This window comes from Chryseobacterium sp. KLBC 52, from assembly GCF_003347605.1.
Classification (GTDB): domain Bacteria; phylum Bacteroidota; class Bacteroidia; order Flavobacteriales; family Weeksellaceae; genus Chryseobacterium.
In genome coordinates, this window is record NZ_QDFZ01000009.1 from 57,672 (window position 1) to 173,014 (window position 115,343).

General features: G+C 36.2%; 99 protein-coding genes and 1 tRNA gene (2 of these 100 cut by a window edge). 63 read left to right on the plus strand and 37 right to left on the minus strand.

Translation table 11 applies throughout. From position 1 onward, the window contains the following. Positions 1-1,198 carry the 5' portion of an outer membrane beta-barrel family protein gene (locus DDF69_RS11445; protein ID WP_114820895.1) on the minus strand. Its footprint begins 929 nt before the window's first position, so 1,198 of the gene's 2,127 nt are visible here — the first part of the coding sequence; the start codon lies at positions 1,196-1,198; its stop codon lies beyond the left edge, outside the window. 210 nt (positions 1,199-1,408) lie between these two features. Between DDF69_RS11445 and DDF69_RS11450 the strand changes: the two genes are divergently transcribed. The 6 genes from DDF69_RS11450 to DDF69_RS22430 all read left to right on the plus strand — a co-directional run bounded on the left by DDF69_RS11450 (position 1,409) and on the right by DDF69_RS22430 (position 9,175). After that, positions 1,409-3,139, plus strand: coding sequence for a helix-turn-helix transcriptional regulator (locus DDF69_RS11450; protein WP_162800911.1), 1,731 nt, complete (start codon positions 1,409-1,411; stop codon positions 3,137-3,139). Positions 3,140-3,339: 200 nt separating this feature from the next. Continuing rightward, positions 3,340-3,483: a hypothetical protein gene (locus tag DDF69_RS11455; RefSeq protein ID WP_162800912.1), complete on the plus strand. Its 144-nt coding sequence runs from the start codon at positions 3,340-3,342 to the stop codon at positions 3,481-3,483. 175 nt (positions 3,484-3,658) lie between these two features. Then, positions 3,659-5,773: a CocE/NonD family hydrolase gene (locus DDF69_RS11460; protein ID WP_228411975.1), complete on the plus strand. Its 2,115-nt coding sequence runs from the start codon at positions 3,659-3,661 to the stop codon at positions 5,771-5,773. Further along, on the plus strand, positions 5,773-7,968 hold the full coding sequence (locus tag DDF69_RS11465; RefSeq protein ID WP_114820899.1) for a lantibiotic dehydratase family protein: 2,196 nt from the start codon (positions 5,773-5,775) through the stop codon (positions 7,966-7,968). The genes DDF69_RS11460 and DDF69_RS11465 overlap by 1 nt, the downstream gene beginning before the upstream one ends. Before the next feature lie 5 nt (positions 7,969-7,973). Next, complete coding sequence (locus DDF69_RS11470; protein WP_114820900.1) at positions 7,974-8,831, plus strand: thiopeptide-type bacteriocin biosynthesis protein; 858 nt, start codon at positions 7,974-7,976, stop codon at positions 8,829-8,831. Positions 8,832-9,100: 269 nt separating this feature from the next. Then, positions 9,101-9,175 (plus strand): hypothetical protein, encoded by a 75-nt coding sequence (locus DDF69_RS22430; protein ID WP_317048656.1) that lies wholly within the window; start codon positions 9,101-9,103, stop codon positions 9,173-9,175. Positions 9,176-9,257: 82 nt separating this feature from the next. Here the strand turns inward: DDF69_RS22430 and DDF69_RS11480 are convergent, their stop codons facing one another. The 9 genes from DDF69_RS11480 to mce form a co-directional block, all read right to left on the minus strand. Beyond that, positions 9,258-10,433 (minus strand): MFS transporter, encoded by a 1,176-nt coding sequence (locus DDF69_RS11480; RefSeq protein ID WP_114820974.1) that lies wholly within the window; start codon positions 10,431-10,433, stop codon positions 9,258-9,260. Positions 10,434-10,655: 222 nt separating this feature from the next. Further along, on the minus strand, positions 10,656-11,303 hold the full coding sequence (locus DDF69_RS11485; protein WP_114820901.1) for a 4'-phosphopantetheinyl transferase family protein: 648 nt from the start codon (positions 11,301-11,303) through the stop codon (positions 10,656-10,658). Positions 11,304-11,370: 67 nt separating this feature from the next. Further along, positions 11,371-12,099 (minus strand): thioesterase II family protein, encoded by a 729-nt coding sequence (locus DDF69_RS11490; protein ID WP_228411977.1) that lies wholly within the window; start codon positions 12,097-12,099, stop codon positions 11,371-11,373. Between the two features lie 10 nt (positions 12,100-12,109). Then, positions 12,110-13,366, minus strand: a complete 1,257-nt coding sequence (gene serS, locus DDF69_RS11495; protein ID WP_114820902.1) for a serine--tRNA ligase — start codon at positions 13,364-13,366, stop codon at positions 12,110-12,112. Positions 13,367-13,390: 24 nt separating this feature from the next. After that, entirely contained in the window at positions 13,391-17,590 is a 4,200-nt protein-coding gene (locus DDF69_RS11500; protein WP_114820903.1) for an SDR family oxidoreductase, read from the minus strand. 23 nt (positions 17,591-17,613) lie between these two features. Next, positions 17,614-18,366, minus strand: a complete 753-nt coding sequence (locus tag DDF69_RS11505; protein WP_162800913.1) for an SDR family NAD(P)-dependent oxidoreductase — start codon at positions 18,364-18,366, stop codon at positions 17,614-17,616. Positions 18,367-18,519: 153 nt separating this feature from the next. After that, the gene (locus tag DDF69_RS11510; protein ID WP_162800914.1) at positions 18,520-26,583 is read right to left on the minus strand and encodes a non-ribosomal peptide synthetase; all 8,064 of its coding nucleotides are present in this window, start codon (positions 26,581-26,583) and stop codon (positions 18,520-18,522) included. Positions 26,584-27,550: 967 nt separating this feature from the next. Then, positions 27,551-27,624: transfer RNA gene (locus DDF69_RS11515), tRNA-Ile, on the minus strand. A gap of 62 nt (positions 27,625-27,686) precedes the next feature. Beyond that, positions 27,687-28,085, minus strand: coding sequence for a methylmalonyl-CoA epimerase (gene mce / locus DDF69_RS11520; protein ID WP_114820906.1), 399 nt, complete (start codon positions 28,083-28,085; stop codon positions 27,687-27,689). Between the two features lie 93 nt (positions 28,086-28,178). Between mce and rbfA the strand changes: the two genes are divergently transcribed. The 8 genes from rbfA (at position 28,179) to DDF69_RS11555 (ending at position 36,337) form a co-directional block, all read left to right on the plus strand. After that, positions 28,179-28,538 (plus strand): 30S ribosome-binding factor RbfA, encoded by a 360-nt coding sequence (rbfA, locus tag DDF69_RS11525; RefSeq protein ID WP_034693455.1) that lies wholly within the window; start codon positions 28,179-28,181, stop codon positions 28,536-28,538. Between the two features lie 3 nt (positions 28,539-28,541). Then, positions 28,542-29,747, plus strand: a complete 1,206-nt coding sequence (locus DDF69_RS11530; RefSeq protein ID WP_114820907.1) for an ABC transporter permease — start codon at positions 28,542-28,544, stop codon at positions 29,745-29,747. A 79-nt stretch (positions 29,748-29,826) separates the two neighbouring features. Further along, the gene (locus tag DDF69_RS11535; RefSeq protein WP_114820908.1) at positions 29,827-31,620 is read left to right on the plus strand and encodes an endonuclease; all 1,794 of its coding nucleotides are present in this window, start codon (positions 29,827-29,829) and stop codon (positions 31,618-31,620) included. 61 nt (positions 31,621-31,681) lie between these two features. Then, positions 31,682-32,419 (plus strand): shikimate dehydrogenase family protein, encoded by a 738-nt coding sequence (locus DDF69_RS11540; RefSeq protein WP_114820909.1) that lies wholly within the window; start codon positions 31,682-31,684, stop codon positions 32,417-32,419. A 74-nt stretch (positions 32,420-32,493) separates the two neighbouring features. Continuing rightward, positions 32,494-34,293, plus strand: coding sequence for a DUF349 domain-containing protein (locus DDF69_RS11545; RefSeq protein ID WP_114820910.1), 1,800 nt, complete (start codon positions 32,494-32,496; stop codon positions 34,291-34,293). A 63-nt stretch (positions 34,294-34,356) separates the two neighbouring features. After that, positions 34,357-35,382, plus strand: coding sequence for a bifunctional diaminohydroxyphosphoribosylaminopyrimidine deaminase/5-amino-6-(5-phosphoribosylamino)uracil reductase RibD (gene ribD / locus DDF69_RS11550; RefSeq protein ID WP_114820911.1), 1,026 nt, complete (start codon positions 34,357-34,359; stop codon positions 35,380-35,382). Positions 35,383-35,444: 62 nt separating this feature from the next. Further along, positions 35,445-35,618 carry a bacteriocin-like protein gene (locus tag DDF69_RS22065; RefSeq protein WP_162800915.1) on the plus strand — a complete coding sequence of 58 codons (174 nt, stop codon included), beginning with the start codon at positions 35,445-35,447 and terminating at the stop codon, positions 35,616-35,618. A gap of 113 nt (positions 35,619-35,731) precedes the next feature. After that, complete coding sequence (locus tag DDF69_RS11555; RefSeq protein WP_114820912.1) at positions 35,732-36,337, plus strand: IMPACT family protein; 606 nt, start codon at positions 35,732-35,734, stop codon at positions 36,335-36,337. On the opposite strand, the gene DDF69_RS11560 is transcribed toward DDF69_RS11555, so the two are convergent. After that, positions 36,334-37,044: a zinc metallopeptidase gene (locus DDF69_RS11560; RefSeq protein WP_171006330.1), complete on the minus strand. Its 711-nt coding sequence runs from the start codon at positions 37,042-37,044 to the stop codon at positions 36,334-36,336. The genes DDF69_RS11555 and DDF69_RS11560 overlap by 4 nt on opposite strands. A gap of 104 nt (positions 37,045-37,148) precedes the next feature. On the opposite strand from DDF69_RS11560, the gene DDF69_RS11565 reads away from it, so the two are divergent. From DDF69_RS11565 to DDF69_RS11650, 19 genes are all read left to right on the plus strand, one after another. After that, a complete protein-coding gene (locus DDF69_RS11565; RefSeq protein ID WP_114820913.1) occupies positions 37,149-38,276 on the plus strand; it encodes a GNAT family N-acetyltransferase in 1,128 nt (375 codons plus the stop codon). A gap of 51 nt (positions 38,277-38,327) precedes the next feature. Beyond that, positions 38,328-38,504 carry a hypothetical protein gene (locus DDF69_RS22180; RefSeq protein ID WP_185144340.1) on the plus strand — a complete coding sequence of 59 codons (177 nt, stop codon included), beginning with the start codon at positions 38,328-38,330 and terminating at the stop codon, positions 38,502-38,504. Between the two features lie 67 nt (positions 38,505-38,571). Next, entirely contained in the window at positions 38,572-39,618 is a 1,047-nt protein-coding gene (locus DDF69_RS11570) for a T9SS type A sorting domain-containing protein (RefSeq protein WP_114820914.1), read from the plus strand. Positions 39,619-39,733: 115 nt separating this feature from the next. After that, entirely contained in the window at positions 39,734-40,105 is a 372-nt protein-coding gene (locus DDF69_RS11575) for an NADH-quinone oxidoreductase subunit A (protein ID WP_034693436.1), read from the plus strand. 95 nt (positions 40,106-40,200) lie between these two features. After that, on the plus strand, positions 40,201-40,761 hold the full coding sequence (locus DDF69_RS11580) for an NADH-quinone oxidoreductase subunit B (RefSeq protein ID WP_002983540.1): 561 nt from the start codon (positions 40,201-40,203) through the stop codon (positions 40,759-40,761). Positions 40,762-40,767: 6 nt separating this feature from the next. Continuing rightward, positions 40,768-41,262: an NADH-quinone oxidoreductase subunit C gene (locus DDF69_RS11585; protein WP_062675584.1), complete on the plus strand. Its 495-nt coding sequence runs from the start codon at positions 40,768-40,770 to the stop codon at positions 41,260-41,262. A gap of 62 nt (positions 41,263-41,324) precedes the next feature. Further along, positions 41,325-42,548: an NADH dehydrogenase (quinone) subunit D gene (gene nuoD, locus DDF69_RS11590; protein WP_089697003.1), complete on the plus strand. Its 1,224-nt coding sequence runs from the start codon at positions 41,325-41,327 to the stop codon at positions 42,546-42,548. A gap of 91 nt (positions 42,549-42,639) precedes the next feature. Continuing rightward, positions 42,640-43,149, plus strand: coding sequence for a complex I 24 kDa subunit family protein (gene nuoE, locus DDF69_RS11595; RefSeq protein ID WP_062675585.1), 510 nt, complete (start codon positions 42,640-42,642; stop codon positions 43,147-43,149). A 107-nt stretch (positions 43,150-43,256) separates the two neighbouring features. Continuing rightward, positions 43,257-44,615 (plus strand): NADH-quinone oxidoreductase subunit NuoF, encoded by a 1,359-nt coding sequence (gene nuoF / locus DDF69_RS11600; RefSeq protein ID WP_114820915.1) that lies wholly within the window; start codon positions 43,257-43,259, stop codon positions 44,613-44,615. 5 nt (positions 44,616-44,620) lie between these two features. Further along, positions 44,621-45,532 (plus strand): hypothetical protein, encoded by a 912-nt coding sequence (locus DDF69_RS11605; protein ID WP_185144341.1) that lies wholly within the window; start codon positions 44,621-44,623, stop codon positions 45,530-45,532. A 41-nt stretch (positions 45,533-45,573) separates the two neighbouring features. After that, the gene (locus DDF69_RS11610; RefSeq protein WP_034693425.1) at positions 45,574-46,572 is read left to right on the plus strand and encodes a 2Fe-2S iron-sulfur cluster-binding protein; all 999 of its coding nucleotides are present in this window, start codon (positions 45,574-45,576) and stop codon (positions 46,570-46,572) included. Positions 46,573-46,680: 108 nt separating this feature from the next. After that, positions 46,681-47,745: an NADH-quinone oxidoreductase subunit NuoH gene (gene nuoH, locus DDF69_RS11615; RefSeq protein ID WP_047428401.1), complete on the plus strand. Its 1,065-nt coding sequence runs from the start codon at positions 46,681-46,683 to the stop codon at positions 47,743-47,745. A 123-nt stretch (positions 47,746-47,868) separates the two neighbouring features. Next, positions 47,869-48,426: a NuoI/complex I 23 kDa subunit family protein gene (locus DDF69_RS11620; RefSeq protein WP_034693420.1), complete on the plus strand. Its 558-nt coding sequence runs from the start codon at positions 47,869-47,871 to the stop codon at positions 48,424-48,426. Next, positions 48,426-48,923 (plus strand): NADH-quinone oxidoreductase subunit J, encoded by a 498-nt coding sequence (locus DDF69_RS11625; protein WP_034693417.1) that lies wholly within the window; start codon positions 48,426-48,428, stop codon positions 48,921-48,923. The genes DDF69_RS11620 and DDF69_RS11625 overlap by 1 nt, the downstream gene beginning before the upstream one ends. 4 nt (positions 48,924-48,927) lie before the next feature. Then, on the plus strand, positions 48,928-49,257 hold the full coding sequence (gene nuoK, locus DDF69_RS11630; RefSeq protein WP_002983557.1) for an NADH-quinone oxidoreductase subunit NuoK: 330 nt from the start codon (positions 48,928-48,930) through the stop codon (positions 49,255-49,257). A gap of 2 nt (positions 49,258-49,259) precedes the next feature. Beyond that, a complete protein-coding gene (gene nuoL / locus DDF69_RS11635) occupies positions 49,260-51,173 on the plus strand; it encodes an NADH-quinone oxidoreductase subunit L (RefSeq protein ID WP_034693414.1) in 1,914 nt (637 codons plus the stop codon). A 2-nt stretch (positions 51,174-51,175) separates the two neighbouring features. Then, positions 51,176-52,669, plus strand: a complete 1,494-nt coding sequence (locus tag DDF69_RS11640; protein WP_114820916.1) for a NuoM family protein — start codon at positions 51,176-51,178, stop codon at positions 52,667-52,669. Between the two features lie 16 nt (positions 52,670-52,685). Further along, positions 52,686-54,065: an NADH-quinone oxidoreductase subunit N gene (locus tag DDF69_RS11645; RefSeq protein WP_114820917.1), complete on the plus strand. Its 1,380-nt coding sequence runs from the start codon at positions 52,686-52,688 to the stop codon at positions 54,063-54,065. A gap of 263 nt (positions 54,066-54,328) precedes the next feature. After that, positions 54,329-56,641 (plus strand): GAF domain-containing protein, encoded by a 2,313-nt coding sequence (locus tag DDF69_RS11650; RefSeq protein ID WP_114820918.1) that lies wholly within the window; start codon positions 54,329-54,331, stop codon positions 56,639-56,641. A 4-nt stretch (positions 56,642-56,645) separates the two neighbouring features. Here the strand turns inward: DDF69_RS11650 and DDF69_RS11655 are convergent, their stop codons facing one another. Next, entirely contained in the window at positions 56,646-57,569 is a 924-nt protein-coding gene (locus DDF69_RS11655) for a bestrophin family protein (RefSeq protein WP_114820919.1), read from the minus strand. A gap of 19 nt (positions 57,570-57,588) precedes the next feature. After that, positions 57,589-58,764 (minus strand): Pycsar system effector family protein, encoded by a 1,176-nt coding sequence (locus tag DDF69_RS11660; protein WP_114820920.1) that lies wholly within the window; start codon positions 58,762-58,764, stop codon positions 57,589-57,591. 26 nt (positions 58,765-58,790) lie between these two features. Between DDF69_RS11660 and DDF69_RS11665 the strand changes: the two genes are divergently transcribed. From DDF69_RS11665 to DDF69_RS11675, 3 genes are all read left to right on the plus strand, one after another. After that, positions 58,791-62,507, plus strand: a complete 3,717-nt coding sequence (locus DDF69_RS11665) for a metallophosphoesterase (protein ID WP_114820921.1) — start codon at positions 58,791-58,793, stop codon at positions 62,505-62,507. Between the two features lie 519 nt (positions 62,508-63,026). After that, positions 63,027-63,722 carry a hypothetical protein gene (locus tag DDF69_RS11670; RefSeq protein WP_162800916.1) on the plus strand — a complete coding sequence of 232 codons (696 nt, stop codon included), beginning with the start codon at positions 63,027-63,029 and terminating at the stop codon, positions 63,720-63,722. A 102-nt stretch (positions 63,723-63,824) separates the two neighbouring features. Continuing rightward, positions 63,825-64,538: a hypothetical protein gene (locus tag DDF69_RS11675; RefSeq protein ID WP_114820923.1), complete on the plus strand. Its 714-nt coding sequence runs from the start codon at positions 63,825-63,827 to the stop codon at positions 64,536-64,538. Positions 64,539-64,618: 80 nt separating this feature from the next. Here the strand turns inward: DDF69_RS11675 and DDF69_RS11680 are convergent, their stop codons facing one another. From DDF69_RS11680 to ruvX, 6 genes are all read right to left on the minus strand, one after another. Further along, complete coding sequence (locus tag DDF69_RS11680; protein ID WP_114820924.1) at positions 64,619-65,431, minus strand: hypothetical protein; 813 nt, start codon at positions 65,429-65,431, stop codon at positions 64,619-64,621. A gap of 29 nt (positions 65,432-65,460) precedes the next feature. Further along, positions 65,461-66,333, minus strand: coding sequence for an SdiA-regulated domain-containing protein (locus DDF69_RS11685; protein ID WP_114820925.1), 873 nt, complete (start codon positions 66,331-66,333; stop codon positions 65,461-65,463). Between the two features lie 56 nt (positions 66,334-66,389). Continuing rightward, positions 66,390-67,157: a nucleoside triphosphate pyrophosphohydrolase gene (gene mazG / locus DDF69_RS11690; protein WP_114820976.1), complete on the minus strand. Its 768-nt coding sequence runs from the start codon at positions 67,155-67,157 to the stop codon at positions 66,390-66,392. Positions 67,158-67,388: 231 nt separating this feature from the next. Further along, entirely contained in the window at positions 67,389-67,946 is a 558-nt protein-coding gene (locus tag DDF69_RS11695) for a DUF5606 domain-containing protein (RefSeq protein WP_114820977.1), read from the minus strand. A gap of 74 nt (positions 67,947-68,020) precedes the next feature. Beyond that, positions 68,021-68,593, minus strand: coding sequence for a peptide deformylase (gene def / locus DDF69_RS11700; protein WP_110009647.1), 573 nt, complete (start codon positions 68,591-68,593; stop codon positions 68,021-68,023). After that, positions 68,590-69,006 (minus strand): Holliday junction resolvase RuvX, encoded by a 417-nt coding sequence (ruvX, locus tag DDF69_RS11705; protein ID WP_114820926.1) that lies wholly within the window; start codon positions 69,004-69,006, stop codon positions 68,590-68,592. Before ruvX ends, def begins: the two co-directional genes overlap by 4 nt. A gap of 115 nt (positions 69,007-69,121) precedes the next feature. Here ruvX and DDF69_RS11710 point away from each other — a divergent pair, with 115 nt between their 5' ends. After that, the gene (locus DDF69_RS11710) at positions 69,122-69,598 is read left to right on the plus strand and encodes a SixA phosphatase family protein (protein ID WP_114820927.1); all 477 of its coding nucleotides are present in this window, start codon (positions 69,122-69,124) and stop codon (positions 69,596-69,598) included. Next, positions 69,579-70,469 carry an archaemetzincin gene (locus DDF69_RS11715; protein ID WP_114820928.1) on the plus strand — a complete coding sequence of 297 codons (891 nt, stop codon included), beginning with the start codon at positions 69,579-69,581 and terminating at the stop codon, positions 70,467-70,469. The genes DDF69_RS11710 and DDF69_RS11715 overlap by 20 nt, the downstream gene beginning before the upstream one ends. A 137-nt stretch (positions 70,470-70,606) precedes the next feature. Here the strand turns inward: DDF69_RS11715 and DDF69_RS11720 are convergent, their stop codons facing one another. After that, positions 70,607-72,151 (minus strand): serine hydrolase, encoded by a 1,545-nt coding sequence (locus tag DDF69_RS11720; protein ID WP_114820929.1) that lies wholly within the window; start codon positions 72,149-72,151, stop codon positions 70,607-70,609. 88 nt (positions 72,152-72,239) lie between these two features. Here DDF69_RS11720 and DDF69_RS11725 point away from each other — a divergent pair, with 88 nt between their 5' ends. The 6 genes from DDF69_RS11725 (at position 72,240) to DDF69_RS11750 (ending at position 75,741) form a co-directional block, all read left to right on the plus strand. Further along, the gene (locus DDF69_RS11725) at positions 72,240-72,707 is read left to right on the plus strand and encodes a hypothetical protein (RefSeq protein WP_114820930.1); all 468 of its coding nucleotides are present in this window, start codon (positions 72,240-72,242) and stop codon (positions 72,705-72,707) included. A 58-nt stretch (positions 72,708-72,765) separates the two neighbouring features. Next, the gene (locus DDF69_RS11730; protein ID WP_114820931.1) at positions 72,766-73,215 is read left to right on the plus strand and encodes a hypothetical protein; all 450 of its coding nucleotides are present in this window, start codon (positions 72,766-72,768) and stop codon (positions 73,213-73,215) included. After that, the gene (locus tag DDF69_RS11735) at positions 73,215-73,712 is read left to right on the plus strand and encodes a metallophosphoesterase family protein (protein ID WP_114820932.1); all 498 of its coding nucleotides are present in this window, start codon (positions 73,215-73,217) and stop codon (positions 73,710-73,712) included. Before DDF69_RS11730 ends, DDF69_RS11735 begins: the two co-directional genes overlap by 1 nt. Before the next feature lie 143 nt (positions 73,713-73,855). Next, complete coding sequence (locus DDF69_RS11740; RefSeq protein WP_114820933.1) at positions 73,856-74,350, plus strand: Smr/MutS family protein; 495 nt, start codon at positions 73,856-73,858, stop codon at positions 74,348-74,350. Positions 74,351-74,368: 18 nt separating this feature from the next. Then, complete coding sequence (locus DDF69_RS11745; protein ID WP_114820934.1) at positions 74,369-75,085, plus strand: DUF3822 family protein; 717 nt, start codon at positions 74,369-74,371, stop codon at positions 75,083-75,085. Between the two features lie 83 nt (positions 75,086-75,168). Next, complete coding sequence (locus tag DDF69_RS11750; RefSeq protein ID WP_114820935.1) at positions 75,169-75,741, plus strand: RsmD family RNA methyltransferase; 573 nt, start codon at positions 75,169-75,171, stop codon at positions 75,739-75,741. Here DDF69_RS11750 and DDF69_RS11755 read toward each other — a convergent pair. After that, a complete protein-coding gene (locus DDF69_RS11755) occupies positions 75,738-76,085 on the minus strand; it encodes a winged helix-turn-helix transcriptional regulator (RefSeq protein WP_034693356.1) in 348 nt (115 codons plus the stop codon). The two genes, DDF69_RS11750 and DDF69_RS11755, sit on opposite strands and share 4 nt — an antisense overlap. Before the next feature lie 84 nt (positions 76,086-76,169). Here DDF69_RS11755 and DDF69_RS11760 point away from each other — a divergent pair, with 84 nt between their 5' ends. After that, complete coding sequence (locus tag DDF69_RS11760; RefSeq protein ID WP_114820936.1) at positions 76,170-76,769, plus strand: nitroreductase family protein; 600 nt, start codon at positions 76,170-76,172, stop codon at positions 76,767-76,769. Positions 76,770-76,849: 80 nt separating this feature from the next. Here DDF69_RS11760 and murI read toward each other — a convergent pair whose 3' ends face one another. The 5 genes from murI to DDF69_RS11785 form a co-directional block, all read right to left on the minus strand. Continuing rightward, positions 76,850-77,680 carry a glutamate racemase gene (gene murI / locus DDF69_RS11765; protein WP_114820937.1) on the minus strand — a complete coding sequence of 277 codons (831 nt, stop codon included), beginning with the start codon at positions 77,678-77,680 and terminating at the stop codon, positions 76,850-76,852. Between the two features lie 164 nt (positions 77,681-77,844). After that, positions 77,845-78,969, minus strand: a complete 1,125-nt coding sequence (gene hemW / locus DDF69_RS11770) for a radical SAM family heme chaperone HemW (protein ID WP_114820938.1) — start codon at positions 78,967-78,969, stop codon at positions 77,845-77,847. A 51-nt stretch (positions 78,970-79,020) separates the two neighbouring features. Next, positions 79,021-79,971 (minus strand): PorP/SprF family type IX secretion system membrane protein, encoded by a 951-nt coding sequence (locus tag DDF69_RS11775; RefSeq protein ID WP_114820939.1) that lies wholly within the window; start codon positions 79,969-79,971, stop codon positions 79,021-79,023. 51 nt (positions 79,972-80,022) lie between these two features. Further along, positions 80,023-81,096, minus strand: coding sequence for an RluA family pseudouridine synthase (locus tag DDF69_RS11780; RefSeq protein ID WP_174525208.1), 1,074 nt, complete (start codon positions 81,094-81,096; stop codon positions 80,023-80,025). 73 nt (positions 81,097-81,169) lie between these two features. Next, positions 81,170-82,258, minus strand: coding sequence for a PASTA domain-containing protein (locus DDF69_RS11785; RefSeq protein WP_114820940.1), 1,089 nt, complete (start codon positions 82,256-82,258; stop codon positions 81,170-81,172). A 156-nt stretch (positions 82,259-82,414) separates the two neighbouring features. Here DDF69_RS11785 and DDF69_RS11790 point away from each other — a divergent pair, with 156 nt between their 5' ends. The 4 genes from DDF69_RS11790 (at position 82,415) to DDF69_RS11805 (ending at position 85,038) form a co-directional block, all read left to right on the plus strand. Continuing rightward, positions 82,415-83,398: a D-alanine--D-alanine ligase gene (locus DDF69_RS11790; protein ID WP_114820978.1), complete on the plus strand. Its 984-nt coding sequence runs from the start codon at positions 82,415-82,417 to the stop codon at positions 83,396-83,398. Between the two features lie 95 nt (positions 83,399-83,493). Further along, positions 83,494-83,958, plus strand: a complete 465-nt coding sequence (gene coaD, locus DDF69_RS11795; RefSeq protein ID WP_114820941.1) for a pantetheine-phosphate adenylyltransferase — start codon at positions 83,494-83,496, stop codon at positions 83,956-83,958. Positions 83,959-83,981: 23 nt separating this feature from the next. Then, positions 83,982-84,353 (plus strand): four helix bundle protein, encoded by a 372-nt coding sequence (locus DDF69_RS11800; protein ID WP_114820942.1) that lies wholly within the window; start codon positions 83,982-83,984, stop codon positions 84,351-84,353. A gap of 49 nt (positions 84,354-84,402) precedes the next feature. After that, on the plus strand, positions 84,403-85,038 hold the full coding sequence (locus tag DDF69_RS11805; RefSeq protein ID WP_047428487.1) for a trimeric intracellular cation channel family protein: 636 nt from the start codon (positions 84,403-84,405) through the stop codon (positions 85,036-85,038). Positions 85,039-85,307: 269 nt separating this feature from the next. On the opposite strand, the gene DDF69_RS11810 is transcribed toward DDF69_RS11805, so the two are convergent. Together DDF69_RS11810 and DDF69_RS11815 are read right to left on the minus strand one after the other, a co-directional pair. Then, a complete protein-coding gene (locus DDF69_RS11810) occupies positions 85,308-85,877 on the minus strand; it encodes a membrane protein (RefSeq protein WP_034693340.1) in 570 nt (189 codons plus the stop codon). 75 nt (positions 85,878-85,952) lie between these two features. After that, on the minus strand, positions 85,953-86,447 hold the full coding sequence (locus tag DDF69_RS11815; protein WP_114820943.1) for a dihydrofolate reductase: 495 nt from the start codon (positions 86,445-86,447) through the stop codon (positions 85,953-85,955). A gap of 73 nt (positions 86,448-86,520) precedes the next feature. On the opposite strand from DDF69_RS11815, the gene DDF69_RS11820 reads away from it, so the two are divergent. The 5 genes from DDF69_RS11820 (at position 86,521) to DDF69_RS11840 (ending at position 90,963) form a co-directional block, all read left to right on the plus strand. After that, positions 86,521-87,126, plus strand: a complete 606-nt coding sequence (locus DDF69_RS11820) for a LemA family protein (protein WP_066690947.1) — start codon at positions 86,521-86,523, stop codon at positions 87,124-87,126. Between the two features lie 2 nt (positions 87,127-87,128). Further along, positions 87,129-87,557 carry a TPM domain-containing protein gene (locus DDF69_RS11825; RefSeq protein WP_185144342.1) on the plus strand — a complete coding sequence of 143 codons (429 nt, stop codon included), beginning with the start codon at positions 87,129-87,131 and terminating at the stop codon, positions 87,555-87,557. Continuing rightward, positions 87,538-88,350 carry a TPM domain-containing protein gene (locus tag DDF69_RS11830; protein WP_062675618.1) on the plus strand — a complete coding sequence of 271 codons (813 nt, stop codon included), beginning with the start codon at positions 87,538-87,540 and terminating at the stop codon, positions 88,348-88,350. Before DDF69_RS11825 ends, DDF69_RS11830 begins: the two co-directional genes overlap by 20 nt. A gap of 198 nt (positions 88,351-88,548) precedes the next feature. Next, a complete protein-coding gene (locus tag DDF69_RS11835) occupies positions 88,549-89,070 on the plus strand; it encodes an NAD(P)H-dependent oxidoreductase (RefSeq protein ID WP_110011719.1) in 522 nt (173 codons plus the stop codon). Between the two features lie 3 nt (positions 89,071-89,073). Further along, the gene (locus tag DDF69_RS11840) at positions 89,074-90,963 is read left to right on the plus strand and encodes a monovalent cation:proton antiporter-2 (CPA2) family protein (protein WP_114820945.1); all 1,890 of its coding nucleotides are present in this window, start codon (positions 89,074-89,076) and stop codon (positions 90,961-90,963) included. A 1-nt stretch (position 90,964) separates the two neighbouring features. On the opposite strand, the gene DDF69_RS11845 is transcribed toward DDF69_RS11840, so the two are convergent. After that, positions 90,965-91,792, minus strand: coding sequence for a GIN domain-containing protein (locus tag DDF69_RS11845; protein WP_114820946.1), 828 nt, complete (start codon positions 91,790-91,792; stop codon positions 90,965-90,967). Between the two features lie 257 nt (positions 91,793-92,049). Between DDF69_RS11845 and DDF69_RS11850 the strand changes: the two genes are divergently transcribed. Continuing rightward, positions 92,050-94,191 carry a M3 family metallopeptidase gene (locus DDF69_RS11850; protein ID WP_114820947.1) on the plus strand — a complete coding sequence of 714 codons (2,142 nt, stop codon included), beginning with the start codon at positions 92,050-92,052 and terminating at the stop codon, positions 94,189-94,191. A 263-nt stretch (positions 94,192-94,454) separates the two neighbouring features. After that, positions 94,455-94,832 carry a YchJ family protein gene (locus DDF69_RS11855; RefSeq protein WP_114820948.1) on the plus strand — a complete coding sequence of 126 codons (378 nt, stop codon included), beginning with the start codon at positions 94,455-94,457 and terminating at the stop codon, positions 94,830-94,832. A 216-nt stretch (positions 94,833-95,048) separates the two neighbouring features. On the opposite strand, the gene DDF69_RS11860 is transcribed toward DDF69_RS11855, so the two are convergent. Together DDF69_RS11860 and DDF69_RS11865 are read right to left on the minus strand one after the other, a co-directional pair. Continuing rightward, the gene (locus tag DDF69_RS11860) at positions 95,049-95,549 is read right to left on the minus strand and encodes a peptidylprolyl isomerase (RefSeq protein WP_062675624.1); all 501 of its coding nucleotides are present in this window, start codon (positions 95,547-95,549) and stop codon (positions 95,049-95,051) included. A gap of 146 nt (positions 95,550-95,695) precedes the next feature. After that, on the minus strand, positions 95,696-95,944 hold the full coding sequence (locus DDF69_RS11865) for a VF530 family DNA-binding protein (protein WP_114820949.1): 249 nt from the start codon (positions 95,942-95,944) through the stop codon (positions 95,696-95,698). A 107-nt stretch (positions 95,945-96,051) separates the two neighbouring features. Between DDF69_RS11865 and DDF69_RS22185 the strand changes: the two genes are divergently transcribed. The 3 genes from DDF69_RS22185 (at position 96,052) to DDF69_RS11875 (ending at position 100,596) form a co-directional block, all read left to right on the plus strand. Continuing rightward, a complete protein-coding gene (locus DDF69_RS22185; protein WP_185144343.1) occupies positions 96,052-96,204 on the plus strand; it encodes a hypothetical protein in 153 nt (50 codons plus the stop codon). Positions 96,205-96,351: 147 nt separating this feature from the next. Continuing rightward, a complete protein-coding gene (locus tag DDF69_RS11870; RefSeq protein ID WP_114820950.1) occupies positions 96,352-97,557 on the plus strand; it encodes an exonuclease SbcCD subunit D in 1,206 nt (401 codons plus the stop codon). A 3-nt stretch (positions 97,558-97,560) separates the two neighbouring features. Then, positions 97,561-100,596 carry an AAA family ATPase gene (locus DDF69_RS11875; RefSeq protein WP_114820951.1) on the plus strand — a complete coding sequence of 1,012 codons (3,036 nt, stop codon included), beginning with the start codon at positions 97,561-97,563 and terminating at the stop codon, positions 100,594-100,596. A 75-nt stretch (positions 100,597-100,671) separates the two neighbouring features. Here DDF69_RS11875 and DDF69_RS11880 read toward each other — a convergent pair whose 3' ends face one another. Further along, a complete protein-coding gene (locus DDF69_RS11880; protein WP_114820952.1) occupies positions 100,672-101,697 on the minus strand; it encodes an LLM class flavin-dependent oxidoreductase in 1,026 nt (341 codons plus the stop codon). 350 nt (positions 101,698-102,047) lie between these two features. Then, the gene (locus DDF69_RS11885; protein WP_114820953.1) at positions 102,048-104,186 is read right to left on the minus strand and encodes a S9 family peptidase; all 2,139 of its coding nucleotides are present in this window, start codon (positions 104,184-104,186) and stop codon (positions 102,048-102,050) included. Between the two features lie 327 nt (positions 104,187-104,513). Between DDF69_RS11885 and DDF69_RS11890 the strand changes: the two genes are divergently transcribed. Both DDF69_RS11890 and ygiD read left to right on the plus strand, forming a co-directional pair. Further along, positions 104,514-105,026: a YceI family protein gene (locus DDF69_RS11890; protein ID WP_062675631.1), complete on the plus strand. Its 513-nt coding sequence runs from the start codon at positions 104,514-104,516 to the stop codon at positions 105,024-105,026. 80 nt (positions 105,027-105,106) lie between these two features. Then, positions 105,107-105,934: a 4,5-DOPA dioxygenase extradiol gene (ygiD, locus tag DDF69_RS11895; protein ID WP_114820954.1), complete on the plus strand. Its 828-nt coding sequence runs from the start codon at positions 105,107-105,109 to the stop codon at positions 105,932-105,934. Positions 105,935-106,003: 69 nt separating this feature from the next. Here ygiD and DDF69_RS11900 read toward each other — a convergent pair whose 3' ends face one another. From DDF69_RS11900 to hutH, 3 genes are all read right to left on the minus strand, one after another. Further along, on the minus strand, positions 106,004-107,485 hold the full coding sequence (locus DDF69_RS11900) for a S8 family peptidase (RefSeq protein WP_114820955.1): 1,482 nt from the start codon (positions 107,483-107,485) through the stop codon (positions 106,004-106,006). 91 nt (positions 107,486-107,576) lie between these two features. Further along, entirely contained in the window at positions 107,577-108,023 is a 447-nt protein-coding gene (locus DDF69_RS11905; RefSeq protein ID WP_114820956.1) for a GNAT family N-acetyltransferase, read from the minus strand. 115 nt (positions 108,024-108,138) lie between these two features. Further along, positions 108,139-109,626, minus strand: coding sequence for a histidine ammonia-lyase (gene hutH / locus DDF69_RS11910; RefSeq protein WP_114820957.1), 1,488 nt, complete (start codon positions 109,624-109,626; stop codon positions 108,139-108,141). Between the two features lie 130 nt (positions 109,627-109,756). Here hutH and DDF69_RS11915 point away from each other — a divergent pair, with 130 nt between their 5' ends. Both DDF69_RS11915 and uvrC read left to right on the plus strand, forming a co-directional pair. Continuing rightward, the gene (locus DDF69_RS11915; protein WP_114820958.1) at positions 109,757-110,518 is read left to right on the plus strand and encodes a hypothetical protein; all 762 of its coding nucleotides are present in this window, start codon (positions 109,757-109,759) and stop codon (positions 110,516-110,518) included. Positions 110,519-110,604: 86 nt separating this feature from the next. Beyond that, complete coding sequence (uvrC, locus tag DDF69_RS11920) at positions 110,605-112,398, plus strand: excinuclease ABC subunit UvrC (RefSeq protein WP_114820959.1); 1,794 nt, start codon at positions 110,605-110,607, stop codon at positions 112,396-112,398. Between the two features lie 400 nt (positions 112,399-112,798). Here the strand turns inward: uvrC and DDF69_RS11925 are convergent, their stop codons facing one another. Then, on the minus strand, positions 112,799-115,343 hold the 3' portion of the coding sequence (locus tag DDF69_RS11925) for a T9SS type A sorting domain-containing protein (RefSeq protein ID WP_114820960.1). The gene runs 320 nt beyond the window's last position; the window shows 2,545 of its 2,865 coding nt (coding positions 321-2,865); the start codon falls outside the window, past its right edge; its stop codon occupies positions 112,799-112,801.

The following is a 115,343-nucleotide window of genomic DNA, read 5'->3' on the forward strand; positions in this document are numbered from 1 at the left end:
TAACGTTGGTATATAACGCGTTGATATTTTCATGATACGTGAAATTATTAGAAAATATGGAGTTCAATGTACCGTCTGCATTGTAGTAAGCATAGGGGTTATCTGTAGAAAGCCAATTAAGCTTCCCTCCTGCTTCGAAACTAAGTTTTAATTTTTCAAAAGTCTTGGAGTAATCTACTCTTACCGTATAATTGTCCTTCTGATAATCGTTATATATTACATTAGAATATGGATTTGTCAAATTGAAAAACTCTGTCGTATTGTCTCTGTGATGAGTATAATAATCAAAGTTGATATCAAGTCTTTTGGATTTTTTATCATCATTAAAGCTGTAATAAACATTTCCTCCGAAAAGATTCAGTTTATCATTTTGTGTATTTACCGTTCTGTTTTCAAAAATTCCTCCTGTAGTATCATAATAGATATTCCTGTTTTCAAGGGAAGATTCCGGCGTTTTGTGGTAATATTCCAGAATACCGCCTATGCTGCTTTTCTCATTAAGCTCATAATCAAAACCTGTATTGCCTCCAAAATTGGTTTCCTTCATCAGTGTATTTCCTATAATCTGATTTCTGCTGGATTTTGAGCTGTAATTATCAATGCTGTTTCTTTGCAGGTCATTATTATTTTCAAAAAACAACATGGTATTATTTGAAAATCTGTTTTTATGATAATTTAAAGCAATATTTGCCTGCTGGCTGTTTTTTCTGTTTTGTTTATCTGTAATGGTAAAACTTCCTTTCAGTCCATCTGTTTCCAGTTTCTTCAGCTTCAGATTAATAATCATGGCATCCTCCAAATCATATTTTGAGGAAGGATTGGTAATCAGCTCTATCTTTACAAGATTAGAAGCCGGCATAGCATTAAGATATTGTATTAAATCTTTTCCTTTTAGAATTGATTTTCTGTCATTGATATAAACAGAGGCGTTCGTTCCCAAAAGAGTAATTTTATTATCATCTACTTTTAACAATGGTGTTTGAGAAAGAACTTCAGATATGTGATTCCCTACAACTAAGTCACTGTTTTCAACATTAAAAACAAAGCGGTCATCTTTTTGCTCAAAAAAAGGTTTCTTTCCGCTAACTTTTATTTCTGCGATCTGTTTTTCGATGACTTTATTAATAGAGTCTTTCTTTTCCTGCGAGAAGGCAAACAAAGGCAGCAAAACACTCACACATATTAATATTTTCCTCATGGATATTTAAATATTTCTAATGCAAACATCATAATTTTAGAAAAAATCTGCAAGATTAATAACCCTAGATTGATAAATCCCGGCATATCCGGATACTAAAATTTATAAATTCACGATATTCAGCAGGAAATACATTTTGATTATCAACAACTTAGTTATTCAGCTATAAAATCCGGTGATATTTCATAAATTTGCATGTTATTTAGAAATATGAAGAAGATTCATTTGATAGTATTGGCAGTTTTCCCTGTTTTTTTCTTTTCCCAGAGTATAAGAGGATTGAATATTCCCGACTCATTAAAGAATAAAAGCGATAAATATTTTGATGATGCTTATAATAAGGTATTCCAAATTGATAATGACAAAGCAGAGCATTTGGCCAACTATATTTTAATAAAGGGAAAAAATGAGAATAATAAAAAGATTATCTTCGAAGGCTACTACAATATTGCCCGTGTAAAAAATCTCAAAAATGAGAACGGACATCCCTTTGCGGATTCCCTCATCAATGCCACTAAGAATGTTAGTAACGCTGAATATCCTGCCAAATCTCATATTCTGAAGGGAATTCTGTTTAATAATGAGGGGAAATATAAAGAAGCTTTAAATGAATATACTGTTGCCCTCAATCTGAATAAGGCTGAAAACAAGGAACAATTTTATTACGTAAGCAAGCTTATTGCTATATTAAAAACTGCGACAGAGGAATATGAGGAAGCTTTGCCGCTTTTTATAAAATATTACGATTATGAAAGGGATAAAGTTAAAAATACAAACCTTGATGCTAAAAACTATATTTCGTCCATTTTTTCTCTAGCCAACATCTACACAAAATGCAAGGATTATAAAAAAAGTATCCAGTTTGCAGATCTCGGATTGGCAGAATGTAAAAAGTATAATGATTACTCCAATTACAATTATCTCCTGATGATAAAAGGAATCAGCCTTTTTTATTTAAAGGATTTTTCGTCATCTGGTGTCATTTTATCCAACATTGAAAAAGGATTAATCAATAGTAAAGACTATATTAATTTAGGTATTCTATACTATTATCTTGGAAAAATCGAATATGAAAATCACAAAGAAGAAGAAGCTGTAGAGTACTTTAAAAAAGCAGACTCTATTTCCTTTAATTTTAACGGCTTCGAGGCCATAAAGAGAGATGGATATGAAATTTTAATTGATTTTTATAAAAAGAAAGGGGACTTAAATAATCAGCTAAAGTACATTAATAACCTGATGTATAGTGACAGTATAATAGCTGTGAACCGAAAAAATCTTTCAAAAGAAATTCTGAAAAAGTATGATACCCCTTTACTTATGAAAGAAAAGTTAAATATAATTGATAAACTGAACCATCAGAATATATGGTTAATAGTTTCTCTGTTATGTATTACTTTACTTTTCATATTTATTATCCGAAAAAACAGAAAAAAGATAAAAGAATACGAAAAACAGGCTAAAATACTGTTAGAAAAACCTGTAATAGCTCCTGCTCCTGTATTTGCAGAAGAAATAAAACCAGAAAGTAATACAGCTCCTTCTGCTTCCGTTGAACGAAAAGAAAAGACCACCAAAAATGATCTCACTTCCAATTCAAAATTTAAAATATTAATTGACAAAATTGAGGAATTTGAGAAGACGAACAGCTTCCTTGCGAAGAACATTACATTAGACTCTCTTTCAAAAGAGTTTGACACCAACAGAGACTACCTTTCTAAGCTTGTGAATGAATTAAAAGGTAAAAACTTTTCACAATATCTGAACGAACTTAGAATTAATTATATCGTTGAAGAATTAAAATCGAACGAGAAAATTAGAAAACATACCATTGCCGCCATTGCAAATGATATAGGCTACAACAACGCTGAATCTTTTACCAATGCTTTCAAAAAAATAACGGGGACTCTTCCTTCTTACTACATAAAAGCACTCAGCTAAACACAAATAACAACACACTAATTAGCAATACGTTACAACCTCACCTTATCGAAATTTATCAATTCCGGTATATATATTTTCGTTCTTAGCAAGATTAGAACTTTATTTGTACATCAATTTATTAAATCAATTTTAAATCATTTTTACTAGTGAAAAAGCTTAAGAAAACAGAAAAAAAATTATCATTAAACAAACTTCAAATGTCTAAAATAACACGCGGGCTGAATTCCATCAGGGGAGGTTTAGGTATGGATAACCTGGGTTTTGCAGGAGATAATGGAGCGAACGACACAGTTGTAAATAAAACACTTGATACGATCGATATCCAAACAGGAACAAACTAAAAAATTAATAACCACTTCAACATTTTATCAGTAATTTTGGAAAAAATTACTGATTTTTCATTCTATGAAATACATACTAATTGTACCTTTCTTTTTATCGTTTACTATTATTTTTTCTCAAAAAATAAGCATTAAACAATTTAACGAATACAATATTGAAAAGATAGAACCTTTAATGTCATATTTAAGTTCTGAAATACAAAAAAAGTATGAAGAAAAAGATAAGGCCGCAAAGTATGATAATCTTTTCAGGGTAAATATGGCCGGAAAAAACTATGACGTTGCTTTAAGCCAGCTGGATTCTGTACGAAGTGTGTACAAAAAAAGTAATCCCTCTATTGCTCATGCAATGGGAACGCAGTATGAGATCTTCATAAAAGCCAAAAAAAATAAAAATTCTCAAACAGACTTTCAGCAGGCATATAAGGAAGAATTCAAAAAAAAATATGAAAGTTTGCCTGTAAAGTCTCAGATTATACTTACCCGCTATTTTAGTGGTGATACGGAAAAAACAAAAAAAGATCTTCTGGCTTCTCTTAAAAATGATGTGCAAAACAAGGACAGCATCGATTTAAAAAAAGCTATATTGCTGTGCAGAAGCTATAACGCCTACATAGCAGGACCTACTTTTGACATAGCCCTAAAATACTTAAAAGATTTAGACTCCCGGAACTTTGAGGTAATGGACAGCTTACTGATCGACAACCAAATAAGTATAAGAGTTGTTTTAAATAAAAAAATTACCCACCCCGAATCTACCATTTTAACCAATTCTATCTATCCTGATAATGAGGATGTAAATGACCAGAAGCAGCAGGCAAGTTATGGATATCATTCCGTATATATCTATCCGCGGGGGAAATATACCAGCAACTCTGCAATAGAACCTTTTGAGCATGAACAGGAAGATATAAATAAGGTTATAGACTGGGTGATAAAACAGCCATGGAGTAATGGTAAAACTGGAATGATCGGGGGAAGCTATCTGGGATTCAGCCAATGGGCTGCCGCTAAAAATATTCACCCAGCCCTGAAAACTATCATTCCGCAAGCTTCAGTGGGAATCGGAACAGTAGATTTCCCCATGAACAACAACATCTTCGCATCTTACTGTCTTCGCTGGATTAATTATGTTACCAATAACAAAATGCTTGATCAAGGCTTTGTGGATGAAGATAAATGGCATTCGGTTTTTAAAAAATGGTATGAAAGCGGTGAAGCATTCAACAGATTAGATTCTATTGCCGGTAAAAAGAGTGAAATTTTTCAACGCTGGCTAAAACATCCTTCATTTGATAATTACTGGCAAAAAATGATTCCTTATAAACGGGAGTATTCAAACATCAATATCCCCGTTTTAACTATTACAGGATACTATGATTCTGATCAGCTGGGAGCATTATATTATTTAAGAAACCATTTTAAATATAACAAAAATGCCTATCATTATGTCATTATTGGCCCCTATGATCATTCAGGAGCACAAGGTTATATTAAAAGTAATGTAAAAGGGTATACTATTGATCCTGCAGCCAATATTGATCTTGGAAATATGACAATGGAGTGGTTTGATTATATTCTGAAAGGTAAAGCAAAGCCATCTTTTCTTAAAGATAAAATTAATTACCAGGTAATGGGAGCCAATGAATGGAAAAGTACTTCCAACATTGATGATTTTGATAAAAATAAATTAAAATTCTATATCACAAGCCAGCATCAGCTTTCCTTACAAAAAGAAGCTCATAAGGATTTCACATCGATAAAAGTAGATTTAAAACAACGTTCCAATGCAGCTGAGCTTTTAAAACAGAATGATAATGTGATAGATACTCAAATAAATCATCCTGATGCAGTGGTATTTTCATCAGATCCATTTGACAAACCTTTTGAATATTCTGGAAATTTCAGGGGCCGTTTAAAACTGTCTGTTAATAAAAAAGATGTCGATGTATACATGAAATTGTATGAGAAAACCCAGGAAGGTAAATATTTTTTACTGTCTACTTACTATGGAAGAGCAAGCTATGCTAAAAGCTCAGAGAAAAGAAAATTACTGCGTGAAAACAAAGAAACGGATATAACTGCTGTCAACAACGAATTTGTAAGTAAAAAAGTAGCAAAAGGCAGTACGCTTGTCTTGGTGCTGGGAGTTATAAAAAATCCACTTATGCAGATCAACTATGGAACTGGAAAAGATGTGAGCGAAGAAACCATCAAGGATGCTGCGGTTCCTGTAGAAATAAAATTTTACAACAACAGTTTTATAGAAATCCCTATTTCACTTAAATAATGCCACGTTTTCCATTTCAGTTTTTTGACACATTTGTTGTGAGATCGCCGATTTTTTCCTACAAAGAATTTCAGGATAATTTCTCTGGTGAAAACATCACTAAGGGATCTTTAGAGAAATATTGCAACCATACAATTTTTAGAGAAGCCATTTATTTAGCTTCTCTTTCCTTATATGATGAGATAGAGAAATTGACGGATCGTGATCATACAATGTCTCATTTGCCCAATGAAAAAACAAAGATTTCATTATTAAAATATTATAACCGTACAAGTACCCGTTCCACTCCATTTGGTTTATTTTCAGGAGTAAGCATCGGCCGATTTGAAAAGGAAAATACATTTCCGGTATTTTCAGAGGGCGTAAAAATACGAGATACAAAGCTTGACATGCATTTTCTGGTCGCTCTCTCCGAGCAGCTTATCTTCATTCCCCACATTAAAAACAGCCTTTTATTTTTCCCTAACAACAGTATTCATCAGGTCGGAAGCAAAATCCGCTATATGGAATATGAAAATAATAATGGAAAAAGAGATTATGTAGTGTCTTCTGCACCTTTGTCTAAAGAATTAGAACACATTATACACTTTTGTAAGGCTGGTAAAACGATAAACCAGATTGCTTCTGTTCTTATTGATGAAGAAATATCTCTGGAAGAAGCAAAAGAATTTATTGATGAGCTCATTGAAAACCAGGTTTTAATCAGTGAACTTAATCCAACCGTTTCAGGAGATGATTTCCTGGAACTTATCATTTCCGTTCTCAAAAGAATCGGAGCTCACGATGAAAAAGAAATCCTGTCTGCTATAAAGAGTAAAATTAATGAACTGGACTTACATTTTGGAAATACCGCCGAAGCATATTCTGAAATTGAGGCACTCATCAAAAAACTGAATGTACAATATGAAAAAAAATACCTTTTTCAGACAGATCTTTATTTTGCCAGTGAAACGGATTTATCTTATCAATGGAAAAAAGGGCTGAAGAAAGGAATTTCTTTTTTGAATAAAATTGCTGTTCCTCACAAAGAAACTGCTTTAGAAAAATTTAAAAAAGCTTTTCATGAAAGATTTGAACACGAAGAAGTTCCATTATCTTATGCTTTAGATCCGGAAATAGGAATTGGTTATTTACAAAATATCCCTGCAAAAGGAGTTCATCCCTATATTGAAGATTTAATTCTGCCGTATTCCCGTCAGCAAAAAGAAATTCACATTAAGCTTAATCCATTACAGGTTATCCTGAATCAAAAGCTGCAAAAAGCACTCTGGAATAAAGATGCCGTAATTCATTTAACTGATCAGGACTTCAATGGTTTTGAAGAAGACTGGAAAAACGTTCCGGACACTTTATCTGTAATGGCAGAAATCGTGTCTGAAGACCAGCAGGAAAAATTATTGCTCAAATCCATCAGTGGAAATGCCGGAAAATTATTGGGCAGATTCTGTTCAGAAAAATCATCCATAAAAGATTTAGTGAAAACCATTGCTGAAAAAGAGCAGGAACTTAATATGGATAAAATCCTGGCAGAGATTTTACATTTGCCTGAATCCCGAATCGGAAATGTAATCAGAAGACCATCAATAAGAGCATATGAAATTCCATATTTGGCCAGTTCGGCGTTAAAAACAGAAAATCAGCTTCCTATAGACGATTTGTACTTGTCAATAAGAAATAATCAATTATTTTTAAGGTCAAAAAAGTATAACAAGGAAGTTATTCCTCATTTAACAAACGCTCATAATTATTCACATAATTCGTTGCCTATATACCATTTTTTATGTGATTATAATAACCAGGATGTGAAACCTTATTTATCATTTAGCTGGGGCGGTTTATCGCAAATTTATGAATGCCTTCCCAGAGTAGAATATCAAAATATAATTCTGTCTAAGGCGCAGTGGAAGATTGATTCCGAACAGATTCATTATTTTGATTCTATTCTTCAGTCTGGTCAAAAAGATCTTCTGTTTCAAAAGATTGAAGAGTGGAGACAATTAAAAAGGATCCCGCAATGGATACAGTGGGTAAAGGGAGATAATACACTGGCAATCAATCTGAAAAATTACGATTTAATTCAAATATTTTTATCATCCGTAAAAAATGAGAAAACAATTTTTATTGAGGAGTTCCTGTGTAATGATCAGTCAGATTATATTCATCAATTCGTTTTCTCTCTTTATAAAGATCTATAAATAAGATGATAACCAGAAAATTTCATCCGGGAAGCAAGTGGCTTTATTTTAAAGTCTATACTGGAGTCAAAACTTCAGATATTATTTTACAGGAAGTTTTGAAACCCATCGTTGAGCAATTAAAGGATCAAAACATCATTGAAAAATGGTTTTTTATACGGTATAATGATCCCAAGCCTCATTTACGGATTAGATTAGCCCTCAGAAACCTTAATGACCATCATCATGTTCTGCAAATGTTTAACTCAGTATCTCAGAATTATCTGGAATCTGGGGAAATTTCTGCCTTCATCATAGAAAGCTACTCCAGAGAACTTGAACGGTATGGAGAAAATACTATAGAATATGCAGAAGACCTTTTTTTTAAAAGCAGTGAATTGATTTTAAACTTTCTGGAATACAGCGACGAAGAAAAAATCATCGCATCTCTGTTTTATATTGATCATATTTTTACAGTACTCCGTCTATCTGCAGAAGAAAAAACAGAATATATAAAAGGTTATGAGAATGCTTTCAAAATAGAATTCAGGGCAGATAAACACTTAAATCAGCAGTTGAAAAGAAAATATAATGAATTTTCTCCCGGATACTTTGAATTCATTACTTCCGGCGAATATGAAGAAATAAGGGACTTGATATTGAATACTATTTCCGAAAGTAATGTACCACTTCAAGAAATTCTTAGACTAAGAAAAGAAAGTCTGCTAAAAGTTTCTGTAAAAGATTTCTTCCAAAGTATTTTTCATATGCATATTAACAGGCTGTTTGTTTCCCATCAAAGATTATTTGAAATGGTAATATATGATTATTTACTCCGTTTCTACAAGGCAACAACAATTATCGGAAATCCCGTTACACAATAAAAAAACCGCTCACATTACGTAAGCGGTTGATTTTCTGTGGTCCCGCCTGGGCTCGAATATTTTTTATTTTTTCCTTTATTTACGGTACTCTCAAGCAACTGTATTTACAAAGGGAAAGTATAGGGGAAATTTATTCATTTAAGTCTGTAAAAGAGATTTAAGTTTTTCAACTATATTTATAGTAGTAAGAACTTTTGCAGACAAGAGGATAGCAGGATAAACTTCTGGAATGTGTATAACCTTTTACCCAAGCTAATAAATCCTCTTCTATAGATACTTTCCTAGATAGAAATCTGAATGCCCTTGAATTTTACAAAAGGGATTCAGAAAACGCTCAAGGATAATTCTGATTACTGTTGGTTTTTGAGCCAGATAAAATACATTGGGGATGTTTTTTACATCAGTTCATTATTTTTGAATTTTATATTAGGTCACAACGTCTTTTGTATTTTCCTTAGACAGCATCCACGGTATTATAAAATAAAAGGCTATCGCAATAAGAGTTGCGCAGCAACCTGTACCAATCCATAGTACCTTAAACCCAAATCTTTCGGCAATTAAGGTTCCTATAAAAGGGGTAACAATAAAGGCTAAGGAAAAAGAAATACCATTCAGCCCCATGTAAGCTCCTTTATTATTAGCATCGGCTCGTAAAGCTGTAATGGTAGACATAAAAGGGAGTGTCCATATTTCACCGATACAAAGTATGCTCATTGAGATAATCAAAGTAATAATACTATAATCAAATGCAAGCATTGCATAAGAGAACCCGCACAGGAATGTTCCTAAAAACATTATCGTTTTCAATTTAAAATATTTCTCCGCAATTTGGACAAGTGACATTTCTAATAATACAATCAAAATACCATTGTATCCTAAAAGATAACCAATGTTTTGCTGGCTAAGATGTGCTGTATCTTTATAAAAAATGGTTAATGTATTTAAAAGCTGAAAAAAACATATCATAAAAAGCATACAAAAAATACAAAAGATTAAGAATTTTCGATCCCTGTAAGGAGAGCTTTTATTGATGGTAATGGTTTTCTGTATTTTTTTAGGATTTTCCGCCAAGAGCTTATCTCGTTTTCTAAAGAACACTATATATATTATCCCGGCCAAGAGTGCTCCCAAAGCATTACTATAAAAAAGAAATTCATAAGAAATAGCAGACAGAACCCCTCCTAAAGTTGGACCGATAGAAAATCCTAAATTCACAGCCATCCTATTCAACGAAAATGCTCTTGTAATATTTCCCGGTTTTGTATATTTAGTGACTGCCACTGAGTTTGCGGGACGAAAAGTCTCACTTACCGTGCTCTGTACCAGAATAATACCAGCCAATCCTATTTCTGTTGTGAAAAGAGGAATCATACAAAACAAAGGCACGCTTAGCAACAAACTAATACTCTGCACTTTATATTCACCAATTTTGTCGGTAACAATTCCACCCAACCAGGAGCCGATCACAGATCCTATTCCAAAAAAACTCAGAATAATTCCCGAATTCTCAATGTTGAAATGCAAATGAGTTGTCATATATACTCCTAAAAACGGGAGTACCATAGATCCTGAACGATTGATGAGCATCACCAATGCCAACATCCAGCTTTCCTGAGAAAGTCCTTTAAATGAGTTCGTATAATTTTTAATTAATTTCACGGAAATAATTCGTTTTAATAAAGTACAAACTATCAAAATAATAAGACAGAAACTTATTTTTCAAAACTAAGTGTACTATGAGGTTACTATTATTCTTATGGGCCTGAAGTTTTTTGATCTTCCTTCAGCATTTTGAATACATAATATTACACAATGATTATTGGATCATAATTTATTTAGCTTTACATGTTCCAAATGAATATTCTTCTCCTGGATATCCAATCCAGAAGCTGCAACATTACAGCTATATTCATCATTAATAAAAACTTCTTGCACACAGTAACTCTCATTACCGATCATACTCCTATTTTCTAAAATTTCAAAAGATGTCAAAGGAATTGATAACCCCTTACCATGAGCTTTGACTACAGCTTCTTTTTCTGTCCAATAGGTAAAGAATTCTTTGACAGTGTTTTCAGAGGTGTGTAATCTGTTTAATTCATTCTCAGTCATTTGAGTTTCAAAATCCATATAATTGATTTTATGATCAATATATTCTACATCAATTCCAATAACCGATTTACTAATACAGCATACTACTAGGCTTCCTGAATGTGAAATATTAAAATGTACATTATGGTCTGTTAAAATAGGTTTATTGTTCTGTGTACAGATTAGTTTAAAATCCTGAATATCAAGATAACCATTTAAACCGTATTTTAAAAGGACTCTTCCAAGTAAAGATAGTTGGGCATCCTGCCATCTTCTGTATTTCTGAATTTTCGTACTTAAATCAGTGGAAAAAGCATGTAAATATTTATCTAATAAATACTGATGGTTTTCTTCTTCTATAAATGCATATAAAATAATCATTAGGACAGGAATATATTCATAAATAATTCTTACTTATCATTCGATTTTACAGTAAACAAAATTGTTATTACTCGGCAATTGGAACAGAGACGCTATGTATATTTCCAAATGCTTTTTTAATTTGTGCTGCCAGCTCTACCGGATGATTATAAATAAAGAAATGATCTCCTTCCAAAAGTAATTTTGTGAAAGATTGACTTGTATAATTTCTCCAATTGTCGATATTTTCGGCATTCTCTTCACCTGTTCCCATTAAAGCTATAATTGATGTAGATTTTAATGCTGAGGGGATCTTTTCATCTTTTATATCAACAATTTCAAAATCAGCTCTTAGAATGGGTTCCAAAAACATATAGAGTTCGTCGTTTTCAAGCAGTTCACTGCTAATACCTCCAAGGTTTTCTAGTTCTTTTTTAAATTCTTCATCAGGCAGTAAATACATTTTTTTTTCTCTGTAGACTCGGGGCCCGGCATTTCCTGAAACAACCAAAGTCTGCGCCGGATCTCCAGATTGTTCCAAATGTTTTGCAATATCCAAGCCCAGGCCCGCCCCCATACTATGACCATAAAGAATAAATGGGACATTAGTATTTCTCCGTGTTCTCACTTGCCAGACCAGATCGGAGATTACCTGAGATCTGGTCTTTAGTAAAGGTTCGGACATCCGTTTTCCCCTGCCTGGTAATTCCAGCGGTATAAAGTCAAAACATTCTTCTAAATATTCTTTCAAAAATGAATATGAATAGCAGTTTCCACCTGCGAAATGGAAAAGAAAAAGTTGTGGTTTGATGTTCATGTATTATTTTTTAAACAGAAATAACTTTAAAGTTTACATATTTTTGTAAACAATCAGGAACTGCAACAGATCCATCTGCTTGCTGGTAATTCTCAAGTATAGCTATCATAACTCTCGGAATGCCAAAAGCACTTCCGTTTAAAGTATGTGCATAGACATTCTTTTTACTATTTTCATCTTTAATTCTAATCTTGGATCTACGTCCCTGAAAGTCACCACAATTGCTAATGGAGCTTACTTCCAGCCATTCCTGGCTTCCGGCTGCCCAAAGTTCAACATCATAGGTCTTCATGGCTGCAAATCCGATATCACCTGAGCATAACAGCTTTATTCTATACGGAATCTTTAACTGTTTGCAAATTGAAACTATATGTTCAAGCATTTTCTCATGCTCTGTTTTGGATTCATCAGGATGGCAGATCTTATACAGTTCCACTTTATCAAACTGATGACCTCTTTTTATTCCTCTTACATCTCTTCCGGCACTCATTTTTTCTCTTCTAAAACAAGGAGAATAGCTGCAATAGTTTATAGTAGAAAAATTAGAAGCAAATAACTCATTTGCATGAAGATACGTAATGGAAACTTCAGAAGTTGGGATAAGCCAGAAGTCTTCCTTATGATCATGATACAGGTTCTCTTCGAACTTAGGGAGCTGGCCTGCCCCCAGAAGACACTTTTCCTGAACAATATAGGGTAAGTTCAATTCTGTATATCCTGATTCATTGTGTTTTTCCAATAAGAAATATATAAGAGCTCTCTGTAACTGAGCAAGCTTGTTTTTTAAAACATAAAACCGGGAACCACTTAATTTCACTCCTCTTTCAAAATCAATATCTCTCTTACAGACCTCTATATCCCAATGTTCTTTTCTTTTAAAATCTGATGCGTCAGGAACATTTTCAGAATACAAAATAACGTTTTCATCTTCGTCTTTTCCTACTGGGGTATCTTCATCCAGTACATTAGGTAACTGCATGATCAAATTGGAGTATTTGTCTTCCAACTCTCGTTTTTCTTTTTCCAAAATGGAAAGACTGGATTTAATTTCCCTGGCTTTTGCTATTTTATCATCATCTGATACAACTGAATTGCTTTGACTTAAAACGTTTCTTTCCTGTCTTAATTTTTCGTAGGTATGTTTTGACTCATTTAATAATTTGTAAACTTCTAAAATTTTATCCGTTATTGTACTGTCCTCACCTCTGTTTTCCAAAGATGCATCTACAAATTCCTTTTGTTTTATTAATAAATCTATATTTATCATTTTTATAATTATAATTAATATATATTAAATTAACTGTTTTTCAGGACTTTGCAAATATCCTGCATTAATCCCATCTTGTACGATTTTTTTTATCCACTTAGCATCTGGTTTCTTAAAATATAATCCTAGATTGGCCAGTTTATCATTAGTTACAGAGCTTAGGATATTGATATTTGAGTTCGAATCAAAGTATCTTTGTATCCAGTTTGCCATAAGCGTTACAGACTCATTATCTTCAAACAATTTTAAAGAATCATAATACACTGAATCATCTACGATTTCAATTTCATAGCCAAAATCAATTAAAATGTTGACGATTTTATGGACTTCAAAGTAATGAGGACTTTCCAGGTGAAAACAATGAGCATTTTCTTTAACAGTTGCCGTGATCCCAACTATAGATTTAACGATGACGTCTACATAGGAGAATGAAAATTTTTCGTTATATGATCTTGGAACTTTTTTCATTTCCATAATTCCTCTTAGGATCTGCATGATCCTGTTTGCGCCATAATTTCGTTGGAATTTGCCCGTCACGGAATTAGCTGCTATATGTCCCATCCTATAAATTTTCACATGACCGTTTTCTTCAGCATATATTCTTACTAAATGTTCTGCTTCATATTTCGTACGCTCATAATTGGAACGGAATTTTTGTCCGACCTCTAAATCAGTTTCAGAAAAGCTGATCATTTTTTGTCCCTGAACATAGCCACATACGGCAATTGTAGAAACATAATGAAGATGTTTATCTTGTCCTTTTTTACAAAAATCTATAATTCGTCTCGTACCATCAACATTACTCGCTTTAAGCACTTCGTATTTTTCGCTCAGATTTATATTGGCTGCAGTATGGTAAACAATTCTTACCTCATTGGCCAGAGATAGATACACACTCTCACTCAGTCCCAATAGATCCATAGAAATATCTCCTTCAATAAGAATCACTTTATTTCTGAGCAATTTTGAATGAGCATCCAGCCCATGCTCTTCGATCGAATTGTAAAACCGATCCTTAATTTCTTCTCTGTCTTTTCCTCTGACTAGAACATATATTTTCTCAAAACCGGCGTCTAAAAGCTGAAACAGAAGATTTGCCCCTAAGTAACCCGTCCCGCCTGTAAGCAAGACAGAACTTGTAAAATCCTGATCCCCATCAAAGTGTGGATCGGTATAAAGAAAAGGTTTACCTACCGAGTGAACATTATTTTCGGAAAAACTGGTTATTAGCTTTTCGGACACCTGTATTTCATCAAACTTAAAACAGTTATTCAATTTTTCGGCAAATCTTCGCAACAGATTCTTTGACAAATTAACATAAAAATTATTAGAAACGGTCTGTACATCAACCAACAGCCTGTTACCAATAAATCGGAGCGTAAAGTTTAATAAATATTCCCCATGCGCCTGTTTCGTCCTTGTTGATGCAAGATTAAATGCCGAAGGTTTAAATCTGATATATTCACCATCAAACGTTTCAGGAAATCTGCCTAGATAATTGAATCTGGCCCAAGACTCTTTGTCTTCCTGTGAAGTCAGATCAATATTCATTTGATGGGATTGTTTTCCTTTTTCGGTTAAGATTTCAATGCATTTTGATAAGGAAAAGTCTTCTTTTTCAAGCTCAAGAGGAATTGAATTTGCCCACCATCCAACGGATCTGCTGATGTCAACAAATTCATTTGACCGTGGTCTTCCATGAAACTCTACATCTACACATATTTTATCTTCATTGAGCTCTGTGAAAAGAGCTGTTGTAAAGGCGTGAAAAAGATAATTATCGATAGATATATTAGGATTTCTTTTTTCAAACTGAAGGAGATTATATCCAAATTCTTCGGAAAATGTCATATTAAAGGACTTAAATCCTTCATACGGTATCTGTTTATCTTCATGATATTTCTTTTCGAAGTGGGATTCTGATTTGCTGTGTATTTTTTTTGCCTTTTTCTTCAGATCCCCGTAAAAGTCATTGATCAAATTTTCTTGTGGAATATTGGGTTTTATTCCCTTCAGAAGATTATCATATATATCAAGGATCTCTTCAAATAAAATTTGCCATGAAGTAACGTCTATTACAATATGATGCGCTGCAAAAAACACATAATCTATTCCGCTTGCATCATCTAAAAATACATGCGTTAAGAATGTTTTTCCCTCTTCAAGAGAGATGTTACCAATCAGTTCTTCTGATTTATCAAAGATCTGTACACTTGTTGCCTTTTCCTTATCTAAAAAGCTGAATGTGAGTCCCAGATCTTTATCATTTTGATGATAAGGGCCGGAGTTAAAGCATCGTGTTAAAAGTTCGTGGCTTGATACAGCTATTTTTACAGCTAGACCAAACTCTCTCAGCTTCAAATCTGATGTTTCAAAAAGAACAGTCTGGCAATAGGCATCAAGATCAAACCTTTTTTTCAGAAATAGGCGTTGAGAAAGAGTCTGCTCATTTTTTGCAATACTGGCTCTCTTTTGAATCACTTTTGATTTATTTAAATTCAGGAAGTTACAGAAGTTTGAGTTTTCATAAAGTTCATTAACAGTAACGTTAAAACCCTGGCGCTGAATATTCCCAATCAGTTTAATGGCCTGAATAGAATTGGCACCCAGTGCAAAGAAATCATCTAATGGCTGAATTTTATCAATCATTAAGGTTTTCTTCCATGCAATTTCCACTACACTCTCCCAGTCCTGTTCAGTGGACAATTTTAAGCCATCAAAATAGGTTGTATCATTTTTAAACATACTTTTAATCTTCCGGGTATCAATCTTTCCGTTTTTATTTGAGATCACCTCTTCGAAAAAAAAGAATCTTGAAGGAATTTTATAACTTGATATACGATTTTGCAACCATGCTTTTAATTCATTTACATCCAATTGTTTATTATCTGCAGTATTGAGATACGCTTCCAGCCAGGTATTTTCTTCTTTTTTGTAAAGGTCTACAAATACGTAATTAATTTCCGGATGAGAAAGTAAAGACAGTTCTATTTCTCCCAGTTCGACACGATATCCGCGTATTTTCACCTGACGGTCCATTCTATAGAGAAATTCAAAACTTCCATCTGGCATTATTTTACAGTAATCTCCTGTTTTATAAGTTTTTACAATGCCATTGTTTTGAAATTTCTCTTCATTTTTTGCTATGTTTTCAACACCAAAATATCCTAGGCTCACTCCAGGTCCGGAAATCACAAGCTCTCCTTCGTGTTCTCCACCGCTCAAACTGCATTTGTTCTCTCCTATCGGGAATCCAATGGGAACAGAATCTGAACATGTCCTGATATCCGAATACTGATCGATTTTATATAATGTTGCACCAATGGTTGTTTCAGTGGGGCCATAATGGTTGTAGAAGCTATTGCACAAATTGCAACCGAAAATCAGATCAACATTATTCCAGGTCAGTTTTTCACCACCTAATACTAAAAAATCAAGTACTGTATTTTCAAAAGAAGTTGTCTGTCCGTTTATTATTGACAAAATATGTGAAGGGGTGGATTTAAGAAACTGGATATTATCCTCTTTGATTATACTCAGAAATTTATTTGGGTCTCTTGAATCAAACCGGTCAAAAATTCTCATACATCCTCCTGAAATAAGGGCAATCAAAAAGTTTGTGAGTCCCAGATCAGCCGCAAATGTAGTTACGTGAGCGGTATTAATTTCTTTAGGACTTCCAATATCTGCATATACGGATGTGATATAATGTAAGACGTTCTGATGTGAAATCTGAACAGCTTTGGGTTCTCCGGTTGTTCCGCTGGTTAACAGCATATAGCAGATATCTGCAGGGACTACAGGCTCATATTTTACATTGGGCTGTGGGAGGATCAATTCGTCATAAAAATGGACCGGGGAAAGGTTCTCGATATTTTTGTCTTTGCAGGAAGATTTACTGACAAAAGCAATAAAGCTTGGTGAGAGATAGTTAATCTTTTCTTTTGTAAGGGTTTCCTGATCATCATTGTCAATCAAAACAGGGATTGCTCCGGAGAATAATATTCCCCAGAACAATACAATTGATTCTACATTTTTTTCTGTCATGCAGATAATCCTGTCACCTCTTTTAATTTTTTTTGAAATAGATTTCGCCACCAAAATTGATCTGTCATAGAGTTCTTCGTAAGTGAATGCCTGCTTACTATCCTTAATACTTTTATTCTCCGGGAATACTATTGAAGCATTAATCAGTAAATCGGTTAAGTTTTTATATTTATCCATAGTAGTTTAAAATAGGTTAATGATCATGGATAAACTTGTCTTGTAGGTCTGATAGATAATGAATCAACCGTCACATTACCGGGAAGACTCAAAATAAAGTCGATGGTCTGAGCAATATCTTCACCACTTAAAATAGGGCCTATTTCTGCTTCATAATTTTTAAACCACTCCATATCATAGCCTGCTGTGGCCTGTAAATTAGTCTGTACCATTCCAGGTTCAATTAATGATACTCTGATTCCTTTAGGAGCGAGTTCACGTCTCAATCCTTCTGTAACTCCATAGGCTGCAAATTTAGTAGCACCATAGACAGAATTAAAGGGAGAGACGTTTCTTCCGATATTAGATCCAATCACCACTATATCTTTCGTAATTCCGTCCATGACATTTGTTGCTTCCAGGCTAAATACTCTAAGCTGATTCATTAATCCTATAAAATTGGTATTGATTAAATTGTCCCATTTCGTATCATCTGAATTCGTAACACTTCCCGGGAGAGAAATCCCTGCGTTGGCAATGAGTACAGATGGTGCCGTATTCCAGGTATCATATGCTTTTTGAATCATTTTTTCAGTAGTTTCAATATCAGTTATACTTCCTATCACCGTTTCTGATATCTTTTCTCCGGCAATGGTATTTATCTGATCTTGTATTTCTGATAAAGCTGATTCATTTCTTCCATTCAAAATGATTCTATATCCATTTTTCGATAATCTCAGGGCAGTAGATCTCCCAATACCTGATCCTGCTCCTGTAATTAAAACTATTCTTTTCATATTATTTTTTCTATATTGACTAGGTCTCTTCCCTTGTTGGGTTTTTAAATTCACTTTTACATTTTTTATACAAACGTTTTGTTTGGTTTAAAAGAGCCCTGTATTTAATTATTTTATTTTTTGAAAGTGTATTCTCTGTTTCTTCATTAATTTCTATACATTCACGGAGGTTTTTCTATAGATCAAATCAGAAAGTTCTTTCACGGTATTATTTTCAAAAAGATCGGCAAAGCTTAAGCGGACATTAAAGTTTTCTATGAGCCTGGATTGAAGTTTGATAAGGTGTAAGCTGGAACCTCCTAGTTCGAAGAAACTCCCTTCCTGATCTAAAATATTTCTTCCGAGCAGTTCGCTCCATATTTCAAGGATTTTAAGTTTCTGCTCATTTATAGGTTCTTCGTGATTTAATACTGCCTCAGATTTTTCAATATCAATATTTAGCAAAGCTTTTCTGTCTGCTTTTCCACTATTGTTAAGCGGAAAGGTTTCCATTTGTCTGAATCCGCTAGGAATCATATAGGGAGGAAGTTTTTTACTTAAGAAGCTACGAAGATCCTTTATTGAAATTTCTTTTTGGGCTACAAAAAATACATAAATGCCTTTTTCATTATTTTCTTTAAGAACGGCTACGGCAGCATCTATACCTGGCATTGCAGTGACTGCATTTTCAATTTCCCCAAGCTCAATACGCTGGCCATTCAGTTTAATCTGGTTATCTTTTCTTCCTATAAATAAAATCTGTCCGTCGTCTGTCCATTTACCTATATCTCCTGTCAGATATATTTTTTTATCTGCTGCATATTCTCTTTGTACAAATCGTTCGTTCGTCAGATTTTCTCTGTTGAGATATCCTTTAGAAACACCTTTTCCTGCAATACAAATTTCACCGGCTACTCCAATAGGTTTTATATAACCATCTTCATCTGTGATATATATTTCTGTGTTGAGAACAGGCTTACCAATAGTAATCTTTTCGTCTTCTTTATGTATATGAGAGAACGTAGACCATATTGTGGTTTCAGTAGGACCATACATATTGTACATTTCAATATTATTTTCAAATATTGTCTGTACTTTCTGAATGACAGATCTGGTTACCAATTCTCCACCTAAAAGAATTTTTCTGAAAAGCATACCTGCACTCTTGTATTCTTCCAGTTTTGGAAGCATAAGTTCCAACAATGACGGAGTACTCTGAATAAATACATTTCCTAATGATTGAAAATAGTTTTCAAAACCAGATGAAATAAGATCGGCAGTATCTTCATTCAGGATGGTTTTTATATCCTTCAGAAGAACTCTGTACCCTCTTGTTAAAGGCCATATCAATTCTAAGAATGAGATATCAAAAGTAATATTGGTGATAGCCAGAAAACTTCCGTTTTCTTCATAGAAAATAGGATTCATTGCTTCGCAGAAATTGGCCAGATTATCATGGCTGATTCGAACTCCTTTCGGTACTCCTGTTGATCCGGAAGTGTACATAACATAAGCCAGTGAAGAAAGGTCTATATTCTCATGCTCGAGTGAAACAGCATATGATGGCTGCTGTGATACAAATTTCCCAATTACTTTTTCATCGATGATCACTTTGAACTTACAGTCTTCCGCTACGTACGCCAGTCTTTCTTCGGTTTCAAAAGGATGAACAGGAATATAATGAGCCCCAACTGAAAGGATAGCGATCATAGCAAACATCATATATTCATTTCTTTCCAGACGAATACAAACCCCATCATTCTTATTAATATTATATTCTGTTTTCAGGAAGTTCGCAAATTGATTTGAGCATTCTGACAGCTTTTTGTAAGTAAAAGTCTTTCCTTCAAATTCCAATGCTGTTTGATCAGGGTGGCTGAGTGCTATATTATGGAACTTAGTGATTGGTGATATTTTCTCAATTGTAACTTCTACAGGATTAAATGATTCTATCAATGATTTTTCAGACGGACTTACATAATCTGCATATCTGATTTCTCCATCAGGATTGTGCATTAAAGAACTTATCAAAAACTCAAAATTATCAGCAAGACGTTCAATTGTACCAGGGAGAAATAAATCACTGTTATATTCTATGTTCAATGACAGCCCTTCATTTGTTTCAACAAAGTCGAACGTCAGATCGTATTTCGTCGCTTTTATTGGAAGACTTGTTCCCAATATAAACTGTTCATTTTTATCTGCAAATAACTCTGAATACCCGGTATTTTGAAGAACAACCATAATTCCGAACAGTGGAGACCTGCTTGGATCTCGCTTTATGCCAAGATTCTCAATCACATATTCTATTGGAACTTTATCATTTTTAAATGATTCTATCGCTTCTTCTTTTACAGCATTAACTATTTCATCAAAGCTACTGTTAGGTGTAACTGATAGCTTCAGAGCAATCATATTTAAGAACAAACCTATCTGGTCCTCAAGGTCGGCATGCTTTCTTCCTGCAACCGGTGTGCCTATGATAATCTCTTCCTGGCCTGTATACTTGTATAATAGAGACTGAACCGCAGCAACCAGTCCCATGTATAAAGTGGCTTCTTTATTAAGGAGAAATTCTTTCAGTTTTTTCAGCACTTTTGCATCAATAACTTTTCTATACTCATCACCTTTAAATGATTTTACCTTAGGTCTCGCAAAATCTGTTGGAAGGTCAAGAACCGGTATTTCAGCAGCAAACTTTTCTTTCCAGTATTTTTTTTGTTCCTCATATTCTTCATTCTTCATTTCGTTTTTCTGCCATGCAATAAAATCTACATATTGAATAGATTTAGCTTGAATATCCTCTGGAGTTCCTGTCTGAATGTGGTTATATACAGTGTTAATTTCATTTACAAAGTTTGCTATGGACCAGGCATCAGAAATAATATGATGCATATTCAGAATCAACTGCCAGTGAGCATCTCCTGTCTGGATAAGATTGATTCTGAACAAGGGGCCGTTTTCAAGATCAAACAAATGATTTGAGACTTCCGCAGTAATTTTTTTTATCAGTAATTCTGAATTTTCAGTATTATTTATATTATCAATCTCAAGTACTTCATGTAAAGCAAAACCTTCCATGATTTCCTGTCTAACGTCTGATGATTCGGCTTTACGGAATACTGTTCTGAGAGATTCATTATTTTCAATTACTTTCAACAGCGCATCTGTAAAACAGCTGACATCAAGGTTCCCCGAAAAGAAGAATAAATTGACAATATTATTGGAAATATTTCCATCTTCCAGCTGGCTCATAATCCAAATTCTTCTTTGAGTAGAGTTTAACGGATAGCTCTTCTGGCGAATAATAGCAGGAATTTCAGAGTCCGAATGATGGGTCAAAGAATCCATTATTCTGGCAATTTCAACAATTGTAGCAGATTTGAACATATGAATCAAATCAAGCTTAACGTTTAACTGTTTTGAAATTAAGGATACAATTCGGACTGCTTTCAGGGAGTCACCACCGATTTCAAAGAAATTATCTTTTATTCCTACTCTTTCTATACCAAGTATTTCCTGCCAGATGGCTGCAAGCTTTTTCTCAGTGTTTGTAGAAGGTGAAATGTATTTTGAAGCATTGGACTGAAGATCAGGTTCCGGTAAAAGATCCTGATTTACTTTTCCGTTTGGCCGCAGCGGAAGTTCTTCAATGACAACAATGTGTGGGATCATGTATTTAGGAAGTTTTTCAGAAACGATGCGATACAGTTCTTCAGAAGTTACATTTTTGATCACCACATATGCCACGAGATATTTCTGATCATACTGATCACTTTTGGCAAGAACTACGCAGTTTTCAACACCGGAAATATCCAGAAATTTATTTTCAATTTCTCCCAACTCAACTCTAAAACCTCTGATTTTTACCTGAAAATCTTTTCGCCCTTTCAGTTCAATTTCTCCATTTTCACGATATTTCCCAATATCTCCCGTACGGTAAAGTATTCTTTTTTCACCCATTACCTCGATTTCACCATATTTTGATGCAGTCAATTCTTCATTGTTGAAGTAACCTGAAAAACCATGACTTCCATCCACACAAATTTCTCCCCACGCACCTATCGGGCAAGGTCTCAGAGTTTCATCCAGGATGAAAATCTGTGTATTTTTTATGGGTGTTCCCACAGAAGGAACACATGATTCATCAATAGACTGAAAGTCGATACACTGGGACGTAACAACATGCTGCTCCGAAGAACCGTAATGGTTATGAAGCATAACTCCGGGTTCTCTTCGTAAAAACTCTTTCAGCCCCTGAGAAATTTTAAGCTGCTCGCCTGCAGTCACTATATTTTTAAGAGAGCTTTTAAAATTGTCCGGAAATTCGTTGAAATGACTAAACAAAAAGTTCAAATAAGTGAACGGCAGATACAAATTCTGTATTTTATTTTCACTTAGGAAGTTTGTCATATATTGAATATCCTGACGCTCTATTTCTCCAATCAGGAACAATTCTCCTCCATAGCAAAGGGTAGTAACTATTTCCTGAAAAGATACACAGAAGTTAATAGAAGTAAACTGCAGACATTTCAGGCTTCCGTCTATCTTGGCGCCCTCTTTATGCCATTGTACCAGATTGGCCAGAGATCCGTGAGATAAAACGGCACCGTTTGGCATTCCGGTAGATCCAGAAGTATAAATGATGTAAAGCGGTGAAGAAGCTTTAACAGTTCTTGAAATATTTTCTGTTGAATACTGATCAAAATTAATGGTATCTATAGAAATGATGGAACCATCGAAGAAATTAAGCAGTTCCCGCTTATCTTCAGTCGTAAGAATAATTGATCCTTTACTGTCATGCACCATATGTTCTATTCTGTCCTGAGGATAAGACGGGTCTATGGCAAGATAGGCAGCTCCTGCTTTTACCGTTGCCCATATGGCAATGATCATTTCAAAGGAGCGATCCAGACAGATTCCTACAATACTGTTTTCTTTAATATCATGTTCCTGTATCAGGAAATTCGCATATTGATTAATATATTCATTCAGCTGCAGGTAGGTGAGTTTTTTATTTTCGAAAGTTACAGCATAATTATTGGGAGTTTTTGCAACCTGCTTCTCAAATAGTTCATTAATAAACTCAATATCATTGGTATTTCTTGCTTTATTGAATTGATGTAAAAGAGTTTCTTTTTCTTCTTCACCAAGAATCTGAAGGTTCTTTATCCTCTGATCATTTCCGTTGAGGGATTCACTGATGATATTTTTATAATTACAGGCAAGCCTTTCAATCGTTTTTCTATTGAATAGATCTTTATTGTACTCAATAGTCACTTTTATTTCATCCTTGAAATCATCAATAAAGAAAATCAGATCAAATTTGCTGATATTAACCTCTTCTGCAAAGTCAAGAGGAAGGGGCTGAATTTCTATTCCGCCTTTTTTTTGATAAAGCACTCTTGTATTGTCATAGGCCAGCATTACATTAAATAAAGGAGAGTTGGCCAAATCCCTATCCATGTTCAGTTCTTCAATCAGTAAGTCAAAAGGAAAATCCTGATGGTCATAAACATCCAAGGCTTCTTTTTTAACGGATGAATAAAGTTCGTCTAGTTTCTGATGTGGATCAATTCCAAAACGATATACAACGGTATTGACAAAAAATCCTATTAAATTATTCAGCTGCTGATCATTTCTTCCAGCAATAGGAGAACCGATAATGATGTCTTTCTCACCTGAATAAGTATACATAAGTATACCTAAAGTTGACAGGAAATGCATATTTATCGTCATATTATTATCCTCACATACCGTATTTAATTGTGCGAGCTGATCTTTATCTAGTAAGAAGCTAACGGAAGCTCCGTTGAATGTCTGAACAGGTTGCCTCTGGTAATCCAGCGGAAAATCTATTCCCGTTGGCTTATCAGCCAGCTTATTCAGCCAATATTCTTTATCGCCATCAAAAAATCGATCTTCAATCAGCTGATTATGCCAGTAGGTATAATCTATATAATTGAATTCATTTTTGAGCAAAGAGTAATCAGCACCATTACTTATCGTTTCATAAAGTTCAAATAATTCATTTATCAGAACGCCCTCAGACCATCCGTCACTGATAATATGGTGTTGATTAATACATAAAAGTGATTGATTCTGACTTAGTTTAATAAGTAAAAATTTTGCAACAGGTCCTTCTTCCAGATTAAATCTTTCTTCGGCAAATGCAGCATATAAGCTCTTTGCATTATGGTATTTATCAGCGTGCTGGGATAGGTCCTGAATGGTGAGCTCTACACTATATTCTGTAAGTATTTTTTGTCTTGGTTCTCCGTCAACCATTTGAAAGCATGTTCTGAAACTCTCATGTCTATCCATCAATTGTGCAATGGCGCTTCGCAACACGGATTCTTCAATATTTCCTTTCAACTCAACTCCCATTGGCATATTATAGGCAATTGAATCTTTTTCAAATTGAGATAAAAGCCAGATTCTTCTCTGGGCATAAGAAAGCGGATAATGATCCTGAACTTGTATTTTTTTTATAGAGGCAGCTCTGACTCCATCTGCAGTAGTATTCTTTTCAATCAAATCTGCAACCTCTCCGGCAGCAGGATTTTCAAAAATATCAGAAATCTTTAACTGGCCTGAATATCTGGTATTCAATTGATTCAGAAGACGGGTGACCAAAATACTGTGCCCGCCAAGATCAAAGAAGTTATGCTTTAGTCCTATATCATTTACTGAAACATTCAGTAAATCAGCAAACAGTTCCAAAACGGTTTGTTGAACTTCGGTTTTCGGAGCCACATATTCCACATTATAGACAAGGTCCTGATGGTTTATTTTCGGCAGATGCTTCTTGTTTATTTTTCCATTCGCTAATAATTCAAATTTTTCTAAAAGAATCACATGCTGTGGGAGCATGAAACGCTGTAATTTGGATTTTAAATAATCTCTTAATTCGTTGGTTTCGAAAACCTGGTCTGCTGTATAATATAAGGTTATAAATTCGCTGTCCTTATCAAATATGGCAATAGCGTCAACAACTCCTTGAAAGTTCAGAGCATGTTGTTGAATTTCACCCAGCTCCACTCTGTTTCCCCTGACTTTCACCTGGTCATCTACTCTTCCTAAGAATACCATGTCTCCATTTTCATTCCATCTTCCGTAATCTCCCGTCTTATATAATTTCTTCCCAACTTCAAATGGATTATCAATAAAGCATTTTGAGGTCAACTCTTCGTTATTGATATACCCATACGAAGTTCCTTTTCCACTAGTACAAATCTGGCCGGATTCCCATTCCCTAGCTAAGCATCCAAACTCATCAAGAAGATAAACATTCGTATTGATAATAGGTTTACCAATCACATCAACCTCTTCTTCAAAGCGATCTTTAGACAATTTATAGGTGAATGTGTCATTTGAAGACTCTGTCTGTCCGTAACCATTCCAAATCTCTACAGAAGGGTTTCTTCTGTATATTTCTTTAATCAAATTCAAAGGAATTCTTTCTCCAGTAAGTATAAGTGTTTTGATGTTGTCAAAATTTCTTACCTCTCTGAAAAATACATATTCTTTTAACTGAGAGGGTACAAGTTCTATTGTATCAATACCATAAGTGTTTGCCAAATCAAAAAGACGATCAATATCCATTACTTCTTCCGATTTTGGAATTACCAATGTAGCGCCTAAAATTAATGGCACCCATAATTGCCATGTTCCTCCTACATAATTCATTTTTGAAGTGTGTAGTAAGACATCTTCTTCTGTAAGACAAAGTTGTTCAATCTTGGATTGGCACTGGTTCATTAATCCATCATGGGAAAGTATCACTCCTTTTGGTGCTCCGGTAGAACCGCTAGTATAGATAATATATGCTTCATTTTCAGGATTTACGGTTACTGGCTGACTTACTTCCAGATCGCTGTAATTATTACGTAAAGCACTAAATTCTTCAAAAACAGTATTGTCTATCAAAAGTTTTGCAAGGCAATCCTGAAATATATGAGAAATATGATCAACAGGTGAATCTTCATCTACAGGAACAAATACAGCTCCAATACGAAGTAATCCAAATATGGTAATAATTAATTTTTCAGAACGTATCATCTTTACAATGACTTTGTCACCTGCCGATATTTTTTTTTCTGTTTGTAGATAGTTTGATAGTTGAATGGATTCTCTTATCAGATCATTGTAGGTTAATTCATTATCACCATATACTATTGCAGCATGCCTTCCTCTTTTTAACTCATGCCTGTCTGATAATTCAATTAAGTTTTTCATGGTATTTTTCATTATTGAGATTCATGGTTTGTTAGGGCACTAAACTATACAAAAAAAATCAAATTGCATCTAAAATATTTAATTAATTCACATGGTGTTGTATTAATACGTGATTCAAAATCAATATAACATATTGTATTATAGTTGTTTAAAATACTTTCCTCAATATAATATAACCTTGATTCATGTTATTTCTCATTATTGGGGGTTAAGTAAAATTTCCAACACTTAGTTAATTTTCACAACACATTGCTTATCTATAAATTGAAATCAAAAACACCCATTTAAATACATAATAATCAATTATTTATAATTTAGAAGTGGATTTTTCATTTTTAAAAAAAGTATTGAAAATTTAGTGTAATTCTTTTTCTCAATATTTCAAAACTGCTCTGTCATAAATTTGTGTTTTGATTGTTTTAAGTTTATTTACAAAGCCTTCCACTGGACCTTTACCACAAAACAGGTTAATTGCACTTTCTATGGATTGATATTCTGTAGCAAACTTTTAGCAAAATGATAGATTTCTTTAACTCCTGAATTTAGATTTCTGGTAATCAACTTTTTTAAGAACTTCCTTTGGAGGAAAGCGCCCTGTGAAACGTTTTAAAAAACAACGAAAATATTATTCAGGAAAAAAGAAGCATCATACCCAAAAGCCAGATGGTGGTGGAAGAACAGAGTCGAAAAATCATTTGTATTCACGGTAGATAAGGGTTCAACATGATTTCAAGCTGTTTAAAGAAAGTAGGCTCCTTATACTACCTTCCACAGAAATACAGGCAGATAGTTAAATCTTCAAAGTATCGTAAAGGGGATTTTATTACTTTCCATATTCAAAAATAAGCAAAAGTTAAAACAGGAAAGCCAATGAAAGATAAATCGGAATTATTAAAATTATTGTACATATGCTGTACCTGAATAAAAAAACCACTTAGTAAAAATTACATAAGTGGTTTATTTTCTGTGGTCCCACCTGGGCTCGAACCAGGGACCACCTGATTATGAGTCAGGTGCTCTAACCAACTGAGCTATAGGACCTCAAAACTTGGTTAAATTTTGTGTTTGCAAAAATAGTAAAATTTCTTTCACTACAAAATTTTTTATTGCTTTTCTTGGCAAAGTTCTACCAGCACTCCGTTGGTAGACTTGGGATGAAGGAATACAACTAATTTGTTATCAGCACCTTCTTTCGGTTCTTCGGAGATAAACTGAAATCCTTCTTTTTTTAATCTTTTTACTTCCTCAAAGATATTGTCAACGCCAAATGCCAGATGATGGATGCCTTCTCCCTTTTTATCAATAAATTTAGAGATCGCACTTTCAGGATTACTGGCTTCTAAAAGCTCAATTTTACTTTCCCCTGTTGCATAGAAAGAAGTTACTACCCCTTCCCTTTCCACTGTTTCTTTCTTATAGGATTCTTTTCCTAATAATTTGGTAAAAAGTTCATCAGAAACCCCTAAAGACTTTACGGCAATACCAATATGTTCTAGTTTCATAAATACTAATCAATATAATTAAATCGTAAATTTGATACTGTAGTTGAATTTCAAAGTATCAATTCAAACAAAAGTACTAAATTTGCAGAAATTATGGAAAGTAACAGACAAAGAAAAGTAGCACAGATCATTCAGGAAGACTTCGCAGAGCTTTTCCGCAAACAGGCTTCAGAAAGCAAACAGAGCATATTGGTATCTGTTTCAGATGTAAAAGTAACTGCTGACTTAGGAATTGCGAAAATTTATTTAAGCATTTTCCCACAGGAATTCCGTACCGCTGTGATGAAGGAGATTGAAGAAAACAAACCTCAATACAGAAACTTCATTGGCCAGAAAATGGCAAAACAGGTACGTATTATTCCACAACTTAACTTTTACCTGGATACCGCTCTTGATGATGTTGAAAGACTGGAAAGAGAATTAAGAGGCGAAGGCGACAATCCTGTTTTATAGATCTTGAAGAATATTGCATTTTACATAGCATCCAGATACCTTTTGGCTAAAAAGGGAAGTACTGCCGTTACGTTCATTACGTGGCTGGCCGTAGGTGCCATGACGGTTGCTGTGGCTGCAATGTTCGTCATTATTTCTGTTTTTTCGGGGCTTGAAGACCTGAACAAAGATCTCATTTCCAATCTTCATGCAGATCTTACTATAAAAAGTACTTCGGGGAAAACCATCAAAAATCTGGATAAAGTTAGTAAAACTTTAAGCAGTACTAAAGAAATCAGCAGTTTCTCCCGTGTTATTGAAGAAAAAGTATATATCAGTTTCAACGGAAAAGGTGATATTGCTTACTTAAGAGGTGTAGATTCTGCCTACGTCAAAGTAAATCCTATTAATAAAGAAGTGTTCTACGGAACGTATCCAAGTTTCAGATACTCCAATGAGGTATTGATGGAAAACAGTCTGGATAACAGACTTTCGATTCCGGTAGATTCTTCCAATCACTACGCAACAGTTTTCATGCCCAAACCGGGAACAGGAATTATCAGTAAGGAAGAAGACATCTATAATAAAAGAGATATTCTGGTAACGGGTGTTTTCCCGGGTAAAGACCAGCTGGACAATTATATCATTTCTCCTATTGAACTTACAGAAGAATTACTTACCCTTCCTAAAAAATCGGCTTATCAGATTGTTATTAAACTGAAAAATCCGGAAAATGCAGATGCCGTAAAACAAAATCTGCTTTCTTCACTTGGGAAAAATATTGAGATCAAAACCAAGGAAGAAGAAAATGCCGCTTTCTGGAAGATGATCAATACTGAAAAACTTTTTATTTACCTGATCTTTGCATTGGTGATCTTTATTACCACCTTTAATTTGGCGGGAGCCATTATTATTCTTCAGCTTGATAAAAAAGAGCAGGCAAAATCATTGATATCACTGGGTTTCCCTTTAAGCCATTTAAGAATGACCTATTTCTACACCGGCCTCCTGATTGTGATTTCCGGTGTGATTACCGGATTAATTCTTGGAACAGCACTTTGCTACTTCCAGCTTTACACAGAATTCTTCAGAGCCAATGAAGTTCTGCCATTCCCGGTAAAAATTGTAGGAAAGAATTATCTTATTGTAGCCCTTACAGCTTCCTTATTTGGAATCACTATTTCATGGTTCTTTTCAAAAATCAGTAAAGAATATATTACTAAAAACTAATACATTTAGTTTATACGTTACATTAAGTTAATATACTTCGGTTTCATTTTTTCGTACCTTTACGCCCCAATTTAAAAAAATGAAACGAATTTTATCTTTTTTTCTTTTAAGCGTAACATTTATAAGCGCTTTGGCACAGGCTCCGGCAGGATATTATACAAATGCTAACGGATTAACAGGTGCAGCTCTTAAAACAGCTCTTCAAATCATTATCAGTGATGGACACATAGACCACGGTTATGGTGGTTTATGGACAGGCTATGCTACCACTGATCGTGATTATTTCTATGAAAATGACGGAACTATTCTGGATATTTATTCTGAAAATCCAAATGGACCGGATCAGTATAATTTTACCCTTGGAACCAGTCAGTGCGGATCTGCCGGATATTCTAATGAAGGAGACTGCTACAACAGAGAGCACGTGATTCCTCAAAGTTTATTCAACAGTGCTTCTCCTATGGTTGCTGATATTCATTTTATCCGAGCTACCGATGGAAAAGTGAACGGAATGAGATCCAACTATCCTTTCGGAACGGTTGGCAACACTTCTTTCACCTCTAAAAACGGATCAAAACTTGGTACATCTGTATCAGCAGGATACGGAGGGACTGTATTTGAGCCTATCGACGCTTTCAAAGGAGATATTGCAAGAATGATTCTTTATTTTGTAACAAGATATGAGGATAAACTTCATAATTTCACCACTGGTGATATGCTTGGCAACACAGCATTTCCTGGACTGCAGCCTTGGGCACTTAACCAATATTTAGCGTGGAATGCAATGGACCCTGTATCTCCGGAAGAAATTGCAAGAAACAATGCTTCTTATACTTACCAGGGAAACAGAAACCCTTTCATTGATCACCCTGAATATGTTACCCAGATCTGGGGAGCTCCGGTTGTTGATAGCCAGGCCCCTACAGCAGCAACCAACCTTGTTGCCAGCAACCCAACTTCAAACTCTATTGCTTTAAGCTGGACAGCGGCTACAGACAATGTGGGAGTAACCTCGTATCAGATTTATGCGAACGGTACCTTAAAAGCTACTGTTTCAGGTACAACTACATCTACTATTGTTTCCGGATTATCACCATTGACGCAGTACACATTCTACATCATTGCCAAAGATGCTTTCGCAAACTCTTCTCCACAAAGTACAACAGCTACAGAAACAACTCTTGATGTACCCGCAGGAGGAGGAAGCTGTGGAACTGAAAATTTTGAAACAATCAGCGGTCCTGTAAATACATATCTGACAGTAAACTGGACCAACAACGGAATTTCATGGACTGCTACAGACTCAAGAGTTGACCAAACTATCAATAATAAAGCTATTACCATAAAAAATGGTACTTTAACAAGTTCAACTTTCTCAGGTGGTGTTCAAAGCTTAACTTTAACAACTCAATTGAAATTCTCCGGGAGTGCAGGCTACTTTAATGTTCTTGTAAACGATGTTAATGTAGGAACTATTCCTTACAGTAATGTTGTTACCACCACTACCATCAGCAATATAAATGTAAGCGGAAATGCCGTGATTAAACTGACAAATTCCTCTACTTCCAACAGAGTTGCTCTGGATGATCTTAGCTGGACATGTTTCGGAACTACGTTAGCGACTGCTGAAAATCAAAAAGACAAATCAGCAGTTACCATCTACCCTAATCCGGTAAGAAATAATGAATTATTTGTAAAAGGAGAAAACCTTAGCAAAATTTCAAAAGCTGAGATCTATGATCTTTCAGGGAAATTAATTGAAACAATTGCCAATCCTTTCAGACATTCAAACAAAATCAATCTTAAAGGTATGATTAAAGGAACTTATGTCCTGAAAACAGATAATTTCTCTACTAAATTTATCGTAGATTAATTATTAAAAAATATTTCAAACTAAGGCCGGATTTATCCGGTCTTTTTTTTATTTTTGATAGATGGATTCCAATAAAAAATTAGGATTGATAGGAAGAAATATTTCCTATTCTTTTTCTAAAAAATTCTTCGAAAATAAGTTCCAGAAGCTCATGCTGAAGAACTTCTCCTATGATATTTTTGACCTGAACGACATTCATGAAGTAGAACATCTTTTTGCTTCTCCCGACCTGTTAGGATTTAATGTGACCATCCCTTACAAAGAAAAAATAATCGATTATCTGGATGAATTAAGTGATGAAGCCGAGAAAATAGGTGCCGTCAACTGCGTTCTTATTCAGGATGAAAAAAAAACAGGTTACAATACAGATGCGTTCGGTTTTGAAAAGACGCTTCTTTTACACAAGAAACCGTCACAGGACAAAGCATTAATCTTAGGAAACGGAGGGGCTGCCAAGGCCGTAAAATATGCATTGGACAAACACAGTATTCCTTCTGTAACCATTTCCAGAAGTACAGAAATCAATTTTGAAAATCTTGATCAGGAAACTGTTGCCGACCATAAAATTATCATTCAATGTACACCGGTAGGCACTTTCCCGAATGTGAAAGACTGTCTGAATTTTCCTTTTGACGGACTTTCTTCGGATCATCTGGTTATTGATCTGATTTACAACCCCAATTATACTCAATTCATCATCAATGCCTCTGAAAAAGGAGCAAAAACGGTAAATGGATACTATATGCTTGAACAGCAAGCAGAAAAAGCTTGGGAAATTTGGAATTTTCAAAAAAAATAACATAAATTAGTACTTTAATTGGCCTTAAAGCTATATTTAAAGGATATTAACGCCACTCACATAAAAGATTTGCTATGACTACAGAAAACAATCTTTCTGAAAACGAAGAAAAGAAAAATCCTAACGAAGTATCTCAGGACCCATCAGAAAACACAGTTTCTCATGATGCAAACCAACATGAAGATGATGCAGAACACCTGGATGAACATGAAGAAGAAATTTCCCTTGCCGATGCTTTAAAGGAAATGGAAAAAATCATCAACACTCCCAACGCTGGTGAGAACTTCAAAAGATTCAATCAGCTGAAGGAAAAAGCAAGTCATTATATCCATGATGAAGTGGAGGATAAAAAGCATGAATACATAGAAGCCGGAAATGCAGCTGAAAATTTCAGCTACGAACACCCTTCTCAGGCTAAATACTCTGCATTGGTTAATATTTTCAGAGAAAAACATGATGACTTCCAGAAAGGACAGGAAGAAGAGCAAAAGAAAAACCTTGACCACCGTCAAAGTATAATTGAAAGACTTAAAAATCTATACACAAGCTCTGAACCGGGAATCAATCTTTTCAAATCTATCCGTGAGATTAAAGAAGACTGGTCGAAGGCCGGACAGGTTGCCAAATCTGAATTCAAAATTCTTAACAATAACTATTTCCACCACCTGAATCAGTTTTATCAGATGCTGGATCTGAACAAAGAATTTCTGGAGCAGGAATACAGCCACAACCTTGAAAAAAGAGAGCACATCATTGCCCGTGCAAAAGAACTGGAAAATGAACCGGTGATTCAGAAGGCTTTAAATGAACTTCAATACCTTCACAAACTTTGGAAAGAAGAAGCTGAGCCTGTTGCAGAAGAATTCCGTGAAAAAACATGGGAGGAATTCAAAGAAATTTCAAACAAAATTCACGAAAGAAAATCTGAACTTTCTGCTTCCATTGAAAAAGAGCAGGCCGTTAATCTTGAAAAGAAGAATGAAATCATTGCTGAAATCAAGAAACTCTCTGAACCATCAGAAGCACCTAATCACAACTATTGGCAGAATGCTATCAAAAGAGTGGAAGATCTGCGCTCTGAATTCCTGAAAACCGGAAGTGTTCCGAGAAAACTTTCCAACCAAAACTGGAATGACTTCAAAACTACACTAAGAGGTTTCAATACAACGAAAAACAACTATTATAAATCGTTGAAAGGTTCTCAGCAAGCGAATCTTGAAGAAAAATTAAAGCTGATCCAGACGGCACAGGATAATATGAACAACGAAGAATGGGATATTGCTGTTCCGTTATTCAAAAAACTTCAGGAAGACTGGAAAAAAATCGGCCACGTTCCCAAAAGCATGACCAATAAAATCTGGGATGAATTCCGTGACGCTTGTAATGCATTCTTCAACAATTACAGAGAGAAAAGCAACACTTCCACAGACAACTGGAAGGAAAACTATAAGAACAAAAAAGCTCTTCTTGATGAACTTAAAGAAGTTTCCAACGAAGAAGGAAGCATTGAAAGAATTGAGCAGATCAAAACTTCATGGAATAATATCGGAAAAGTTCCGAGAGATAAAATTTCAATCAACTCTGAATTCAACAAAACATTGAGAGAGAAATTGAAAATAAATAAGATCAACGAACTTGAACTGAAAGAGGAAGGTCTATCTGAAAACCAGCTTACCGATAAAGCAAGAAAGATCAAAAATCAAATCTCTGATCTTGAAGCAGAAATCGTTAAACTGGAAAACAACCTTTCTTTCTTCAACAAGCCGTCCAGAGAAAACCCTCTGTTAAAAGATACTTACAACACGATTGATGAGAAAAAAGCTCATCTGGAAACATTAAAACAAAATCTCCACACTATTATCAGCGGAGAATAATACATAACAGAATAAATAAAGGCGGAGCAAAGCAATTTGTCTTCGCTTTTTATTTTTATACCTATGAACAACGACGAATTTTATATTAAAAGATGTATTGAGCTTGCCCAAAAAGCTCTTGGCAACACCTACCCCAACCCTCTTGTTGGAAGTGTAATTGTACACAACGGAGAGATCATTGGTGAAGGCTATCATCACAAGGCAGGAGAAAACCACGCAGAGATCAATGCGATCAATTCCGTTAAGAATAAAGAGCTTATTCCGGAATCTACCATTTATGTATCACTGGAACCGTGCGCACATTATGGCAAAACACCACCTTGTGCTTTAAAGATTAAAGAACTGGGCTTTAAAAAAGTAGTGATTGGCGCTATGGATTCCCATGATAAAGTGAATGGAAAGGGGAAGAAAATCATTCAGGATGCAGGAATTGAAGCTGTTTCAGGAATACTTGAAAAAGAATGCATTGAACTTAACAAAAGGTTTTTCACGTATCACGAAAAGAAAAGACCTTATATCATTTTAAAATGGGCAGAATCCGGTGATGGTTTTCTTGATAGAGATTTTAAACCTACAGCCATTTCCAACTCATTGGTTAATCAGTTTGTTCATCAGTTAAGAGCAGATGAGCATGCCATTTTAGTAGGAACTCAAACTGCTTTGAATGACAACCCAAGTCTTACCGTTAGAAATGCTGAAGGCGTAAATCCTGTCAGAATTCTGATTGATTTTGATTTAAAAGTTCCTGCTGCCTTCAATATTTATAATAATGAAGCAAGAACATTGGTTTTAAATTCTGTGAAGGAAGGCTCTGAAGGACATATTCAATTTATTAAAATCAACAAGGCTGATTTTCTCGCTGAACTCGTGGAGGTATTGTATAAAGAACAAATACAATCTGTGATTATCGAAGGAGGCCGCTTTACGCTGCAGGAATTTATTAATGCTGATCTTTGGGACGAAACCATTGTGATTAAAAATGAGAATTTGATATTGGAAAATGGGACAAAAGCCCCGGATTTTGGCAAAATTCCTTCTACAATTGAAAATTTCAGAGATAATACCATTTCATTTTTTAAAGCAAAATAGCAGTTTTATCACTGTAAAATGAAATATTTTTTTTACATTAGTTTTACAAAATTAAAACTACCATGAAAAATTTGAAAAAAGTATCAAGAACCGGCTTAAAAGCAATCCAGGGAGGAGCATTTGTAAACTGTACTTTACCAAATGGAGACCTTACAAGATGTAGAGATTTCTGTCCTACAGACTTTTGTGGCCCTACCAACTACATCTGTTTACTTCCGTTAGATTATTGCGGATAAAAATAGCAGAAGTTATAATACATAAAATTGGGAAGCTGTCAGAAATCTGGCGGCTTCTTTACTTAACTACTTGGATTTATTTAATATTTTTGCAGAACAAAGCAGCAACTCTGATGACGTTCGAATACAAAACCATAGAAAAACCCATAGAAAATACTCTTTTAAAAGAAAAAGGCAGTAAGTTTATAGGATTTGCTTATCCTGTGACTAACGAAAAAGAATTAAAGAGAGAGCTGGAAAAGATAAGAGAAGAACATCCGAAAGCGACTCACCACTGTTATGCTTTCAGAATGGGATTGAATGGGGAAAACTATCGCGCCAACGATGACGGTGAACCTTCCGGAAGTGCAGGATTACCTATTTACAATCAGTTATTAGCTAATGAAATCACAAATGTACTCGTGATTGTTGTCCGTTATTACGGAGGAACCAAACTGGGAGTTTCCGGCCTTGTAAAAACTTATAAAGAATCTGCGAAGATTACATTGGAGGAAGCTACTATTATCACCAGAGAATTAGAAACAGAAGTAGAGATTCAATTTAATTTTAATCAACAGAATACTATTTTCACCTTACTTTCTAAATTTGATGCTAAAGTTTTGAACTTCGATGCCAATGAAAACTGTATTCTTACTGCATCATTGAAACTGGCCCAAAAAGAAAGCATCTCAGAAAAGCTTTCTGAGATGCAATATGTTTCATTTGAATTTAATGATTAATCCCTTCTTCCACCAAGAAGCAAAGATGCCCAGTAAAGAAGTTGTGCCAGAGAACCTAACGCTGCTACCACATAAGTTCTTGCTGCCCATTTCAAGCTATCCTGTACTCCAACAAATTCTTCTGCAGTTACAGTTCCGGTATCTTTAAGCCACTTCATCGCTCTGTTACTTGCATCGTACTCTACCGGAAGCGTTACAAAAGCAAAAAGTGTAGTCATCGCAAACATTGCAACTCCTATAGCCAGCACAGTTGTATTTCCATTTGGATTCTCAATTGTTCTGGATGCAGCCATTACTGCGATACCCGCAATAAGGACAAATTGCATCAGATTGGAACTTATATTCACAATAGGAACCAGTTTTGAACGTAAATTCAACATAGAATATCCTACCGCATGCTGTACCGCGTGTCCGCACTCGTGAGCTGCTACCGCCGCTGCCGCTGCGTTTCTTTGCATATAAACGCCTTCAGAAAGGTTCACTGTTTTATCTGCCGGATTATAGTGGTCCGTCAACTGCCCGGGTACTGATATGACCTGAACATCATTTATTCCGTTGTCTCTCAACATCTTTTCCGCTACTTCTTTCCCCGAAAGGCCATTTCGAAGGTGTACATTGGAATAATATTCAAATTTCGATTTCAATCTGGACGAAACCCACCAGCTCACCAACATTGAAATACCAATAATGATATAATAACCCACCATTTTATATAAATTTTGTGTTTAATTTTACCCATAATCATATAAAAACTGTGCCAAAGTATAAGATATTATTATTTATATTTGTCCTTTAATTCCTCTCAAAAAACATGTCTACAGTTTCAATTATTGAAGTAAAAACAGCGGGTCAGCTCAAGCAATTCGTAAGATTTCCAATGGATTTGTATAAAAACAATCCCTACTACGTTCCGTCCTTTATCAATGACGAAATCAATATTTGGAATGCGGATGAAAATCCTGCGCTTCAATATTCGGAGGCCAAACAATATCTGGCTTACAGGAATGATAAGATTGTAGGAAGAATTGCAGTTCTCATCAATCATAAGGAAGAGAGAGAATTAGGAATTAAAAAAGTACGTTTTGGATGGATCGATTTTATTGATGATGCTGAAGTTTCAAAGGCATTAATTCAAAAAGCGGTTGATTATGCCAAAGAAAAAAATATCAACAAAATTGAAGGTCCAATGGGCTTCACCAATCTTGACAAAGCTGGAATGCTGATCAAAGGCTTCGACCAGCTGGCAACAATGATAGGAATTTACAATAATGATTACTATCCAAAACATCTTGAGAACCTGGGATTGACTAAGGAAAAGGAATGGGTAGAGTTTGAAATCATCTTCCCTGAAACGTTACCGGACAAAATTCATAAATTCAACCAGCTTATTTCTGAAAAGTACAAGCTGAAGGTTTTAAAATTCAAAACAAAAGAAGAGATTATTCAGTATGTGGATCCTATGTTTGATCTTCTGGATGAAACTTACAAACATCTTTCCACGTATACCCCTATTTCGGATGAACAGCGCAAAACCTACAAAGAAAAATATTTCAAACTGATCGATAAAGATTTCATTGTTTGTATTGCTGATGAACACAATAATCTGGTCTCATTCGCTATTACAATGCCTTCTTACTCCAAAGCACTGCAGAAGTCAGGAGGAAAACTGCTTCCTTTTGGCTGGTGGCATTTCTTACAGGCAGGAAAGAAAAATGACAGAGCAAACTTCTACCTGATCGGAATTCATCCGGATTATCAGAGAAGAGGCGTAACGTCAATTATTTTTAAAGAAATCTGGGACATATTCAGAAAAAAGGGAGTAAAATACCTTGAAACCAACCCGGAACTGGAAGAAAACAAAAGTATTCAGCTGTTATGGCAGGATTACAATCCGGTGAATCATAAAAGAAGAAGAACGTATTCAATGGAACTCAACTAATTAATACCGCAATTAGTAAAACGTAAACTTACCACCCAAACTTTGAACTTTATGAAACCACAGCTTATCATATTTGCTATTTTAATTGCCGGATTTATCGGTTACAACATCTTTTTTCAGTCGCCCGATGACAAAACCAATACGGTAATTAATATTCTTTTTGCCAGTATTCTTTTTGGATACATCTCCTTTATGGCCTATACTCTTCTTAGAAAAATGAAAAAATAAGAAATCTGAAATTATAATAAGATTCAATGAAATAAATTTATATTTGTTCTTACTAATACCCAACAGCATGAGCAAAATATTATTTTTCATTGGAATATTGTTTATTCCGGCATCAACCTATTCGCAGGAATTTTACGTCAATACATTTTCCGTAATCAACTTTACTAACTTCACCAACGGCGTCTATAAATTTGATGTTTCAGGTCCTTTGGAAGTTCCCGAAACCTCCTGTACAGCCAATATTACAGCCAACGATATATCCACAGACATTGCCATTGACAGCAATAATAATCTGTATTACGTTACCAATTCGGGATTATTATACAGAAAAAAAAGCAGCAATACAATTTGTGAATTCTTAGGTGATTTTACGACTGGCAACGCTGCAGCCAACTCACTGGTAGCCGATTCCGGAAATTATCTATATGCTGCCGGAACTAACCCCAACGCACTCTACAGGTATGATATCAATACCGGTACTTTCACAGAGATCGGTAATCTCTCGGATGGCCAGACTCCTTCAGGAGATTTATTCTTCTATGAAAGCAGGCTTTTTTTAACTACCACGGAGGGAATCATTGAAATTAACCTGGAAAACCCAACCCAGAGCTGTCCTTTCATGACCATCAATACAGCGAACCCATACGCCGCTTTTTCTATTGATTATGGAACATATTCAAAAGCCTATCTGATAACATACGGCAACAATAAATCCACCTTGTCTGAAATTGATATGGTGAACAAACAGATAGGGACCCCCATACGAACTTATAACCATCTCATCTATGGTGCTGCTGCCAGTTATAATATTACATCCACCAACACGACATGCAATCTCACCCCATTAAACACCAAAGAAACTTCCGTATCAGAAACCTATTTCAATGTAAACAATCCCGCGACGCATACGATGATATGCCATACCAATATTCCACGCAATGAAATCATCTCAATATATCTGTTTGACAACTCAGGTAAGATGATCAAAGACTTCTCGAATCAAAAAAATATTGAAGGTTTGAATATCTCCGATATGCCCGATGGAATATATCTTTTGGCAGTCACTACAAAAAAAGGGGAAAAACACACCAAAAAAATAATCATAAAAAGCTAATTTTTATTGATTCTAAATTACCGATTTAACTCATTTTCATCCGACTTTTAAGCTGATAAATTTCATGCTTTCTTGTTTATTCGCTAAATTTGCAAATTGAGATAATAATGCAAAAATGAATTTACCTGAAAGTTATATTCCAATCCTTATCCAGGCTGGTGTAGCAGTAGGATTTGTAGCTGTTTCTTTGCTTGGAGCACATTTCTTAGGCCCACAGCAGAAAAAAGGAAACTCTGTAAAAAACCAAAGCTGGGAATGTGGGGTTCCTGTAGAAGGAAACGCAAGAACACCGTTTTCTATCAAGTACTTCCTGACTGCGGTATTGTTCGTACTATTCGATATTGAAATCGTATTCTTTTATCCTTACGCTGTCAACTTCAGAGAATTCGGTATGGAAGGTTTCCTTGCCGTACTTACATTCGTTGCGATCTTCTTCGTAGCGTTTTTCTATGTCTGGAAACGAGGCGCTCTGGATTGGGATAAATAAATTTTAACATTAAAAGATTGAACAATTTAATCATTGAAAAACAGAGATGATTAAATTTTATAAACATTTTAATCTTTAAATATCAACAAAAGAAAATGTCAGATAAAAAACCAGTAATAAGAACAGATGCACCTGCTCCCGAAGGCTATGAAGGAGAAGGGTTTTTCGCAACAAAACTGAGCAGTGTAATCGGGATGGCAAGAAAGTTTTCACTTTGGCCGTTACCCTTTGCAACCTCTTGTTGTGGTATCGAGTTTATGGCTACCCTGAACCCGACTTATGATGCTTCAAGATTTGGTATGGAAAGAAACTCTTTCTCTCCAAGACAAGCAGATATGCTGATGGTTTGCGGAACTATATCAAAGAAGTTAGGACCAGTCCTGAAAGAAGTTTACACTCAGATGGCTGAGCCGAAATGGGTGGTAGCAGTTGGAGCTTGTGCTTCCAGCGGTGGTATTTTTGATACGTATTCTGTACTTCAGGGAATTGATAAAATTATTCCGGTAGACGTTTACGTTCCCGGATGTCCTCCAAGACCTGAACAGATCATTGAAGGCGTAATGCAGGTACAGGCTCTTGCAGAAAGCGAAAGCATCAGAAGAAGAGACATGCCTGAATATCAGAAATTATTAGATTCTTACAACATAAGCAACTAAACGGAAATGACAAACGAATTTGTATTAGAAGCTATCACAAGAGAATTTCCGGAATCTGTCATTTCAAGTTCAGAACCTTATGGAATGCTGACGATCGAAGTGAAGAAAGAAGATATTAAGAAAATCATTCACTATCTGAAAGATTCATCACTGGAATTTAATTTCCTTACGGATATCTGTGGTATTCATTATCCTGAATTCCCGGAAAAGGAAATTGGTGTTGTTTACCATTTGCATAATATGATGGCCAATTTCAGATTACGTCTGAAAATCTTTATGTCCAGAGAAAATATTGAAGTAGACTCTCTTGTAGAGCTATTTGCAGGAGCCAACTGGATGGAAAGAGAAACGTATGATTTCTATGGGATTAAATTTAAAGGACACCCGGATCTCAGACCTATTTTAAATATGGAAGATCTTGGATACCACCCAATGTTGAAGGAATATCGCCTTGAAGACGGTACAAGAACCGACAAGAACGATAGCATGTTCGGAAGATAAAAAAGCGAATGGCCAATGGCAGCTAGCCAATAGCCAGAAGCAAATAGCTAAAAGCAATCATTATGAAAGATAACTCATTATCTAATATACTAAACCAGTACGAAAGTAAGGAACAGATTGACGGACAATTATACACCCTGAATCTGGGACCTACCCACCCTGCTACGCACGGGATTTTCCAGAATATCTTAACGATGGACGGAGAAAGAATCCTTCATGCAGAGCAAACCGTAGGATACATCCACAGAGCATTTGAGAAGATTTCTGAAAGAAGAAACTATTCTCAGATCACTACCCTTACCGACCGTATGAATTACTGTTCTGCACCCATCAATAACTTAGGTTGGCACATGACAGTAGAGAAGCTGATTGGCGTGGAAGTTCCAAAACGTGTAGACTATATGCGTGTGATCCTGATGGAGCTAGCCAGAATCGGTGACCACCTGATCTGTAACGGGGTAACCGGAATGGACTCAGGAGCGATTACAGGTCTTACTTATATGTTCATCGAAAGAGAGCGTATTTATGACATGTATGAGCAGATCTGCGGAGCCAGAATGACCACCAATATGGGAAGAATCGGAGGTTTTGAAAGAGATTTCACCCCTAAGTTTCATGAGTTGTTGAAAGACTTCTTAAAAACTTTCCCACCAAGATTCAAAGAATTCTGTACTTTATTAGAGAGAAACAGAATTTTCATGGACAGAACCATCGGTACAGGAGCTATTTCTGCCGAGAGAGCATTAAGCTACGGTTTTACAGGTCCAAACTTACGTGCAGCAGGGGTAGATTATGATGTAAGAGTTGCACAGCCTTATTCTTCATACCAGGATTTCGACTTCATTATTCCTGTAGGAACTTCAGGAGATACTTACGACCGTTTCATGGTTCGTCAACAGGAAATCTGGGAATCAATCAAAATTATCAAACAAGCATACGAAAATCTTCCGGAAGGACCATTCCATGCGGATGTCCCTGATTTCTATCTTCCTGAAAAGGCCGATGTATATCAGAAAATGGAAGCATTGATCTACCATTTCAAAATTGTAATGGGAGAAACTGATGTACCGAAAGGAGAAGTTTACCATGCTGTAGAAGGTGGAAACGGAGAATTAGGTTTCTATCTTGTGAGTGACGGAGGAAGAAGCCCTTACAGACTTCACTTCAGAAGACCATGCTTCATCTACTATCAGGCCTACCCTGAAATGATTACAGGTTCTGTAATTTCAGATGCCATTGTAACGATGTGTAGTATGAATATTATTGCGGGAGAATTAGACGCATAACTGGAATTATAAATTTTGAATTATAAATTATAAATTGATTTTAGACCGTTATTCATTTAGAATTTAAAATCTAAAATCTAAAATTTCAAAAATGAGCGAAACAATAGCTTTTAAACCGGAAAGTTTAGCACAGGTACACAAAATTATCGCAAGATATCCTGAAGGAAGACAGAAATCTGCTCTTCTTCCTGTACTTCACCTGGCACAGAAAGAATTCGGAGGATGGTTAGATGTTCCTGTGATGGATTATGTTGCCGGACTATTAAGTATCCAACCGATCGAAGTATATGAAGTGGCTACTTTCTATACCATGTTTAATATGAAGCCGGTAGGTAAATATGTATTGGAAGTTTGCAGAACAGGACCTTGTATGGTTTGTGGAAGCGAAAAAATCCTTGATCATATCAGAACCAAACTGAACATTAAGGATGGGGAAACTACTGAAGACGGTATGTTCACTTTAAAGCCTGCTGAATGTCTTGGAGCATGCGGATATGCACCTATGATGCAGCTAGGAAAATTCTTTCATGAAAATTTAACGATAGAAAAAGTAGATGAAATCCTTGATCTTTGCAGACAAGGACAAGTTGCTTTAGACTAATAGAAATTTTAAATTCTACATTTTAGATTTTAAATTATTCAGTTATTTTTTTTAATAATTATAAAAAGCTAGAAGCCAAAAGCCAATAGCGAAAAGCATAATAAACAATGAGTAAAAAACTTTTACTTAAAGACGCACATATAGAAGGTATTCGCTACTTTGAAACTTACCGTAAACAGGGAGGTTATACAGCCGCTGAAAAAGCCTTGAAAATGACTCCTGACGAAATTCTTGAAGAAGTAAAAGCTTCAGGATTAAGAGGTCGTGGTGGAGCTGGATTCCCAACAGGAATGAAATGGAGCTTTCTGGCAAAGCCTGAAGGTGTTCCAAGACACCTTGTTGTGAATGCGGATGAATCTGAACCCGGAACATTCAAGGACAGATATCTGATGGAGTTCCTTCCTCATCTATTGATCGAGGGAATGCTGATTTCTTCTTACTGTTTAGGTTCCAATACTTCTTATATCTACATCCGTGGAGAATATTCATGGATTCCGGATATCCTTGAAGAAGCTATTGAAGAAGCTAAAGCAGCAGGATTTTTAGGTAAAAATATTTTAGGAACTGGTTTCGATCTTGAAATCTATGTACAGAGAGGTGGTGGAGCATACATCTGCGGTGAAGAAACTGCATTGCTTGAATCCCTTGAAGGAAAAAGAGGTAACCCAAGATTAAAACCGCCATTCCCGGCTGTAAAAGGTCTTTGGGAAAGACCAACGGTGGTAAACAACGTTGAGTCTATTGCGGCAGTAGTTCCAATCATTGATATTACAGGTGCTGAGTATGCTAAAATAGGTGTTGGAAGATCTACAGGAACGAAATTGATTTCTGCTTGTGGAAACATCAACAAACCAGGTGTATACGAAATCGATATGACAATCACTGTGGAAGAATTCATCTACTCTGATGAATATTGCGGTGGTATCAAAGATGGTAAAAGATTAAAGGCTTGTATTCCTGGAGGAAGTTCTGTTCCGATTGTTCCGGCTAATTTATTGTTGAGAACCGTGAACGGAGAGCCAAGATATATGAACTATGAATCATTGGCAGATGGTGGTTTTGCCACCGGAACAATGATGGGTTCAGGAGGTTTCATCGTTTTGGATGAAGACCAGTGTATTGTAGATCACACCATGACATTGGCAAGATTCTACAACCATGAAAGTTGCGGACAATGTACTCCTTGCCGTGAAGGAACGGGATGGATGTACAAGATTTTAAAGAAAATCGAGAAAGGAGAAGGAAAAATGGAAGATATCGATCTACTTTGGGATATCCAGAGAAAAATCGAAGGAAATACGATTTGTCCGTTGGGTGATGCAGCAGCCTGGCCGGTTGCAGCAGCGATCCGTCACTTCAGAGATGAATTTGAGTGGCACGTGAAAAACCCAGAGTTGTCTCAGACACAAAACTATGGATTGGCACATTATGCAGATCCTATCCCGGCTGTTGAAAAGAATGCGTAGGTAAGATGAAAAAATTATTGGTTGTCGGCTTAATGATGTCGAATCTTGTATTTGCACAGAACAAGAAGAGTGATACCGTAAATTATAACAGATCCGTTGAAGAGGATTTGTCATATTTAGTGAGTGAGAAAGAGCAGATTAAAGCTGAGAAAAAGGAAAAGCCTTTACCACTAAGCAAAAAGGGTCAGGTTTTCGTATTTTATGGATGGAACAGAGCCGCTTATAGTAATTCTGACATTCATTTTACCGGAAACGGATACGATTTTCAATTGAATAATGTAACCGCACAAGACAGACCTACAAAATTTGGAATTGTCTATTTTGATCCAAGCTGGTTTACTGTAACACAGTATAATTTCAGAATAGGATATTTCATTAAAGACAATTTAGCGTTGGTATTGGGGATAGACCATATGAAATACGTTATGGATCAGAACCAGACTGTTGGTTTCAAAGGTCATATTTCAGATCCTGAATATGCAGCAATGGTTCAGAACGGGCAGGTTAATCTTGCAGATGAGAAGTTCCTTACTTTCGAACATACAGACGGACTTAATTATGAAAACTTAGGTCTTGAGAAATACAAAAATCTTGTTCATAAGAAAAATATAGATTTAGTATGGTCTTATGGGGCCGGAATCGGATTTATGTTTCCGAAAAGTAATGTAAAACTTTTTGGTAACGAAAGAAGTGACCGTTTTCACGTTGCAGGTATGGGAACCGATATCAGATCCAGCCTTAACTTAGTATTCTGGAAAAACTGGATGCTGAGATTAGAAGGAAAAGCAGGATATATCAATATGTGGGACATCAAAACCACGTTGAATAATAAGCCGGACAAAGCACGTCAGGATTTTGTTTTCGGACAGATTCTGGGAGGAATTGGATATACATTTAATACAAAGAAATATAAATAACAAAGCCTATTGCTTAACGCATAAAGCTTAAAGCATATCATATGAGCGAAGAAGTTAAAAAATTCAAAATAACTATAGACGGACAGACTACTGAAGTTTTGCCTGGTACTTCTATTCTGGAAGCTGCAAGACAAATCGGTGGTAAATCTGTACCTCCTGCAATGTGCTACTACAGCAAGTTGGAAACCAGTGGAGGAAGATGTAGAACTTGTCTGGTAGAAGTTTCTAAAGGATCTGAAGCAGACCCACGTCCTATGCCAAAATTAGTAGCAAGCTGCAGAACTAATGTAATGGATGGGATGGAAGTAAAAAATCTTACTTCTGAGAAAGCTCAGGAAGGAAGAAAAGCGGTTACCGAATTCCTATTGGTAAACCACCCGCTGGACTGCCCTATCTGCGACCAGGCAGGAGAATGTCATCTTCAGGACTTAGGATATGAGCATGGTGTGGAAAATACAAGAACAGAATTCGAAAGAAATACTTACGAAGCTGATGATCTTGGACCGAACATCAAACTAAATATGAACCGTTGTATTCTTTGCGCAAGATGCGTACTGACTGCTAACCAGCTTACAGAAACAAGAGAACACGGTATCCTTTTCAGAGGAGATCACGCAGAAATTTCGACCTATTTAAATAAAGCTTTAGACAATGACTTCATCGGAAACGTTATCGACGTTTGTCCTGTAGGAGCATTAACAGACAGAACAGCCCGTTTTGCAAGCAGAGTTTGGTTTACAAAACCGATGAACGCAACTTGTAAATGTGATAAGTGTTCCGGAAAAGCTGTTGTATGGTTTAAAGGAGACGAAATTGTAAGAGTAACTGCAAGAAAAGACCAGTGGGGTGAAGTAGAAGAATTCATCTGCGATACATGCCGTTTCGAAAGAAAAGCTTTATCAGACTGGAACATCGAAGGTCCTAGACATATCGACAGACATTCTGTAATTTCATTGAACCACTACGAAAAGCCTAAAGATGAGCTAAGAGTTTTAGACAATCCGATGGCTAAAGAAATCAGTGAAAAAGACGAAAAATAAAATTTGAAAATGAGGTAATTTGAAAATGAGAGTCTCTGTTGATGTGATTGCTATAACTTCCATCTTCCAGCTTCCATCTTCTAACCTTTAACATCTATAAAAATAAAAATGGATTTACTTACATTTAAACTTATACTTGTACTAGCACTTTTCCTGCTGTCACTTACGATTGCAGCCTACTCTACCTGGGCAGAAAGAAAAGTAGCCTCTATCATGCAGGATAGAATTGGTCCCAACAGAGCCGGACCTTTCGGATTGCTGCAGCCTCTTGCTGACGGTGGAAAATTCTTCTTTAAAGAAGACTTTACGCCTGCCAATGCAGAAAGATTCCTTTTCGTATTGGGTCCAGCTTTGGTAATGTTTATTTCATTGATTACAGGAGCTGTGATTCCTTGGGGTAAAAGTTTAAATATTGCAGGTACTTCTTTTGATCTTCAGGTAGCAAACATCGATGTTGGTGTACTTTTCATCATCGGTATGGCTTCCATCGGGGTTTACGGAATTATGATCGGAGGTTGGGCTTCGAACAACAAATATTCATTACTAGGTGCTATCCGTGCTTCTTCTCAGATGATTTCTTATGAATTGGCGATGGGATTAGCACTTCTTTCTATCATTATGATGTCAGGAAGTTTGGATTTAAAAGAAATTACTGAAAGTCAGACTACCGGAAAATTATGGGGCGTTATTCCTTGGGTTTCAGGATTGAACTGGAACATTTTCTATCAGCCGATCGCATTCCTTGTTTTCTTTGTAGCTGCTCTCGCAGAAACCAACAGACACCCTTTCGATTTACCTGAGTGTGAATCTGAATTGGTAACCGGATATTCTACAGAATACTCTTCCATGAAGTTAGGGTTATATATGTTCGGAGAATATGTGAACATGTTTATTTCCAATGCTTTTATGGTTGTCCTTTTCTTTGGAGGGTATAACTATCCTGGTATTGAATGGGTAACTCAGAACTGGGGAGAAAATGCGGCAGGAATCTTAAGTATCGTGGCATTCCTTACAAAAACAGTAATCGGAATTCTGATCTTCATGTGGATCAGATGGACACTTCCAAGATTCAGATATGACCAGTTAATGCACTTAGGATGGAAAACATTAATCCCAATGGCATTGGTAAACCTATTAATTACAGGAGCTGTAATTTTAGCGTTTGGAAATTAAATTATCAAACCTAACAGGTTTTTGAAACCTGTTAGGTTTGTGTAAATATTGAATATTAAAAATTAAGATAACAGACAAGATTAGTCTAAAATCTGGTGTCTAACATCTAATATCTATAATTAAATGAAACTTACAAACAGATCAAAAGTTGTTTCCAATAAAGAAATGACCCTTGCTGAAAAAATCTACCTTCCTGCCATCTTTACAGGGATGGGGATTACATTTAAGCATGCTGTAAGAACCGTGATAAAGGGTGCTCCCGCAGTATATTCGTATCCGGAAGTACAGAAACCAAGAACCACCATCTGGAGAGGCCAGCACGTTTTGAAAAGAGACGAAGAAGGCAGAGAAAGATGTACAGCTTGTGGACTTTGTGCGGTAGCTTGTCCTGCAGAAGCCATTACGATGACTGCTGCTGAAAGAACTAAAGAGGAAAGAGGTCTTTACAGAGAAGAGAAATACGCTTCAGTATATGAAATCAATATGCTAAGATGTATTTTCTGTGGTATGTGTGAAGAAGCTTGTCCTAAATCTGCCATCTATCTTACTGACAGATTGGTAGATGTAGAAACCAACAGAGGTTCTTTCATTTACGGAAAAGATAAATTAGTTGAAAAAATAAATGAAAGGATTGATATCACGACAAGACAATCCGAGAAACAAAAAAATGCGGTAAAATAATGGATCAGTTTTTATTTTTCTTGGTGGCGTTTTTAGCAGTGGCAAGTGCTGTTTACTTTGTATTTGCAAGAAATCCTCTTTATGCTATTTTGTCATTAATTGTTACGATGTTTTCAATTGCCGGAATGTACATTCTTCTCAATGCACAGTTCCTTGCAATCATCCAGATTATTGTTTACGCAGGTGCCATTATGGTACTTTTCCTTTACATCTTAATGATGCTTAACCTTAATAAGCAAGACGAAAGTAAGAAGAACAATACTTTAAAATTTGTTGGAGTTTTTACGGCAGGTCTTCTTTTGGTAGGCGTACTAGGAGTTTTCAGAGGAGTAAAAGACAATCACATTGTTGTTGAAAATGTAGACAGAGGGGTTGGTCTTACCAAAAACCTGGGTAGACTTTTGTTTAATGAATATGTTTTACCGTTTGAGCTTGCTTCCATCCTAATTCTGGCAGGTATTGTAGGCGCGGTATTAATCGGTAAAAAAGATTTATAAAATTATGGGAGAAGTAAATACATTTATACAAAGCATCCCTTTGGACTACTTCATCATTCTTTCATCAGTATTGTTCTGTTTGGGAGTAATGGGAGTATTGCTTAGAAAAAATGCTATTGTGATTCTGGGCTGTGTAGAGCTTATGCTGAATTCTGTAAACCTTTTATTGGCAGCTTTTTCAGCGTATAAAGGCAACGGCGACGGACAGCTTTTAGTTTTCTTCATTATGGTGGTAGCTGCGGCTGAAGTAGCAGTAGGTCTGGCAATTATTGCGATGCTATATAGAAACACCCGTTCTGTAGATGTGAGTATATTTAATAAATTAAGAGGATAAGAATGGAGAATCTAGTATATGCAATAGTACTTTTACCACTTTTAGGGTTTCTTATTAACGGGCTATTCGGGAAAAACCTTCCCAAAATATTGGTAGGATCTTTGGCTACAGCTATGGTTTTCGGATCATTCTGTATTGCTGTAAGTATTTTCATGAATTTCAATTCTGAAAGCCAGCCTGTCATTGTAAAAGCTTTTGAATGGTTTAGAGTAAACGGAGTTCAAATCAATTTTGGATTCCAGATTGATCAGCTTTCTTTAATGATGGTGATGATCATTACGGGTATCGGTTCACTGATCCACTTATACTCTATCGGATATATGAGTCATGATAAAGGATTCTACAAGTTTTTTACTTACCTGAATCTTTTCATCTTCTCGATGTTACTTTTAGTAATGGGAAGCAACTACCTTATCTTATTCATCGGATGGGAAGGTGTAGGTCTTTGTTCTTACCTGTTGATCGGATTCTGGTATACCAACGAAGAATACGGTAAAGCAGCAAGAAAAGCTTTCATCATGAACAGAATTGGTGACCTTGCGTTATTGATAGGTATTTTCATGATCGCTTCTCAAACCAATGCTGTAGATTATCTTTCTGTAGCAGAAAACGCTTCAAAATTTGAATTAGACGGAACAGTGATTATCTTTATCACAGCGAGTTTATTCATCGGTGCTACCGGTAAATCGGCTCAGGTTCCATTATATACATGGTTACCGGATGCGATGGCGGGACCAACTCCTGTATCAGCCTTGATCCACGCGGCAACGATGGTTACAGCAGGTATCTATTTGGTAGTAAGATCCAACTTCTTATTTACTTTGGCACCAACTGTACAGGGAGGAATTTTATTCATCGGATTCTTAACCGCTGCTTTAGCAGGATTCTATGCGCTACGTCAGAACGACATCAAAAAAGTATTGGCATACTCTACAGTTTCACAGCTTGGATTTATGTTCATTGCTTTAGGTCTTGGAGCATACACAACAGCAATGTTCCACGTAATGACACACGCTTTCTTCAAAGCTTTATTATTCTTAGGTGCAGGATCTGTAATCCATGCGATGAGCAACGAACAGGATATGCGTTTCATGGGAGGTCTTAAAAAATATATTCCTCTTACCCACGCTACATTCCTTATCGGAACATTAGCCATCTCAGGTTTCCCTTTATTATCAGGGATGATCTCTAAAGACGAAATTTTAGTAGCAGCTTTCGCTAAAAACCCTGTTTACTGGGTAATTCTATTTGTTTTAGCGGCAATGACTGCAACTTATATGTTCAGATTATACTACCTGACATTCCACGGAGAATTCAGAGGTACGGAAGAACAAAAACACCACTTACATGAAAGCCCGTCTAATATGACATTACCATTGATCGTATTGGCTATTCTTTCTGTAATCGGAGGTTTTATCAACCTGCCACACTTTATCGGCCACGGGCATTATGCTAAGCTGATGGAATGGTTAAAGCCGGTTCTTACGGAACAAAGCTACAGCCAGATGGAAGCTACTCTTTCAGGAGTACCTTTCAATACTGAAATGATCTTATTAGCAGCTACAGTATTAATGTTCTTCACTGTATGGTTCATCGTTAGAAATACTTATGTAAGTAAGAAAAAGATGGCTGTTGCAGAGGAAAACTATACCGGATGGGAAAAGCTTTCTGCTAAGAAATTATACGTTGACGAACTTTACAACGCATTGATTGTAAAAACTGTTGAAGGATTAGGACGCGGAGGAAAAATGTTTGATAAGGGTATCTTAGACCGTTTTGTAAACTTTGTAGGTGATGGTGCTGAAGACAGCGGAAAAGCTATGAAGCGTGTACAAAACGGAAATGTAGAGACATATATCCTTATCATGTCTTTAGCGGTGGGAATTATATTAATTGTTAACTTTTTATTACAATAATAATGTCTTGTTTGTTATTAACATTATTACTATTACCTCTAGTAGGTTCGGGATTAGTTTTTGCCTGGAAGAATAATTCCAGCAAATATTTGGCGCTTGGAATTGCATTGGTACAAATGCTCCTTACGTTTTACGTACTTTCGGATTTTGATTTTACTCCGACAGTAGACAGCGTATTGCAGCATGAGATCAATTATCCATGGTCACGATTTATGAAGAGCTCTCTTCACTTCGGTATCGATGGGATGAGCATGCTTCTTTTATTATTGACCAACATTCTGGCTCCAATCATTATTTTATCATCTTTCAATGAAAATGTAAACTACAGAAATACATTCTACGGACTGATTCTGTTGATGCAGTTTGGTCTTGTAGGAGTGTTCACTTCTTTAGACGGATTGTTATTCTACATTTTCTGGGAAGTAACTTTGATTCCAATTTGGTTCATTGCCGGACTTTGGGGACAAGAGAATAAAAGGTTCGAGTTCACTACGAAATTCTTCGTATATACATTCGTGGGATCATTATTTATGTTAGCCGGATTGATCTATGTGTACAACCACTCTGCATCATTCGCTTTAACAGATTTATATAATGCACAATTGAACGAAGTACAGCAGACTGTGGTATTCTGGTTTATTTTCTTTGCTTTTGCAGTGAAATTACCGGTATTCCCTTTCCATACATGGCAGCCTGACACGTATACCTACTCTCCTACTCAGGGATCCATGTTATTATCAGGGATCATGCTGAAGATGGCAGTATACGGTGTAATGCGTTATTTACTTCCAATCACTCCACTTCCGATTGCCGGAATTTCAGGTCAGATCGTAATTATTCTTGCTATTGTAGGAATTGTTCACGGTGCGTTGATCGCTATTATCCAGACGGATATGAAGAGAATCATTGCGTATTCTTCTTTCTCTCACGTAGGATTGATGGTAGCAGGGATCTTCGCTTCTGCAGTAGTTACTTTAAGAGGAACTTTCAATGTAGAAGGTGCTGAAGGAGCTTTGGTACAGACATTTGCTCACGGTATCAACGTAGTAGGTTTATTCTACTGTTGTGATATTTTATATAAGAGATTTAAATCAAGAGACATCAGACAAATGGGTGGTTTAGCTAAAGTAGCGCCTAAGTTTGCGGTGTTGTTCCTGATCATCATATTAGGTTCAATGGGAGTTCCATTAACCAATGGATTCATCGGGGAATTTATTTTGTTGAAATCTGTTTATGATTTTAACGGAACAGCAGCAGTAATTGCTGGTCTTACGGTAATTCTTTGTGCGGTGTATTTATTGAGATTCTACGGAAAAGCAATGTTTGGAGAAGGAGATGAAGCCGTTTTAAGTACAGCAAAAGATTTATCAGGCGTAGAATTTTCTGTATTGGCAAGTTTAGCGGTTTTTGTGATTTTACTAGGTATTTTCCCACAACCGGTAATCGACATGGTGAGTAGTTCGGTGAAGTTTATCTACCAATCAATGGTAAGTTAATTTGATATTTTAAGAAATGAGTGTTTTAATTATTGTTTTCCTAACGGCAGTTATTGCGTTATTTTCAGGAGTTTTTGAACAAGGAAAATTCGCAAGATACATTGGGATTTTGGGATTAATCATTGCATTGTACGTAAGTTTTATGCCGGAATGTTCGTTCTTCGATCATTACAAGCATATGTATGAGTACAGTGACAATACCGCATTATTCACTAAAATATCAATCGTAACAACTTTATTATTATTCTTCCTGGGCGGTTTTGCGTTCAGCAACCACAGAAGCCACCAGTCGGAATTATATGCATTGATGCTATTTGCATTGTGTGGAGGGATCATCCTTTTCGGATACCAGAACCTGGTAACGATGTTCTTAGGAGTTGAGATCCTTTCTATTCCATTATATGTAATGGCTGGAGCGAACAAAACTGATCTAAGATCCAACGAAGCTTCTATTAAATATTTCCTTATGGGTGCATTCGCAACAGGTTTCTTACTGTTTGGTATTGCGTTCATCTACGGAAGTGCAGGAAGTTTTGATCTTTACAAGATTCATGATTTTGGAGTAGCTAATTCAGGGAATGTAATGTTCATCTTAGGAGTATTACTGATTCTTTGTGCATTGGCGTTCAAAGTAGCTTTGGCACCTTTCCACATGTGGAGCCCTGATGTATATGCAGGTTCTCCTTCATTAATCACAGCTTTCATGGCAAGTGTAGTAAAAATTTCCGGATTCTTTGCGCTCTTCAGATTGATGACGCTTGGTTTCGCTGGGGTAACTCACGAGTGGATTAATGTTTTAGGTGTATTCTTAATCATTACTTTACTTTTGGCAAACGTTATGGGTCTTGCTCAGACAAATGCAAAAAGAATGCTGGCATACTCTTCAGTATCTCACGCAGGATATATCGGATTGGTATTCTTCGGAATGACAAGCCTTTCTACGTATAACCTTGCCTTCTATCTGTTTGCTTATTCTTTATCTACAGTAGGAGTTTTCATGTGCCTGATCTGGGTAGAGAAATTAAAGAGAGAAACGTCTTTCGGAGCCTTCAAAGGATTGGCAAAAACTGAACCTTTATTAGCAACAGCTGCAACAATCTCTATGCTTTCAATGGCAGGAGTTCCGTTAACAGCTGGTTTCATGGGGAAATTTGCTTTATTCTCCCAGGCTATGAACGGTGCAGCTTTCTTAGTATTGGTAGCTGTGTTAGGTTCTGCCCTATCTATTGCTTACTATTTAAGACTGATCATTGCGATGTTCTTCTTTAAAGAATCAACATTCAAATCATCAGAAAAAGTAACCCTTACTTACAATATCATTGGAGTAGTTGTTATTGCTTTGATCAGTATCCTTGGAGTTTTCCCGGATCTATTTGCAAGAATGTTCGGATTGTAAAATCAGAACTCTACAATATAAAAAGCACAACTTCTCAGTTGTGCTTTTTTATTATCTTATTTAAATAATTAATATCTTACCCAAAAAATTACAATTTTTGTTTATCAGTAAATCTATAATCTGTCTTTATAAAAAACAGTAAGGAATTATAAAATACCTTGCAGAGTTTCCCAAAGCACCTGCAAATTATGTACAATAAAATAAAAATTCCACACGATCAATATTCTCCTTTTTTCATAACTTTACTTTAAATTTTTCAGCTCTTGGCTAATCTCTATAAAAAAGACTCTCCCTTTCAGGTTTATATATCATTCAAAAAATATTTGGATGTTCTGGAACATATCCGATATAATGACAGATTGGAATACAGGGTCAATTATGCGGAGTCTTTACTAGAGAGCACCAGAAATTTTAAAGATCTTAGAGAGGGATTTCAGGACACGACCCTTCTTGAAAAACATGAAGACCTCATCAGACTGCTTCTTGCTGATCTTTTCCCAACGGGTCTTACCAAAAACGAAATAAAAGCAGCAAGTATTCCGCTTTCCAATATTACTTTCAACTATACCGAAAGGTTTAAAGATATTCTGAAAGATGCAGGAAAAGACTTCGAAATAGAACTCAGAAATATTTCAGATAATGAATTTTATGTATTCTGCTGTTGTCTGATTCTTCAGAGCTACTTCAAAAAAGATATTAAAAGTACCATTCCGTTTTATTATGATATTCCCAACAAACAGGGAATCATGAAACATTATAAAATTACGGTCAATTCAGATTTTACCGAAATAACGCCTACAGAAGAAGCCAGAATTCCATCTGATGACGTTCTGGATATGCTTCTGGAAAATCTTGATGACTTTAAGCTTTGGAAGAAATATTTCCCATCTCAATCCTGGATATTGAAAGGATTTACCATTATTTCACTGGTAGACTGCACCTCTGAAGTTGCCCTTTCTGATCTGAAATCAAGCATGATTGAAATTGATCCGGAAAATATGAATCCCAACGAAAATCTTACGGAAATTTTCAAATCTTATTTTGATGTTCCGGAACTCAGTTTCGGGTTAATGACATTCAATAAAAAGGAACAGAAACTGGATAAGCTCCCGATCTATGAGAGTCTTCTTACCAACCATATCCTGGATTTCTGGATCAATGCATTTGATGAAGAAACGCGTAAGAGTACTTTTAATAATTTAAATCACAATTCAAAACCTGTAGTCGTTTCCAATGTAAATAACCTGGAAGAAAATGTCAAGCTGCTTCCTTCCTTCAGTATTTTAAAGGATAATAATGTGAACAGTTTCATGGTAATTCCTATCATGAAAGATGGTGAACTCCTTGCGATCATGGAATTCACCTCTCCTATTGCCGGAAGTTTCAATGGTTTAAAACTTAAAAAACTGGAGTTTTTCACCGATATGGTTCTTTTTTCTCTGAACAGATTTTACTTTGAGAAAAATTACCAGATTGAAGCTATTATCCAGCGTGAATATACAACCATCCACGACAGTGTGGTCTGGAAATTCAGAAATGAAGCTGAGAAATATTTTACGGCATCGCTGGGAAAAAAAATATATACCTTAAAGCAGATTGCATTCAAAAATCTGACTCCTTTGTTTGGGGTTTCAGATATCCGTTCTTCTTCTGAAAAACGTTTTAATCTGATGCTGCAGGATCTTAATCAACAAATTGAATGGCTGAATGAAGTTTTGACACTCACCAATTCCGATTCGGAAAAATTTGTACTGGCACTGGATGTTTTTGAGAATGAGATCAACAACGAGATCAAAGCAGATACGGAACAACGTTTTCAGAGATTATTAAGGGAAGAAATCCATCCTTTTTTACAGGGAAAACTGGAAGTAAGAACATCCAGAGAAATAAAGACAAAAATTAAAGATTATTTCTCACACATCTATACATCTACGGATCTGTTTTATCACCACCGGAAAAACCTTGATGATTCTATCACTCTGGTCAACCGAAAACTGGCAGATATGCTGGACGAAAGCCAGGTAAAAGCACAGGAAATTTTTCCGCATTATTATGAAAGGTTTAAATCTGACGGTGTGGAACATAATCTTTATAGTGGTTCTACCATAGCTCCTGACCTGCACTATACTTCGAAAGTAGTTCACAAACTGAGATACTGGCAGCTGAAAACCATCTGTAAAATGGAACTTGAATTTCAGTCGTTCAAAAAGTATCTTCCGGTACCACTTGATATTGCTTCACTGATTTTTGTCTATAATGAAAAAATAGACATCCGTTTCAGAATGGATGAAAAACGCTTTGATGTAGACGGAGCTTACAATTCCTATTACGAGATTATCAAAAAGCGTCTGGATAAAGCCCACGTAAAAGATTCTTCAGAACGCATTACTGCTCCCGGAAAAATTACCATCGTTTATTTCGGCATGGAAAACCAAAAGGAATATCTGGATTATATTTCTAAACTCCAGAAAAAAGGAGTTTTACAAAATGACGTAGAATTTTTAAGAGTAGAAGATCTTCAGGGAATTACAGGATTGCTGGCGCTGAGGGTATCTTTTACACTTCCGGAGGAATAGAAAACTAATCCACAAAATAAGTATCCGGTTTCTTCAACTCCCCTTGTGGAATTCCTGCCTGCTCAAAAATAGAAAACTCAATGGTACGGCAGATGCTGTTCAATGCAAGGTCATTTTCTTCTTCACCAAAAGGTTCACCAATCTCCTGAATAATGGCATCAAGGGCAATAAAGGTATAGCTGATCAACAAAACGATCAAAGGCATCATCCAGCCTAAAGAATCTACCAATCCAAATGGAAGCCAGAAACAATAGAGATAAACAGTACGATGCAGCAAAACACTGTAAGCAAAGGGTAATGGTGTATTGTAAATTCTCTCACAGCCTCCGGAAATATTAGAAAACTGGTTCAGCTGATGATCCATCGAAGTCATGACAATGGTATCTATATTTCCTTTTTTATTCTGTTCGTTGAGCCAATCTGCAATAAATCCAAGAATAATATTGGGAATAAATTTCTTATTCTTCACCTGTTCTAATTGTTCAGATGAAAGCAGTCTCTCAAGATGTTCTGTACCAGATTTATCTCTTAATTGAAAATTCAGTGACCAGGAAAATGCAGAGATCAGCTTGATGATTCTCTCTTTTTCCTCTTTAGCTTGAGGAGAAGAATCATTCACTAAGGATAAAATCTGTCTTGTGAGAGATCTGGTCTCAATGACAAGTAATCCCCACAGTTTCCGTCCTTCCCAGAAACGGTCATAACTTGCAGAATTACAGAAACCCATAAAAATAGCGAGCGCCAATCCTATCAATGTAAAGATGGTAGGATTAAGATGTACTTTATAGTCAAAGATTTTTCCTTTGAAAAAATAGATAGCTAAGGAAAACAGCGTGATAATGGAAAGCTGAACAACAATTTTCTTTAATACGGATCCTCTCCATATAAATAACATTTTCAGCCAATTGGTACGCTGTCTGACAATCATTTGTGTGTATGTTTATTAATTAAAGACTAAGAAAAGCCACTCCGAAAGATAAAACGGAAATAATAATTCCAGCCATAAAGATCTTATAGGTAATGGATAAAAGCTTATACTTCCTGTTAAGAACTTTTCCCAGATAATACAGGTCCTTCACCATAGAATCATAGATATAATCTCTGTCTTTAATAAGGTCTTTCATCGCATTGTTATAATCGTCAAACAACATCTGCTGAAAGTTCCCAAAGAACAGCAGGTTTACTTTTCTGTTGGTAATATCTTCAGAAGTAAATGTTGATTTGGTGACATTCGGTTTGGTGGACAGAATCGCAAATATAATCGTCAGTACACTAGACAGCAATAATATGAAACTTGGAAGAATTAAATGTGAATTTTTTGGAGCATCCAGCTTCGGAACCAATACAGAAAGACATACCGAGATAATAATGGCATTTACCGATAAAAGAATATTGGCTTTACTGTCTGCAATGTCACTTAATCTTGTATGATTGTTCAGTGTAACTCTGAATAGGGTATCTACACTTCTGTCTGATTTTTCCTTTTCTTTTTTACCTTCCGAAACCTCCTTTTTACTTTCTTTTTTCTCCTCTTCTTTTTCCAGCTTCTTTTCGATCTTTTTGATGTTTTTCTTTTTCAGAGGTTCCCAGTTTTCCTTGGCATAATCCGTATAAAAAGTATGCTTATTTTTCAGCATATCCAGATTTCCGGCATTCCATTCTTCATTGGAAAAGCATCTTACATTGGTAAGTTCCCATTCTTTTCTTAAAGCATCGGAAATATCACTGTAATCATGGCCTGCAAAATGGCTGAAATCGGCATCCTTTACAATTTTTTCCAATAGATTCTGAGGTTCGTAATGTATTTTAGTGGCAAGAATCAGTTTTTCAACATCTGCAATATAGTTTTCAGGATAATTTTCCTGTTGTAAAAAGGCTTTCATCACCTCCACACTTCTTTCCTCATGGTTCAGGGCACATTCTATATACCCCGTATCATGAAACCATAATGCTACGAGTACCTTCTCCTGATCCTCCTCAGAAACAGGGGTATTTTTCATGATTTCCTCAGCCTTATTCACTGTATAGGCAGTATGGATAAAATTATGATAAAAATATACTGAAGATAACTTATCTTTGAATAAGATTTCAACATAATTTTTAGCTTTTTGTAAAATGCTCATCCCTGAAATTTTGTTAATGTAAATTTATGAATTTATCCTTTAAAACTCATCTAAAAAATACTTCTATTGTTCTTAGAACAGTAATGTCCGCAGGAGTCCTTTATTCCTGTGCTACCTATAACGTGCAAAAGGGCGAAAACTTATATGAAGTAAAAGATTCCGAAATAAAATCCGATAATGATTTTAAACTTTTTCTGGTTGGAGATGCAGGAAACTCAGATGAACCTCAGGCACAAAAAACTCTGAATTTACTGAAAAGTAAACTGGATTCTGCAGATAGCAATTCTATGCTGATCTTTTTGGGCGACAATATCTATCCCAATGGGATGCCTAAAGAAACAGATAAAGATTACGCCACAGCAAAGCAGAAACTGGAAAATCAGCTTTCCATAACCAAAAATTTCAAAGGGAAAACACTTGTAATTCCGGGCAACCATGATTGGTATAACGGATTGGAAGGGTTGAATAACCAGGAAGCACTGGTTAAAAAATATCTTGATGATAAAAAAGCTTTCTTACCAAAAAACGGCTGTCCTATTGATGATATCAATGTTTCCAAAGATATCAAACTTATTGCCATCGATACAGAATGGGTGATTGCCAACTGGGACAATTATCCCGGAATCAACAAAAACTGCAATATCAAAACCCGTGAAGATTTTTTCACAGAATTTAAAGATCTGATCATTAAAAATCAGGGAAAAAAAATAATTGTTGCCCTACATCATCCCATCATCAGCAGTGGAACTCATGCAGGTTTTAATTCTGCAAAATCCCATCTCTTTCCTTTAAAGAGTAAAGTTCCTGTTCCTGTGGTGGCAAGTGTAATCAATATATTGAGAAGTTCCTCAGGAGCCAGTCCTGAAGATATCAATAATCAGCATTATGCAGATCTGGCCAACCGACTGAAAAGTATTGTTCAGGATAAAGAAAACATTATTTTCGTATCCGGCCATGACCATAACCTGCAATATCATGAAGATGGAAACTTAAGACAGATCATCAGTGGTGCAGGTTCTAAAACAGATCCCTCTACCATTGTAGAAAAAACAGACTTTTCCTACGGAGGCAGTGGTTTTGCGGTTTTAAATTTCAGAAAAGATGAAAGTACAGATGTTGAGTATTTTTCAACCAAAGATGCCCAGCTTCAAAAGCTTACTCATATTTCTGTGATTTCCAAACCGGATGTATTTATCAATAATTTCCCCAATTCTTTTCCTGCCACATTTTCTTCCACCATTTACCCGGTAGCGCTTACTGAAAAAAGAAAGTTTTACCGTTGGCTTTGGGGAGATCATTACAGAAGATATTATGGAATTCCTATTGAGGCTCCAACCGCTAATCTTTCAGAATTGAACGGAGGATATATTCCTTTCCGGGAAGGTGGAGGAAACCAATCCAACAGTTTACGGTTGAAATCTGCAGACGGACAGGAATTCGTCATGCGTGGAGTGAAAAAAAGTGCCATCCGTTTTCTGAATAATATGGCTTTCCAGAAAAGCACATTGGGAGAAGAGCTTGCAGATACATTCCCAGAAAAATTTTTACTTGATTTTTATACGACCAATCATCCGTTTACCCCATTTACTATTGGAAATATGTCAGAAAAGCTGGGTATTTTTCATAGTAATCCGAAACTGTATTATATTCCCAAGCAGCAGGCTTTGGGAAGATATAACGAAAACTACGGGGATGAAATGTATATGATTGAGGAACGTTTTTCTTCCGATCCCAAAACATTAGCTTATCTTGACCATGCAAAAGACATCGTTTCCACCGATGATGTCCTTAAAAACCTTGGTAAAAGTGATAAATATTCTGTAGACAGGGAATCCTATATCAGAGCAAGATTATTTGATATGCTTATCGGTGACTGGGACAGACATTCCGACCAGTGGAAATGGGCGCAATACGAAGAGGGTGATAAAGTGATCTATAAACCCATTCCAAAAGACAGGGATCAGGCATTCAGTAAATATGACGGGGCGGCCTTTAAAATCATTATGAATGTTCCTGCCATCCGTCATATGAAAACCTTTACAGAAGATATCAGCAGTGTAAAATGGCTCGCTATGGAACCTTATCCGATGGATCTTGTATTCTTAAAAGGTGCAGACCAGAATGAATGGGAAACCCAGGCCAAATATATTCAGGAACATCTTACGGATGCGGATATTGATGAAGCATTCCACAATCTTCCTAAAGAAGTGCAGGATGACACCATTGCTAAAATTCAGAGAAAACTGAAAACAAGAAAAACCAAACTTCAGAGCTATGCAGCACAGTATTATGATGTACTGCAGAAAAAAGTTCCTTTGGCAGGAACGGTACATCCTGATAAGTTTATCATCACCAAAAACGGACATTCCGTACTGGTACAGCAATATTATCTGGGTAAAAACAAAGATCAGAATGAGCTGGTTTTTGAAAAAACTTATCACGATTCTAAAACAAAAGAATTATGGATCTACGGACTGGAAGATGATGACACCTATGTAGTGACAGGAAGCGGAAATCCGAAAATGACGATCCGACTGATTGGCGGATATAACCATGACACCTACAACGTTGCAGATGGAAGAAAAGTGAAAATCTACGATTTTAAATCTCAGAAAAACACTTACAATTCCGGAAATGCAACCAAAAACATTACGGATGATTATGACATCAACAGCTATAATTATAAGCATCCTAAATATAATTCTGTTGCAGGATATCCCAACCTGGATTACAATCCGGATGACGGGGTGATTGTAGGCGTTCTGGCCAATTACACGGTGAATAATTTTATCCGTGACCCATTTACTCAAAGACACAGTTTAAAAGCTAATTTTTATACGGCTACAGCAGGATTTAGCCTGACGTACAAAGGTGTATTTAAAAAAGCAATCTCAGGTTGGGATATCAACCTTGATGCATTTTATACAACACCAAGATTCTCTCAAAACTTCTTTGGACTTTCCAATGAAAGTGAATATGACAAAGAAGATACAGAAAGAGAATACAACAGAGCCAGAATTTCCAAATTCAACTTTGCTCCATCCATCTCTCAAAAGAGCTGGATGAACCTAAGCCACCAGTTTCAACTGACTTTTGAAGATAATAAAGTACAAAGAAAGGCTGACCGTTTCATCAACCAGTCACCGGATGTGAGACCTGGCGTATTCAACAGCCAGCAGTTTGTAGGAGCCAATTATACCTTTGGCTATAAAAATGCGGATAATACAGCCTTCCCTACTCTTGGACTGGAATTTATGCTGAATGCTGACTGGAAGGCAACCCTTTCCGATTTTAATAAGAATTTCGTGACCATAAAAGGAAAGTTGGCTATTGATCACAGGATTGATAAAAAAGGGAAATTTGTATTCGCCAATTCCAGCAATGTGATGTGGATTAATAACAATAATTTTGAATTTTATCAGGCTGCAGCTATCGGAGGTAATAATGGAATGAGGGCCTTCAGAAACGAGAGATTCTCAGGAAGATCCTATTTTACCAATAACTCGGAAATCCGATGGGATTTTGGAAGAGTAAGAAATAATATTGTTCCTGCCAATATGGGGATTCTTATCGGATATGATACCGGCCGTGTCTGGAATGACCATGAAAATTCCAGAAAATGGCATCAGTCTGTGGGTGCAGGAGTATGGCTGAGCATTGTGGAAATGATGTCTGCAAGATTGAATTATTTCTATGGTTCAGATGGCGGAAGAATTTCTGCCGGAGTGGGAATGAAATTTTAAAGTTTCTACAGGAAAAAGTTGATGATCACTCTTATAACGATCACCTCAAATCAATTTTTGTAAAATGTAATAATTAAAATTTTATCCTTACATTTTTGACTGATACGACAAATATGGCTTTTAATTAAAAGCCATATTTTCAATGCTGTAAGTACAGATATCTTTCTTATATTCCCAAAATTCAGGTTAACAAATTAAATTTATTTGAATTTCAGTGCAACGTAATTTGATGATTTATCCATTCATTACAAAAAGAAAACCTAAAGATCTGATTTTATCGGCCATAAGAAAAAATCTCAGGAAAGTAGATAAATATCTACAAGAAATTAAAAAAATCACAAAATAGTGATATTTAAAAAAAATAATTAATCCACATGATTATTTCACGTATTATTGACATAGAAAAACCCTTCTCTCACTCAATAGTATTCACTTTTTTACAAATTACGGGTTATAAAAAAAAAATAATTTTGTTATCAAAAATAACAATAGATCAATCCGATGAAAAAAAGATTATGGATGACATTCTTTCTAATCATGTCATTTTTAGCCAATGCTCAAATAGGAATATTAACCTCTACTCCACAGAGAACACTGCACGTTAATGGTTCATTACAGCTGGTAAAAGAATTCAATGTAGGAGGGTCTGAAAATGTTCAGGGTACTGCAGGAAAGGAGGGAGAGTTTTTAAGTTCCAACGGGGCCGGAACATCACCTGTATGGAGAACTGTAGAATCGCAAAATTTTTTAAAGATTGTTTTTACAGGGCAGAAAACAAATATCTCACCCAGCACAGGCAGTTATACAGGGAGCAGCAGCGCAACAGACTATGACGGACCATCCAGAAATTATGTCTATAATATCGTCAATAAGATAGATAATAATTATGTTTCCTATGATGCCAATACAGGGATATTCACAGTTAACAGGACCGGATATTATAACATTTCAACTTACTTTTCTTATAACTTAAGCTTGAATGGAACTAATCAGACTGCGGGGACAGCAATCTCAAGACTTCAGAGAAGTTCAGATATGAGTGATTATATTTCGGCAGTGTCTACTGGACACGGAGAAAGAACAGAAAATATATATCATCAGCTGACAGGTATAAAGCTTCTCAATTCCGGAGAAACCTTTTCTCTGAGATCCGTTTATACTCAGAACTTCAGATTAACCTCAGGCAATATCAGCATTTCTTATCTGCTTCCTTAGAATTGAAGCCCTGCAGTTTTACTGAACGCCTCAGATTCTTCACAGGTCATACTATTGAAAACAGAAATACTTTACACGATCAACAACAAAATACTTAATCTAATGAAAAAAAAATTATTACTGACATCGTTCCTAATCATGTCATTCGTAGCCAATGCGCAAGTGGGAATACTAACACCAACTCCGCAGAGAACATTGCATGTTAACGGCTCACTGCAGCTGGTAAAAGAATTAAACGTTGGAGGTTCTGAAAGTGTACAGGGTACCGCAGGTAAAGACGGCGAATTTTTAAGTTCCAACGGCGCCGGTACAGCTCCTACTTGGAGAAGTATAGAATCTCAGAATTTTTTAAAAGTAGTTTTTGTAGCGAATAAGGATAATATATCACCCAGTTCCGGCAGCTATACAGGAAGCCACCTAACCGGAACTTTTGAAAACTTTTCTAAAAATTTCATCTATAATATTGTTAACAAAATAGATAATAATTTTATTTCCTATGATGCAAACACTGGGATATTTACGGTCAATAAAGCAGGTTTCTATAATGTAGCAACCTACTTTACATATGATTTAAACCTCAACGGAACCAATCAGACAGAAGGAACAGCAACATCACAACTTCAGAGAGAGGCTGATACCCAAAACTTAGTTTCAGCAATATCAACAGGACATGGAGAGAGAACAAACTATGTATATCATCAGCTTACAGGCATACAATCTTTTGCTGCCGGAGAAACTTTCAGGCTCAGATGTATATACACTCAGGATTTCAGATTATCAAAAGGTAATATCAGTATCTCCTATCTTACACAGTAAACAATGCAAGCGTCATCATTTCCATAACATTCATCCATTTTAAAACCCTACAGATTCCTCTGTAGGGTTTATTTTATCTGCTATTGCAATGGAAAATATAATAATACCTGGCCATTATTATCGTAATTGTAGGTCCATTTTGATTTGGATATGCCTGGCTGCGGAGGTACACCGGTATCAGGATAATCAGCATATTCAGTCACTGATTCCTTAGCTCTGAAATTATTTTTTGATAAACTCTTTTCATAAAAATCATCATTAATCAAAAATAATTTTTTAAATGGATTTTTAGCATTGTCAAAATCTGAATACAACGTAGTGGTGAACTGCTTGTCCTTACCACTCGTCTTTTCTAATGTTTCACTTTTAGAGAGATTACTATTTGCATCAAAGTAATATGTTGTAAAAAATTCCTGATAACCAAGTTTAGTATATACACTTACCGTATTGGATCCATAGGTATAAGTTCTTGTCATCTCAAGTTCGGCAATAGTTCCATTCTTATAATACTTTTCAGCCTTAGCAGGTCTGTTGTGTTCCATCAGGTAAGAAGTCGTTCTATATCCGGAAGTCATTTCCGGTTCAAGATAATCTACTTGTACCTTATTGTTTGTATAACTTAACTGAGTAATTACATCAGGATAAAAAAATTGAGAATTTCCGGTTACGAAATAGTTTCTTCCAAGCATTTTCTGTAAACGTCCATTTTCGTAGAAAAACCGATAGTATTTATCTGGACTCATTAATGCTGTGCGCTGATCCATCAGAAAAATATACCCTTTATCAGGTTGTAAATCTTCAGTTTGATTTTCATTTACAGTTATAAACTCATCATTAGTACTACTGCAAGAGGATAACCCTAGTACCAATAAGATATAAAATATTTTCTTCATAGTTATTTAATCAGCTGCAAAGATAAAGGTTATAGTGAAAAACTATACACATTTCCCCCTTCATCTTTCCCTTTCTCATCTGCTATCATTAATGTTTTATCATCAAAGAATACCAGAGCTTCCTTCTGGGAATTATGATTCAAAGGAATTTTTTGAATTTTAGCAGTACTGAAATTATCTGCAGTAAACCCACTCAGAACATGAACATTTTTATGGGTAAGCAACACGATTTTATCTTTTGTACTGTTGATACTCGCAGAGGTAATAGCAGCATCATTATACCCTCCATCAAGCTTTAATTTTCCTATAAGCTTCGCTTCAAAATCACCCTCCTTATTCGGTACCTGGAATACAAGGAAAGTTCCGTCAAAACCTTTGCTTCTGTTTTTGGTGAATAAGTAAAAATTTCCGTCCATTTCAACAAAAGCTTCACAGTCATACAACAGATTTGATTTTTTTGGAGGGAACTCTGTCTGCCCCTGATAATGGAATTTTGTAGTCTGGGTAACTTTGGTTACAATTTGTTTGGTATCTTTTAAATCTGTTTTTAAGATCGCCAGATCCTGTCTGTTATTGTCATTATTTCCAAAATCTCCGATATAGATATTTCCCTGAGAATCAGATATAATATCTTCCCAGTCTGTATTTTCAGAATTTTCCACCGGTATTTTTGCCAGCATATCGCCTTTATCGCTTAATCCGTATACTGCATTTTTATTTCCCCTGTCTTCTATCACCCAGATGGTTTTCTTATCTTGCGACAAAGTAATTCCGGAAACTTCCTTCAACTTTTTCGGTAAGGAAAACTGAACTTTCAATTCATCCTCCTTCGTAGGGGAATTCTGAGCTTTTGGATTGCAGCTGAATAAAAGAAAAGCAGGTAAAATAAGAAAACGTAACATATTTATTTTTTATTTTTTAATTGAATGTAAGAAGCATTAATTGTTCCAATCGGCAACTATGAAAGTTTTTTTGCTTTTTCCCAGAGAACATCCATTTCTTCCAGAGACATATCTGCCAGTTTTAAATCCTGCTCCTCGGCAAGACCTTCCATCTTTTGAAATCTTGAAATAAACTTCAGATTGGTTCTTTCCAACGCAGAATCCGGATTGATTCCTGAAATCCTTGCATAATTTATCAAAGAGAAAAATACATCACCCAGCTCCTGCTCTTTTTTATCCAAATCAGTCTCTGCATGAAACTCCTGAATTTCTTCATCTACCTTTTTCCAGGCGTCTTCAGCATCGTGAAACTCAAAACCGATTCCTTTTACCTTATCCTGAATTCTGTAGGCTTTCACCAAACTCGGCAGACTTTTCGGAACTCCACCCAAAATAGATTTATTTCCTTCTTTTAATTTTAATTTTTCCCAGTTCTGCTTCACTTCTTCTTCATCCTTCACTTCCGTATCTCCATAGATATGAGGATGACGAAAGATCAGCTTTTCATTCAGGGAGTTGATAACATCTGCAATGTCAAAGCTTTCTTTTTCCGAACCTATTTTAGCATAAAAAACCAGATGAAGCAGGACATCGCCCAACTCTTTCTTTATTTCCTGTAAATCATTCTGCAAAATGGCATCTGAAAGTTCATAAGTCTCCTCAAGGGTAAGATGGCGAAGGGATTCTAACGTTTGTTTCTGATCCCATGGACATTTTTCACGCAAATCATCCATAATATCCAGTAATCTTCCAAAGGCCTCCAGTTTCTCTTGTTTCGTATTCATAGTTTGAAAATTCAATCTCATACAAATGTAAGGGATATTCGGACATCATTACAAACGTTGGAAGTAAAAGTTGCGGCATGCAGAATTCGGATATTGGATATGTAAACCTAACAGGTTTTCGAAACCTGTCAGGTTTGGAATATTAGCGCGCCAATATCTTTTGTTTTAAAAAATAAAAAACCTTGTCCGGAAATTCCAGACAAGGCTTTGTATTTTTAATTCAAAAATGAATTATCCTTGTTTTCTGTGTGTACTTTTTGGAGCTGATTTAGCAGCGGAAGTAGCTTTTACTTTTGGAGCTGCTGGCTTTTCTGCTTTTGGAGCTGCTTTTTTAGTTTCTTTTTCAATGCTTACTTCCTCAGCTGGCTCACCTTCTAAAGTTTCAGGCTCCGCTTTTACAAAGCTATCAGGAGTGATATATCCTGCTTTCTGAAGGATATTATACCACTGAGCCAATTTTTTGATATCAGAAGAATATACTCTTTCTGTATCATAGTTAGGAAGAGATGCCAACATGAAATCTTTCAGATCTGCATCAGAAGATTTATGAGAGATTGTTTCCTTATAATCGTTGTTTTTAGCAATATTTTCAAATACTTCAAACAAAGGAACTTCTTTCTCAAATGTAAACATGGCAATATTATCCAATAAACTTACCTGGCTTGAGTTTCCAATGCTTACTTTTTTCTTGTTGGTAACATCTTCAATGATGAATCCGTTTCTTAATTGAGAAACTAATTTGAAAAGTCCTGGTTTTCCAGAAATTGAAATTATTTTTTCTAACAGCATAATTTTATTTTTTGTAAATTCTGCAATCAGCACTAGCTTTTTGCTTTTTATTATTCGTTTTAATCCTTATTTAATTACTTTGGAAATCTCATTTTGTAACCGATGTTTACGTCACCCTGAGAGATTTTAGTCAGCTTACCTTTTACCAGTTTCTTCTTCAGAGCACTCAGGTGGTCGGTAAACAGAATCCCTTCAATGTGGTCATATTCATGCTGAATTACGCGGGCTCTAATATCGGAAAAAGTTTCTGTATGTTTCACAAAATTTTCGTCATAATATTCAATAACGATTGTTCCTTTTCTTTTCACATCTTCTCTTACATCCGGGATAGAAAGACAACCCTCATTGAACTTCCATTCTTCCCCTGATTCTTCAAGAATCTGAGCGTTGATGAATACTTTTTTGAACTCTGCCAACTCATCTTTAATATCTTCATAGTCCTCATCTTCTGCAAGAGGCGTCACATCTATTACAAACAGACGGATGTCCAAACCAATCTGTGGCGCTGCAAGACCTATGCCATTTGCGCTGTACATGGTTTCGAACATGTTATCTATCAGTTCCTGTAATTCGGGATAGTCTTTGTCTATATCTTTTCCTACTTTTCTCAAAACAGGATCCCCAAAAGCTCTTATCGGTAATATCATCTTAATCTTTGTTCTAAAAAATTCTGCAATATAATTGTTGCACTTACTTTATCTATTAATCCTTTTTCCTGCCTCTTTTTCTTACTTTTTCCACTTTGGGAAATAAAAAATGAAGCCATCTTGGAAGTAAATCTTTCGTCAAAACGGTGAACTGCAATATCCGAAAATTCTTTTTTAAATTCTTCTATGAATTTTAAAATATCGGTTTCCACTTCCGAAACATTTCCTTTCAAATCTATGGGAAGCCCAATCACTACTTCATCCACCTTGTTTTCACTGAAATATTTTTTCAAAAATTCCATTAAAAAACGGTTCTCTACAGTCTCCAGCCCACTGGCTATAATCTGCATATCATCGGTTGCTGCGATGCCACAACGAGCCTTTCCGTAGTCTATTGCAAGGATTTGTCCCATAAGTTTGCAAATTTAGTAAAATTTACTGATTTTATTCATAACGCAGTTTTTTTATATAAATCATGTTTTATTCCATTATTTTTTTTATAATTTTAATCTTCCAAAAAACAATTATATGAAGAAACTCATCCTCGTTAGACATGCAAAAAGCGACTGGCCGGAGGAAACGGAGGACTTTGACAGACCTTTGGCAGACAAAGGTTTGGAGGATGCTATGCACATGTCCAGATTCCTGAAAAGCAATAATATTTCTATAGACCATTTTGTATCGAGCCCCGCGGTTCGTGCACTGAATACCTGTAAAATCTTTAATCAGGCGTATCAGCTGAACTGTTCAACTGATGAAAAACTATATAACCCTTCGGAAAGAAGCTTTGAATCTGTAATTTATGATCTGGATGACAACCTGAATTCGGTGGCGTTCTTCTCTCATAATAATGGAATTTCCAATTTTGCCAATTCCATTTCTGAGGATATTTTCCATTTCCCCACTTGCGGCGTTGCAGGCTTTGAAGTAGACTGCCAATCCTGGTCAGAATTCGACGGTGCTAAAAAGAAACTTCTTTTCTTTTATGAACCGGGGAAAATATAATTTCACTTTTCTATTTTTTTCTGTTGCAGTACTCCTTCTTTTCTCTTGTCAGAAACAGAAGAAAAATTACTATGAATCTATTGCAAGCAATGACATCAAACTTTCCTCTTCTCCAAAACCCGGAAGCTGGCGGTATAATCATGATGAGCATTTCCAGACATTTGAAGATTTTCAAAAATTAAAAAGAATAAAACCAGAACCTGGAAAGAATACCATTTATCTTCAACCCATAGGAGCATTCGATGAACTTCAGAAAAAAGAAATAACTCTCACAAAGGAATATTTAAAAACATATTACCAGCTGGAGACCAAAATACTCCCCACTCTGCCTAACACGATATTCCCCGCAAATGTAAAAAGAATTTCAAAGGAAGGGAATGAACAGATTCTTGCAGGATATGTACTGGACAGCATTCTGATCAGAAGAAAACCAAAAGACGCTGTCGTACTGATGGGAATTACCGAAAAAGACCTTTTCCCAAAACCGGAATGGAACTATGTTTTTGGATTGGCTTCTTATGAAGATGGTGTAGGAGTAACTTCGATGTACAGATTTGCAGGCGGACATTTGACCCATTCAAATTTCAATGAAAGCCTTTTAAGACTAGTAAAAATCAGCTCACACGAGATTGGTCATATGTTCGGAATCAGCCATTGTCTGAATGCCAACTGCGTGATGAATGGAACCAATACGCTTACTGAAACAGATTATCACCTCGCAAGAGCATGTTCACTCTGCCAGAGAAAACTGAATTCAAGTATCCATTATGATCCTAAGAAAAGACTTCTTGAATTGAAAAATTTCTTTGAAAAGCAACATCTTAACACAGAGCTTACGCTAGCAAATCAGGATCTGAATATTGTACAATAAACCAACATTTGTTGTACCGACTGCTCATTCCCCTCCACCGGAGGGGTGGCAAAAAAATATTTTTTTTGACGGGGTGGTTAACAAAAAAAGAACGGACCCAAGCCCGTTCTCTATAAATATCTTATATGATTTCGATTTTATTTCTTCTTCAAATCCAGATCATCAAAATCAAAACTGAAATCCGTCACATCAGAGATCGCTTTCAATTTTGCAGATTCTGCTTTTCCGTTTTCGTCGTAGCTGAAAATAATGTAGGCATCCGCATCATAACTTCTGTCATCCCATTTGATAATAAAAGAATTATTAGAGTAAGGAAGTAATTCTCCTTTTAATCTCGGAGAGTTTTTACATGAAATTCTATAGGTATTTCCTTGCTGTGCAATGTCTACATCACCAAACCAAACGTCATTATATGTTCCTGTAAACTGTTCTGCCTTTGGCTGCAGTGCTTTTTCTTTTTTGAAAGCTTCAGATTTTGCATAAGCATCTTTCTTCTGTTTGTTGAATTCAGCTTCCATTTTAGACATTCTTTCGCCATAGGTTTTCAGCCAGTTTCTGTCGGCTACTCCAAGGTAAGAATCTTTCACCGTATTGGTAATGGTATTGAAAGCTGCTCCGGACTGTTGGTTCGTCAATACTACAATTCCCAGTTTCATATCCGGAATTAAAGTAAATTGGGTAACGGTTCCAATCAGTCCACCAGTATGCTGTACCTGCTTGTGTCCTTTAACATCACTTAGAAACCATCCTAAACCATATCCGTAAAAACTTGTATCATAAGGATTTTTTGCAGCCACCCTATCTGGAATCTGCAAGCTCCATAACTGTTGTACATTCTTATCAGAAACCAGTTTTTTTCCGTCTTTAGTAGTAAAGTTATTCAACAGACATTCTGCCCAGGTTGTCATATCTTTAATATTACTCATGATTCCTCCTGCTGCATTGCCTGTCTCATTCCAGTCGTGAGGAACAGCAATTGCTTTTCCGTCTACAGGAGCGTGTGCATCAATTTTATTAGCAATAGCTTTTGCTCTGTTGTAGCTTCCAAAACTTGAAGTCATACCTACAGGTTTCATAATTCTTTGCTCAATAAATTCTGCCCAGCTTAATCCGGAAACTCTGTGAATGACTTCTCCGGCTACAATAAACATAATGTTGTTATAATCTAGTGTTGTTCTGAAAGGATTTTCCGGTTTCAGGTATCTCACATTGTGAACGATATCGTTAACAGTTAAATTTCCTCCTTCCGGAAAAAACATTAGATCTCCCTGGCCAAGTCCTAATCCTGCTCTGTGGGTAATAAGATCTTTGATCGTTACATTTTGGGAAACGTAAGGATCATACATTTGAAATTCAGGAATATATTTTGAAACTTTATCATCCCAGTTCAGTTTTCCTTCATCTGCTAAGATGGCTAATGCTGTACAGGTAAAACCTTTTGAGTTGGAAGCAATCCCTACCAGCGTATTGTCATCCATCGGCTGCTTTGTTGTAAGAGAACGTACTCCAAAACCTTTGGAATAGATCATTTTGCCATCTTTCACAATTCCTACCGACATTCCCGGTACATCAAAGGTTTTCAGGGTATTTTGGATCAGTTCGTCCAGCTTTTTTTCTTCAACCTGTGCGTTCGCCAATCCTACGGTCAAAAGAAAAATGAAAAAAGAAAGTTTCTGTTTCATTGTTTATTTTAATTTTCCCAAATTTACTAAATATTAAGCGATGCTAATTTTAGCCGTGCTAAAACTTTACGATAAATCAGTTGTATTCATGAAAAAGCCTATTTGTATCTGTATTTTCTCTCTTTTCGCTATCAGTGGTATCAAAGCCCAGGACAGAACTTCAAATCCTTTACTTTTACAGACCTGGAATCTCAGTAAAATGGATACCTATATTTATACTTATGAAAAACAGGATGGTTTTGAAGCAAGAAGAGAAGGAATAAGATTTCAGAAAAATGGAAAAATCACAGGAAATCTCATTAAATCTACCTTAAAATATGACACCCCGGAAGAACCTGTTATTAAGAAAAATGAAAAACCGGACCGTTATATCGGGAGCTGGAAAAAAGCATCAGATTCTACAGTAACTTTAGTTTTCCCTTCCAATACCAATATGACGGGTACTTTTGTTATTTCAAAGCTTACAGAGAATCAACTGAAACTGAAAAAGGTTTTCAGCGCAGATATTGAAAAGAAAATGGATTCTATCAGAAAAACAAAAAATATTACTGATTAGGATCTCCTGCGAATTGATAAAAGCTTCTTTATATTTGCAGTCTTAAAAAAATAGTAAAATGGCAGTTAACAGATTATTGGCTTTCTTCTTATTGATGATAAGCTGTAATTTATATTTCTCTCAGAATGTAAGCATCAAAGACGATAAGGTTTTATTGGATGGAAAACAGATCCTGAAGGCTGAAAAAATCAATGTGGCACAGTATTCATTTTTCTCAATGAAAGATGATGAAGAAGTTCTTCTTTACCGTTATATGGATAATGAAACGCCAAGCTATGTAAGTGATGATTATTTTATCCTGAATTTTCTGACAGAAAAAGTAAAGGTAGAATCTACGGATATTGCTAAAATTGCCAATTTTATGAATTCCAAAAAAGGAATGGAAAAGCTGATAAAATGGCTATTGAAAGAAAGAGTAATCAACCACGACGGGGAGCTTAATCCTGACCGTGTAGCTGTTTTTAAAGATAAATACAACGAAAATATTACCGAAAGAACCCTTAGATAATGACAAAAGTTCTTCTCCTCTCCGACTCTCATTCTTATATTGATGACAGAATTCTGGAATATGCTTCTCAGGCTGATGAAGTATGGCATTGCGGGGATTTCGGAAGTCTGGATGTCATTGAGCAGCTGGAAAAAATAAAACCACTGAAGGGTGTTTACGGAAATATTGATAATGCTAAAATTCAGGCAGAATTTCCGGAAGTGAACCGTTTCTTTTGTGAAAAACTGGAAGTTCTGATGATCCATATCGGAGGTTATCCCGGGAGATATACTCCGCTTACTAAAAAAGAAATGGCAGAAAAAGCTCCGAAATTGTTTATTTCAGGCCACTCTCATATTTTGAAAGCGATGTATGATGAGAAAAACAGCCTTCTTCATCTGAATCCTGGAGCTTGTGGTAAACAGGGCTGGCATAAAGTAAGAACCATGATGCGCTTTGTGGTAGACGGTGAGGAAATAAAAGATCTGGAGGTGATTGAACTGGGACCGAGAGTTTGATGAGTGAGAGGGTTGGAGAGTTTTAGGGTTGGAGAGTGTGAGCGTTTGATAATTTAGGGGAATTGGGAGTAAAGGAGTTTGTTTTCTATACCTTTTACTTTCTACCTTTGCACAAATAATGGCTCACAGAAGTCTTGAAAAATATGAAAATTGGCGATAAGGTTTCGGTAGTAGATGAAGATTTAAGCGGAGTAATTACTTCCGTGAAGGGAAATATTGTCGTTTTTAAAGATGAATATGGTTTTACCCATCAATACCCCAAAGAAAAACTAGTTCCTAAAGATGCTGATCTTTATGAAAATATCAGAGTCGTAAGAAAAGCAGAGCCTAAAAAAATCATTTCTAAGAAACATCAGAAAAATCATTTGGTTTTAGACCTGCATTTTCATAATTTGGTAAAGAATCCCAATGATTACGACAGTTTTGAAAGATTGTTTATTCAAAAGGAAAAACTGATTGAAGTGATTGAGTTTTGCAGAAAGAACAACCTGAAGAGATTGGAAATTGTTCACGGCATTGGTGACGGGACTTTGCAGAGGATGGTTCGGGATGTATTGGAAAGCCAGGTCAATATTGATTTTTATAATAAGGAAATACTTCACCATCAATCGGGTGCGGTAATGGTAGAATTTCACTAAATTTGCAGGAATTGAAATATGAACGTACTTAATTTACTTTTTACCAAAGACGGATTGATCTCCCAGATTGTTAAAAACAAAAGCATTCTGGAGGAAAAGTCTTATTTCGTTACTGAAGAGACACCGGCCAATCTTATTGACCAAAAGCTGGATGAAGTTCTTATAAAGCAGCGCTATGACGAAATCCATGTGATTTCAGCATTGAATCATTTTACCCTGATGCCGGAAGGTTTTTCAGAGCATGAGGCAGGATTTGATCTGATTGCCTTCAACGCTCCTACTGACAGGGAGAAGGAAGAACTGATGCTTTCTATCAACAAAAAATTCAATATTCAGTTTTATTATACTTTCCCGAAAAACTACTATAAGAAAATAAAAGAGCTGGCAATACCGGTTCATTTTAATTTCTCGGGAGAAAAGTTTTTAAGTTCAATCAACAATAAAACGAGTAAAGAAATTCACATCAACCTCTATCATAATCAGTGTGAGTTTTTTGCGATTGATAATAAGAAAATCATTCTTTATAATAATCTGGATGTCAATTCTGAAGTAGATTTCCTTTACTTCATTATGTTTACATTGAGCAAGATTGGTTTCGGAATCAATGAAACCACTTTTTATGCTTATGGAGAAACTACGGAAAATGAAACGTTTATTTCCGAACTTCAGAAATTTGTTAAAAACCTGAAAATTGTTTTTGACAATATTCCCAACAAAAATTTTATACTTAATTAGGTTGCAGGCCGCAGGTAATAGGGATCAGAACCCAAACATATTACCCAGTACCTAAAATCTATTACCTAAACCCTAACAACACTATGTTCAGAATCATATCAGGCAAATGGAAAGCCAAGAAAATTGCCGCTCCGAAAAACTTTGAAGTAAGGCCTACAACCGATTTTGCAAAAGAGGCTTTATTCAGCATTCTGGAAAACAAATACGATATGCAGTCGATTTCCGTGCTTGATCTTTTTGCAGGAATTGGTTCTATCACCTTGGAATTTGCTTCCAGAGGGTGTCAGAATGTGACTTCCGTAGAATTGAATCCAAAGCATACGGCATTTATCAACACTACGGCTTCTGAGCTTGATATGGCACTTCAGATCAATGTGCAGAGAGGAGATGTCTTCGACTGGCTTAAAAAATTCAGAAATAAAAAGGCATTTGAGATTGTTTTTTCTGATGCTCCTTTTGAAATGGAAGAGAAAAAATACCACGAGCTGATTTCTCTGGTTTTAAACAATAAATACCTTAAAGAAAATGGGGTTCTTATTGTAGAACACCAAAGCCGAATGAAGCTTGACCATCCCAATTTAATAGATACCCGAAAATACGGAAACGTAAGTTTCAGTTTTTTTGAGCCAAATAAAGAAGATAATCAGGAACTTTAATTCCTGATTATTTTTTTTGATATTACGGGAGACTCTTCACCCCATTTTGTTATTGCTTCTAACACGGGTAAAAGCGTCTTTCCAAAGTCTGTCAATTCATATTCTACCACTAAAGGAGGTTTTTCCGTAAAAACTTTTCTGTCCACAATTCCATCTTCTTCCAGTTGTTTTAGCTGTAAACTCAGTGTTCTTTCCGTAATGGTAGGAATAGACTTTCTTATCTCGTTATAACGCTTAGCACCGCCAATAAGATGGTGTAAAATTACTGCTTTCCATTTCCCTCCTATAAACTTCATCGTGACGCTGGTACAGCAGGGATAGGATTTATTATCTATTGTATACATTTTTATACTATCATTTTTTACCGTTATTGCAAAGTTAATAAACTTAAATTACTTTTGTAACTATAAAAATGATAGTATAAAATTATGAACTTTTTAGACCAAATGAAAAACAGGTATACTGTAAAAAAGTATAACCCACAGGGAAAAATCAGCGAAGAACAAATTGCAACACTTCAGGAGATTTTAAATTTAAGTCCTTCATCCATCAATAGTCAGCCATGGAATTTTATTTTCGTGAATGATCTTGAACTGAAAAAGCAATTGGGTGATAAATCTTATTTTAATAAAGAAAAAGTGTTGGACAGTAGTCATATTATTGTCTTTCAGGTGATCAAAAATGTAGAAAATTTTGAAAAACAGATTGAAGAAAACCTTCCGGAAGGCTCTGTTAATTACTACCGAACGATGGTAAAACCTAAAGGTGAAGAGGCTATAAAATCGTGGTTAGGGCATCAGGTCTATTTATCTTTAGGAGTTCTTTTATCTGCCTGCGCAGCGATGGGAATAGATTCTACCCCAATGGAAGGAATCGAACCTGAAGGATATGATGCTGTTCTGAATAATGAGAAATATGAAACTTTATTTGCTGTAGCCATCGGAGAAAGAGATGAAGCAGATGCAAACCAGCCTAAATTTAATCCTAAGAAAAGACTGGATGCTGAAAAAGTAATTGTGGAGGCGTAATTTTAAACACAAATTTCACTAATTATTCCACAAAGAACACAAATAAAAAGTCTGCTTCAATAGAGAGGCAGACTTTTTATTTATAATACTTTCAATTCTAAGTCAATGGTTTTTCCGAAGAACTTCTTTGAAATTTTCTCGAAATTCTTGGTTATATCCGAAAGATAGAAATGATAATTCGGTTTTGAATTATGATCATGTAGGAGATTATATTTATCAAGGATGATCTTAAGATGATTGGCTACGATATTCGGGGAATCAATCACACGTACTCTGTTTCCGTAGTACTGCTTGATTTCATCTATTAAAAGAGGATAATGAGTACAGCCCAGAATCAACGTTTCGATATTCTTTAATTTATTATTACTTAAATAATTATAAATGATAGCATGAGTAATCGGATGATTTTTAAATCCTTCTTCAATGGCAGGAACCAATAATGGGGTTGCCAGTTCATCCACTTTGATCCATTTATTATGTTTTCGGATGCTTTTTTTGTAAAGCCCCGAATTCACAGTTGCTTTAGTAGCAATTACTCCTACATTATTATGGATTTCGTAAGAAACTTTTTCAGCAACAGGATTGATAACGTCTATGACAGGAACTTTTCCTGCAACCGACTGCATGACCTCATTCAAAGCATTCGCAGTTGCCGTATTACAGGCAATTACAATGGCTTTACAGTTTTGCTCAAGCAGAAAATTGGTAATCTTTGTAGAATATTCAATAATTGCATCCTTGGATTTTTCTCCGTATGGAAGATGCTTTGTATCTCCAAAATAGATCAGATCTTCGTTAGGAAGAAGTCTTTTGATTTCTTTGGCAACGGTAAGACCTCCTACCCCGCTGTCGAAAATTCCGATAGGCTGGCTTGGTGAAAGATGTGAATAATCTTGTTTTTTCGTTTTCAAATGAGTTGAAATTTTATACAAAATTAATGAATTTATGTCGCATAGTATAATATACTACCTAATTAAAAAATTTTGATGTTAGATTATACTTTAGATCTGTCATGCTGAGCATAAACTGAAGGTTTACGAACGTAGTTCATGAAGCATCTTTCATATTATACAATTTATACAATAAACAAATCCGAAGCAATTCCGTCTGCCATAAACCAATGTTTTTCAGGAATTTTCAAATGCTCGTTCTCAATGATTAAAATACCTTCCTCAATTTTGGACTTGCTCTCTTTTTTAAAATGCTCCAGCATCCTGTCTGAAAATTTACTTTTTAAACTTTCCAAATCTACACCCCAAGTAGTACGTAAACCAATCATAATCATTTCATTAAACTGATCTTCCTGGGAAAGAATTTCTTCCTCTTTGGCTAGAAGTTTATCATTCAGTTTTTTAATGTACTGCTGATTATTGGCTATATTCCAGCTTCTGACATCAAATCCGTTATAAGAATGCGCTGATGGTCCTATTCCAAGATATTCATTGTATTTCCAATAAGCAGAATTGTGTCGTGAGTAAAAACCAGGTTTTGCAAAATTAGATACTTCGTAATGTTCAAAATTATTATCCTTTAAAAAGTCGGACAGATAATAGAACTCTTTGTTTTGTTCTTCTTCTTTGGGGCTTTTTACTTTCCCTTTTGAAATCCAGTTTTCCAACGCTGTTTTGGGCTCCACCGTCAATGCATAAGATGAAATATGAGGAACTTCTAAAGCAATTGTTTTATTCAGGTTTTCTTTCCAGATTTCAAGATTGGAAGTGGGTGAACCGTAGATCAGATCAATACTCAGGTTTTCAAAACCGAAGTCCTGTGCCGTTTTAATAGAACTTTCTGCTTCGGAAGCACTGTGAGCTCTGTTCATCAGTTTCAGATCTTCTTCAAAAAAACTTTGAGTTCCAATGGATAGTCTGTTCACTGGAGTTCCCGCCAGCTGTTTTAAAAAGTTTTTATCCAGATCATCAGGATTAGCTTCCAGAGTGACTTCTATATCTTTTTCAAAACTGAAATACTTCAGGACATCGTCTATTAAAGAACTGATTTCATCCACCGAGAGAATAGAGGGAGTTCCGCCTCCAAAATATAATGATTTCAGATTTTTATTCTGTAACTCATCTTTTCTCAATAATATTTCAGTTTTCATGGCGCGAAGCATTTCATCCTTGAAATTCAGGGATGTTGAAAAATGAAAGTTACAATAACTGCATTTTTGTTTACAGAACGGGATGTGAATATATATCATAAAAAAAGCTCTGAAAAATTTCAGAGCTCAAATTTATTTAAATTAAATTAATTAGTATCTAAATCCTCTAGCATTAATGAAGTTGTCGAAGTTATACCCCAGACCAATCATGAAGCTGTTTCCTCCATAACTCTGGATATCAGACAATCCAAGGTTATACGTAGCTCCGATCATGAATTTGTTGAATCTTACTTTTACAATTGGAGAGATACTCAGGTTCTGATTGTCAAATCTGTTCTGAACCGTTCTGTAGCTTACCCCGAAAGAGAATGCGTTGATATCATTAGAGAAAGTCGCCATTAAGTTCCAGTCGATCATTCTCGTTGAATTTGTATTAAGGTTGATCAATGCTGACGGTGCAATGGTAATATTATCAGCAATGTTCCAGTTGTATCCTAAATTTAAGAAGAATTTAATTGGAGAAGGCTCGTAGTTGTTTACGATAGAAGCGTCATTACTTAATGCAATATCATTCACGGAAACACCCCCGAATAAACCTCTGTACGTAGCAGCCAAACCGAAGTTGGCATACACCATAAAAATGTTACTTTCTTCCCCTCTTAATAATGGGTCACCACCTTCTTCAGTATTGATTTTTGAATAATCAAAATTCATGTTATAGAAGTTAACACTTGTACCGAAAGAGAACTGGTCTTTTCTGTCTCCTTCACTACTTAGCGGAATAAAATAGGAAGCACCAGCCGTGATACCACCCGCAGAGATTGGTCCGTTACTGTCTCTGAACACGGAAATACCAGCACCTACTCTATCAAAGATATTCGCATTCATCCCGATTGACTGAACATTTGGAGAATTACTGAATTTTGAAAATTGTTGTTGATAATTGGCGTTGAGCTGTACGTAATCTGTTTTTCCGTATTGAGCTGGGTTGAACAGGAACTCACCATCCAAAAGATATTGCTGATAGTATGGTAGTGATTCTTGTGCTTTGTATGCATTTGACAAAAGAGCTAAACATACGATAGCATATAGTTTTCTCATAACAAATCTTGATTTCAATTCAACAAATATAAAAAAATTCTCAATATATTTTTAGTTTTCTAAATAATTTCTCCATTTTTTTACAGCATCCGCCATATCTTTGGGCATTGGGCTCTCAAAATATAATTCCTTCTTTGTTGTTGGGTGTATAAATCCGAGGGTATGGGCATGAAGGGCATGTCTTGGCAAAATTTCGAAAACATTTTTAATAAATTGCTTGTATTTTGGAAGATTTACCCCTCTTAAAGGTGTATGTCCTTCATATCTTTCATCATTAAACAAAGTATGGCCGATATGCCTGAAATGTGCCCTGATCTGATGTGTTCTTCCGGTTTCAAGCTTACATTCCACCCAGGTCATATATTTGAATCGTTCAAGAACTTTATAATGGGTTACCGCATGTTTTCCCTGGCTGCCGTCTTCATAAACAGACATCTGCATTCTGTTTTTAGGATGCCTTCCGATATGGCCTCTGATTGTACCTTCTTCATCCTGCATATTTCCCCACACAAAAGCCCAGTACAGCCTTTTCGTAGTTCGGTTAAAGAACTGTTTGGCAAGGAAGCTCAGTGCGTATTCATTCTTAGCAATGACCAATAGTCCTGAGGTATCTTTATCAATTCGGTGAACAAGTCCTACTCTGTCAAGATCGGACTTCTCCCCGTTCTTTTCAAAATGGAAAGCCAGTGCGTTCACCAGTGTTCCGTCCCAGTTTCCAAATCCTGGGTGTACCACCATTCCTGCTTCCTTATCCACTACTACAAGATCATCATCTTCATAAACGATATTCACCGGAATATCCTGTGGAATAATGACATTCTCTCTTGGCGGATGGGTAAGCAGTACCGAGATCTGATCTCCCGGTTTTACACGGTAATTCTGCTTCACTGCTGTTCCGTTCACTATAACATTTCCGGCTCTGCAGGTCTGTGAAATTTTATTCCTTGAAGAATTCTGCCTGTATATTAAAAGGAACTTGTCTATTCTTAATGGTTCCTGTTTGCTGTCGACAGTGATATTAAGATGTTCATACAAACCCTTATTTTCCTCATCAATATCGATGTTTTCGATACTGTTGGAATCTAATAATTCTTCATCTAAAAAATCGTCGTTATCTTCTGACATTGTTTTATATTTTTTACACAAAAGGCTTCAACATTTTATAGTTGAAGCCTGTATTTTTGATATTAATCTGATCTTATTCTACGACAACCTTCTTAGCTTTCGGCTTTTGAGCAGGCTGTTGTGTTGTTGCTGCAGCTGGTTTTGCTGTATTTCCTGCAGCAGGAGTAGTGGTAGAAGTTTTAGGCTTCTCTGTACTTTGGCCTGCTGGCTTTGAAGTTGAAGTCTGAGTCTTGGGAGTCTCTGTTTTCGGAACTTCTGGCTTTGGAGTTTCTCTTCTAGGCGCAGGAGCTGGTACTGCCGGAGCATCATAACTTGGCTCACTGTGTACTTCTTCATATCGTACCGGAGGAAGTGAAGTATCCACTTTCATACGATAGATAGAATTCAACTGTTCTACTTTTGCTCTTAATTCTGCCGGAGTTCTCTTACTTGCCCAAAGATCGATCTGCATTCCCTGGTCACGAACATCTCCGGAAGCAGGATCCTGATAATAGATAATATCAGATTCGTCTTTACTTCCATCTTCATGCTCTACCAGTCCAACCTCAAACATACTTTTGGTAATTACAGCTCTCGCTTCTTTTACCGTAAGTCCTACAACATTAGGAATAGAAATATTTCTCATTGGCCCTGATCCTACCACAACATCAATTGTAGAGAATCTTGGTAAACGGGTACCCGGATTCACTGCATTTCCTTTATATAATATTCTTAGAAGGGCATCTTTCTGAATACTAGGCTCATAAATCGTATCACCGATTTTAAGACCTACCTGATCCAATCTCTGGAATGCCAGTCCGGAATACTTATTGATTACATTCGGCACCGCAATAGGAGCCCATGTTCTCGGATTTACTTTTAATGTTACAGTTCTTCCGTCTTTTACACGGGAACCTGGAGCAGGATATACCTGCAATACCTGGAATGGTCTGTATTTCGGGTCGTAATTGGCACTGTCTACTTCATATTCCAGCCCTGTATCATCTAATATTTTAACGGCATCATGCACCGATTTATTTACAATATTGGGAACAGGAATTTCCTGACCGTGGTTAGTATGGTACTCCAACCAGCGAAATGTGAGCCATACCAGCCCAACGAAAACACCGATGGCTACTACTAAATTCAGTAAAACTTTCCAATTGAAAAGTGATTTAAGCATACTTAAAAATACTTTAATTATAACCGCAAATATAGCTAATAATTTTAGAATGGACTTTTTATTTAACACAATTCATTTTTGATTTTAAAATTTGCCGATTTCCCATATTGCATTGCATAAAATGATTAAATTTGCCCTAATTGATACTATATGGTTATGAATAAAAAAAGTGTTGCCGTAGTGATGGGAGGCTATTCTGATGAATATGTTGTTTCCTTAAAAAGCGGACAATTGATTTATGATTCTTTAGACAGAAATCTCTATGACGTATATAAAGTAGTAGTCCTTAAAGATGAATGGTATTTTTTAGGTGAAAATGATAAAAAATATGCCATCAACAGAGGAGATTTTTCTGTGACTTTAGATAATGGGGAAACTTTAAAATTTGATGTTTGTTTCAATATCATCCACGGAACTCCGGGAGAAAATGGAATTCTTCAGGCCTACTGGGATGCCATCGGCCAAAAATATACAGGATGTGACTTTTACCAGAGTGCCCTTACTTTCAATAAAAAAGATACTCTTGCCGTATTATCAAAATATGGAATTCCTTCCGCAAAAAGTATTTATTTAAGAAAAGGGGAAGATATCAATGTAGACGAGATTGTGTCTGAACTTAACCTTCCTTTATTTGTAAAACCTAACCAATCCGGATCTTCTCTGGGAATTTCTAAGGTAAAAGAAAAATCGGAACTGATTGCCGCTACTGAAATTGCTTTCAAAGAAGACAATGAAATCCTGATTGAAAGTTTCCTTGACGGTATGGAAGTTTCCGTAGGCGTTATTGATTTTAAAGGAGAAACTATTGTTCTTGGAATTACAGAAATTGTTCCTACCAATGAATTCTTTGATTATGAGGCAAAATACGAAGGTGCTTCTGAAGAAATTACGCCTGCAAGAATTGACGAAGAAACCACAAAAAGAGTGGAAGAAATTGCCAAAAGAGCTTACAATTCATTAGGGATGAGTGGTTTCTCAAGAAGTGAATACATTCTGATGAACGGAATTCCTTATATGCTGGAAATGAATACCAACCCGGGATTCTCTCCTGCAAGTATTCTTCCTCAGCAGGCAAGACATTATGGAATTTCCATTATGGATCTTTGTGGAAATGAAGTAGAAAAAGCACTTAATAAGTAAATATAGAAGTTAGAAATTAGAGGTTAGAGGTTAAAAATAATAAATACATAGCTTTTAACTGATAATTTACCATTCAACATCATAACTCATACAACATGAAAATTGCTGTTTTTCCAGGGTCTTTTGACCCGATTACACTAGGACATTATGACATTATAGAAAGAGCGGCACCGCTATTTGATAAATTAATCATCGCTATCGGACAGAACTCTCAGAAAAAATATATGTTCCCTCTTGAAAAAAGAAAGGAATTCATTCAAAACTCTGTAGCAGAATTTCCCAATGTAGAAGTAGATTCATTCGAAGGTTTAACGGTAGATTACTGTTTTGAAAAAAATGCACAGTACATCATCAGAGGATTGAGAAACCCGGCAGATTTTGAATTTGAAAAAGCGATTGCCCATACCAACAGAACGTTAGCTCACAAAAAACTGGAAACCGTATTCTTACTGACTTCTTCAGGAAAATCATTCATCAGCAGCAGCATTGTAAGGGAAGTCATTACCCACGGCGGCGAATACGAACTGATGGTTCCGGACTCTGTGAGAGTGGAAAGATAAATATAAGTAATGAGCAATAAGTAATGAGTAATTTTGATAGGGTAGATTTTAATCAAATTTTCAGAGAAAGAACGAAAAACTTTTCTATTGCTGTCATTAGAACTCTTTCTTCATTACCTTATTCGGATGACATTTCAATAATAAGAAAACAAATTATAAGATCTTCAACTTCTGTGGCTGCAAATTATCGTGCTGTATCTAGAGCAAGATCGGAGAAAGAAAAATTTGCTAAAATATGCATCGTAGTCGAAGAAATTGATGAAACACAATTTTGGCTTGAAATTATTGAAGAATTAGAATATGTAAGTCCGGAAAAAATTTTACATTTAAAAACAGAATGTGAAGAACTTGTAAAAGTTATGACTACCTATAAGTTCAAGTTATCTCAAATTTAAATGGCATAATTTTTATTACTCATTGCTCATTATTTATCATTCATAATATATGCACGAACAGTTCAATTTTGCGATAGAAGTCCTTGGGACGATTGCCTTTTCCATGTCCGGAAGTTTTGCAGCGATGCAGAAACGGCTTGATCCGTTCGGAGTGCTTATTATTGCATTTGTAACTTCTGTAGGAGGAGGAACTGTAAGAGATCTGTTACTGGATATCCCTGTATTCTGGATGCATGATATCCTGATGTGTACCCTGATTCTGGTGACCAGTATTTTTTCCATGATATTCAAATCTCTTGAAAAGAATTTTAAAGTCACTTTATTTATCTTCGACAGCTTCGGGCTTGGATTATTTACCATTATCGGAGTTCAGAAAGGCTTAAATGCAGGTATTCATCCTATGATCTGTATTGCATTGGGAACTATCACAGGCTGTTTCGGAGGGATTATCCGGGATATATTACTCAATAGAATTCCATTAATTTTCAGAAAGGAAATTTATGCCACAGCATGTATCGTAGGCGGAGCAGTTTTTCTGTTGATGACCAAATATTCTGTACTATCTTATACTTTTGTACAGATTCTCACTATTCTACTTATTGTTGCCATACGGACGCTTGCCGTAAAATACCACTGGCAGATGCCCAAGTTTTATGGCTATGACCATAATAATTCGGAAATGTAATTTAAAAGTGATTACTGTCCGATAAAAAGTTTAAATATATTGCTACAGCAGATTCCAACGGGAACAAATCCGGCTCCAATAGGAGCTAACTGTTAATAGAATGTATTTGTTCTAAAATCATTACTCCGGAGGAGCGACCTGTTAATTATCTTTTAATTTAATCAGACACCAAGATTTAAAAATATTGAGTTACTTAAAAGAAACTTGTAATTCCAAGCATAAAAAAAGTCCTGAAAAATTCAGGACTTTTATATTATATATTAGTTTAACTAGAAGAATTTTCCTCTGTTTCTCATATTCGGGTTATGCATATGCTTCTGCATGGTTGGCATTTTCAACTGATCTTTCATCATTTTGATCTGATCCGTCATCATTCCTGCGCTGTCAAGTCTTTTTGCTTCTTCCAGCAACTTCTGACCTTCCTGTTTTCTACCTTTAGAAATAGCTGCTGCTGCAAGATTTAAAGTAGCCATTGCTCTGTCGTGTTTCATATTCAAACCGTACTCCAAAGCTTTCTTCATGAAAGGCTCTACTTTTGCAGGGTGATCCTGAGCCTGCGTCAGTCCTGATAAATAGTGAAAATATCCGTATTGAGTCTTATGAAGCTGTCCTTTATAATCTGTTATTTTAGATAACCATTCTCCTGCTTTTTCCATATTTTGTTTTCTCAATTGCCAGAATGCCAATAGGATATACTCGTTTTTGAAGAAAAGTAAGATGGGAAATGCAGCCAAAAGAAAAACAACAATACCCCATCCAAGATTTCTTGTGAAAATCATCATATAAAGTCCTAACAGGATAAGAACTGCTGCTACTGCAATTTTTATGTATTTATTCATTATTAAATTTTAGAAGTGCAAAGATAAATAAATTAGAGATTAGAAGCTAGAAGTTAGAGGCTAGAATTCCTATAACTATTCACTCTTAATTTTTTCAAACGTCTGGAAACAGAAATCATAGCCGTTCTTTTCATCTTTCTCATGGCAGATTTCGTTAGTCATTTTCCAGATTTTAGGATCTATTTTCGGAAAGAAAGTATCAGCCTGAAGGTCTGCTTTCACCAAAGTAACTTCCAATCTGTCCACAACATCCATAGTCTGCTCATAGATATTTCCGCCACCGATAACAAAAACTTCTTCATCAATCTTTTTAGCAAATTTCAATGCCTCTTTGATGCTTCCTACAATAAGAATTCCTTCCTCAAACCAGTCTTTTTTTCTTGACACAACAATGTTGGTACGGTTTGGAAGAGCTTTTCCAATACTTTCATAGGTCTTTCTCCCCATAATAACCGGATGCCCGGAAGTAATATCTTTAAAATGTTTCAAATCTTTGGGAAGATGCCAAAGCAACTGGTTTTCAAAACCAATTTCATTTTTCTCTCCCATTGCCACCACTATTGTTGTCATTCAAATAATTTTTTACAAAATTAGCACATAATTTGTATATTTGGTTAGCACAAAAAATTTAAAAAAATAAACTATGAAAAATAAAGGATGTCTGGGTGCAGGAACCATCGGTATTGCCCTCCTTATTATTGTTGCTGTTCTATTCTTCTGGGGAAAAAGCGGCTATAACAGTTTTGTCAACAAAGAACAGACTGTGAACGCAAAATGGTCTAATGTAGAGACCGTATATCAGAAAAGGGCGAACCTTATTCCTAACCTGGAAAGAACTGTAAAATCGTATTCAAAATTTGAGCAGGAAACTTTAACACAAGTTGTGGAAGCCCGTTCCAAAGCAACTTCCATCAATATTGATCCTACGAATATGACCGAAGCTGATCTGGCAAAATTCCAGGCAGCACAAGGAGAATTATCGGGTGCATTAAGCAGATTGATGGCTGTAGTAGAGTCTTATCCTAACCTGAAAGCAGATCAGCAGTATATCAACTTCCAAAGAGAATACACTGCCATCGAAAACAGTATCAGAACAGAAACAGTTTACTATAACGATGCTGCGAAGGATTACAATACTTCCATCAAGACTTTCCCGAATAATATTCTGGCGAATTTCACCAACTTCAAAGAAAAACCTTATTTCAAAGCTGATGCAGGCGCTCAGAAAGCTCCTGAAGTATTCAAATAATAATGGGTAATTTCCTAACAAATCAACAAATCGCTTCCCTTGTGGAAGCGATTCAGTCTGCGGAAGATCATTCTACGGGAGAGATCAGAGTGCATATTGATTCCAACACGGAAAACCGTGATGCAAAGACTGCATTTGAAGTTTTTAAAAAACTGGCTATGGATAAGACCGCTGACAGAAACGCAGTACTTTTCCATGTCAATTTTGAACAAAAATATCTTACCATCATTGGAGATATTGGAATTCATGAAAAAGTAAGACAGTCGTACTGGGATCATCTTCACGATTATATTACAGCTGAATTTGCCAAAGGAAATTATTATCAGGCCCTGAAAAGTGCCATCCTGGAAACAGGTCTTGAACTCAAAAAACATTTTCCTGTACAAGGAGAAAACCCAAACCAACTCCCAAATGAAATTACGTTCTCTTAAAATAGTATTTTCATTTTTACTACTCTGCTTTTACACTTTTGTATCAGCACAATATACCATTCCTGAAAAGCCAGCAGTGCTTTATCCTGTTTTTGATGAAGCCGGATTACTTTCCCAGCAGGAAAAAGATGCGCTTAATCATAAACTGATCAAGTTTGCAGATTCTACCTCAACGGAAATTGAAGTTGTCATCATCCGTTCTACTAAAGGAGAGGATGTGAATTTTCTTGCAACCATGTTTGGAGAGAAATGGAAAATCGGAAAAAAGGGTGTTGATAACGGAGTGGTTTTCCTGATTGCCACAGAAGACAGAACCATGTCTATCCAGCAGGGACGAGCCGTAGAACAATATCTTACCGCTTCAGTAGCAGGACAGATCTTAGATTACATCGTCACTCCAAATTTCAAGAAAGGACTTTGGTATGAAGGCATCAATGGTGGAACCTCAGCTATTATGGAGGCTGTTGAGGGAAAATTCAAACCTGTAGCCACAACAGCTCCTTCCGGTAATGGAAGTGCCTTTAAAGTTCTTATCATTGCTTTTATTATTTTCATCATCATTGCTATCCTTTTTGGAAACAGAGGTGGCGGACGTGGCGGAAATAATGACGACGATGATGATGTGATTATCACCAGAAGAGGACGCAGAAATTATCCTGGCGGTTTCTTCCCATTCCCGGGCAGCTTCGGAGGAGGAGGCTTTGGCGGAGGAAGTTCCGGCGGCGGCGGCGGATTCGGAGGCTTCGGCGGTGGCGGAAGTTTTGGAGGCGGTGGCGCATCCGGAGGTTGGTAAACTAACAAGTCAATTTAAAATTTATATAGAAATCAGATCGTGATGATCTGATTTTTTTATTTAAAAACCTAAAATAATACTGATTCTTTAACTTTTATTAATGTTAATTTGATATTTAGATAGTAAAAAATTAATAAAACCTCATAAAAACCACCTTTTATTCAATATTTTTTTCTTATATTTACTGAAAACAGGATTATGAAGAAGACGCTGGTAGTATTTGCACACCCTTATCTGGAGCACTCCAATTCGAATGTAGAGCTCATCAACTTCTACGTTCGACACCAGCATTATACCCTGAGAGATCTTTACGAAGAATATCCCGACTTTCATATTGCCGCTTTCCGGGAAAGGAAGCGTCTTAAAAATTACGAACGTTTTATCTTCCAGTTTCCCCTGATATGGTTCGGAATGCCACCTCTTCTCCGGTTATGGATTGATGAAGTTTTCGACAGAGACTGGCTGAAAGAAGGTGAACATAATCCTCTGGAAGGAAAAGAAGTCTATATTCTGGTAACCACAGGTGGAAAAGAAAGGTCTTTCAGCAAAACCGGTACTTACCAATATACCATAGATGAACTCATCAGCGGGCTTATTGTTTCATTAAAAGTTTTCAAAGCAGATATTAAGCATATCAAAATCGTATACGAAGCCAATAAGCTCTCTAAAAAAGAAATTATTTTACATAAAAAAGAATTTACAGAACTACTCAATCAATAGCATATGGAATCCAGCTTAGCGATGAACACATTAATTTTCCTCGGTGTAGCCATTATTATGGTTCCATTGGCCAGAAAATTAGGGTTGAGTTCTGTTATCGGTTATATTTTAGGAGGAATTATCATAGGTCCTTACGTCCTTAAACTTACAGGAAACAATGTCAATGATATTATGCATGCCAGCGAGTTTGGAGTGATTATGCTTTTGTTTTTGGTAGGTCTGGAACTGGAACCCCGGAAGTTCTGGGAAATGCGAAAGAAAATAATGGGTCTTGGACTGTCTCAGATGGCTCTTACCATTCTTCTGCTCTTTCTGGTATTCACAACCGTAGGCTGGAGAGTAGACAAAGCGATTGCTATTGCCATGTGTTTTGCCCTATCTTCTACTGCCATTGTTCTGCAGACTTTACAGGAAAAAAATAATCTCAAAACCACCGCGGGAGAAGCTTCATTTTCTACCCTGCTGTTTCAGGATATTTCGGTAATTCCTATTCTGGCCATATTGCCTATTCTGGCCAATTATAAAGCCAAGCATCATGACAATGAAATTCAGATTCTGATCCAGAAACTCCCGGAATGGCTTCAGGCCGGAACGGTTATTTTTGGGGTAGCATTGCTTATTTTGCTGGGTAGATATGTCTTTGTTCCTTTCCTTCGTTATGTTTCAAAATCGGGAATGTCAGAGTTATTGACTGCTTCTTCCTTATTTCTGGTGATTGGAGTTTCGGAACTGATGGTTGTTATTGGCCTTTCCCCTGCATTGGGAGCTTTCCTTGCGGGTGTAATGCTTGCCAACAGTGAATTCCGCCATGAGCTGGAAGCACAGATCGATCCTTTCAAAGGGCTGCTTTTAGCTGTTTTCTTCGTAAGTGTAGGATCTACCATCAATTTTAATATTATTCAGAAAGATCCATTATTTATCTTCAGTACTGTTTTTGCGGTACTGGCTGTAAAATTTGTGGTTTTATATACCATTGGAAAGTTTTTCAGGATAGATACTTCCCAAAGTCTTTTTTATGCCTTTGCCCTTTCTCAGGTAGGAGAATTTGCATTTGTACTGCTGAATTACGCATCAGATCTTTACCTTTTAGGTCCTGAAATGAATGCACAGATGATGGCTGTAACGGCAATTACCATGTGTATCACTCCTATTCTTCTGATCATCAATGACAAATTGATTACTCCAAAATTTATCAAAGAAATTCCCGAAGAAGAGCATGATTATAATATTCTTGACAGCAACGTTACTCAAAAGAAAATCATCATTGTAGGTTTTGGGCATTTCGGAAGTACGGTAGGACGCCTTTTAAAAGCCAATAAAATACCAGCTACCATTCTGGATCGTGATTCTGACCGTGTGAAACTGCTCAGAAGTTATGGTTTTAAAGTATATTATGGTGACGCAACGAGGATTCCTATTTTAAGAGCGGCAGGAATTGAAGAAGCTGAAATTCTGGTTTTATGTCTGGATGATCCGGATGATAACAAATTCATTGCAGAACTCGTCCGCGAACATTATCCTAATGTCAAAATTTTTGTAAGAGCCAAAAACAGGATTGATGCCTATGATTACCTGAACAGCGGAGTCAATCATATTTACCGTGAAACACTGGGAACAGCCGTGGATATGGCTGTGGATGTACTTCATGAAACCGGAATGAGGAAATATGCGGCAAGACGTCTTGGTCAAAGGTTTATGGCTATTGATAAAGCATCTGTACGGAAGCTGGCAAAAATGAAGGAAAATGATGATGATATTACCTTATTTACCACAAAAGAAATCCTCCAGCGTGAGGAGGAATTATTAGCATACGATAATCTTAATTTTGATAATAAAAACTGGGAAGGTTCCTCATCTACCGACGAAGAAGATGAGGAAGAATCCCAGGATTAGTTTATTGGATGTTTACGCTTCCACCGCTGCTTTCGTCTTTTATCACACTCTTAAGCTCTCCTTTTTTCGAGATATCCACACTTCCACCGGATGAAGCACCTGCTTTCACACTGGAAACAGCACTTATGTGAACACTTGCTCCACTGGAAGCGTCTGCTTCTACATCATCAGCAATAACTCCTTTTGCAGAAACACTGCTGCCTGAAGAAGCACTTACGTCTACCTTTTTTGCTTTACCGGAAAGATCCAGAGTTGATCCTGATGAAGATTCAATATCAAGGTTTACGGCCCATATTTTACCATCGAAGCTGCTGCTGCTGCTTACATTGATGTCCATATCATTAGCTTCGAGGTCTCCGGAAATACTTCCGGCACTTGATGCTTCGATATCTGTTTTCTCCTGAGTAAATTTATCTTTTATAATAATTCTCGCAGCTGAATCTGCAACAAGTTTGCTAAAATCTTTTGTATAAATTTTAGCTGTCACTTTGCTGATGTTCATCACTCTGATCCCTGGTTTATAATGAATGTGCAGTTTTCCGCCATCATTTTCTACCAGAATTTCATCAATGATACTTTGAGGAGCTGAGATTTCAACTTTCTCAGTTTCAGATTTTATAATTTCTGCTTCAATAGCTTGTGAAACCTGAATTTCATCGAAATCTCCGTTAAATTCCTTATGCTGTATCGGGCCGCTTTCTTTGCTCACTACTTTCTCTACCCAATTACTTCGGTCTCCGTCTCTGTCTCTGTTTCGGTTCTCATGTTTATCGTTACATGAGGCTAATGCCGCTAAGGCTGAAAAAATAAATAAAGTCCTTGTTTTCATGCTTATTCCTTTTGTTAATTATTTTTGTTGATTTCTTTAATTAAATGACAACTAATTTATAAAAAATATTACATTACATTTGAAAATACTGCAACTCTATGCAATACTGATTTTTTAGAAAAGACATTTCCGATTCATCGGTACTTAACCGATTCATTGTAAAACGCTGATACAATGGGTTACATAAATACGTTCGCCAAAATACATTCTATGATGCAAGTTTTTAATATCTTTATGCTTTAATAACAACTATATTTATGAAGAATATTTCATCGGTATTATTAATTTCTGCCTTGGCGTTCAATCAATCTTGTACTACAATGAAACAGACCGATATTCAACAGGAGCTACCTGCACCTGATCCCTCTTTAGCTTCAAATCCTTTTATGAAGAAGAGTAAGCTTCAATACGAAGCTCCGGAGTTTGACAAAATCAAAAACGAACACTTCAAACCTGCTTTTAACTATGGTTTAAAGCAACATGAAGCTGAAATTATAAAAATTGCCAACAATCCGGCTGCCCCTACTTTTGAAAATACCATCGTTGCATTGGAAAAAAGTGGTGAAGTACTGAGAAGAGCGCAAATTGTATTCTCAAACCTTACCAGCGCAAATACGAACCCTACTTTGCAGGCTTTGGATGAAGAATATGCACCTATTTTTGCTGCCCATTCTGATAAACTGTACCTGAATGAAAATCTTTTTAAAAGAATACAATCCATCAAAGAAGATGGTCTGGATTCTGAAAGCAAAAGACTTTTACAATATTATAAGCAGAATTTTGAAATTGCAGGAGCTAACCTTTCTGCAGCTGATAAAGAAAAATTAAAGCAACTCAATCAGGAACTGGCTTCTCTTTCTACTCAATATGCCAACAAATTACTGGAAGCAAGAAAGCAAGGTGGAGTTTTCTTCTCAGACGCCAAAGAACTTGATGGACTTTCTGCAGATGAAATTGCTGCCGCAGCAGCGGATGCTAAAACAGCAGGACAACCAGGGAAATATCTTCTGGCTTTACAGAATACAACACAGCAGCCTCTTTTACAAAATTTAAAAAACAGAGCTACCAGAGAAAAACTTTTCAAAGCTTCATGGACCAGAGCTGAGAAAGGAGATGCCAACGATACGAGATCAACCATCGAGCAGCTTGCTAAACTAAGATTGAAGAAAGCACAGATTTTAGGCAAGAAAAACTTTGCAGAATGGAAACTTCAGGATCAAATGGCAAAAACCCCTGAAGCGGCAACAAAACTTATGAACCAGATTGCTACTCCTGCAGTGGAAACAGCAAGACGTGAAGCAAAAGATATTCAGGATCTTATTGATCAGCAGAAAGGAGGTTTCAAAGTAGAACCTTGGGACTGGAATTTCTATGCTGAACAGGTAAGAAAAGCTAAGTTTGATCTTGATGAAAGTGAAATAAAACCATATTTTGAAATCACAACTGTGCTTGAAAAAGGAGTTTTCTTCGCTGCTGAAAAATTCTACGGACTAACTTTCAAAAAGAGAACAGATCTTCCGGTTTACCATCCTGATGTAGTAACCTATGAAGTTTTCGATCACGATGGAAAATCTATCGCCATCTATTATCTGGATTTCTATACAAGAGATTCTAAAAACGGTGGAGCATGGATGAGTAATTTTGTGGAGCAATCTTACTTATTAGGAACAAAACCTGTAATCGTGAACTGTTACAATTACCAGAAACCGGCTCCGGGGAAACCTTCATTAATTAGTTATGATGATGTATCAACCATCTTCCATGAATTTGGTCACTCTATTCACGGAATGTTTGCCAGCCAGAAATATCCTTCACTTTCAGGAACGAATGTACCGAGAGACTTCGTAGAATTCCCATCTCAGATCAATGAGCACTGGGCTTTAGATCCTGTTGTTCTGAAGAATTATGCTGTACATTATGAAACAAAACAGCCTATTCCACAGGCTTTGGTAGATAAGATCAAAAAAGCATCTACTTTCAATCAAGGCTATATGACTACAGAGTTGGTTTCTGCCGCTGAATTGGATATGGATTGGCATACAGTAAGCAATGACAGCCAGTTTATTCCTGTTCTGGATTTTGAAAAGCAGTCTCTAGCCAGCCATGGATTTAATCTGGCAACGGTTCCGCCAAGATATCACACGCCTTATTTTGCACACATCTGGGGAGGTGGATATTCTGCAGGATACTATGCGTATTTGTGGTCTGAAACATTGGATAATGATGCATGGGAATGGATCAGTAAGAACGGTGGTTTAACCAGAGAAAATGGTGACCGTTTCAGAAAATATATTCTTTCCGTAGGAAATTCTGTAGACCTGAACCAGGCATTCAGAGACTTCACCGGACATGATCCGGATATCAAACCTTTATTGAGAAACAGAGGGTTTATTAAATAAATCAAGGGAAGCATTCTTTAATTGGAGTGCTTCTTTTTTATACCTATCGGTGATAAATAAAATTTTCTATGTTTCGGCTAAAGCCGGTGGATTTTTGTTTATTGATTTTGAACGGGCTTCCTTCGTCTCCGCTCAGGATTATATCCCGTTTCTATTGAATATATAATAATTCAACATATTAATGCCATTATAGAATTCAAATAGGCAGAAGTCCTTTCTAATGAGATTCATTATTTTTGCATTCAAAATTTAAAATACGATATATGAACTGTCCATGCTGTTCAGGAAAATCCTACGAAGAATGCTGTAAACCTTATCATACAGGAGAAAAACATGCTCCTACGGCTGAAGCTCTGATGCGCTCAAGATTTTCTGCTTTTGCCATTCCGAATGGTGAATACCTGATGGAGACTACCCTTCCGGGAAAAAGAAAATACCATAATAAGAAAGATCTTCAGGAATGGGGAGAAATCAACCAATGGACAAAACTGGAAATCATCCGTACTCCAGCTTTAAATCATGTAGAATTTAAGGCTTATTATACAGATCAGGACGGGCATCCGCAAGTTCATCATGAGTTCTCTGTTTTTCAGAAAATGCATGAACGCTGGTATTATGTTTCCGGGGAGTTTTTGGATTAATAAATGGATTGAGGAGATATGATGTAAAGTGATGCTTTGCGTATAGAACCACCCCGTCAAAAATTCTTTGAATTTTCGCCACCCCTCCACTGGAGGGGAATGCCAAGCATTCAATACCTATTATAACCTTATCAATAAAAATGAGCCACAGATAATTCTGTGGCTCATTTTTTATCTCTAAAAAATATCCGAAATAACCGGACATTTTTTTATTTTTTAGTGAGCTTCGTTTCCGTCAATTCCATGAGCGTGACCATGCGCCAACTCTTCTTCTGTTGCAGGACGAGTGCTTAAAACTTCAACGTCGAAATCTAACACTTTTCCAGCCATTGGGTGGTTAAGGTCTGCTACTACAACTTCCGGAGTAATTTCTACTACAAAAGCCTGGAAGTTATTCCCCTGATTATCTGATAAAGGAAGAATAGCTCCTACTGGTGGAAGTCCTGATTCCTTGAACATTTCCACTGGTAACTGTGCAATAGCATCAGGCTGTCTTTCACCATAAGCTTCTTCAGGCTGAATTACAAAAGCCGCTTTATCTCCAGCTTTTAAACCTAAGATATTTTGTTCAAATTTCGGAATCATCATTCCCACACCATACAAAAATGTAAGTGGATTTTCTGTTGTTGTTTCTTCTACAAGAATCTTACTTCCGTCTGGTTCGATCGTATGAAGTATATACTTTACAGCTACAACGTGATTGTTTTCGATTGTCATATTTTTTCTTTTTTTCGTGATTTTCTTTCACGATTAATCATACAAATATACTATTTTTGAAATGATTCCGTGAGCCTGGAGGCTGGAGGTTGGAAGAAGGAAGCTATGAAAGGCATAAAGAAATGGAGATCTTCTTTTTACAGCCTTTATTTTTTTCTGCTTTCATCTCTTTTTTTCTGTCTCAGCATAAAGAGATACAGGCTCTCCACCTTTGTTCTGGCCCACGGTGTTTTCCGCAGAAATTTCAGGGAAGAACTTATGCTTGGGTTATCTGTAAAACATTTAATATTGATCTGTTCGCCCAGCCTTTCAAAACCTTGATAATATTCTACCAGTTCTTCCAGGATAGCATCAAGTCTTTTTCCGTGTAGAGGATCTTTGGATTGCTGTTCCATCTTTTTTTTGCAAAATTAATTGATTATAAGTTTATATGGAAATCTACACCTCTTCTTCCCTTTTTGTTTCTTATTTTTGAAGAAGCTATTTCTTATTCTTAAAAAATATGAGCAAAAACAACGAAGCGAACAGGAAAAAAAATAAAAAGAAAATTGATCAGAAAAAACGTAAAATACAGAATGCAGAAGCGGAAAGGAAAGCACGTTTAAAACAAATCCGGGAAGATTTCAAAGCAAGAGAAGCTGATGATAGCTTATAAATTGTTTTTATCTGAAATTAAAGGAAACCTTATTTTTAAAAATGAAGTATTCTCTATATTTACATTGTAATAGCTGCAAAATAATTCTCTGCAAAACAACTTGAAAATTACGCTGCATATACCCTTTTTAATTCTCAAATTTACATTATGAAAATCCTCCACACTGCCGACTGGCATTTGGGTAAACGCCTCGACCGCTTTTCTAGACTGGAAGAACAGGTTTTGGTGATGAATGAAATTGTTCAGATTGCTGATGAACAAAACGTTGATTTAGTTCTCATTGCCGGAGATCTATTCGATAATTTTAATCCAAGTGTAGAGGCTGCTGAACTTTTTTATAAAACATTAAAACGTTTATCATTGAATGGTAAGCGCCCTGTGATTGCTATTTCAGGGAATCACGATTCTCCCAGTTTAATTAATGCTCCCGATCCCTTGGCAAGGGAATGCGGGATTATTTTAATAGGCCATCCTAAAGCTGAAATAGCACCTTTTGGTACAGAACATTTTAAGATTACCCATTCAAAAGAAGGTTTTATCGAGCTGAAAATTGGTGGGATCAACTTTCCTGTAAGAATTCTTCACACTCCTTTCGCAAATGAGATCCGATTAAAGGAATACTTTGGAGAAAATAAGGAAGAAGAAATCAACAAAGTCCTTTCTCAGACCTGGAAAAACCTTGCGGATCAGTTTTGTGATGATTCCGGGGTGAATCTTCTGACAGCTCATTTATACATGAATAAAAGAGGTGCAGAAGTGTTGGAAGAACCCGAAGGAGAAAAACCAATTAAGATAGGCAATGCAGATCTGATTTTTTCAGACAGCATTCCTGAGCAAATTCAGTATACAGCACTCGGTCACCTTCATGGTTTCCAGAATATAGGAACGAAGGAGAAACCGGTTATTTATTCATCTTCTCCTCTGTGCTATAGTTTCAGTGAAGCGGGACAAACGAAGTATGTTTCCATTATTGACGCAGAACCTGGAAAAACAGTTTCCTACGAAAAGAAACTTTTGAAAAGCGGCAGAGCTTTAGTCCGAAAAACATTTACCGCCATTGATGCTGCTGTTCAGTGGCTGGGAGAAAATCCAAACACATTTATTGAACTTACGCTGGAAAGTGAGACTTTTTTAACGGCAGATGAAAGGAGATTAATCTATCAGTCTCACAACGGAATTGTTCACCTTATCCCCAAAGTAAAAAATCTGGAATTGTCAGAAGATTCAAACCATGAAATCAATTTAAGTCAGGATATTGATATTTTATTCAAAGATTATTTTAAATCCAAAAATGGCGGGCAGGAAGCCAATGAAGAACTGATGAATCTGTTTAACGAAATTTTAAATGCATAAGCCATGATCCCTGTTCAATTAACTATCGAAGGTCTTTACTCATACCAGGAACGCCAGACGATTGATTTCAGAAATCTTACTGAAGCCGGACTGTTTGGGATTTTCGGAGCGGTAGGTTCCGGAAAATCATCGGTTCTTGAGGCCATTTCGTTTGCTTTATATGGAGAAACGGAGCGTCTGAACATGCGTGATAAGAGGGCTTATAACATGATGAATTTAAAATCAAACAGTTCTTATATAGAATTTGATTTTGTGAATTATGAGAATAAATTGTTTCGTGCTACCCGTGATTTTAAAAGAAATTCCAAAAAATTCGAAGAGGTAAAACCTAATGCCGTTACTTTTTATGAGAACATCAATGGGAAATGGATTCCTTTAGATCACTCAAATGCGGAAGCTGTTATTGGATTAAGTTATTCCAACTTCAAAAGAACTATCATTATTCCGCAGGGACAGTTCAAAGAATTCCTTGAATTGGGTGCCGCAGAGAGAACGAATATGATGAAGGAGATCTTCAATCTTCAAAAATTTGACCTCCAGAACAATGTTTCTGCACTTAATGTAAGGAACCGATCTGAACTGGATCAGCTGGAAGGGCAATTGAAAGGTTTTGAAGAAATCAACCAAGAGAAAATCCAGATCCAAAAAGAGCAGCTTGCAGAGGAACAGAAAAAGCTCTCAGAATCCAATGAAAAACTGGAAAAAATTTCCCAGACTTATCAGCAGCTGAAAAACTTAAAAATTGACTTCCACAGTTTACAACAGAATAAAGAAAAATTCAATAAACTCTCAGAAGAAAAGTCTCCAATGGATGCTTTGGAAGCACAGGCAGAATTATACGACCGTATTTTCAGGCTCTTCAATCCATTGATCATTGAGAAAAATAAGCTTTCAAAAGAGATTTCAGACAAGCGGAATGAGAAAGAGCAACAGATCAAAATCCAGCAGGAAACTGAAAAGGCTTTTACTATCATCAAAGAACAACTTACTGCTCTTGAACCAAAGTTTAAGGCATTGGAGCAGTCCAGAATTCAGGAAAATGATTTGAATCTTATCATTCAGATCCTGAAATTTTCTGAGGAGATCAAAGTTCTGAATGAAAGAACTCAAAAAGGTTCTGAAAAAGTAAAAGAAGTAGATGTTCATAAAGAGAAAATTCAAAAAACCATTGATGAACTTTCTACACAGGTTAAAACCTTAAAGGAACAGAAACTTGACTCTGCCCTGCTTTCTGAAGTGGGCAACTGGTTTATTCAACACAAGAATTTAAAAAAATCCCTGCAGGAGCAAACTGAAAAGATTGGGAAACATCAAAAGCAGATCGGAGAAATTACAGAAGAATTAAAGCCTTTTGCTTATACCGAAAATTATAAAGAAGATTTCAGAATCAGAAAAGAAACCTTAGAAACTCAAAAAAAGGAACTTTCCCAGAAACTGGATCAACTCAAAATTCAAAAAGAACTTTCCCGCTTTGCCAATGAACTTCATGATGGTGAAAATTGCCCTCTTTGCGGCTCTAAAGAGCATCCGCATATTGTGGAATTTCATGATGTGAATGCTGAGTTGAAGGAAATTCAGGAGAAAATAGCATCGCTTGAACAGGAAGGAACAGGACTTCAAAAGCAGGAGGCTGAAATTGACAAGATTCTTGACCGCAAAAAGATCTTTGAGGAACAGCTTATTTCAGAACAAATAATCGTTCTTCAGATTCAAAAAGATCTTGAAAATCATATTCTGAATTTTACGTGGAAAACATTTTCTCCTGATCAGGAAGAAGAGTTTGAGAAAAAACGTTCAGATTCATTCACTTTAGAAAAAAAGATTGAGGAAACAGAACGGAATATTGCTTTGGAGAGAGAAGCTCTTGAAAGAGAAATTAAAACGCTGGAAAAGTATAAGACTGCTCTGGAAGCTTTCCGTTTAGAAGAAGTTTCGAAGCAGGAACAGATCAATATCAGCCGGTCTGGTCTTAAAATCCTGGACTGGAATCTGTATGTCCAAAAGGAAAAATCTGAGATTGAAGAAATTTATCAAAAGCTGGTACAATCCAACAAGGAAACTGAAGAAAATTACCAGAAAGCTTTACAGCAGGAAAAAATCCTTTCTCCAAAACTGGCAGAGCAAAAAGCCATTGTCAGCCAGTCTGAAAAACAGATTACAGAACTTGAAAAAGAAATTTCAAGCAATGAAGCAGCTATTGTCAAAGCGTTGACAAATCAAAACTTCACAGAATTTAAAGAGGTTGAGCATATTTTACTTCAGGAAATTGATGTTCAGATGGTAAGGGCTAAAGTTCAGCATTTCAAAGTTGAATTTGAAGCTTTAAAGAAATTCATTGGAGAGCTGGAATTAAAGCTGAAGGGACTTTCATTCGATAATGAACAGTTTTCTCTGGCTGAAAAGCAATTTAATGAAGCACAAACCGAGCAAAAGCAGATCAGTGATTCTGTAGTCACAAAAACTGCAGAAATAGACCGTCTGGAAAAGGAATTTGTAAAAAAAGACGAACTTCTGAAAGAACTGGCAAAGCTTCAGAAACGTTCCGAAAATTTAAAAATCATGATGAACCTGTTTAAAGGAGCAGGCTTTGTACAATATGTTTCATCTATTTATCTGAGACAGCTGTGTGATCATGCCAATGTACGCTTTCACCGCATGACGAGAAACCAGCTGAGTCTTCAGCTTAATGAAAATAACGATTTTGAAATCATCGATTACCTCAACGAAGGAAAAAGCAGAAGTGTAAAAACGCTTTCCGGAGGACAGGCATTTCAGGTATCTTTAAGTCTGGCTCTGGCTCTGGCAGAAAGTGTTCAGGCCAATGCACAGGCTGATAAGAATTTCTTCTTTATTGATGAAGGTTTCGGAACACAGGATACGGAATCTGTGAATATCGTATTTGAAACGCTCACCAATCTGATGAAAGAAAACAGAATTGTGGGAATTATTTCGCACGTGGAAGAACTGAAAGAGAAAATTCCTACGGCACTCAATATTATTAAAGACGAAGAAAGAGGAAGTATCATTGAAATGATTTAGTTCAGTATATTTTAAATAACAAAAGCCACAAAAGATTTGTTCTTTTGTGGCTTTTGCACCTCATAAACTTCCCTGTTACAGTCCTTTTATAACAGGCTTCACTTCATTTCCAAACAATTCTATAGACTTCATCATTACATCATGGGCAGGATCTCCCACATCCATGTGCCCGATAAATCTTGTAATCCCGAAAATCTCCTTCATATAAGCAATCTTTTCTGCTACTTCAGCCGGACTGCCGATGAATAACGCACCGTCCTTGCTTCTTCCACCCTCATACTGTGCTTTTGTGTAAGGCGCCCATCCTCTGGAAGCTCCTATCCTATCCATCTGAGATTTATAATTATGGAAATACCCATCTACCACTTTTTGGTCATCACTCACAAAAGTATGGGAGTGGATTGCAATCTGCATTTTCGAAACATCATGTCCTGCTTTTTGGTATTCCTGTTTATAGAATTCGATCAGATTTCTAAACTGGATTGGCATTCCTCCAATAATGGCTACCACTAAAGGCATTCCAAGCTGGGCTGCACTTAAAACAGACTGAGGAGTTCCTCCAACCGCTCTCCAGATGGAAAGTTTTCCATCATTTTTTGCTCTTGGATATACGGTTTGATTCTGCATCGGAGCACGAAGTTTTCCCGACCAGCTAACATTTTCCTCAGAATTGATTTTCAGTAATAATTCTAATTTTTCGTCAAACAGCTGTTCATAATCATTCAATGAGTAACCATACAATGGAAATGACTCAATGAAGCTTCCACGTCCTACAAATATCTCTGCTCTTCCGTCTGAAATCAAGTCCAGCGTTGAAAAATCTTCATATACTTTTACCGGCTCTGAAGAACTTAAAACAGTCACTCCACTCGCCAGTTTTATATTTTTGGTAATACTTGCTGCTGCTGCCAGTACTATTTCCGGTGAGGAAACAGCATAATCCGGACGGTGGTGCTCTCCCATTGCGAAAACATCAATTCCCACCTCATCCATTAATTTTACCTGATCCAGTATTTCACGGATCTTTATTCCTGCATCTCTATATTTTCCGGTAGACTGGTCTAAAGCCAGATCCCCAAACATTCCTATTCCTAATTCCATATTGTTGATTTTAGTAATACAAAATTACCACTATGAAATATCAAAAACATTGATGTTTGTTAAGATCGGAAGGGCTATTGAATACTGATGATTTTTTTGTTGGAAAACGCAAGGGCGCAAGGATTTTTATCTTTATACTGTTTTAAGGCGCAAGAAAATCAAAGATTTTCAGCAAATATTTATGTGTATAATGTATATAGTATTAGAACTCTACAATTTTATCGCAGATAAAATCCTTGCTCCCCATAATATGAAGTATTCAATAATCTTGCGTCTTTGCGTTTTCAAAAGATCCTAATCCTTTTTAGCGAAACAAAAAATCCAGCCTAAAGCGAGACTGGATTGTATTATTATTTCTTCAGATACAGATCAAAATAATCTGTAATTTTCTGCATCAGGTGAACTCTGTCTTTCCCAATCACATTATGTGGATGTCCCGGATACGTAAAGTAATCTAACTGAACTCCGTTATCCACAGCTGATTTGATGAATTTAATAGAATGCTGCCATACGACTACATCATCCTGAGCTCCGTGGATCATCAGTAATTTTCCTTTCAGGTTCTGTACTTTATCCAGAAGATTAGCTGTTGCATATCCCTGTGGGTTTTCCTGCGGAGTATCCATATATCTTTCTCCGTACATGATCTCGTACATGCTCCAGTCGATTACAGGTCCTCCTGCTACTCCTACTTTGAATACATCCGGCTTGCGAAGCATGAAACTTGTCGTCATAAATCCTCCGAAGCTCCATCCATGAATTCCCATTTTGTCTCCATCTACATAAGGAAGAGATTTTAAGTACTCTACTCCTTTCATCTGGTCATTCATTTCTGTTGTTCCCAGATTTCTGAATACAGCCTGCTCAAACTTCATTCCACGGTTGGAAGAGCCTCTTCCGTCCATGGTAAAGATAATGTATCCGTTCTGAGCCATATATTCATACCAAAGGTTTCCTGAAGCCGGGAAGCTGTTGGTAATCAGCTGTAAGTGCGGCCCGTTGTACAGATAAACAATAGTCGGATATTTTTTGTTCGGATCAAAGTTGGTTGGAAGGATAATCTTTCCATACAAAGGAGTTCCGTCATCTGCTTTTAAAGTTACGTTTTTAATTTCCGGTCTCTGATAATTCTTTAATGGATTCTCAGAAGTAAGGATATTGGTAGTTTTTAAGTTCGCTGTATTGATAATATTGGCAACTCTCGGTGAATTGGCATTACTGTAAGCATCATACAGATAATTTCCATCGCTGCTCAATGTACCTGCATGCATCCCTTCTCCACTGTCCAGCCTTTGCATCTTAAAATTAGTCCAGTTAATTTTATACAAATGTCTTTCCAAAGGAGTCTCTTTTGTTGATGTAAAATAGATTTCCTTTTTCTTTTCATTGAACCCTAAAATATCGGTTACCAGCCAGTCTCCTTTTGTGATTTGAGATACCAGTCCTTTTTCAAGGCTGTAGTGGAACAGGTGGTTGTATCCTGTTCTCTGGCTCTGCCAAATGAAGTCGGTGTTAGAATTCGGGAAGAAAGTAAGCGGATGCTGTGGCTCAACATATTTGCTGTCTGTTTCTTCAAATAAAGTTTTCACCAATTCTCCAGTTGCAGCATCATATTGATTCATTTTCATATGATTCTGGCCTCTGTTCAGAACAGCCACAAAGATGTATTTTGAATCCGGACTCCAGGTAACTGCTGTTAGATATTGGTCTTTTTCGCCCTCCACTTTTAAGAAAGTCGTAGCTTGAGTTTTAATATTGAACACCCCTAATGTCACCTGGTGAGAAGTCTGACCCGCCATTGGATATTTAATATTGTGATTGACAGCTGGAGTTACAGACCAATCGATGATCGGATAATCTGCAACCATGCTCTGATCCATTTTATAGAAAGCTACACTCTCAGAGTTTGGCGCAGGGAAAATTCCGGTATCAATTCCGAATTCATTTCTGTGAACAGCCTGTCCGCTAATGATATTTTCATTGCTCTCGTTGGTTACAGCAATGGTTTTCCCGTTTCTGTTGACAAATAAATTATTCTTTGTTGTGAAAGCAAAAGTCTGACCGTCACCAAACATTTTCACGTTCGCCGCATCCTGATCAATGGTAGCTGCGCTTTTTACTTTCCAGTCGTTTCCTGATTTTTCGATCCACAACATTTTACCTTCTGTAGTAAAATATCCTTTAGAATTCCCTGTAAATTTGATAGGAGGAACCGCTTTAAATTTTTCATTAGAAAGGTTTCTGTTCATTTGGCTCAATGAGATCAGAGTATCCTGTTTGTTGGTCTTCAAATCTGTAATCAGATAACCGCCTTTCACTGCCTGGATATAAGATTTTCCGTCTGCAGCCCAGGAAAACTGGGAGATATTTTTCACAGCAAGGTTGGTTCTCATTCCATTTACAGCCTCCGCCATGGTAAACTTCTGGCTCTGGGCGAATGCTGAACTGCCTAAAACCAGCATCAATAAAGAAAATTTATGTAATTTCATTGTATAAAATTGAATCCTCCAAAAATAAGAAATAAAAACCATTCGTTAAGAAACGTTAAATTAAAACATTCATAAAATGGAATTCATGCATTCAAAGGAATTATTTCTTAACTTGATAGTAGAATTTTTAAAGGAATTAGGATAGGTGAATTGTGAACAGTCAATCCGCTGCGCTTGTCAATTTGTTGAAATAAATTCACCATTCACTTGCGGAGCAAAATTGACCCTTGACAAAAAAATCTCATTTCTTATCCTATATCAATGACTCATATAGGTACGGTGTCCTAAATTTGCATCATTAATAACAAACAAAAAATACAAAATACAATGGCAACAAAATGGATTTTAGACCCTACGCATAGTGAAATTACTTTCAAAGTAAAACACATGATGATCTCTAACGTAAAAGGAAGCTTCAGAACTTTCACTGCTGAAATTGAATCTGAAGATGAATTCTTTGCAAATGCAAAAACTACTGCTACCATTCAGACAGATTCTGTATTCACCAACAATACAGACAGAGATAACCACTTAAAGTCTGCAGAGTTCTTCAATGCTGAAGTACATCCTACCATCACTTTTGAATCTCAGGCATTAAATAATTCTATTGTTGGAAATCTTACCATCAACGGAATCACAAAACCTGTAAATCTTGATGTAGACTTCGGAGGAATCAACGTAGACCCATGGGGAAATACAAAAGCAGGTTTCTCTTTTGAAGGAAAAATCAGTAGAAAAGACTTCGGATTAAACTGGAATGCCGCTCTTGAAGCAGGAGGTGTAATGGTAAGTGACGATGTAAAAGTAGCTGGTGAATTACAGTTTGTAAAACAGGCATAGTAAATTAATATATAGGATAAAAGGTTCGGGGATTTTTCTAAAAGCCTTGAACCTTTTGTTTTTTTTATAATCTTATATTTATGAACCTCAACGATCTTCAAAACATAAGCAACGGTTTTAAAAGCACACAGAGAATGCCTGTTTTATTTCTTGGACATGGTTCACCAATGAATGCCATTGAAGAGAATCAGTTTGTACAAGGATTCCGGAAAGCTGCTTCAGAAATTCCAAAGCCTAATGCAATTCTTTGTATTTCTGCCCACTGGTATACAGACGGAACTTTTGTAACCGCTATGGATATGCCGAAAACCATCCATGATTTTTATGGTTTTCCAAAAGCCCTTTTTGATGTGCAGTATCCTGCTCCCGGAAGTCCGGAACTGGCGAGAGAAACTGCAGAATTACTTCTTCCTGTAGATGTGGAAGAAGACCACAGCTGGGGACTGGATCATGGGGCATGGTCAGTTATCAAACATATGTATCCTGATGCGGATATTCCGGTGATTCAGCTGAGCATCGATCATACAAAACCTCCACAGTATCATTACGATCTTGCCAAAAGACTGAACAAACTTCGTGAAAAAGGTATTCTTATTATCGGAAGCGGAAATATTGTTCATAACCTTCGCCTTATCGACTGGAAAAATATAAATACAGTGGGAGCCGGCTGGGACTGGGCTGTGGAAGCCCGTGAAAAAACCAACAACTGGTTACTTGACGGCAACTTTCAGAATATCATCGATTACCAGAAACAAGGAACTTTCTTACAATATGCTGTTCCTACGCCTGATCATTATCTTCCTTTATTGTATACTTTAGGGCTGAAAGATCAGTCTGAAGAGCTTAATTTATTCAATGACGAACTTATTGGTGGATCATTGAGTATGACAAGTGTAAGGATAGGATAATCTATATTAAAATAAAAAAGGAAATACCTCAGCTGAGATATTTCCTTTTCTTTTTTATGGAATTATTATTTATTGTACCGCTTTCAGAACATTGATGTTTCCGTAGCCGTAGCTTGAATTTACATTGGGATAATAGGTAGCAGACTGTCTCATTTTATTCAGTACCTGATCTCTTGTCCATGATGGATTTTTAGCCCAAACCAACGCTGCAATTCCTGCTGTAGCTGCTGTAGCCACTGAAGAACCACCCACATAATCTGCCTGGCCGTTGTAATAACTCAATACAGGCACTGTATTTCCTGAAGGCCTCTCCATCTGGAAAGTAAAGTCGATCTGGCTGCCCGAGTGGCACACATCACATTTCTGATTGGAAGTATTTTCTTTTACTCCTGTTATCGCCTGAGTTTCTGACATTGATGCAGGGAAAATGACTCCGACAAAACTCGTAAAACTGGTTGAAGTACCTCCGGCACAGAAGATCAGTTTTCCTTTAGAATAAGCATATTTAACCCCATCTTCAATTTTTCCGACAGAGAAAATATGTCCCATCGACATAGAGATGATTTTTACACTGGTATTGTTACCCAATTCTGTGAAAGCCGTTTTTACAGCTGTCTGTTCACTGGAAGTTTCAAGAACAACATTTTCTGCAGCTCTGTAGGCAATAAGATTGGCATTATAAGCTACTCCTACAGGTAATCCTGCATTATTTCTCGGAGCTGCCATTACGGAAGCCATTTTCGTTCCATGCCCACACTGGTCTCCGGATCCGTCTGAATTATACACTCCGTATTTGCTGATCGTTCTTCCTGAAGAAGCTCCATTATTAAAACTTCCTCCCAGTAAAGTCTGTTCCGGTGAAACTCCTGTATCAATAAGTCCTATGGTAACACCTGCTCCTGTGCTGTAGCTCCATGCATCAGGAATATTGTGTTTAGCAAAAGCCCAAGGTATTTTTGCACTTGGCGTTGTTGAAGTATAGTCTGCAGTACTTAAAGTAGATGATGAGAACCCACATCCCGAAGAACCACTTCCTGAAGATTTTGCCGCTGCATTATATTGAGCTTCAAATTCAAAATAATGATAATCTGCCGGTTCTACATATCGGATGTTTTTCATTTGTCGGAGAGCGGAAACAGTTTCCTCATTTTCAATCACAACATCCATCTGATTAAGATATTGATCTGAAAGAAGAAGGAAATTTCTTTCGTCTTTTCCTTCATATTTTTTGATTACAGAGAGAACTTCTTTCTCCATATCAGCATTGTTGGGAGACTTACTTCTGTCAAAATCATCTTTAGAAGCTCCGAAACCGATAGAGACCATTTTATTTCCACGGAAAATAGCACTCCATACGAAATGATCGGATTCATTTTTCCAATTGAAAGTTCCGTCTGTTTTAATCGCCTGATTGATCCTTTCGTTGATTTGTTTTGCTGTCAACGGATCTTTCTGGGACATTTCTGTTTTTACATTTTCGTTCTGGAGATCTTCTCTGGAGCACGAGTTTAAGGCAAAAAATATTGCCAGTAGGAATACAGTTTTTTTCATATGTTATAATTTTGGATGAGGCTACAATATAACACTTTAACGGGAATTAAAAATTGAAAAAAAATGAATTTAGCATTACATAAATATTAAATTACAATACTTTTCTGTAGCACACACTTTGCTCTATCCCAGCGTATTGTCCATAATTGGGTATTTGATAAAAACCACTTTTTTCATAAACCGAGATGGCACTTTTCAAATCCCGGGAAGTTTCTAATACGGCATTTGTAAAGTTCAATTCTGTTGCCCAGCTCTCAAGTTCTTTTACAATGGTAGAACCTAGTCCTTTCTTTCTGAATTCCGGATGGGTAAACATTCTTTTTATTTCTACGGTATCTTCTGAAAACGGTTTGAATGCTCCACACGCAGCAGGTATATCATCTATATAAGCTACGACACAGTTTTTAATAGTATCTATTGTATTGAACTGAGCAAAGAAATCATCATTTTCACCATTATGTTCAGACAAAGTGGCATCGAGGAGTTTTACAAGGTTCTGAAAATCTTTATGAGTAGAATCTGTTCTGAGGATGTACATTTTTATTTGATTAAAAGATTAATACTGATAGAATCAAACCTATTAGGTTTAAACCCAGCCATTATTTAGTAGAAAACAAAAAAGCTCCCTTTCGGAAGCCTTCATTTTATTTAGATTAGTTGACAACAAATTTTCTTTCGTTAATTAACTCAGCAATCGCCAGCATATCTTTACCGATCAGCCTGTCGTCTTCAAGCTTGGCAACTTTAGAACGAAGAATAGCAAAGTTTTCTTCAATCACTTTAGAGCATTTCGCAGGTCTTCTGAATTCAAGTCCCTGAGCTGCAAACATCAACTCAACAGACAGAATATTCACAAGATTCCCAAGAACCTGATTGAATTTTCTTCCTGAAATACTTCCCATAGAAACATGATCTTCCTGACCTAAACTTGTTGGAATAGAATCTGCCGATGCAGGGAAGCATAATGTTTTGTTCTCTGTAACCAACGCTGCTGAGGTATATTGAGGGATCATAAATCCGGAATTCAATCCTGAGCTTTCCGTTAATAATCTCGGAAGTCCATATTTTCCTTCTAATAATAAGTAGCTTCTTCTGTCTGAAATATTCCCCAGTTCGGCTGCAGCTAATGTAGCATAATCTAAAGGCAACGCCATTAGCTGTCCGTGGAAGTTTCCACCTGAAATAGATTCTTCGGCGCTTAGGACAATCGGGTTATCTGTTACAGAGTTCAATTCTGTTTCTGCCATTCCTTTAAGGTGCTCAAAAGCATTTCTGCTGGCTCCATGAACCTGTGGTACACATCTCATAGAATAAGGATCCTGAACTCTCTCACAATCTTCATGAGCTTTCATATTTTCTGATCCCTTTAAAAACTTAAGCATTCTTGCCGCCACTTTTTTACTGCCTTCAAAAGGTCTGATCTCGTGAAGTTCTTTTTTAAATGGGCTTTCTGAACCTCTGTACGCTTCGAGACTCATTGCAGCTGTCATATCAGCAAGGTCTAATAAGTATTCAAATTTTTCAAGTCCTTTGATGGCGTGAGCAAGGATAAACTGCGTACCGTTGATCAATCCCAATCCTTCTTTTGGACCTAAAGCTAAGGGTTCAAGGTCATGCTTTTTCAAAACATCCAAGGTATCAGAAACCTGATCTCCTTCCCAAACTTGTCCTAAACCAAGTAAAGGCAGTACAAGATGTGCTAATGGGGCAAGGTCTCCTGAGGCTCCTACAGATCCTTGTTCAGGAACTACCGGAATGATATCTTTCTCAAGCATCAGAATCATTCTTTCAATAACTTCCAGAGAAACTCCTGAAAATCCTTTCGATAGCGCATGTACTTTAGCAATCATCATGATCTTGGAAAGCTCTTTATCAATAGGCTTTCCTACTCCCACCGCATGAGAAATGATAAGGTTATATTGTAACTGGGCGGTTTCGTCCGCTGAAATTTTAGTATCACACAATGGTCCGAATCCTGTATTGATTCCATATACGCATCTGTCTGACTCTACTATTTTCTGTACGTTTTTCTGAGATTTTAAAATTTGTTCTTTTGCTGCTTTGTTTAGCTTGGCTTTATTAGGTTTTTTACATATTTCCAGAACATCATGGAAAGTAAAAACATCTACTCCGTATATCATTTCTAAAAAATTTCCTTAAAATTACGCATTTAACAATAATTGGAAAAGCTAAATTTCAATCTTCTATATTTTTATAAAACAAGCGAAATAATTTACTACTTTTAGCCCCGAAAATTAAAAACAATAATACATGAGACTGAAAACTCTACTCCTTGCTGTATGTGCAGCAAGCACCACTGCTTTCGCGCAGAAAGTAAAATACTCTAAAGAGGATATCAAAAAAATGGAAACTTACCTTTTTAATGAAGGTTTTAATACGCCATCTCCCAGAAAAACATCTACCATTATCTTAAAAGACGGAACTACCTACAAAGGTTTCTGTAATAAGATTGAAACCAAAAAAGGGCAGATCTACGAAGTTGCTATCAAAGACAGTATCACCAAAAAGAATGCTACTTTCAATGCCGATCAGATCAATGAGATGTATGTGTATCCAAGCAATGCAGAGAAGATTGCCAAAGTGGCAAAATACATGGGGAATATCAGAAACTTCGGAACTAAGAAGTTAACGAAAAACACCAACAATGACAGGATATATTTTATCAACCAGACTGTCTCTCTAAAGAACAAAAAAGATGATAAGGAATTTCTGATGCAGGTGATCAATCCAGGTTTTGATGATATTATTTCAGTATACCACGATCCCAGAGCCAAAGAGACAACAGGTTTTTCTGTAATGGGCTCTCCACAGCTTGGAGGCGGTGTTATCAAATCTTACTATGTAAAAAAGGGCAATAAGGTAATGTGGCTTCATAAAGATGACTTTGAAGACAATTATGATTTTCTTTTTGGAGATAATCAGGATTTCATGAAAAAATATCCTAAGAACTCTGTAGAATGGGATTATTTCAGTTTTCTTGTAAGCGAATATACTGCAATGACAAACGGATAAAATATTTTGAACCCTAAAATAAAACCTGTAGAACCATCTGCAGGTTTTTCTTTTTTAGATAGCGAAAGTTTCCTTAATTTTGTTATATGAATCCTTCTTTAGAACTACAGCTCAAAACCTTACCATCCGAACCCGGCGTTTATCGTTATTATGATAAAAACGAACAGCTTTTGTATGTTGGAAAGGCTAAAAATCTTAAAAAGAGGGTTCTATCCTATTTCAACAAAAACCTTTCCGGATACAGAATCAAAATAATGGTCAGCAAAATCCAGCGACTGGAAACGACAATTGTAAACAGTGAGTATGATGCTTTATTATTAGAAAATAATCTGATTAAGGAATATCAGCCCTTTTATAATGTGATGTTGAAGGATGACAAAACCTATCCGTGGATCTGCATCAAAAATGAAGATTTTCCCAGAATTTTCCTGACCAGAAATATGATTAAAGACGGATCAGAATATTACGGTCCATATGCAAAAGTACGTCCTGCAAAGATTTTGCTGGATACCATAAAACATATTTATAAACTCAGAACCTGCAACCTTAATCTTTCTCCCTCCAAAATTGCGGATGGAAAATATAAGGTCTGCCTGGAATACCATATCAAAAACTGTGAAGGCCCCTGTGAAGATCTTGAGAGTAAGGAAGATTATGACGAAAAAATAGAAGCTATCCGCGGAATTATTAAAGGGGATTTCCGGAAAGCAAAAGATTATCTGGTAAATCAGATGATGAAACTTGCTTCCAACCTGAAGTTTGAAGAGGCTCAGATCATTAAGGAAAGACTGGATATTCTTGAAGATTACCAGGCTAAAAACACGGTGGTTAACCCCAATATTGATGATGTGGATGTTTTCGGAATGACAAGTGATGAAACCGCAGCCTATGTGAATTTCTTTAAAATCAGAAACGGAAATATTATCCAGAGTTTTACTACTGAGATCAAAAAGATTCTTGAAGAAACCGATGAAGATATTATGGAAGAAGCTTTGATAGAGATTCGTCAGAAGTTTTCTTCAGATTCCAAGGAAGTTCTTTTACCTTTTCATCTTTCTGTAGAAATTCCCAATGTAAAACTGATTGTTCCTAAGGTAGGCGACAAAAAAAGAATCGTAGAGCTTTCTGAAAAGAATGCTAAGGAATACCGTCTTGAAAAGCTGAAGCAGGTTCAGATTGTAGATCCTGAGAGACATACGAACAGAATCATGGCCGAAATGCAGAAACTGTTGAGAATGCCTGTGGAGCCAAGACATATTGAAGGGTTTGATAACTCCAATATTCAGGGAACGAATCCTGTGTCTGCATGTGTTGTCTTCAAAGATGGAAAACCGAGCAAAGCAGATTACAGAATTTTCCATCCTAAGACCGTAGAAGGTCCCAACGATTTTGCCACGATGGAAGAGGTCATCTACCGCCGTTACAAAAGAATGCTTGATGAGGGAGAAAGTCTTCCCCAGCTGATTCTGATAGATGGAGGAAAAGGACAGCTTTCTTCTGCTGTAAAAAGTCTCAGGTTATTGGGACTTTACGGAAAAATTACCATTGTAGGAATCGCCAAGAGGCTGGAAGAAATATTCTTTCCTGAAGATCCTATTCCTTTATATCTGGACAAAAAATCTGAAACATTGAAAATCCTTCAGCGTGTACGTGACGAGGCTCACCGGTTTGGGGTAAAACATCACAGAACGAGAAGAAAAAACTCTACGATAAAGTCTGAGCTGGAAGAAATTCCTGGTGTGGGAGAAAAAACTATTGAATTATTACTGTCTAAGCTGAAGTCTGTAAAACGTATCAAAGAATCAAATCTGGAAACCCTGGAAGAAATTCTGGGTAAGAGTAAGGCAAAGGTAATTTGGGAGTTTTTTAATGCTGATTAAAGCTCCGCTCTGGTTTAATGGTTAAAGATTTACAAATAAGAGGATATGTTTTGTAATATTTCCTCATTAATTTTCTATTTTATCAAAAAGGGACAAAAAGCAAAATCCCCTTCTACAGCAAATAAAAATATCAATAAAAAATACCAATAAATAAATATTTTACTAAAAAATACTATTATATGTATTTTTTTCATAAATTAGAGTTATCAACTAATAACAATAATATTATGAAAAATTTTCTCTTTTTATAAAGATTTTTCATTTTCATTATTCATGAGAGAATCATCTTATTCCCCATGTCTGCAGGAAACGATGTTCATCTTTTCAACTCTTCAAAAAATGAAAAACACATCAGCATATATATTATAAAAGGCTCTTTTTCAAGAGCCTTTTACACATATTATTTTTTTATGATCTTACCCAAATATTCTCCTTTATTTGTTTTTATCTTAACAAAATATATTCCAGATGAAAGTTCTGCTACACCAATATTTTCATAATTATTGATAACATTCTTCACAAGCTTTCCGGAGGCATCGAAAATTTTCACAATTTCTATTGTAGAATTTTCTTTCCGTTTGATTGAAAAATATTCTGAAACAGGATTAGGATAAATCTGCAGATCAATATTCTCTTTCTTACTTTCTGCACCGGATATTTCATGCGTTGCCAGATAAACAGGCAGCGGATCAGTCACTACATACAATTCACTTCCATGTTCTTTGGTATTAATGGTAAGAAATAATTTTTCACCATCTGCTCCCATTTTCTGAATATTTTCATTAGCTAACAGCTGACTGTCATCATTTGTCACGAAAATATCCATCGGAGAAACCGAGACCCCATCACTTTTCCACACCTTTTGGGAATCCCCGTTAAGAAAGTAAAGATAATTGTTGACACACGTCATATCTTTCACTGAAGAAAAATTTTGGGATAAATCAGATGTGCCAGTAGCCGTTCCATCCGTCTTCCACAACTGTGTACTATTATTATTGGTAAAAAATAACTGATTTCCACATTTTTTAAATTTCACATCACCAAAAAAGTTTCCTGCTACTATCTGTTCTGTCCCTGCAGCCGTTCCATCTGTGGAATGCAGTGCCGGGGAAGGATAACCTGAAGTGACATAAAAAAGCTTATTATTAAATACTATTGTTTCCCTGGCAATACTTGAAGAGCCATAAGGAGTAGCGTAAGATTTCAGTAATACCGCAGATGCCTGATCACCGTTTGAAATCCAAAGCTCGTTTTGCCCGGAGCCGTAATTCGCAGGAGTATTTTCCTGTTGCTTTGTAAAGAATAATTTATTATTAAAAGTATTCAGTACCTTAATATCTCCATCTGTCCCATCCTGATAGGAGAACTGTATTACCTTTTGGGTATTGGCTTCAGTAGCATCTGTTTTCCAGATCCCCAATTTTCCATTATCTTTTGCCACAAAATAAGCAAAACCATTCAGGGTTACAGCTTTTGAATCCACTGAATAAAGACTTCCCATATTATCCGCGGAAATATCTTTTACGAGACTAACAGTATTGGACGTATTATCAATTTTCCAAAGTTCAGTTCCCACCACGTTATTATATCCGGCAAAAAGCAATGTATTATCGTTCAAGCTGGTATACGGTACCCTGCTCGTAATATTGGGGGATGATATCGGCAAAGTATTGGCTTCTGTACCATCTGTTCTGTAACCTGCTTCCGGAGTGTAAAGATAGTTTCCTACTTTAATGAAGTTGTCATTAAAATCGCTTCCCATACCAATAAACGAATTTCCTCCAAAGCTGGATATTCTCTCAATCTGCTGTGTGACTTTATTTCTTTTATAAATCTGGCTATTATACTGTCTGTCTGTCGCAATGAAAATAAAATCATTATTCAGTACCTGAAATGCATGAGGTAAAGAACTTTCAGATCTGCTAATGTCCGAAGCTATCGCGGTCTGATGTGTCACCGGATTTAATGAAAACAGTTCTGTTCCATATTTTGGGGTGTTTCCGGTTAGATAAATTTTAGAATTCAGGTCTACAAAACTGTTATTATTGATCATTGCAAGTTCTGTGATCTCGAAACTCTGCGAAGAATTTCCGTTGACAACCCAATATCTGTTTCCATAATTAGCCATTGTAAGAATCAAATGATTATTATCCGAGCTACTTCCATAGATCAATGCTCCTGCATGCGTATTGAAGAGAACAGTTCCGGCTTCTGTACCATCTGTTTCCCAGATATAATTACCATACCCTGAGTTAACACCGTTGGCACTACTTTCAAAGAATATTTTGTTATTATATTTTACAAATTTCTTCATTGCCATAGAACTTGTAGCTCCTGGCATCAGATTTTTCAGCAGATAAGTTCCTGACGTTGTTCCATCAGAAACCCATGGTTCATAGCCATTTACGGCATCAAATCCTGTAAAAACAAAATAGTTATCAGCGGCAGCTCCTTCCAGCTGCGGATAACCTACAGATTTTATGGATACTGTTCCAGCTTCTGTTCCATCTGTTGAATATAATTCATATCCCGCCGTTCCTGTCCCAAGATTAACAACGAAGTATAGTTTATTTTGAAAGATCAGTGCTTTAAAATCTCCATTAATACTTCCGCCTGCATTGGGAACAATATCCTTTAATAAAGATGTTCCGGCAACGGTTCCATCCGATTTCCATATCTCTTTTCCGTGTATGCCATCATCAGCTGCCAGGAACAAAGTATTATTCATGGTATACATTTTCACATCACCGGAATACTGAAATGTTTTTAGTAGCTGCAAAGTATCTGTAACGGTATTGTAAGACCAAAGTTCGTTGTGGTGGTAGAAAAAGATATTATTTCCGACTGCTGCACTTGCAGCCACCGAAAACTCAAAATTAAGATCTTTTACCTTGGATGTTCCTGCCATAGTTCCATCTGTAACCCAAAGCTGATTAATGGACGAA

What these genes read in the sequence shown, in the direction of transcription:
- DDF69_RS11450 (WP_162800911.1), top strand. Translation starts at nt 1,409, where the DNA reads ATGAAGAAGATTCATTTGATAGTATTGGCAGTTTTCCCTGTTTTTTTC.
- DDF69_RS11455 (WP_162800912.1), top strand. Translation starts at nt 3,340, where the DNA reads ATGTCTAAAATAACACGCGGGCTGAATTCCATCAGGGGAGGTTTAGGT.
- DDF69_RS11460 (WP_228411975.1), top strand. Translation starts at nt 3,659, where the DNA reads ATGTCATATTTAAGTTCTGAAATACAAAAAAAGTATGAAGAAAAAGAT.
- DDF69_RS11465 (WP_114820899.1), top strand. Translation starts at nt 5,773, where the DNA reads ATGCCACGTTTTCCATTTCAGTTTTTTGACACATTTGTTGTGAGATCG.
- DDF69_RS11470 (WP_114820900.1), top strand. Translation starts at nt 7,974, where the DNA reads ATGATAACCAGAAAATTTCATCCGGGAAGCAAGTGGCTTTATTTTAAA.
- DDF69_RS11480 (WP_114820974.1), bottom strand. Translation starts at nt 10,433, where the DNA reads ATGTTGGCATTGGTGATGCTCATCAATCGTTCAGGATCTATGGTACTC.
- DDF69_RS11485 (WP_114820901.1), bottom strand. Translation starts at nt 11,303, where the DNA reads ATGATTATTTTATATGCATTTATAGAAGAAGAAAACCATCAGTATTTA.
- DDF69_RS11490 (WP_228411977.1), bottom strand. Translation starts at nt 12,099, where the DNA reads ATGAACATCAAACCACAACTTTTTCTTTTCCATTTCGCAGGTGGAAAC.
- serS (WP_114820902.1), bottom strand. Translation starts at nt 13,366, where the DNA reads ATGATAAATATAGATTTATTAATAAAACAAAAGGAATTTGTAGATGCA.
- DDF69_RS11500 (WP_114820903.1), bottom strand. Translation starts at nt 17,590, where the DNA reads ATGGATAAATATAAAAACTTAACCGATTTACTGATTAATGCTTCAATA.
- DDF69_RS11505 (WP_162800913.1), bottom strand. Translation starts at nt 18,366, where the DNA reads ATGAAAAGAATAGTTTTAATTACAGGAGCAGGATCAGGTATTGGGAGA.
- DDF69_RS11510 (WP_162800914.1), bottom strand. Translation starts at nt 26,583, where the DNA reads ATGAAAAACTTAATTGAATTATCAGACAGGCATGAGTTAAAAAGAGGA.
- mce (WP_114820906.1), bottom strand. Translation starts at nt 28,085, where the DNA reads ATGAAACTAGAACATATTGGTATTGCCGTAAAGTCTTTAGGGGTTTCT.
- rbfA (WP_034693455.1), top strand. Translation starts at nt 28,179, where the DNA reads ATGGAAAGTAACAGACAAAGAAAAGTAGCACAGATCATTCAGGAAGAC.
- DDF69_RS11535 (WP_114820908.1), top strand. Translation starts at nt 29,827, where the DNA reads ATGAAACGAATTTTATCTTTTTTTCTTTTAAGCGTAACATTTATAAGC.
- DDF69_RS11540 (WP_114820909.1), top strand. Translation starts at nt 31,682, where the DNA reads ATGGATTCCAATAAAAAATTAGGATTGATAGGAAGAAATATTTCCTAT.
- DDF69_RS11545 (WP_114820910.1), top strand. Translation starts at nt 32,494, where the DNA reads ATGACTACAGAAAACAATCTTTCTGAAAACGAAGAAAAGAAAAATCCT.
- ribD (WP_114820911.1), top strand. Translation starts at nt 34,357, where the DNA reads ATGAACAACGACGAATTTTATATTAAAAGATGTATTGAGCTTGCCCAA.
- DDF69_RS22065 (WP_162800915.1), top strand. Translation starts at nt 35,445, where the DNA reads ATGAAAAATTTGAAAAAAGTATCAAGAACCGGCTTAAAAGCAATCCAG.
- DDF69_RS11555 (WP_114820912.1), top strand. Translation starts at nt 35,732, where the DNA reads ATGACGTTCGAATACAAAACCATAGAAAAACCCATAGAAAATACTCTT.
- DDF69_RS11560 (WP_171006330.1), bottom strand. Translation starts at nt 37,044, where the DNA reads ATGGTGGGTTATTATATCATTATTGGTATTTCAATGTTGGTGAGCTGG.
- DDF69_RS11565 (WP_114820913.1), top strand. Translation starts at nt 37,149, where the DNA reads ATGTCTACAGTTTCAATTATTGAAGTAAAAACAGCGGGTCAGCTCAAG.
- DDF69_RS22180 (WP_185144340.1), top strand. Translation starts at nt 38,328, where the DNA reads ATGAAACCACAGCTTATCATATTTGCTATTTTAATTGCCGGATTTATC.
- DDF69_RS11570 (WP_114820914.1), top strand. Translation starts at nt 38,572, where the DNA reads ATGAGCAAAATATTATTTTTCATTGGAATATTGTTTATTCCGGCATCA.
- DDF69_RS11575 (WP_034693436.1), top strand. Translation starts at nt 39,734, where the DNA reads ATGAATTTACCTGAAAGTTATATTCCAATCCTTATCCAGGCTGGTGTA.
- DDF69_RS11580 (WP_002983540.1), top strand. Translation starts at nt 40,201, where the DNA reads ATGTCAGATAAAAAACCAGTAATAAGAACAGATGCACCTGCTCCCGAA.
- DDF69_RS11585 (WP_062675584.1), top strand. Translation starts at nt 40,768, where the DNA reads ATGACAAACGAATTTGTATTAGAAGCTATCACAAGAGAATTTCCGGAA.
- nuoD (WP_089697003.1), top strand. Translation starts at nt 41,325, where the DNA reads ATGAAAGATAACTCATTATCTAATATACTAAACCAGTACGAAAGTAAG.
- nuoE (WP_062675585.1), top strand. Translation starts at nt 42,640, where the DNA reads ATGAGCGAAACAATAGCTTTTAAACCGGAAAGTTTAGCACAGGTACAC.
- nuoF (WP_114820915.1), top strand. Translation starts at nt 43,257, where the DNA reads ATGAGTAAAAAACTTTTACTTAAAGACGCACATATAGAAGGTATTCGC.
- DDF69_RS11605 (WP_185144341.1), top strand. Translation starts at nt 44,621, where the DNA reads ATGAAAAAATTATTGGTTGTCGGCTTAATGATGTCGAATCTTGTATTT.
- DDF69_RS11610 (WP_034693425.1), top strand. Translation starts at nt 45,574, where the DNA reads ATGAGCGAAGAAGTTAAAAAATTCAAAATAACTATAGACGGACAGACT.
- nuoH (WP_047428401.1), top strand. Translation starts at nt 46,681, where the DNA reads ATGGATTTACTTACATTTAAACTTATACTTGTACTAGCACTTTTCCTG.
- DDF69_RS11620 (WP_034693420.1), top strand. Translation starts at nt 47,869, where the DNA reads ATGAAACTTACAAACAGATCAAAAGTTGTTTCCAATAAAGAAATGACC.
- DDF69_RS11625 (WP_034693417.1), top strand. Translation starts at nt 48,426, where the DNA reads ATGGATCAGTTTTTATTTTTCTTGGTGGCGTTTTTAGCAGTGGCAAGT.
- nuoK (WP_002983557.1), top strand. Translation starts at nt 48,928, where the DNA reads ATGGGAGAAGTAAATACATTTATACAAAGCATCCCTTTGGACTACTTC.
- nuoL (WP_034693414.1), top strand. Translation starts at nt 49,260, where the DNA reads ATGGAGAATCTAGTATATGCAATAGTACTTTTACCACTTTTAGGGTTT.
- DDF69_RS11640 (WP_114820916.1), top strand. Translation starts at nt 51,176, where the DNA reads ATGTCTTGTTTGTTATTAACATTATTACTATTACCTCTAGTAGGTTCG.
- DDF69_RS11645 (WP_114820917.1), top strand. Translation starts at nt 52,686, where the DNA reads ATGAGTGTTTTAATTATTGTTTTCCTAACGGCAGTTATTGCGTTATTT.
- DDF69_RS11655 (WP_114820919.1), bottom strand. Translation starts at nt 57,569, where the DNA reads ATGATTGTCAGACAGCGTACCAATTGGCTGAAAATGTTATTTATATGG.
- DDF69_RS11660 (WP_114820920.1), bottom strand. Translation starts at nt 58,764, where the DNA reads ATGAGCATTTTACAAAAAGCTAAAAATTATGTTGAAATCTTATTCAAA.
- DDF69_RS11665 (WP_114820921.1), top strand. Translation starts at nt 58,791, where the DNA reads ATGAATTTATCCTTTAAAACTCATCTAAAAAATACTTCTATTGTTCTT.
- DDF69_RS11670 (WP_162800916.1), top strand. Translation starts at nt 63,027, where the DNA reads ATGACATTCTTTCTAATCATGTCATTTTTAGCCAATGCTCAAATAGGA.
- DDF69_RS11675 (WP_114820923.1), top strand. Translation starts at nt 63,825, where the DNA reads ATGAAAAAAAAATTATTACTGACATCGTTCCTAATCATGTCATTCGTA.
- DDF69_RS11680 (WP_114820924.1), bottom strand. Translation starts at nt 65,431, where the DNA reads ATGAAGAAAATATTTTATATCTTATTGGTACTAGGGTTATCCTCTTGC.
- DDF69_RS11685 (WP_114820925.1), bottom strand. Translation starts at nt 66,333, where the DNA reads ATGTTACGTTTTCTTATTTTACCTGCTTTTCTTTTATTCAGCTGCAAT.
- mazG (WP_114820976.1), bottom strand. Translation starts at nt 67,157, where the DNA reads ATGAATACGAAACAAGAGAAACTGGAGGCCTTTGGAAGATTACTGGAT.
- DDF69_RS11695 (WP_114820977.1), bottom strand. Translation starts at nt 67,946, where the DNA reads ATGCTGTTAGAAAAAATAATTTCAATTTCTGGAAAACCAGGACTTTTC.
- def (WP_110009647.1), bottom strand. Translation starts at nt 68,593, where the DNA reads ATGATATTACCGATAAGAGCTTTTGGGGATCCTGTTTTGAGAAAAGTA.
- ruvX (WP_114820926.1), bottom strand. Translation starts at nt 69,006, where the DNA reads ATGGGACAAATCCTTGCAATAGACTACGGAAAGGCTCGTTGTGGCATC.
- DDF69_RS11710 (WP_114820927.1), top strand. Translation starts at nt 69,122, where the DNA reads ATGAAGAAACTCATCCTCGTTAGACATGCAAAAAGCGACTGGCCGGAG.
- DDF69_RS11715 (WP_114820928.1), top strand. Translation starts at nt 69,579, where the DNA reads ATGAACCGGGGAAAATATAATTTCACTTTTCTATTTTTTTCTGTTGCA.
- DDF69_RS11720 (WP_114820929.1), bottom strand. Translation starts at nt 72,151, where the DNA reads ATGAAACAGAAACTTTCTTTTTTCATTTTTCTTTTGACCGTAGGATTG.
- DDF69_RS11725 (WP_114820930.1), top strand. Translation starts at nt 72,240, where the DNA reads ATGAAAAAGCCTATTTGTATCTGTATTTTCTCTCTTTTCGCTATCAGT.
- DDF69_RS11730 (WP_114820931.1), top strand. Translation starts at nt 72,766, where the DNA reads ATGGCAGTTAACAGATTATTGGCTTTCTTCTTATTGATGATAAGCTGT.
- DDF69_RS11735 (WP_114820932.1), top strand. Translation starts at nt 73,215, where the DNA reads ATGACAAAAGTTCTTCTCCTCTCCGACTCTCATTCTTATATTGATGAC.
- DDF69_RS11740 (WP_114820933.1), top strand. Translation starts at nt 73,856, where the DNA reads ATGAAAATTGGCGATAAGGTTTCGGTAGTAGATGAAGATTTAAGCGGA.
- DDF69_RS11745 (WP_114820934.1), top strand. Translation starts at nt 74,369, where the DNA reads ATGAACGTACTTAATTTACTTTTTACCAAAGACGGATTGATCTCCCAG.
- DDF69_RS11750 (WP_114820935.1), top strand. Translation starts at nt 75,169, where the DNA reads ATGTTCAGAATCATATCAGGCAAATGGAAAGCCAAGAAAATTGCCGCT.
- DDF69_RS11755 (WP_034693356.1), bottom strand. Translation starts at nt 76,085, where the DNA reads ATGTATACAATAGATAATAAATCCTATCCCTGCTGTACCAGCGTCACG.
- DDF69_RS11760 (WP_114820936.1), top strand. Translation starts at nt 76,170, where the DNA reads ATGAACTTTTTAGACCAAATGAAAAACAGGTATACTGTAAAAAAGTAT.
- hemW (WP_114820938.1), bottom strand. Translation starts at nt 78,969, where the DNA reads ATGATATATATTCACATCCCGTTCTGTAAACAAAAATGCAGTTATTGT.
- DDF69_RS11775 (WP_114820939.1), bottom strand. Translation starts at nt 79,971, where the DNA reads ATGAGAAAACTATATGCTATCGTATGTTTAGCTCTTTTGTCAAATGCA.
- DDF69_RS11780 (WP_174525208.1), bottom strand. Translation starts at nt 81,096, where the DNA reads ATGTCAGAAGATAACGACGATTTTTTAGATGAAGAATTATTAGATTCC.
- DDF69_RS11785 (WP_114820940.1), bottom strand. Translation starts at nt 82,258, where the DNA reads ATGCTTAAATCACTTTTCAATTGGAAAGTTTTACTGAATTTAGTAGTA.
- DDF69_RS11790 (WP_114820978.1), top strand. Translation starts at nt 82,415, where the DNA reads ATGAATAAAAAAAGTGTTGCCGTAGTGATGGGAGGCTATTCTGATGAA.
- coaD (WP_114820941.1), top strand. Translation starts at nt 83,494, where the DNA reads ATGAAAATTGCTGTTTTTCCAGGGTCTTTTGACCCGATTACACTAGGA.
- DDF69_RS11800 (WP_114820942.1), top strand. Translation starts at nt 83,982, where the DNA reads ATGAGTAATTTTGATAGGGTAGATTTTAATCAAATTTTCAGAGAAAGA.
- DDF69_RS11805 (WP_047428487.1), top strand. Translation starts at nt 84,403, where the DNA reads ATGCACGAACAGTTCAATTTTGCGATAGAAGTCCTTGGGACGATTGCC.
- DDF69_RS11810 (WP_034693340.1), bottom strand. Translation starts at nt 85,877, where the DNA reads ATGAATAAATACATAAAAATTGCAGTAGCAGCAGTTCTTATCCTGTTA.
- DDF69_RS11815 (WP_114820943.1), bottom strand. Translation starts at nt 86,447, where the DNA reads ATGACAACAATAGTGGTGGCAATGGGAGAGAAAAATGAAATTGGTTTT.
- DDF69_RS11820 (WP_066690947.1), top strand. Translation starts at nt 86,521, where the DNA reads ATGAAAAATAAAGGATGTCTGGGTGCAGGAACCATCGGTATTGCCCTC.
- DDF69_RS11825 (WP_185144342.1), top strand. Translation starts at nt 87,129, where the DNA reads ATGGGTAATTTCCTAACAAATCAACAAATCGCTTCCCTTGTGGAAGCG.
- DDF69_RS11830 (WP_062675618.1), top strand. Translation starts at nt 87,538, where the DNA reads ATGAAATTACGTTCTCTTAAAATAGTATTTTCATTTTTACTACTCTGC.
- DDF69_RS11835 (WP_110011719.1), top strand. Translation starts at nt 88,549, where the DNA reads ATGAAGAAGACGCTGGTAGTATTTGCACACCCTTATCTGGAGCACTCC.
- DDF69_RS11840 (WP_114820945.1), top strand. Translation starts at nt 89,074, where the DNA reads ATGGAATCCAGCTTAGCGATGAACACATTAATTTTCCTCGGTGTAGCC.
- DDF69_RS11845 (WP_114820946.1), bottom strand. Translation starts at nt 91,792, where the DNA reads ATGAAAACAAGGACTTTATTTATTTTTTCAGCCTTAGCGGCATTAGCC.
- DDF69_RS11850 (WP_114820947.1), top strand. Translation starts at nt 92,050, where the DNA reads ATGAAGAATATTTCATCGGTATTATTAATTTCTGCCTTGGCGTTCAAT.
- DDF69_RS11855 (WP_114820948.1), top strand. Translation starts at nt 94,455, where the DNA reads ATGAACTGTCCATGCTGTTCAGGAAAATCCTACGAAGAATGCTGTAAA.
- DDF69_RS11860 (WP_062675624.1), bottom strand. Translation starts at nt 95,549, where the DNA reads ATGACAATCGAAAACAATCACGTTGTAGCTGTAAAGTATATACTTCAT.
- DDF69_RS11865 (WP_114820949.1), bottom strand. Translation starts at nt 95,944, where the DNA reads ATGGAACAGCAATCCAAAGATCCTCTACACGGAAAAAGACTTGATGCT.
- DDF69_RS22185 (WP_185144343.1), top strand. Translation starts at nt 96,052, where the DNA reads ATGAGCAAAAACAACGAAGCGAACAGGAAAAAAAATAAAAAGAAAATT.
- DDF69_RS11870 (WP_114820950.1), top strand. Translation starts at nt 96,352, where the DNA reads ATGAAAATCCTCCACACTGCCGACTGGCATTTGGGTAAACGCCTCGAC.
- DDF69_RS11875 (WP_114820951.1), top strand. Translation starts at nt 97,561, where the DNA reads ATGATCCCTGTTCAATTAACTATCGAAGGTCTTTACTCATACCAGGAA.
- DDF69_RS11880 (WP_114820952.1), bottom strand. Translation starts at nt 101,697, where the DNA reads ATGGAATTAGGAATAGGAATGTTTGGGGATCTGGCTTTAGACCAGTCT.
- DDF69_RS11885 (WP_114820953.1), bottom strand. Translation starts at nt 104,186, where the DNA reads ATGAAATTACATAAATTTTCTTTATTGATGCTGGTTTTAGGCAGTTCA.
- DDF69_RS11890 (WP_062675631.1), top strand. Translation starts at nt 104,514, where the DNA reads ATGGCAACAAAATGGATTTTAGACCCTACGCATAGTGAAATTACTTTC.
- ygiD (WP_114820954.1), top strand. Translation starts at nt 105,107, where the DNA reads ATGAACCTCAACGATCTTCAAAACATAAGCAACGGTTTTAAAAGCACA.
- DDF69_RS11900 (WP_114820955.1), bottom strand. Translation starts at nt 107,485, where the DNA reads ATGAAAAAAACTGTATTCCTACTGGCAATATTTTTTGCCTTAAACTCG.
- DDF69_RS11905 (WP_114820956.1), bottom strand. Translation starts at nt 108,023, where the DNA reads ATGTACATCCTCAGAACAGATTCTACTCATAAAGATTTTCAGAACCTT.
- hutH (WP_114820957.1), bottom strand. Translation starts at nt 109,626, where the DNA reads ATGATATACGGAGTAGATGTTTTTACTTTCCATGATGTTCTGGAAATA.
- DDF69_RS11915 (WP_114820958.1), top strand. Translation starts at nt 109,757, where the DNA reads ATGAGACTGAAAACTCTACTCCTTGCTGTATGTGCAGCAAGCACCACT.
- uvrC (WP_114820959.1), top strand. Translation starts at nt 110,605, where the DNA reads ATGAATCCTTCTTTAGAACTACAGCTCAAAACCTTACCATCCGAACCC.